The sequence below is a fragment of the Mesorhizobium sp. B3-1-8 genome, assembly GCF_006439495.1.
Classification (GTDB): Bacteria; Pseudomonadota; Alphaproteobacteria; order Rhizobiales; family Rhizobiaceae; genus Mesorhizobium.
The window spans coordinates 56138-158344 of sequence record NZ_VFTK01000016.1; the positions used below are offsets into that span (position 1 = coordinate 56138).

Sequence of the window (102207 nt, forward strand, 5' to 3'; positions counted from 1 at the left end):
GTCGGTTACCGCGTCAGGCTTCCCGCGGGGGCATCAAATCCGACCGGCGAGATTGCTTCGCCGCTGCAGACCACCAATTCTCGGGAGAAGGCATGAGCATCCTGTTCGGCAAGACGATCCTCATCACCGGAGTCGCCTCGGGTATCGGCGCCCGCACCGCGGAGCTGGCGGGCCAGCTCGGCGCCGAAGTGATCGGCGTCGATTTGCGCGAGCCGGCCGGCCACCAGGGCGTCTTCGTCCAGGCCGACATCTCGTCCAAGGCCGGCGTCGACGATCTCGCCGCGCGGCTGCCGCAACGCCTCGACGCGCTCTGCAACGTCGCCGGCCTCTCCGGCAACACCGGTGCCGCGCCGACGCTCGCCGTCAACTTCTACGGCCTTCGCGCGCTTTCCGAGGCGCTGGCGCCAAGGCTTCGCGAAGGCGGCGCCATCGTCAACGTCGCCTCCATCGCCGGCTATGCCTGGCGCGCCAATCTGAACCGCGCCGCCTCGATGGTCAGCATCGAAGGCTTTCCCGATGTCGCCAAGGTGATCGCCGACCATGCGGTGAAGAACGAGGAAGGCTATCCTGTCTCGAAGGAGCTTTTGCTCCTGTGGACCTTCCGCGCCGCGCATCAGGAACTGTTCAAGAGCCGTGGCATCCGCGTCAACGCGGTCAGTCCCGGCCCAGTGGAGACGCCGATCCTCAAGCAATTCCGCAGCGTGCTTGGCGATGCCCGCGTCGACAGCGATATCGCGCGGGTCGGCCGCGCCGGCACATCGGGCGACATCGCGCCTGTGGTGCTGTTCCTGTGCTCGGATGGAGCACGCTGGATCAACGGCGCCAATGTGCCGGTCGACGGCGGCCTCGAAGCATCAATAAACGCCGAAGTGCTCGGCTTCTGAGACAATCTGCAACGCCCGATCGCGAGCGAGGAGAAACCCATGGACATCGGACTTCTGATTGACGGCGGCGACCGGCAAAGCCTCCTATGAGCGCCTGGACCCATTCACCGGCAAGCTCGCGACGCGCGCCGCTGCCGCAAGCGTCGCCGACGCCAACGCGGCCGCCGATGCCGCGGCCGCTGCCTTCGATGCCTGGTCGAAGACCGGGCCTGGCGAACGCCGGGCGCTGCTTTCCAAGGCAGCCGACGTCATGGCTGCCAAGGTCGGCGAGTTCACGAAACTGATGATGGAAGAGACTGGCGCCACTGGCCCCTGGGCCGGCTTCAACGTCATGCTGGCGTCGAACATGCTGCGCGAAGCGGCGGCGATGACCACGCAGATCTCCGGCGAGGTTATTCCGTCCGACAAGCCCGGCACGCTTGCCATGGCGATCCGCCAGCCGGCGGGCGTGTGCCTCGGCATCGCGCCATGGAACGCGCCTGTCATCCTCGGCACGCGCGCGCTCGCCATGCCGCTCGCCTGCGGCAACACGGTCGTGCTGAAGGCCTCCGAAATGTGCCCAGGCACGCACCGCCTGATTGGCCAGGTGCTGGTCGAGGCTGGCCTGCCCAAGGGCGTGGTCAATGTCCTCACCAACGACCCGAAGGACGCGGCGGCAATCGTCGAGACGCTGATCGCACACCCGGCGGTGAAGCGTGTCAACTTCACCGGCTCGACCAAGGTCGGCCGCATCATCGCCGAGCTCTCCGGGCGGCATCTTAAGCCGGCCCTGCTCGAGCTCGGCGGCAAGGCGCCCCTGGTCGTGCTGGACGACGCCGACATCGACGCGGCGGTCAATGCCGCAACCTTCGGCGCCTTCATGCATCAGGGCCAAATCTGCATGTCGACCGAACGGCTGATCGTCGATGAGAAGATCGCAGACGAATTCGTCTCCAAGCTCGCCGCCCGCGCTTCGCAATTGGCGGCCGGCGACCCGCGCGGCCATGTCGTGCTCGGCTCGCTGATCAGCAGCCAAGCGGCGGACAAGATGGAAGAACTGATCGCCGACGCGACCGCGAAGGGAGCCACGCTCGCGGCCGGCGGCAAGCGCACCGGCACGGTCGTGGAAGCCACACTTCTCGATCACGTGACGCCCGCCATGCGCGTCTATGCGGAAGAATCCTTCGGTCCGGTGAAGCCGGTCATTCGCGTGAAAGGCGAGGACGAGGCGGTGCGCGTCGCCAACGACACCGAATACGGCCTGTCGTCGGCCGTCTTCAGCCGCGACATCCGCCGCGCGCTCGCCGTCGCGGCGCTCATCCAGGCCGGCATCTGCCACATCAACGGCCCGACCGTCGGCGACGAGGCGCAGATGCCGTTCGGCGGCGTCAAGGGCTCGGGTTACGGCCGCTTCGGCGGCAAGGCCTCGATCGCCGAATTCACCGACCTGCGCTGGGTGACGATCGAGGATCCCGGACAGCACTATCCGTTCTGAGAGGCGCCTGCTTTTTCCCTTCTCCCCTTGTGTGGGGGAAGGAAGATATGAGCTCACCCCAGCGTCAGCCCCGCCTTCTTCGCCTCCTCGCGCAGGAACGGCAGGCCAACCTCGATGACGTCGCGCGGATCTTCCGCCACCGGCCGCCACACCGCGAGCCCGCCGGCGATGTCGACATCGACATGGTTCATGCTTTCGAGCGTGATCGCGCCCTGATAGCCGATGTCGGCGATTGCCTTCATGCAGGCCGCCCAGTTGAGCATGCCGCGACCCGGCACGCCGCGATTTGCCTCCGACACATGCACATAGCCGAGATAAGGCGCCGCCGCCTCGAAACCGGAAGCGAAGCTCTCCTCCTCGATATGCATGTGGTAGGTGTCGAGATGGATGAAGATGTTGTCGGCGCCGACGCGCTCGATGATGCGCGCCGCGTCGACGCCGCGGTTGATCAGATGCGTCTCGTAGCGGTTGCAGGGCTCGATGCCGAGCTTCAAGCCGCGCGACTTCGCCGCCTTCGCCGCGCGTTCGAGGAAACGGCACATGCCGTCGATCTCGCGCTGCGTCGGGGCGCGGCCGGTGGTCTTGCCGATCGTGCCGTAGGTGACCCCGCCGAGCGCCTCGGCGCCGACCTCGTTGCAGACCCGGAAAGCCGGCTCGAGGAAATCCAGCGCCTCGGCCGGCCGTTCGACCACATCGAGCGCGCGCGGCAGGCCGAGCGAGGGGACCAGTTCAACACCGTAGTGATTGGCAAAGCTACGCGTCCGCTTGGTGTCGATCTCCTCAGGCCGAAGCAAAGGGATCTCCATCAGGCCGATGCCGTATTCCTTGAGCCGGTCCATCTGCGGCTCGATGCGGGCGAGGTCCCAGACCGGCGCGATGGCGAAAGTGTGCAGTCCGAAGGTGTTCATGTCAGCCTCGTTGCTCATGCGCCGCCGCTGCGGCCGTATCGCCGCCGCCGACGATGCGGCTAACGACTTCGTTCATGTTGGTGTTGGCGGTGACGAGATCGGCATCCGCCCTGCCGTGGCGCAGCACAACGATGCGATCGGTGACCGACAGCACGTCGTTCAGCCGGTGTGAGATCAGGATGACGGCGATCCCTTCCGACTTCAGCCGCCGGATGAGATCGAGCACGCTCTGCACCTCGCGCACGGCAAGCGCCGCAGTCGGTTCGTCCATGATGACGAGCTTCGGATTGAAGGTGAGCGCCCGCGCGATCGCCACCGTCTGCTGTTGGCCGCCGGAGAACGAACCGACCGACCGGTTTATCGACGGCAGATGCGCACCCAGCCGCTCGATCATTTTCGACGCTTGGCGATCCATCTCGCTTTTGTCGACGAAGCCGGGGAACAGGCCGAACAGCCTTTTCGTCGGTTCGCGACCGAGGAAGATGTTCGACGCCACGTCCTGTTGCTTGGCCAAAGAAAGATCCTGGTAGATCATTTCGATGCCGAGGCGCCGCCGCTGACCGGGGTCCAGCGCCAGGATATCCTTGCCGTCGAACTCGATCGAGCCGGTGTCGGCACGGTAGATGCCGGTGATGGTCTTCATCAGCGTCGACTTGCCGGCGCCATTGTCGCCGACCAACCCGACCACCTCGCCGGCTGCGACCGAAAGGTCGACGCCATGCAGCACGTCGACCGCGCCAAAACTCTTGCGGATGTTGTGGAGCGAGAGCAGGGTCATACGCGCGACTCCTTCCGCACCTGGTATTGGTCGATGAAGACCGCGAGGATCAGCACCGCGCCGATCGCCATCTGCTGGTAGTAGGATTGCACGGCAAGCAGCGTCAGCCCGTTCTGCAGCACGCCCATGATCAGCGCGCCGATCATCGTGCCGAGGATCGAGGCGCGGCCGCCGAACAGATTGGTGCCGCCGATGATCGCCGCCGTGATCGCGGTAAGCTCGTAGTTGATACCGGCGGTCGGGTCGCCGGCATTGACGCGGGCGGTGAACAGCAAGCCGGCAAGCCCGGCCAGCGCGCCGGACAGCGTATAGATGATGCGGCGGTGGTGCTCGACGCGTATGCCTGCGGCGCGCGCCGCGCCCTCGCTGTCGCCCAGCGCCAGTGTGTGGCGGCCGAAGCGGGTATAGGCAAGCACCGCATGCGCGACGATCGCCGTCAGCACCAGTATGATCACCGGCATGGGAATGCCAAACGGCCTGCCCTGTCCGATATAGACGATCTCCGGCGGCAAGCCGTAGATCGCCCTGCCCTGAGAGATCACCAGCGCCAGGCCGCGCGCAAGGCCAAGCATCCCAAGCGTGACGATGAACGCCGGCACGAAGGCGCGGGTCACCAATTGCCCGTTGATATAGCCGGCAATGCCGCCTGCGAGGATACAGGCCAGCACCGCCAGCACCGACGGCCAGCCGAGATTGACGGCGACGAAGGCGCCGGCCACGCCCGCAAGACCCATCACCGAGCCGAGCGACAGATCGAGCCCGCCCGAGCCGATGACGAAAGTGGCGGCGATCGCCAGCACGCCGATCGTCGAGGTCGCGAGCAGGATGTTGAGGAAATTGCTGAGCGACAGGAAATAGGGCGACAGCAGCGCCATCGCCGTGCTCAGCGCCAAAAGCACCACCAGCGACTCAAGTCTGATGTGGAGCCTTTCGACGGATGCGCGCTGCACCCGAGCCCAGAAGCCGGGCTGTTCAGAAGCCATGTCTTTGCACCTTGAGAGAGGGCAGTAAGGCAGTAGGCAGTAGGGCTTAGGCAGTAGGGAAAATAGGAGAGCGATCCGAGCGGCACGAACCGCTTACTTGCCTACTGCCTACTGCCTATTTCCTACTCACTTCACATATTGCAGCATCGGCTCCTTGCCGGCGTCGATCACGCCCTTGGTCAGCACCAGCGTGGGCACGGCGATGCTGTCCTCGACCTTCTCGCCGGCCAGCGCCTTCTTGACGTTCTCGACCGCCTGCTTGCCGACCAGATAGGGAAGCTGCGCAACCGAGGCGTTGAGGCGGCCTTCCTTGATCGACTTCACCGCGTCCGAATTGCCGTCGACGCCGATGATCGTCACCTGCGGACCCTTGCCGGCGGCGTAGACGGATTCCACGGCGCCCAGCGCCATACCGTCATTGGCGCAGAAGATGGCGACGAGATCCGGATGCGCCGTCAGCGTGTCGGTGGCGATCGAGGCGGCCTTGCCGCGATCCCAGTCGCCCGGCAGCGAGGCGACGATTTCGAGCCCTGGCGCCAGTTCCTCCAGCTTGTCGGCAAAGCCCTTGGCGCGTTTTTCGCCGGTGATGTTGCCGGAAAGGCCTTCGATCACCAGCACCGGACCTTTGGCATCCTTGCCGAGCTTGTTGGCGAGGTATTCGGCGCCCTGCGCGCCGGCGGCGATGTTGTCGGAGCCGATATGGAAGGTCACCTTGACGCCTTCCTTGTCCAGCACCGCCTGGTCGAGATTGTTGTCGAGGTCGACGATCTTGATGCCGGCGTCCTGCGCCGACTTCAGGCAAGGCAGAAGGTTGGTCGAGTTGATCGCGGCGGTGATCATCGCCACCGGCTTGCGCTCGAGCATCGTGTTGCAAAGGTTGAGCTGCGGCTCGGCCGCCTGGTCGCTCTCGGCCGCCTGCTGGAAGTATTTCACGCCGGCTTCCTTGGCGCCGTCCGCGACGCCCTGCGCCATCGCGCCCCAGAACGGGTTGGCCAGCGTCTTCATCAGCACGCCATATTCGCCGTCCTCGGCCTTGGCGGTACCGACGGCGCAAAACGCAAGCGCGACACCCATGGCAAGGGTTAATCGATTTATCTTCAAGAAATACGATGTCATTCGATCCTCCGTTGATCCTTGGCGCCGGATGCCTCGGCCAGGGCCGGCGCTAGCTTCCGTTCACGACAATGGGGGCTGTTGTCGGTCTCCTCCCCCGGAATGCGGACCGCTGCCTGGCGAGCCAACGGATTCCCGCATCAACACCTGGCAGGGCTCGAGCCGCGCCGTGGGTGGTCCCACGGCGCCCTCGACCCTGCGAAACAAAAGGTTCATCGCCTCGCTGGCGATCTGGCGCACCGGCTGCACCACTGCGGCGATCGCCGGCCATGTCACCTGCATCCATTCCGCATCGTCGAAGCCGACCAGCGAGATGTCGTTCGGGCAATGCCAGTCACGCCGGCGGAACTCGGACAGCGCGACGAGCGTGCCCTTCAAGAGCAGCGAATAGACGGCGGTCGGCCGCTCGCCCCTGGCAAAGTAATCGCGAAGCGAAGCCCTCAACGGCTCGACGCTGACTTCCGAGGTGATGACGTCGATGCGCACCGATGGGTTGAGCGCCAGCGCTTGCGCGCGAAAACCCTCGAGGCGGGCGCGCACGGTCGCCGCCTGCTCGGCAAGGCCGATGACCAGGATATGGCTGTGGCCCTTACCGACCAGCATCCGCGCCACCTCGGCGCTGGCGGAGGCGCTGTCGGCCGATACAGTGTCGAAGGCGTCGTCGGATAAGACGCGGTCGATCAGCACGCCGGTCATGCCGTGGGCTTTCATGAAGGCGGCCGCCGGACCATGCTCGTTGCGCACCGGCGCCAGCACGACGCCGGCAACACGCCAGTCATGCATGCGGGCAAGGATTTCCTTCTCGCGCGCCTCGGATTCACGGCTCGATGCGGCGACCAAAGTGTAGCCGCGCTGTTCGGCAAGGCCTTCGAGCTCGGTGACCATCTGGCCGAAGAACTCGCTCTCGAACTCGGGCATTATGGCGCCGATGATGCGGCGCTTGGCGCGACGCATGTCGGAGGCTAGTGGATCGACGCGGTAACCCAGACGCTCGACGGCGTCAAACACACGCTGCGCGTTTTCCGGCTTGACCGTGGTGACGCCGGCCAGCACCTTGGAGACAGTGGCCGCGGACACGCCGGCATGACTTGCCACGTCGTGGATCGACGGACGCCGCTGCCGGATTTGGTGTTGTGCCATTGACCTCCTCCCGAGGGCAGGCAGCCGATTTTCTGCCTCGCTACTGTAATCGATAAATCGATTTTTCGTTCTTGTAAATCGTTTCATCGGGAGTAAGACTTGAATGCGTGATTGACGCGATCCAATCGCGCCCGGAGGAAAAACATGCCCGACAAAGCCTTGCCGCTGGTCATCAGCGCGCCCGAACCGCGCACATTGGAGCTCATCTTCACGCCGCCACAGCTGGCGCGCCTGCGCAAACACTATCGCATTGTCGAGACCACCCCGGAAGGCGTTGCCGCCTTGCCCGCCGATACTCTGGCCGAGGCGCGTTTTATCATCGGCCAGCCGCCGATTTCAGCCGAGACGCTGGAGAAGCTGAAGACGCTGCGCTGCATCTTCAATGTCGAGACGAACCTGCTCAACAACATGCCCTATGAGACGCTGTTTGCGCGCGGCATCCATGTCGTCACCACGGGCCTGGTCTTTGCCGAGCCGGTCGCGGAGCTCGGCATTGCCATGGCGCTGAATCTCGCCAGAAACATCGTCGACGCCGATCTCGCCTTCCGGCAAGGCAAGGAGCTCTGGGGCGGCGACGGCAACCAGACCGCGCGGCTTCTCTCCGGCGCCAATGTCGGCATCATCGGCTTCGGCGATCTTGGCCGCGCGCTCAACCGGTTGCTGACCGGCTTCCGCACCCGCACCAAGGTCTACGATCCGTGGCTGCCGCCGTCGATCCTGATCGACAATGGCGTCGAGCCGGCCTCGCTGGGTGAGGTGTTGTCGCAAAGCGATTTCGTCTTCGTCGTCGCTTCGGTCACCAGCGAGAACCAGGGTTTCCTCGGCGCGGACGCATTTGCCAAAATGCGCAAGGGCGCGGCCTTCATCCTGCTCAGCCGCGCCGGCGTCGTCGATTTCGCGGCACTCATGGCGGCGGTGAAGAGCGGCCATATCATCGCCGCAAGCGACGTCTTCCCAGAGGAGCCGCTGGCGCAGGACCATCCTGTCCGCGCCCTCGCCGGCTTCCTGCGCTCGGCGCACCGCGCCGGGGCGCTCGACATCGCCTTCAAGCGGATGGGCGACATGGTGCTTGAGGACATGGACCTCATCGACCGCGGCTTGCCGCCACTGCGCTCCAAGCGCGCCGAGCGCGAGACGGTTTCGCGCATGCGCTCCAAGCCCGTCGACCGGAATTGAGCTGAAACAAGCCGCCTAAAGCGTGCCCAACCGACGCGCGTCGCGGGCGATTTGCCAAGCCGTCTCCACATGCCGCCGGGCCGCGGCCTCCGCCGCTTCCGGCTTGCGTAAGCGGATCGCATCTATGATCGCGTGCATTTCGGCGAACGCCGCTCGCGGCGGTTTGCATCGTCTCGTCGCCCGGTGTTTTTCGATACGGGTGCAGCTTTCCTGTTTCCCGCTTGAGCAGTTGATTGTCGCTTCGGATCGAGCCCCGGCTATGAACAAAATTTGATTTTGCCGCGATGGTCCGGTCAAGGCGGCCTCACGCATCGTTGAATGCCGCAGCGCAACATGACCGATCTGTAAGCTGACAGCGCAGCGTCGACAGGACTACTGTCCCGCCGATCGACGAGGTCGATCCCAACCTCCAACCATCCTGAAAAGGCTAGGTATTCTGGCCCGCAGGTGGACGGCATCATGAGCATTTCATCAACGCAGCAAGCCAGTCGCAAACGGCAGCATCGCTCTCGGAGCATCGTGCTTTTGGCCGTACTCATTCTGCTTGGCGGCGGCTATGGCCTATGGCGCAACCACGCCCAGGCAAAGGCTGCCGCGAGCGCGGCGTCGGCGCAGCCCGCGCCCAAGGTTCCGGTCACTGTCGCCACGGTGCGGAAGGCCGATTTCCCACTTTATCTATACGGGCTCGGCACGGTGACGCCGCTGAACAGCGTCAGCATCTCGAGCCGTGTCGCCGGTGTCGTCGACCAGGTCCCGGTCGAGCAGGGGCAGATGGTCAAGCAAGGCGACTTGCTTGCCGAGATCGACCCTCGCCCCTATCAGGCCGCACTCGACCAGGCAAAGGCCAAGGAGGCGGAGGACGAAGCGACGCTCAAGAATGCGCAAGTGGTCCTCAAACGCCTCTCCACGCTCCTGCAAAAGACCTTCGAAACCCAGCAGGATGTCGACAACCAGCAGGCGGTGGTCACGACCACCGCCGCCACGATCGAGGGCGACAAGGCGGCCATCGAGGCGGCGCAGCTCAACCTCGACTTCACCAGGATCACGGCGCCGCTGTCCGGTAAGACGAGCTTCCGCACCATCGATCCGGGCAACATCGTGCAGGCCGGCCAGAGTCCCGGGCTTTTCACTCTCGTGCAGCTTCAGCCCATCTACGTGTCGTTCACGCAGCCGCAGGACGAGGTCGCGACCATCAACAAGGTTTTCACGGCCGGCCCCATGCCGATCGACACGCTTGGCGCGGATATGAAGACGGTGCTGGCCAGCGGTAAGCTGGAAGCGGTCCAGAACCAGGTCGACCAGGCCTCCGGCACGATTTCGCTCAAGGCGACATTCGCCAACCAGGACAATGCTTTGTGGCCGGGTCTTTCGGTCAACACGCGCATGCGCATCGGCACGATGTCAGGCGCGATCGTGGTGCCGGACGAAGCCGTCCAGCATGGCCCTGACGGGCTCTTCGCCTATGTCGTCGGCGACGACGGCAAGGTCCATCGGCAGACGGTCAAGACAGGTCCTTCGGATGGCGGCGAGACGGTCGTGACCGATGGTCTGAGCCAAGGGCAGCGTGTCGTGATCGCCGGCCAATACCGCGTGGTTGACGGCGCAAGTGTCGACGCCGCGCCCCCACCCGGTGCCGGCCAGACGCAGGCTGGCACCGCGCAGCCCGGAGGTGCAAGCTGATGGCTGCGATCGGTGTTTCCACGCCTTTCATCCGCTACCCGGTCGCTACCTCGCTCCTGATGATCGGCGTGCTGTTCGTCGGCGTCGTCGCCTATCTCAACCTGCCGGTCGCGCCGATGCCCAACGTCGACTTCCCGACGATCCAGGTGTCAACCAGCCTGCCGGGCGCCGACCCGATCACCATGGCGTCGTCGGTGACCCAGCCGCTCGAGACGCAGTTCGCGCAGATCCCCGGCATTGCCGAAATGACGTCGAGCAGCCTGTCAGGCTCCAGCCAGGTCACGCTGCAATTCGCTCTCAACGTCGACATCGCATCGGCCGCCGGGCTGGTGCAGTCGGCCATCAACGCCGCCGGCGGACAATTGCCGAAGAACCTCCCCAATCCGCCCACCTATAGGGAGGTCAATCCAACCGACTCGCCGATCATGCTGATCGGGGCGAGCTCGACGGACTTGCCGCTGACGACGTTGAGCGACGACGTCTACACCAAGCTTGCGCAGGTGATCAGCCATGTCGACGGCGTCGGCCAGGTGCTGGTCGGCGGCCAGCAGACGCCGTCGATCCGGGTCCAGCTCGATCCGGCCAAGCTGGCGGCAAGGGGCCTGTCGCTCGAAGCGGTGCGCACCCCGCTCTCGATCGGCACCGTGGACCTGCCCAAAGGCAACATCCAGGGCGAGGTGCGCTCCTTCACCATCTTCTCCAACGATCAGATGACCGCGGCCGACGATTGGAACAACGCCATCATCGCCTATCGCGACGGCGCGCCGGTGCGGGTCAAGGATGTCGGCCGGGCGGTGCTCGACGCGCAGGACTACACCCAGGCCGGCTGGGCCGACACGACGCGCGGCGTCGTCCTCGTCATCTTCAAGGAGCCAGGCGCCAACATCATCGACACGGTCGACAAGATCAAGGCGGAGCTGCCGATGCTGACCGCCTCGATGCCGGCCTCGCTCAAATTGCAGGTGCTTTCGGATCGCACCCAGACCATCCGCGCTTCGGTAGCGGACGTGCAGTTCACGCTGATGCTCACCATCGGGCTGGTCGTGATGGTGATCTTCCTGTTCCTGCGCAATGTCTGGGCGACGGCCATCCCAGCCTTCACCGTCCCGCTGGCGCTGCTCGGCGCCTGCGGCCTGATGTGGTCCGCCGGCTATTCGATCGACAATCTGTCGCTGATGGCCTTGACCATCTCCATAGGCTTCGTCGTCGATGACGCCATCGTCATGCTGGAGAACATCGTCCGCTACATCGAGCATGGCGAGAAGCCGATGCAGGCAGCGATCCGCGGCGCCAGCGAGATTGGCTTCACCATTATGTCGATCTCGATCTCGCTGGTGGCGGTGCTGATCCCATTGCTCCTGATGAGCGGCATCATCGGCCGCCTGTTCAAGGAGTTCGCGGTGACGCTGGCCATGACCATTCTGGTTTCGGCCTGCGTTTCGCTGACGCTTACCCCGATGCTCGCCTCACGCTTCATCAAGCCGGCGGCCGAGGAACACCACGGCAAGCTCTACCGCTGGAGCGAAAGCGTCTTCGACGGCATGCTGCGCGCCTATGAGCGCGGCCTCGACCGGGCGCTTGCGCATCGTTTCATCACCCTTCTGGTGTTCCTGGGCTGCGTGGCGCTGACCGGCTATTTCTTCACCCTTGTCCCGAGCGGTTTCTTTCCGCAGCAGGATACCGGCCTGATTTTCGGCCAGGTGATCGCCGGCCAGGATGTCTCCGCCGGCCAGATGCAGTCCTATATGGCGCAATTTGCCGGGATCGTCTCCAAGGATCCGGCGGTGGCGCATTTCGCGGCATCGACGGGCGGCAGCGGCAACACGCAGAACACCGGCCGCATGTTCATCCAGTTGAAGCCGCGCGACGAGCGCGACGCTTCGGCCGACCAGATCATCCGCCGGTTGCAGCCGAAGCTCGCGGCCGTTCAGGGCGCGCGCCTGTTCATGCAGGCCTCGCAGGACGTGCGTGTCGGCGGCAAGCTGTCCGCGTCGCAATACCAGTATGTGCTGGAAAGCAGCGATCTCGACACGCTGGACAGCTGGGCGCCCAAGCTGTTGACGGCCTTGCAGCGCTTGCCCGAATTGCGGGACGTCTCGACCGACCAGATGAGTTCCGGCACCACGCTCACGCTGCAGGTCGATCGCGACCAGGCTGCTCGCTACGGCCTGACGGCCAACGACGTCGACAACACGCTCAACGACGCTTTCGGCCAGCGCCAGATCGCCCAATATTTCACCCAGCTTTCAACCTATGACGTGATCATGGAGGTGCTGCCGTCGCTGCGCGGCAACCTCAAGGCGCTCGACCAGATCTATCTGACGACATCGAGCGGGTCGCAGGTGCCGCTCTCGGCCATCGCCAAGTGGACGACGAAGCCGGTGCAGCCGCTGGTCATCAACCATGAAGGCCAGTTCCCGTCGGTAACGATCAGCTTCAACCTGGCGCCCAATGTAGCGCTGGGACAAGCCACCGCCGCGATCGACAGGACCGCCGCCGAGATGCGGCTGCCCGCCACCATCCAGACCAGCTACACGGGCACGGCCCAAGCCTTCCAGCAGTCGCTGTCATCCGTGCCGGTGCTCATCCTCGGCGCATTGGTCGTGGTCTATTTGATCCTCGGCATCCTCTACGAAAGCTACATCCACCCGCTGACCATTCTGTCCACCCTGCCCTCGGCCGGGCTTGGCGCGCTGGGAACGCTGCTCGTCTTCCACATGGAGTTCAACCTGATCGGCCTGATCGGCGTCATCCTGCTCATCGGCATCGTGAAGAAGAATGGCATCATGATGGTCGACTTTGCCATCGCGGCGGAACGGGACCAGCATCTCAGTTCGCTGGAGTCGATCCGCCAGGCCTGCCTGCTCAGGTTCCGCCCCATCATGATGACCACCATGGTCTCGATGCTCGGCGCACTGCCGCTGATGCTGGGGAACGGCACCGGGGCGGAGATCCGCCAGCCCCTCGGCTACACGATGTTCGGCGGACTGCTCGTCAGTCAGGCGCTGACGCTCTTCACCACACCGGTGATCTATCTCTACCTCGACGATCTTTCGCATTGGCTGAGCTCGTTCCGCGGTCACGAAGAAAGCCATGACGAGCCGGAACTCCCGTTGGACGAGATCAGCCTTGCCCGACGCAAGCTGGCGGCCGAGTAGCGGCAGGCATCCCCAGAAGCCAGCAACGTTCTTTCGTAAGCCATTGATCGCGACAGCGGTTGTCCGGCTGAATTGTCGGCGGAGCTCCGTCAGCATCCACCGTTCTCGGGCGACGCAACAAGGTCGTTGACAAGCAAATGCTTGATTAATAAGTTCGGTGACAGAACGAATTAATCCGAGGCCCGCCGTGAGCGATCTGCCGCGTATTTCCCGCCAGTTCTCGCAACGCTCCGTCATGGAGGCGATCGTCCAAGGCGGGCCGATATCGCGGGCCTCGATTTCCAAGCTCACCGGCCTTTCGAAGCAGACGATCTCGGAAATCGTACGTGGCCTCGAGCAGGAAGGCTGGGTACAGGAGACCGGACGCACCAGCGGCCATGTCGGGCGCTCCGCCGTCACCTATGAGCTCGTCCACGACGCCGCCTACATCATCGCTGTCGACCTGGGCGGCACCAAAGTGCGCGTGGCGCTGACCGACCTCGCCTGCCAGATCTTCGCCGAAGCGGCGACGCCGACCGATCCGCGCGGCGGCCAGTTCATCATCGACCAGATCGCGGCGCTCGCCTTCCAGGCCGCGGCCAGGGAGCGGATTCCCCGCAAGAAAATCCGCCTTGCCGTCATCGGCGCGCCGGGCGCGCCGGACCCCGCGACCGGCCGCATCCTGCTCGCGCCGAACATCGCCGGCTTCGACGCCATGAATGTGCTTGACGCTTTTGAGAAGGCGCTCGGCGTCGCGGTGATGATCGAGAACGACGTCAATCTCGCCGTGCTTGGCGAGAATTGGCTGGGCCAGGGCCAGGGTATCGACAATCTCGCCTATATCGCGCTTGGCACCGGCGTCGGCAGCGGCCTGATGCTGGGCGGCCATCTGGTGCGCGGCGCCACCCATGCGGCGGGCGAAATCGGTTTCATGCCGATCGGCGCCGATCCGTTCGTCGCGGAATCGCTGCGCACCGGCGCTTTCGAGCGGGCGGTGGCGACGCACGCAATGACCGAGCGCTACCGATCCCTGACCGGCACCCAGGTCACGGTCCCCGCGATCTTCGAGAATGCCGCAACAGGCGACAAGGCAGCGCTCACAGTGCTCGACGAGACGGCGCGCTATCTGGCGCAAGGCATCGCCGCGATCGCCGCCGTCGCCAATCCGGAAAAGGTAATACTGGGCGGCTCGATCGGCCTCAGGCCGGAAATCCTCTCACGCGTCAAAGCCTTGATACCGCTCTGCTTCCCCTACCCTGTCATCGTCGAGGCGGGCGAGCTGGGCGCGCGGGCGGCGCTGATCGGCGCCGCCGCGATCGGCCTTGGCCAGCTGCACAACACGCTCTTCGGCGTCGACGCGCCGGACGGCCGGATTTCACTTCCCACCGCCCAGGCGGCTGCCCTGAAGGAGGTCGTGCTGTGACCAGCGACATCACAACCCGGCTGCGCGCCGCTCTCGATTCCGACCAGGCGCTGGCGCTGTTCAGGGGCGCGATCGGCCGCGACAGCATCACCGGCAATGAAGCGAGTTTCGTCGACTTCCTCGAAGCGAAAATGCGCGAACTGGGACTGAGCGGCTTGAGCCGCGCGGATTTCCTGCCCGGCAGGCCGAACATCTGGGGCGAGCGCAAGGGAACTGGCCAGGGCAAGCGCCTGCTGTTCATCGGCCATACCGACACCGTCCATGTCGACGGCTGGCGCGAGCATTGGGCCGGCACCGAGCGCGAGGACCCATTCGGCGCGCCCATCGTCGACAACGCGGTCTGGGGCCGCGGCTCGGGCGATCTCAAGGCCGGCATCACCGCCTCGCTGGCGGCGCTCACGCTGCTCGACAAGGCCGGCATCTGCCTCAAGGGCGATGTCGCCTTCGCCTTCGTCGGCGATGAGGAAAGCGGCCAGCCCGGCACCGGCGTCTCCGCCGGCATCAAGCATTTCGTCGAGCGCATCGAGGCCGGCGAGGTCGCGGCGCCCGACTTCACCGTCTATGTCGAGCCGACGCGGCTTGCCGTCTACGCCGCGCAGATCGGCTTCTTCATCACCGATATCACGATCACCGGCAAGTCGGCCTATTTCGGCGTGCCGGAGCTCGGCAAGGATGCGCTGCGCGCCGCGCATGCCGCAATGACGGCGCTCTGGAAGCATTCGGACGCGGTGGCAGCCCGCGCCGAGCACAAGCTCACCGGGCGCGGCTTCCTGCTGATCACCGGCCTCACCGGCGGCGGCTATATCGCCGTGCCCGAGCGATGCACGCTGTCGCTGATCCGCAAGCTCCTGCCGGGCGAGGACCTCGACACGGCCGCCGCCGAGATAGAGGCCGCGGTGCGCGGCGCGATCACCGATCCGGAGATCACCGTGGAGTTCGCCTATCCGGCCGGTCGCGACCACAGGCTGGGCGGCACCGCCGCCGAGATCGACGAGACGCGCGCCGAAGTCGCCCTGCTTTCGGACTCGATGGCAGGCGCCCTGGGCGGACGCGGCATGATCGAGGGCGCGCCCTTCTGGTCGGAATCCTCGTTCTTCGTCAATCGGCTGGGCATTCCCGCCGTCTATTGCGCGCCGGGCGACATCCGCAACTGCCACACTTTCGAGGAGCACGTCGATGTCGAGGAATACCTCGCCGGTATCGTCGGCTTCGCAGCCTTCATGACCCGCTATTGTGGCGTGGCCGACTGAACGACCAACGAAGCAGAAAATGGGAGACTGAAACATGCTGATGAAGAAATGGATTGCCGCCGCCCTGGCCGGCGGATTGATGCTCGCCGCCGGCGCGGCTCACGCGCAGACGGTCGGACCGCAGGGCGAGACCGCCACCCCGAGTTCCAGCCTGACGCTGAGCGATGCCGACATCGCGGCGCTGAAGGACAAGGGCTACAAGGCAGCCCTTCTGTGGCACACCTCTTCCGACTTCACCAACGCGGTGACCGCGGGCGCCACGGACGAGTTCGCCCGGGCCGGCATCTCGATCGCGGTCAAGACCGACGCGCAGTTCGACGCCGCCCGCCAGCGCAGCGACATCGAGACCGCGCTCGCCGCCAAGCCGAACGTCATCCTGGCGTTGCCTCTAGACCCTGTCACTTCCGCCGAAGCCTTCCGCCAGGCGGTCAAGGATGGCGTCAAGCTGGTGTTCCTGTCCAACCTGCCCAAGGATTACAAGCAAGGCACCGACTACGCCTCGATCGTCACCGACGATCTCTACCAGATGGGCAAGCAGGCGGCCGATGCCATGGCCAAGGCCATCGGCGGCAAGGGCAAGGTCGGCTATATCTTCCACGATGCCAATTATTACGTCACCAACCAGCGCGACCAGTCCTTCAAGAAGACCATCGAGAAGGATTATCCCGACATCAAGATCGTCGCCGAACAGGGCATTTCCGACCCGGCCCGTGCCGAGGAACTGGCCAATGCAATGCTGCTGCAGCATCCCGAACTCGACGGCATCTATGTAACCTGGGCCGAGCCCGCCGACGGCGTGCTTTCGGCGCTGCGCGGCGCCGGCAACACGCACACCAAGATCGTCACGCTCGATCTTGCCGAGCCGGTCGCCCTCGACATGGTCAAGGGCGGCAATGTCGCGGCACTTGTCGCCGATAAGGCCTATGAACTCGGCCGCGCCATGGCCGCCTCCGGCATGAAGTCCCTGCTCGGCCAGCAGACGCCCGCCTTCGTCGTGGCGCCGGCGCTGACCGTAACCAAGGAAAATGTCTCCCAGGGCTGGAAGGATTCGCTGAACCGGGATGCACCGCAGTCGGTGCTCGACGCGGCCAAGTGAAGCCCATGCTCCGGCTCGGCTTACCGGGCCGGAGCTCTCTTCCTGAACAAAAAGGGGAACCGATATGCGCAAAGTATTGAGTATCATGACTGTATTGGCGAGCCTGTTCGCCGCTCACGCCTTCGCCGCCGAAGGCGTCACCACCGGCCCGAACGGCGAGAAGCCGGTTCCGGCGGCCTCGCTGACGCTGACAGAGGCGCAGGAGCAGCAGATCAAGGACGGCAAGTTCACCGCGGCTCTCGTCTGGCACGAGATGAGCGAGTACACCAACGCCGTCAACGCCGGCGCGCGCGACGAGTTCAAGCGTCTCGGCGTCGAAGTGGTGGCGCAGACCGACGCCGGCTTCGACGCCGCGCGCCAGAAAGCCGATGTCGAGACGGTGATGGCCAAGAAACCGTCGATCATCCTGTCGCTGCCGGTCGATCCGGCGACCGCCGCCTCGGTCTACGACCCGGCCCGACAGGCCGGCGTCAAGCTCGGCTTCGTCGACAATTGCCCGGCCGGCTACAAGCAGGGCACGGATTATGTCGCCATCGTTTCGGACGACCTCTTCCAGATGGGCAACAAGGCTGGCATCGCCATGGCCGAGGCGCTCGGCAAGAAGGGCAAGGTTGGCTACATCTTCCATGACGCCGACTTCTACGTCACCAACCAGCGCGACGGCGCCTTCAAGAAGACGATCGAACAGGATTATCCCGACATGAAGATCGCCGCCGAGGCCGGGATGGCCGACCCGGCGCGCAGCGAGGACATCGCGCAGGCGATGATCACCCAGCATCCGGACCTCGACGGCATCTATGTCACCTGGGCCGAGCCGGCTCTCAGCGTGCTCTCCGCATTGCGCGCCGCCGGCAACAAGCACACCAAGATCGTCACGCTCGACCTCAACGAACCGGCCGCGCTCGATATGGTCAAGGGCGGCAACATCGCGGCCCTTGTCGCCGACGAGGCCTACTCGATCGGCGTGACGCTGGCGCGTGCCTCGGCTGGTTCCCTGGTCGGCCTGAAGGCCGAGCCTTTCTATGCCGTCGATTCCATTGCCGTCACCAAGGAGACGGTGAAGGAAGGCTGGAAGAAGTCGCTCAACAAGGATGTGCCCGCGACCATCGCGGACGCCATGAAGTAAACGCGGTGGCAGGCTGCGAAGCACACATCATCGGAGATCGAACATGTCCAGTGCCAACACCAGTACCGAGGTGGGCAGCCTCGCTAGCCGCTTCAATCTGCAGCAATATGTCGTCTATCTCGGCTTCCTGGCGATCTTCCTGTTCTTCGCTATCATGCTGCGGGACAGCGGCTTCCTCACCGTCCGCAACCTCTCCAACATCGTGCTGCAGACAGCGCCGGTGACGATCATGGCAATAGGCCTCGTCTTCGTCATGTCGGCCGGCGAGATCGACCTTTCGATCGGCTCGATCGTCGCGGTGGCGGCGCTCGCCGCCGCCGTCACCATCGCCTCCTATGGGATGGCGGCGGGCATCGTCGCCGGCCTGGGTGCCGGAATCCTTATCGGCCTCATCAACGGCGCGCTGGTCGCCTATGTAAGGCTGCCGTCCTTCCTGGTGACGCTCGCGACGATGGGCCTGTTCGCCGGTGTCTCGCGCTCGATGACCGATCTGCGTTCGATCTCGGTCACCAACGAGACCTTCACCGGTTTCTTCGGCTCGGGGTCGCTGCTCGGCGTGCCGTCGCTGATCTGGTGGACGGTCATTGCCATCGCCATCGGCCACCTCGTCTACCGTGAGACGCGTTTCGGCGCGCATGTGCTGGCGACCGGCGACAACGCCCGCGCGGCGAGCGTCTCAGGCATCAGCGTGCCCAAGATCAGGCTCGCCGTACTCACCATCAGCGGCGGGCTCGCAGGTCTTGCCGGACTGCTCTACGCCGGGCGCCTGCAAGCGGCGAAATACACGCTCGGCGAGACCGATCTGATGACGGTGATCGCTGCCGTCATCGTCGGCGGCACGCTGCTCAACGGCGGCAAGGGCTCGATCGTCGGCGCTCTCGTCGGCTCGCTGATGATGGGCATGCTGAACAACGGGCTGATCCTGATGGGCCTTTCGGTCTCCGACCAGATGATCGTGCGCGGCCTGATCATCCTCACCGCCGTCGCCGTGTCGCTGCGCGACAAATCCCGCTGAAGGAACCTTTTCCATGTTTCTCGACGTTCTGCGCCGCCGCAATCCCGCTTTGATCGAGGCGGCGATCGGCCTTCATCAGCAAGGCAAGCTGCCGGCCAACGCCTATGTGCTCGATCTCGACACGGTCGAGCACAATGCGGCGGTCCTCAAGCAGGAAGCCGACCGGCTCGGCCTGAAGATTTTCGCCATGACCAAGCAGGTCGGGCGCTCGAGCTCATTTTGCAAGGCGGTGATGCGCGGCGGCATCGAACGCGCCGTGGCGGTCGACATGGCCTGCGCGCGCGCCACGCACAAGGCCGGGATGAAACTCGGCCATCTCGGCCATTTGCAGCAGATCGCGAAATTCGAAGCGGAGGCGGCGGCGAGCACCTTCCAGCCGGATTACTGGACCGTCTTCAACGACACCAAGGCCGAGGAAGCAGGCAGGGGCGCCAAGGCCGCCGGCCATGTCCAGGACCTGCTCGCCCGCATCGCGGCCGAAGGCGACATTTTCTACCGCGGCCATGAAGGCGGCTTCGACGCCGGCGAGGTCGTCGGCGTCGCCGACCGGCTCGATGCCGTTCCGGGCGGCCGCTTTGCCGGTATCACCACCTTCCCTGCCCTGCTCTTCGATCATGCCGCGCGAAAAGTGTTGCCGACGCCCAATCTTGCAACGCTGAGCAAGGCCGCCGAGGCGCTCGCCAAGGCGGGGCGCAAGGAGATCGAAATCAATGCGCCTGGCACGACGTCGAGCGTCGTGCTGGCCGCGCTGGCCGAAGCCGGCGCCACGCAGTGCGAGCCCGGCAACGGCCTGCACGGCACCACGGCGCTGCATGTCATGGAAGACCTGCCGGAATTGCCTGCCGTGCTCTACCTCACCGAGGTCTCGCATCTGTCGGGCGGCAAGGCCTACTGCTTCGGCGGCGGCTTCTATATCGACCCGATCTTCCCGGACTATGACGTCAAGGCGATCGTCTCGGCCGAGCCAACCACCACAGCCTCGGCGCTCAAAAGCGTCGAGGTGCCGCCGCCCTCGGCGATCGACTACTACGCCATGATCGACGCCTCCGGCGCGAACGCCCCCAAACCCGGCGACAGCGCCATCTTCGGTTTCCGCGGCCAGGCCTTCGTCACCCGCGCCTATGTCGTCGGCGTCTCAGGTATCTCGAAGGGCGCTCCGAAGGTCGAAACCATCGAGAACGGCTTTGGCGAACCCTATGCCTGGCCTGTCTAGGAGACGACAATGAACGCGCCCATTCTGCAGCTTCAGGATATCCGCAAGAATTTCGGCGGCATCACCGCGATCGAGAGCTTCTCGCTCGAAGTCTTTCCGGGCGAGATCGTGGCGCTTGTCGGCGATAACGGAGCCGGCAAGTCGACGCTGGTCAAGATCGTCTCGGGCGTGCATCCGCCTTCCTCCGGCACGATAGCCATCGAGGGCAAGCCGGTGACGATGTCGAACGCCACCATGGGGCGCGCGCACGGCATCGAGGTGGTCTATCAGGATCTCGCTTTAGCCGACCAGCAGACCGTCTACATGAACATGTTCCTCGGCCGCGAGCCGCTGAACCGCTTCGGCCTGCTCGACCGCCGCCGCATGATCGCCGAGACGGAAAAGCTGGTGAAGGAGCTCGACGTACGCATCCCTTCCGCGCATGCCACCATCCGCGACCTCTCCGGCGGCCAGCGCCAGGGCGTCGCGATCGCCAGGGCGACGCACTGGGCGAGCAAGCTGATCCTGCTCGACGAGCCGACGGCCGCCCTTGGCGTCGCTGAGACCGCCAAGGTGGAAGAAATCGTTCTGTCGCTGAAGCAGCGCAATGTCGGCATCCTGATCATCAGCCACAGCCTCGACCAGGTGTTCAAGCTGTCGGACCGCATCTGCGTCTTGAGGCGCGGCAAGCAGATCGGCGTGCGCGAGACGAAGAAGACCGACAAGAACGAGATCATCGCCATGATCACCGGCCTGCAGCAGCAATAGCGGCGTAGCGCTTGGCCGGCTTAGGCGACGAGATTGCGGCTGGCCGCTGGCGTGGCCGGCTTCCCGAAATTGGCTTCGAGCCAGGCAATGGCGCTCGCGACATCTTCGATGGCGAAGCGCGCCGCGGTCTCGCCTTGCGGCTTGACGCGGATCGAGATCCCACCCGCGGCGTTGACCGTGTCGAAGCCGTTCTCGTCGGACGTATCGTCGCCGAGGAACACCGGGCGCCTGCTGGTGAACGGATCGAGCTGCATGAAGCGCCGGATCGCGGCGCCCTTGGCCGCTTCCAGCGGCATCAGCTCGACGCCGGCATTGCCGGCGATCACGCGGTAGCCTTGCGGCAAGCGCGCAAGTGCTGCCTCGACCAATTCCGTCGCCCGCGCCAGAAGCTGCGGGGCGGTTCTCGTGTGGATGGCGAGCACCGGCCCCTTGCGCTCGACATAGACGGCCTTGCTTGCCAGCTCGAGTTCGATCTCGTCGGCGAGCGCCGCCATATCCGCCGGCTCGTCGGCGGCTTCGATCTTTCCGTCCGGCGCGAGCCTGTGTTCCAGCCCGTAGAGGCCGGCGATTCGCAGTTTCAACGGGTCGAACAGATGGTCGACGGCTGCTATCGAGCGCCCTGTGATGAAGGCGAGCGCACCGTCGAGCCGCCGCTCGATCATCTCCAGGAGAATGCGCAACTCCTCGCTGACCGAGACGGCGTCGGGATGCGCCGCATGCTCCAGCAAGGTGCCGTCGATATCGAGGAAAAGCGCCCACCGGCCTTCGGGCAGCGGCGGGGTAAGGTCTGCTTGAATGGTCATCGGAATCCGACTGCCTGTTTGCGTTCGAACATGGAGACGACATTGTCCCCGGTGGGGCCGGTCGGCCGGTCGTATAAGGCGGTGACCCGGTCGAGGTCGCCACGCTTTCTCAGCCGCGCCGCGTCGAGCAGCATGCTGCCGGCCCAGCGGTAGACATTGTTGTCGCGCACGATGTCGCGCATGCGCCGCATGCGCTCGTGCTGCTCGTCCGTTCCCATGGTCAGCGCCTGCAGCATCGTCTCGCTCATCATCGCCGCGTCGTAAGGATTGACGATCAGCGCCTCCAGCAATTCGCGCGAGGCGCCGGCGAAGGTGCTGAGCAGCAGCACGCCCTGCTCGTCGTCGCGCGACGCCACGAACTCCTTGGCGACGAGATTCATGCCGTCATGCAGACTGGTGACGAGGCAGATGTCGGCGGCGCGATAAAGCTCATAGACCGAGGCTTGCGCATGGTGCTCGGCCACCATGACGACCGGCTGATAGGATTTGCTGCCGTAGCGCTGGTTGAGCTCGTCGGCATAGCGCAGGCATTCGTCGTGAAGCTGCTTGTAGGCAGGCAGCGTGCCCCGGCTTGGTGCAGCGATCTGCAGGAATACCACGTTGCCGACCGTTTCTGGATGACGGATGAACAGTTCCTCAAGCGCATGGAAGCGATCGAGGATGCCTTTGGTGTAATCGAGACGCTCGACGCCGACGCAGAGCTTGGCGCCCGCTGGAATTCTGAACCGCTTGCGCACGCGCGCCCTGCACTCCTCGACGGTCGGAAGAGTTTTCAGCAGCTCGACCGGCCACTCGATCGAGATCGGATAGGAATGCACCAGCGTCACCTGGCCGCCATAGGAAATGGCAGCGTCGGCTCGCTCGATCCGGCTTTCCATGAAACGGTCGACGCTTTCGGTGAAGTTGTTGGCGTGGAACTGGGTGTGGAAGCCCACGATCGAGCTGCCGAGCAGGCCGTCGAGGATGCGCTCGCGCCACGGGCAGATGCTGAACACTTCCGAGTTCGGCCACGGTATGTGCCAGAAGGTGATGACGATCGCCTCCGGCAGGCGCTCGCGGATCATGCGCGGCAGAAGCGCGAAGTGATAGTCCTGGACCAGCACGATCGGCCGCTCGTTGCGCGCCTCGGCAACCACCGTCTCGGCGAATTTGCGGTTGACGGCCTCATAGGCCTCCCAGTCCGATTCGCGGAAGATCGGACGCGTGAACGCGATGTGGCAGAGCGGCCACAGCCCCTCATTGGCGAAGCCAAGATAATAGCCTTGATATTCGTCGTCGCTCAGCCAGACGCGGCGCAGCGTGTAGGAAGGATTGCCGGGCGGCACTTGCATACGGTCGTTCCTGTCCACCACCGTCCGGTCCGCGCTGCCGCCGCCATAGGCGATCCAGGTGCCGGCGCAAGCGCGCGTGATCGGTTCCAGCGCCGAGACCAGCCCGCTCGCCGGCACGACAAGCTCGACGTCGCCGTCCCTGGTTTCGTTGTGGATATAAGGCTCGCGATTGGAGACGATGATGACCTGCGCATCCGGCAACTCGTCCGCGAGGATCTTGCGCAACGTCTCCGGCGACCATGTGACCAGCGCCGCGTCGACCGACTGCCCGTTCTTCTCGAACTCACGCAGCACCTTGCGCGCGGCCTCGGTGGCAAAGTCGTCGCCGGAAGCTGGCGAAGCCGCGGCCCTTGGGTGATTGCGGCGGTATCGGGATATCGAAATGAAAATCGCGAATGCGGAAAGTCCAAGGCTTGCCAGAATGAGGACCAGTAACAGAACGCTATATTGTGTCATTGAAATGCCAGGCTGCCTCCGGCTGTCCGCTCTTTTGTTTTTCGTTCTTGCCGGCTGCGGACGGCAGACCGGTCCAGCTGTGCAACGCACGAACCGGCCAGGGGTTCCGACATTTTTCGATTGTTGAACGCGGGCTTGCGACGCCTTCTTCTAAGTCCGCACGATAAGCGGCACCTGGCCTTCATGACGATCGGAAAGGAAGGCGGCGACACGGTCGCCTACCCGCTGGAAGGTCAAGTCGACGACCTTGTCCCCGACGCTCAGATGCCGGAGCATGAGGGTGTCGATACCGATCGGCAGCCTTGGGCGCGTGACATGCAATTCGCCTTCCCAGCCATCGATTTCCAGGCCCAGACAGGCCTGCATCAGCATGAAGGTGGAGCCCGCCGACCAGGCTTGCGGCAGGCAGGCTACCGGATAGGCGATTGGCGCTTCGCCCGGCGCCCGGGCGAAGCCGCAGAACAGTTCTGGCAGCCGCATATTGAAATGCACGGCCGATTCGAATGTGCCGCTCATCAGCCGCACCACGCTGTCGCGTTCGCCGTAGCGCGCCAGGCCCACGCCGCAAAGCGCGGTATCGTGCGGCCAGATCGAGCCGTTGTGGTAGGACATCGGGTTGAAGAACACCGCATCGTCGGCGAGCGTCCGCAGTCCCCAGCCGGAATGGAAGGCGGCCGACAGCAATTGGTCGGCGACCAGCCTGGCGCGCTCGGGCTGCGGCAGCCCGACGAAAAGCAGGTGCCCGGCATTTGTCGTTCGAACCTTGCAGGGCTGGCCTTCGCCATCGATGGCCAAGGCGTAGAAATTCAGGTCGTCCAGCCAAAAATCGCGTTCCACGGCGACCCGCATTTCCTCGGCGCGGTTTTCCCAGTGCTCGGCATCCGCGAATTCGCCGCGGCGGCGCGCGAGCGCCGCCAGGCCACGGAAGGCGGCAAAGACATAGCCTTGCACCTCGACCAGTGCGATCGGCCCCTTGGGGATGCGGCCGTCGGCGTGGAAGACCGAATCGAAGCTGTCCTTCCACCCCTGGTTGGCGAGGCCGGACTCGGCGGCGCGCTGGTAGGTGACGAAGCCGGTGGCGCGGCTCGCCTCCTCCGTCCATTCGGCGGCAGCCTTCAGCGAGGGCCAAAGCTTGTCGATGAAGGCCATGTCGCCGGTGCGGTCGGCATAGGCGGAAGCCAGATGGATATAGAGCGGCGTGGTGTCGACACCGCCGTAATAGCGGCCGAAGGGAAGCTCGCGCAGCGCCGCCATCTCGCCCTTGCGTGTCTCATGCATGATCTTGCCGGGCTGGGAATCGCTGAACGGCGAAGTCTCCGTCGCCTGATGCTCGGCCAGAAAAGCCAGCACGCCGCGCGCCAGTCCGGGATTGAGCCAAAGCATCTGCAGGCTCGAGATCACGCCGTCGCGGCCGAACGCGGTCGAAAACCACGGGATGCCGGCATAGGGATAAGGCCCGGTCGAAAGCTCGGTGGTGAGCAGCGCCACATCGGCGCGGGCGCGCTCGACCCAATCGTTGAACACGCGCCCCGAGCTGTGCACCGTGGCACCGTGCCTGCGCTTGGCGCGCATGCCGAACCGCGCGCGCGCCGCCGCGGCGCGGAAGCGGTCGCGATCGGGCGCGTCGGCGACCGCGGGGCCGACCTCGACGTAAAGCACCTTTTGACTGCGCTTGGTCACGGCGATGAGGAAATCGGCGCGATTGTCGCTCAACTGGTCTGGCGCCTGCGAAAAGGAGATTGCCGAAAGTCGCGGCAAACCGTCCAGACCATCATAGCCGAGCAGGACCGAGGTCTTGTCCGTCTTGGCGATATGCGTGGTGCCCCGCTTCACCCGGGTTGAGCCGCGCACCTCGAACATGTCGCGAAAGTCGGCGGCGAAATGCAGCGAGGCGGTGATGGTGGAATGCTCACGGCTGTAGTTGGAAAGCGTGATGCGCTCGAACAGCCTGTCCTGCCAGATCAGCCTGACGCGCTCGATATGGATCGCGCCCTGCGGCATATCGCGGCCGGCAGCGCTTTGAATAGGCAGGTTGGTCAGGTTGGACGTGAACAGCACATTGTCCTGGCTGAGCGATGCGCCGAGCAGCGACATCGGCCTGCCGCCGATGGTCAGCCGGAATTCGGACAGCACGCGCGTGTCATCGCGGAAGAAGCCGTCGCCGGCGCCCCTGATGTCGCCATAGGCGTCGGCGACGGCGAAGCAGTCGCCCTGCTTGAGAGCAAAAAGCCGGTGCGGTTCTCGCGGCGCCGTCTCGTCGAGCGAGGAAAGGGCCACGGCAGGATCGAGCTTGCGCTCGTCGAGCTCCGTCATTCGTCACCTCTTTCGGTTGCCCCACCCTAGAGCATGATGCCGAAAAGTGTGAAGCGGTTTTCGGACGACATCATGCTCTATCTCTTTGATTTAGAGCCGGATTCAGACTTCAGGTCGAACAGGCCTGAAATCATCCAAGGTCAGGAGGCCTTGGCCTCCGGCATGCCGGTCAGACGCATATAGGCAGAAAGGTAGTCGCGCGCCATTCTTGTCGCCGAGAACCTTTTCTCGAAGACTGCCCTCACCTGCCGCCGGTCGAGTTCGAGAAGCGCGGGCATCGATGCGACCGCATCCTCGACATTGGCCACGACGAAGCCGGTGACGCCATTATCGACGATCTCCGGCAGGGCGCCGTTGTTCCAGGCGATCACCGGTGTGCCGCAGGCCATGGCCTCGATCGCGACGAGGCCGAACGGTTCCGGCCAGTCGATTGGGAACAGCAGGCCTGCCGCGTTGCCCAGGAATTCGGCCTTCTCGTCTTCCGTGATCTCACCGACATAGTCGATGCGGTCGCCATCGATGAGCGCCTCGATGTTGTCACGGAAATAAGCGCGGTCGTCGTCGCCGATCTTGGCTGCCAGCTTCAACTTCAACCCGGACCGCCGCGCAATCTCGATGGCGCGGTCCGGCCGCTTGTCGCGGGACAGGCGTCCGAGGAAGGCCAGATACGGCTCTTCCGCTTGCGGCTGATAAGTCGGCTGATAGGCGTCGAGCGGCAATCCGTGATGGATCGTGGCGAGCCAATTTGCGTCGGGCAAACCGCGCTTCTGGCTCTGCGAAATCGAGATCATCGGGAAAGGCGGGAAACGTTGGTACGCCGGCGCCAGGTCGACATAGTCGAGCCGGCCATGCGGCGTTGTCACCGTGCGACCCGCGATCTCCTCGAAAAACGGAAAATGCAGGAAGTGGCTGAGATGGAAATGGATGACGTCGAATTCGCCGGCGCGTTCGCGCACATCGGCGAGCATCGCCAGATGCGCGGCGATTTCCGATTTCTTCGGCCGCGGGTCGAGGCGGATCGCCTGGTCGCGACCTGGCATCAGTCGGGCCGATGTCTCGCTGTCGCCGCTCGCGAACAGCGTGACGTCATGCCCGAGCTCGACGAGTGCTTCGGTGATGTAGAAGACGATCCGCTCGGTGCCGCCATAAAGTTTCGGCGGCACGGATTCGTAGAGCGGCGCGACATGGGCTATGCGCATCGGGTCCCTCGACTGCTGACGCGAAGCAAAATGCGTCAGCCGCGAGATCGTTCCTGCCCAATTGGTCGCGGGTCAAAGCAATTCCGGGAAAAGTGCGAAGCGGTTTTCCGGAATTGCGTAAAACAATCTAGGCTCAGGACTTACGACCACGCCGCGCCAGCATGTTCACCACCACCAAATTCCGATATTTCGGCTGCGAGCCCGCGGGCTAGCCCAGGCTTTTGACCAGCTACTGGTTGTCGATATAATTAAATCAACTTGATTTTCTAAAGTAGCAATCTACAGTTTCCATGACTGGTAACGACCGCATGACCCTCAAAAAAGCCATCTCCGGCACAAATCTCGAGCAGGCGAAATCGCACAATCGGCGCGTTGTGATCGAAGCGATCCGCGTCAACGGCGCGCTGTCGCGAGCCGCGATCGCGAGGCTGACGGCGCTGTCGTCGCAGACCATTTCCAACATCGTCGAGGAATTGGAAGCGGCCGGGCTGCTGCGTCCTGAAGCAACGCTGAAAGGCGCGCGCGGCCAGCCTGCCGTTCCCTACTCCATCAACCCGGATGGCGGTTATTCGATCGGCCTGCAGCTCGACCACCAGCTAGCCGTTGGCGTCATCACAGATCTTTCCGGCGCCGTGCGCGCGCGCATCGAGAGACATGTCGACCGGCCGACTCCCACTGAGGCCATGCCCCTGCTTGCCACGATCTCAAGCGACCTGATCGCAACCTGCCGACTGGACCGGACAAGACTGCTTGGCGCCGGCATGGCGATGCCCGGGCCGTTCGGCGTCGAAGGCATGACTTCGGTCGGACCGACGGCCCTTCCCGGCTGGCACGACTTTCCGGTCGCCGACGAACTGGAACGGCTCACAGGCATCACCGTCACCGTCGAGAACGACGCCACGGCGGCGGCCATCGGCGAGCGGCTTTATGGCGTTGCACGCAAGCTCGGCAGCTTCGTCTATCTCTTCATCGGCACGGGCCTCGGCGCCGGCCTTTTCCTCGACGGCCATCTCTACAAGGGCTCTCGCCACAATGCCGGCGAGATCGGCCACATCATCGTCAAGCCAGGCGGCCTGCCCTGCGATTGCGGCAAGCGCGGCTGCCTCGAGCGCTACGTCTCGCTGCGCGCTGCCTATGACAAGCTCGACCTGCCGGATCCCGACCATGCCTCTCCCGACCTGCTGGAAGAGCTCTTGGCAAAGGGCGACAGCCGGTTCGAAGCCTGGCTCGCCGAGGCGGTCGATCCGCTCCGGCAGGCGATCGATATCCTGGAAATGGCGCTCGATCCCGAGACCATCGTGCTCGGCGGCTTCATGCCGCTGCCTGTGATCGAGGCGCTGGCCGGCCGGCTCGAACCGCTCCATCTCTCGGTGAGCTCGACCAGGGCCCGCGTCGCGCCACGCGTCGTGGTGGGCGCCGCGGGAAAGGACACCTCCGTCCTCGGCGCCGCGGCCTTGCCGATCTTTTCGGAAACCAATCCGCAGTTCGACGTGCTGCAGAAGCCGGTGGGCTAAAAGCAATTCCGGGAAAAGTGTGACGCGGTCAGGCTCGGCGGCTTCGCCGTAGCCTTCCGTCCGGAATTGCGTCGAAACAAAACGCTATCGCGTCTGGCGTCCGGTCAGCCGCTCGAGGCCGAGCAGCAGCAACAGCGTCACGGCGACGAGCACCATGGTCAGCGCCGCGCCCGCGAAGACATCGCCGCGATCGGTCAGGCTGAAGATCGAGACCGGCAGCGTCACCCAGCCCGGCGGATAGACCATGACGGTGGCGCCGAGCTCGCCCATCGACAGCGCGAAGCTCAGGCCGAAGGCGGCAACCAGATAGGGCGCCAGCAAGGGCAGCGTCACATGCCAAAGCCGGTAGGCCGGACGGGCGCCGAGGCTCGACGCCACCTGTTCGAAATCGGGCGAGAGCCGCGCCAGCCCGGCCGAGACATTGCCGAAGGTGAAGGCCGAGATAAGCACGAAATGTGCGACCATGACGATGGCGATCGTGCCGTTGAGGAGCAGCGGCGGGTGGCTGAAGGCCACCAGCAGGCCGAGGCCTACGGACACCGAAGGCACGGCGCTGGGGATGAAGAAGAGCACGCCGAGCACCTTGGCCAGAGTGGCGTCCTGGATACGCAGCGCAAGCGCTGCCCAGGTGCCGCTGACCAGCGCCAGTGCGCTGGCCAGGAAGCCGGCGACGAAGCTCGTCTTCACCGCCTTCCACGCGGCGCCTTGCGCCACGTCGGTATAGTGCTCCACCGTGAATCCGTTCGGCAGCACGCCGTTCCACTGGTCGGCCAGGCTGGAGAGCAGGATCACCGCCAGTGGCGCCAGAAACAGCACGCCGAACAGCAGCGTGAAGACTGACCAGATCAGCATGCGACCGGGGCGCGACCAGACCAGCATCTTTATGCTCCCAGCCGGCCGGCGGCGAACCGGTAGAGGCCGAACAGCCCCAGCGACAGCGCGATGTTGATGACGGCGATGATGCAGGCGACCTGATAGGCCGATTCCTGGATGGCCTTGCTGTAGATGAGCAGCGGCAAAGTGATGACGCCCTTGGCGCCGATGAACAGAACGATGCCGAATTCGTTGACCGTCAACAAAAGGCAGAGGCTGCCGCCGGCAATCAGCGCCGGCACGGCCGCCGGCAGAATGACCTGGCGAACGATGCGGAACGGCCGCGCGCCAAGCACGCTCGCAGCTTCGATCTGCCCGCGATCGACCAGCGAAAACGCGGCGAGCAGCGGACGCAGCACGAAGGGCGAGTAGACGGTGACCTCGGCCAGGACCACGCCCCAGGTCGAGTAGAGGAAGTTGACGGGCGGCGCCTGCAGCGAGAACACTTCCGTCAGCCCGGCGTTGAGCATGCCGGCCGAGCCATAGAGGAAGGTGAAGGCAAGCGTCACCAGGAAGGTCGGCAAGGCGATGAACGTGTCGATCAGCCGGGCGATCACTCCGCTGCCGGGAAACGGCACGAAGGCGAGGATCAGTCCCAACACCAGCCCGACGATAAGGCATCCGGCGGTCGCGGCGACCGAAATGGTGATGGTGTTGATGAGAGCGTTGAGGAAGAAGCGCGCATGCAGCACACGCACGAATTCGGCGACATTGGCCATGCCGCTGTCGTCGGTAAAAGCCTGCTGGACGATCAGCATCAGCGGATAGAAGAACAGCAGCGCCAGCAGCGCCGCCGGCGGCACGATCCAGAGCCGGCCGGGCACCTTTCTGGTTATCTGCGCGGGAAGGACGGCCGCGTCAGCCACGGACGTCTTCCGGAACGAGCGAGGTGTCGCCGGGCGTGAAGAACAGCGGCATCGCCGAGCCGCGCTCCGGCAGGCTCACCGGCAGCCTGGTCGCCGAGACGCGCACCGGCGTGCCGTCGACATCGAGCACCAGATGGGTGAGTTCGCCCTGCCAGTGCACTTCCTTCAGCGTGCCGACGATCCGGTTGGTGTGTTCCTCATCGCCGGTGAGGCTCAGATGCTGCGGCCTGATGCAGAGCAAGGTCTTGTCGCCGGGCTTTTCGCCGCGCGCGGCGCCCGCAAGCAAGACATCGCCGAGCTTCGCCTTGGCCAGTCCCTTCGGCCCGGCGCCTTCCGCGACCGTCACCGGCAAAAGATTCGCGCGGCCGAGGAACTCGGCCGTGAAGCGGTTCGGCGGTCGGCGGTAAAGCTCCCCCGTCGGCCCGTGCGAGGACACCCTTCCGTCGCGCATGATGGCGATCTTGTCGGCAAGCGTCAGCGCTTCGGTCTGGTCGTGTGTGACATAGAGGATCGTCAGTCCAGGCAGGTCGCGATGCAGCTTGGCGATCTCCTCGACCATGTTGCGCCTGATCTGCGCGTCGAGCGCCGAAAGCGGCTCGTCGAGCAGGAGCACGCGCGGCCTGACCGCAAGCGCCCGCGCGATGGCGACACGCTGCTGCTGGCCGCCGGAAAGCTCGCGCGGATAGCGCTTGGCAAAGCCTGACATGCCGACGGTCGCAAGCGAGTCCTTGACGCGCTCGGCAACCAGCGCCTTGTCGGCGCCTTGGGCGCTCAGACCAAAGGCGACGTTGTCTTCGACCCGCATATGCGGAAACAACGCGTAGTTCTGCACCACCATGCCGAGCCCGCGCTCATAGGGCGGAAGATCGGTCACGTCGGTGGCGCCGATGCGGATGCGGCCGCTGGCCGGCCGGACGAAGCCGGCGACGGCCCGGAGCGCCGTCGTCTTGCCGGAGCCGGACGGCCCGATCATCGCCAGGATCTCGCCAGGCGCGATGTCGAGCGTCAGCGGATGCAGCACGACATGCCCGCCATAGGCGACACTGACCTTGTCGAAGTGGACATTGGAGCCGGCGCCGCGAATTTTCGCGGCGTCGACGTCCATGACATTGCTTCCCGTGAAAGCGGGCACCGACATGGCTGCTCCTCCGGATTTGCCCACCAGGAGATCAACTTCCCGTCGCTTCGTTCCACTTCTTGACATAGTCGGGCAGCTTGGTAAGCGCATCGTCCCAGTTCGGCGCCCAGATGGTCACGCCCTTCATCGCCTCCTGCGCCTTGGCGAAATTGGTGTCGTCCGGCTTCACGTCCTTGCGGGCCGGCATGCCGAGCGCGACCGAGCTTACCGTCGACTGCGCTTCCTTGGACAGCAGGAACTCGATCAGCTTCTTGCCGTTGTCGCTGTTGGGCGCGCCGGTGACCAGGCCGATTTCATAGGGCAGCGCGAAGGTGGAGCGGGTGCCGTCCGGACCCGCGGGCCAGAACACCTTGATGTTCGGATTGTCGGCCATCTGCGACATGTTCATCTGCAGGTCGCCATTGGCCACATGCAGTTCGCCCTTGTTGACCAACGCAGTCAGCTTGCCGGTCGAGGCAGACGGGCCGACATTGTTGTCCTGCAGCTTCTTCATGAATTCGAAGCCGGCGTCCTCGCCGCCGAAGGCATGGATGATCTCAAGCATGACAGCGGTGCCGTCGCCGGCCTGGCCGGGCGTCGAATACTGGATCTTGCCCTTGAATTTCGGATCGAGCAGGTCGTTGTAGCTCTTCGGCGCTTCCGGCAGCACGGCGCTGTTGTAGATGAAGTTCATGTAGTTGTTGACCAGCGGCCGGTACTTGTCGGTGCCGCCATCGATCTGGTCGGAGCCTTCGGGCTTGAAATCCTGCAGCAAGCCGTCGGCTGCGGCACGCTGGATGAAGGGCGGCAGCGTGACGAGAACGTCGGCCTGCGGGTTCGACTTCTCCTTGGCCACGCGTTCGACGACGACGCCCGAACCGCCCTCGATATACTGCACGGTGATGCCGGTGGCCTTGGTGAAGGCGGCGAATTCGGTCTCGTACCAGCTGCCATTGCCGTCATGCAGGCCATCGGCCGAGTAGATGGTGACGACGCCGTCGGCGAAGGCCGGCGCGATGAGCGCCGACGAGCCCAACAGTGCCGCGGTAAAGGCCAGAGCTACGGTGAGATTTCGCGATTTCATGGTCAGTTCCCCTTTGATTGAAAGGCACAATCTGCGACGCACTCGTGATGGCGTTGGTCGGCCCGCCAAGGGCTCAGTAGCGCTGGTGCATGTCGTCGTTGTGTCAACTTTGAGGGTCGCTGATCGATAAGTAAAATCTATTTATTTTATGACAGGCAAGTCTCTGCTGATATTTGTCACGGAACTGTCGCATGGCCGTTGCAGGCGTGTTCTCCTGCACTCCTAGTTGCGATACCTCACGGAAATGACGGATTCTTCAGCGAAATTCGACGCCCGTCGTTTGCGCGCGCAAGCGCGGGTCGCGCGAGCGGATCGTTACCGGCCGGCCTTCGAGCAGCTCGAAACAGCGGGCCAAAGTGTCATCCTCAAGCCGGCGCATCGCCTCATGCGTGAAGAAGGTGAGGTGCGGAAACAGGATCACATTGTCGCGATCGAAAAGCGCGCTCATCGGATGACCGGACCTGGCCAGCGGCTCCAGCGAGTAGACGTCGAGCCCGGTTCCGGCGATGCGTCCGGCAACGATCGCTTCGACAAGCGCTGCCTCGTCGATCAGCGCCCCGCGCGATACGTTGATGAGAATGGCCGAAGGCTTCATACAGGCGAGTTCTCGGCCGCCGATCAGGCCGCGTGTCTGCTCGTTCAGGACGCAGTGGATCGACACGAAATCGCAGGCGCCGAGCATGGCATGCAAATCGTCGATCTTCTCGATCCCTGCATCTTGCATCGTCGCAGCGTCGATGCCCGGATCGAAGCCGAGCACCCGCGCCCGAAACCCCTGCCCCGCCATGCGGGCCATGCTGCGGCCGATCTTGCCGCAGCCGACCAGCCCGAGCGTCGAGCCGGCAATGTCGCGGCCGAGCCAGAGCTGCTCTGGCCAGATCCAGCCCTCGCGAGAGACAGCGGCCGTAATCGCCGGCAGCCGTTTCGCCAACGCGATCATCAACGCGAAAGCGCCCTCGGCCACCGTCTCCTCGGCATATTCGGGAACATTGACGACCGGAATGCCGCGCCGCGTCGCCGCCTGGATATCGATGGCGTCGATGCCGACGCCGTATTTGACGATGCCCTTGAGTCTGGGCGCCGCCTCGATGACGCGCGCGGTGACCGGCGTGTAGCACATCAGGATGAGATCGGCGTCGGCGACCGCCGCTATCAGCTCGGCTTCCGGAATTCCGTCCGGCAACGTCACCAGCTCGACGCCGCGTGCCTTCAGGCCCGCGTCGATCCCCGGACATTCGAGTTCCCTGTCGGTGCGGACAGCCTTCATCGGGCTCACGCCGCCAGCACGGCGGCCTCGACGATGTCGAGCGCCTGGTCGAGATCGGCGCGCGCAATCACCAGCGGCGGCGACAGCGTCAGCACATTGCCCTGGCTGATCTTGAAGCTCAGCCCCTGGTCGAGGCAGCGATAATAGATCCGCTCGGCAAGAGCCCGCGCCGGGGCACGGCTTGCCTTGTCCTCGACCATCTCGACGCCGAACATCAGCCCCCTGCCCCTGGCGTCGCCGACGAATGGCGAGCGCCGCATGAGGTCGTTCATACGCGCCAGCGCATGGGCGCCAAGTTCGGCCGAGCGCTCGACCAGGCCTTCCTCGCGGACAATGGCGATGGTGGTCAGCGCGGCGCGCGCCGTCACCGGGTTCTTCTCATGCGTGTAGTGGCCGATCGCATAGTCGCCGGCGACGTCGAGATCGCGCCGCGCGATCACCGAGGCGATCGGCAGGATGCCGCCGCCGAGCGACTTGCCGAGCACGATGATGTCGGGCGTCACGCCGTCATGCTCGGAGGCGAAGAATTTTCCGGTCTTGCCGAGGCCGGTCGGGATTTCGTCGAAGATCAACAGCGTGCCGTGTCGGTTGCAGGCCTCGCGCACTGCCTTCCAGAAGCCAGGCGCCGGCACCAGCGGCGTCGCGCGCATCGGCTCGGCGATGAAGGCGGCGAAATCGCCCTCGCGCCCCAGCACGTAAGCGATCATGCTGGCGCACGCGCGCGCCGAATCCTCCAGCGAATTGGTGCCGTACGGGCAATTATTGGGCGCCCAGGGCGCAACATGCTCGGCGCCGGGCAAAAGCGGCCCGGCGATGCCGGAGCGGAAGGTCGCCTCGCCGCCGACGCTGGAAGCGCCGAAACCGGCGCCATGAAACGCGTCCCAGAACGACAGCGTCTTGAACCGGCCGGTGGCGGCGCGCGCCAGCTTCAGCGAGACCTCGATCGCGTCGGAGCCGCCCGTCGTGAACAGCACCTTGCCGAGGTCCCCCGGCGCCAGCTTGCCGAGCGTCTCGGCAAGCTCGACCGCCGGCTCGCAAGTGAAGCGGCGCGGCGAGAACGGCAAATCATCCATCTGCTTGGCGATCGCTTCCTTGAGTCGCGGATGGCCGTAGCCGATATGGTGGACGCTGTTGCCGTGGAAATCCATGTAACGGCGTCCGGCCGTGTCCTCGATCCAGATGCCTTCCGCCTTGGCGATGGCCGAGACGCAGGGGCTGGAAAGACTCTGGTGCAGGAAGGCGTCGGCGTCGCGACGCAAAAGCTCCTGCGAAGGCGCGTGGCTCTGCCTCGCGCTCCATTCCTGTCGGGCGGCGGCCTTGTTGGATTCGCCTTCGGTATGGATGAGCGTCATTGGCCGAACAACTCCGTTATGGTCTCCTCGCCAAGCCCGAAGCCGGTGCTGGCGCCGGTGCCGCTAGTGACGATCACCAGCCGCACGTCTTCATGCGGGGTGTCGCGCAGCATGGCATTCTTCGCTGAAGCGTAATATCCCGTCCAGCGCGCAAGCACGTTCGGCACCGTGCCGAACAATGTCTTGAATTCATCGAGGATCAATTGGTCGACGGCTTCCGATCCGAACGGATCGAGCGTGAGCCCGTAATGATGGGAGTCGCCGACGACCAGCGAACCGTCCGCGCTCTGCACGACGATCAGGTGAACGCCGTTGGCCAGCGCGGCTCCGCGCTGCTCGCCCAGCTTGCTTCGCAACACGGAGGCCTCAGGAAGGCCGGCGAAACCGCCATAGCGCAACAGGCTGAGATCGGACATCAGCGCCGACTGGAGCCGGAAACCGGGGGCGGCCAGCCGCAGCATCTGGAGCTTGCAGCGCTGCACGCCGTGCTTGCCGATCAGTTCCGGATAAAGCGAGCTGAAATCGTCGCCGGGACAGACGACGACCTTTTGCGCATGGACACGTCCCGCGCTGGTTTCGACGAAGGGCGGCGCGATCTCGGTCACTGACACGCCGGTGCGGAACACGACGCGGAACTTCTCAGCCAGGAACGACGCCAGCCGCGGCAGCACCTCGCGGGACTCCACGCGCAACTCGAACGGGCTGTAGAGCCCGCCGATGATTGCTTTCTCGTCAAGGCCGGCCTGCTGCGCGACCACTTGTCGAGCGGTCAGAAGCCCGCACGCGCTGCCATGCTCGCCGGACTTGAACGTCTCCAGCAGGGCCAGTGCTTCCGGCCGCTGCGCCACGATCAGCTTGCCGCGGTGCAGGATCTCAATGCCCGCCTCATTCGACAGCTCGAGCCAGATCTCGCGGCTGCGTTCCGCCAGCCGGCGCGACGGGCCCGACTCCTGTCCCGTGACGACGACGAGGCCGAAATTGCGGATTGAGGCGCCACTCGCTTTCTGGTCGCGATCGATGACGATGACGCGCAAGCCGCGGCGCGCCGCCGCAAGAGCATGAGCCAGCCCAAGAATGCCGGAGCCGACCACGGCAAGGTCGAAACTGTCCTTCACGACGCTTACCAAGGCAAGGAGAAGGTCTTGACGTTGGTGTAGCTCTTCATCGCCTCGATGACACCTTCCTTGTAGCCGTTGCCCGAATCCTTGATGCCGCCGAACGGGCTCATCTCGATGCGGTATCCCGGCACTTCCCAGATGTTGACGGTGCCGACCTTGAGGCCGGTTATGTATTTCTGCATGCGGCGGAAGTCGTTGGTGCAGACGCCCGACGACAGGCCGAAGGCCGTGGAGTTCGACAACGCGATCAGCGCCTCGTCATCGTCCGGCGCGCGCACGATCGGCACGATCGGCCCAAAAGTTTCCTCCATCACCAGCTCGGACTGGTGCGGCACGCGGTCGACGACGATCGGCGGCAGCAACGCGCCCTTGCGGCCGGGATTGTAAAGCACCTCGGCGCCTTGCTCGGCCGCCATGTGGACACGGCTTTCGAACAGCGCCGCAGCCTTCTCGTGCACCACCGTGCCGAGCTGCGTTGCCGGGTCGCGCGGATCGCCGAAGCGGATCGCCTTGGCACGCTCCAGCACCATCGGCACGAAACGATCGGCAACCTTTTCCTGCACCAGGATGCGCTTCACTGCCGTGCAGCGCTGGCCGGAATTCTTGGTGGCGCCCGCGACAGCCAGATCGGCGGCCTTCGCCAGATCCTCGTCCGAAAGATCGTTGAGGATGATCAGCGGATCGTTGCCGCCGAGCTCCAGCACCTGGCGCTTGTAGCCGGCCTTCGACGCGATCATCTTGCCGACCGGCACGCCGCCGGTGAAGGTGATGAGGTCGATGTTGGGGTTGGCGATCATCTCGTCGCCGATATCGGCGGGCCAGCCCGTGACGACCGAAAGCATTTCGGGCGGCAGCCCGGCCTCGTAGAGGATGTCGGCCAGCATCAGCGCGGTGATCGGCGTCAGCTCGGTCGGCTTGACCACCACGCAATTGTTGGTGGCGATCGCCGGCGCCACCTTGTGCGACACCATGTTGAGCGGATGGTTGAACGGGGTGATCGCCGAGATCGCGTTGAGCGGCTCGCGGATGGTGAAGATCTTGCGCTGCTTGCCATGCGGGGTGAGATCGCAGGAAAATATCTGCCCGTCGTCCTGGATGGCCAACTGACCGCTGAGGGTAAAAACGTCGAACGCGCGACCGACCTCGTAGAGCGAATCCTGCTTGGAGATGCCGAGCTCCAGCGTGATGAGGTCCGACAGCTCGTCCTTGCGGGCATTGAGCAGCTCGGCGGTCCTGAGCAGGATCTTCTGCCGCTCGTAGCGCGTCAGCTTCGGCTGGTAGGCAGCCGCGATCTCGAAGGCGCGCCTGGCATGCTCCGCCCCGCCCGCGGGCACCGTGCCGATGACGGTATCGTTCCAGGGGAAGCGCACTTCCAGCCTCTGCTCGGCGTCGACCTTCTCGCCGGCGATGCGCATCGGTTCGTGGCGGACTTTGATGGCGGGATCGAGTTGGGTCATGGGTTGGTTCCAGTCTTGGATACGTCGCGGGGTCGACCCCCCACTCCGGCCTTTCGGGCCACCTCTCCCCCGATCGACGGGGGAGAGGAAATTAGTCGGCGTCGGCGCTTGATCCTTGGCAGTCCAAACCCTCCAGCCCAAAGCGCCGCCTAATCGACTGGGCGCCTTTCCTCTCCCCCGTCGATCGGGGGAGAGGTGCCGAGCGAAGCTCGGCGGAGTGGGGGTCGACCGCCACGCCCAACTCAACCCAGCGCGGCCGCCATCGTCGCGTAGTAGAAGGCGTCGAAGTTGCGCAGAACCGGCTCGTTCGGCAGGTCCGGCAGCACGCGGTTGACGATGAAGGGCACCTCCTGCTCGGTCAGCCCGCCATGCGAGCGCAATGGCTCGTCGAGCGCGGCCAGATTGTGCCGGTGTTCGGACGTGCCGATCGTCTTGTTCTCGCCCGAGATCAGGATGATGTCGCCCATGCGGTCCTCGGGCAGTTCGAAGCGGGCGCAGCCTTCCTCGCGGCCGAGCACCAGGATGATGTCCTCGACCTTACGCAGCTTTTTCATCACCGCCTCGCGGTCCGCGCCTTTGGGAAGGTAGGCGGTGGCGAAGGAGCCCAGCGCCCCATGATGCACGACATAGGGGTCGGTGATCGGCAGGATGACACGGGCGGCGTCCTTGCCCAGCCATTCGTCGAGAAGGTCTTGCACATAGACCACGTTGGGCGAGCCGTCGGCATGGTGCTTCGGCTTCATGCCGTGGTCGGCCGTGACGACGATCGCCGCGCCCAGCGCATCCAGCTGCGCCAGGTATTTGTCGAACATCTCGTAGAAGGCGTTGGCCTGGGGCACGCCCGGCGCGTATTTGTGCTGCACGTAGTCGGTGGTGGTAAGATACATCACGTCCGGCCGGAACTCCTTCAGGAGTTGCACGCCGGCGGCGAAGACGAATTCCGAAAGCTCCGCGGAATAGACCTCGGGTACTGGCAGGCCGAAATGCTTCGACGCGTTGTCGATGCCGTGCTCGGCTTTCGTCGTGGTGTCGGACCTCTCGGCCGAGAAGCACATCGCCCGGCCGTCGTCGAACTTCAGTCCCTTGCCGAGCAGCGCCCTGAGCTTGTCCTTGGCCGTCACCACCGCCACCTTGGCGCCTGCATCGTAGAAGGTCTGGAACACCGTCGGCGCGCGCAGGAACTTCGGGTCGTTCATCATCACCTCCTCGCCCGTCTCCGGGTTGTAGAGGTAGTTGCCGCAGATGCCGTGCACAGCTGGCGGCCGGCCGGTGGCGATCGACAGATTGTTGGGGTTGGTGAAGCTCGGGATCACCGAATGGGCGAAGCGCACCGTGCCCTTCTTCTTGATCTTTTCGAGCGCTGGCATCAGTCCGGCATGAATAGCCTCGTCGAGATAGGCCGGCTCGCAGCCGTCGAGGCAGATGGCGATGGCCGGCACGCGCGGCCAGGCATAGGAACGGCCGTTGGCCGTGACGTTGACGGGAGACATCTGGTTCATCGGAAATCCTCAAAAGACCTTCAGGCGGCGAGCTTGGCGCGCTCGGCGATAGCGGCGGGGGACGGGGCGGCGGTGTCGACGCCCATTTCGTTCAGCGACTGGGAGGCTGCTTCGACCACACGGCGCATGACATGCTCGTCCATCTGGCCGATGCAGCCGATGCGGAAGGAGTCCACGACCGTGAGCTTGCCCGGATAGATGATGAAGCCCTTGTCCTTCATCAGTTCGTAGAACCTGTCGAAGGCGAAGTTCGGATGCGCAGGGTTGAAGAAGGTGACGATGATCGGCGACAGCCAGCGATCCTTGAGCAACGTCTCGAAGCCGAGCGCGCGCATGCCGGCCACCATGACGTCGCGGTTCAGCGTATAGCGCGCGCCGCGGCCGGCGACGCCGCCTTCCGCCTCGTGCAGGCGCAGCGCCTCGAGGAAGGCCGCGACGACATGCGTCGGCGGCGTGTAGCGCCACTGCCCGGTCTTGTTCATGTTCGCCCATTGCGCATGGACGTCGAGCGACAGCGAATGGCTGCGTCCCTTCGCGGCCTCCAGCTCGCCCTTGCGGGCGATGACGAAGCCGAAACCCGGCACGCCCTCGATGCATTTGTTGGCCGACGACACCATCGCCTCGTATCGGATCTCGTTGACGTCGAGCGGGATGGCGCCGAACGCGCTCATGGAATCGACCAGCAGCTTGCGGCCGTTGGCATAGACAGCCTCCGATATCTCGGCGACCGGGTTGAGGATGCCGGAACTGGTTTCGCAATGGATGGCGATGACATGGGTGATGGCGGGGTCGGCCTCGAGAGCCGCCGCGACCTCTTCGCTGCGCGGCGGCAGATAGTCGCCCTTGTCGATCAACGTGTAGGCGCGGCCGATATACTGCATGGTTTGCGCCGCGCGCAGACCGTAGGCGCCGTTGGCTAAAACCAGGACCTTGCCATCCCTGGGAACGAATGAACCGAGCATGGCTTCGACGCAGAACGATCCGCTGCCCTGCATCGGCACACAGTCGAACTCGTCACGGCTGTCGCCGGTGAGCGCCAGCAGGCGGCGGCGAAGCTCGGCGGTCATGGCGCGGAAATCACCGTCCCAGGAGCCCCAGTCGCGCAGCATCGCCTGCTTGACCGCGTAGGCCGTGGTGAGCGGGCCGGGCGTCAGCAGATAAGGTTCGCCGAGTGCCGGCCCATCCAGCGGCTTGGCCGCCGCAAGTTTCATCTCAGCGAGCATGCTGCCCTCCCACTTCGATCCTGTCATCGGAATATGACAGTCATTCTCGGCCGGTAGGACATATTTGTAAAATCGTTATTTTGTATTGATGTATCGATCTGATTGATGATAACAGCCTGACGCTCAGGCGCCAATACGGGAACCACGCGAATGCGTTATGTCCAACTCAGAGCATTTCATCAGGTGGCCATTTCCGGCGGCTTCTCGCGTGCGGCGGAGGCGCTTTTCCTGACCCAGCCGGCGATTTCGGACCAGGTGCGCAAACTGGAGGAAGAATATGACGTGCTCCTGTTCAACCGGAACAAGAAGCAGGTCACGCTGACCACTCAGGGCCAGAGGCTGCTCGAGATCACCCACCGCATGTTCGAGACCGAGCAGCAGGCGCTCGAACTTTTGACCGAATCGCGCGCGTTGCGCTCCGGCACGTTGCGCATCGTTGCCGACGCGGCGCACCATCTGCTGCATATCCTTGGCGCCTTTCGCGCCCGCTACCCCGGCGTCCAGGTGTCCGTGCGCTCCGGTAACACGGAAACCGTGATCAGCAGCCTTTACAGCTATGAAGCCGATATAGGCGTTCTCGGCGAAATGCCGGCGGGACGCGATTTCGAGATGCTCAAACTCAACTCGACGCCGATCACCGCCTTCGTCTCCGCCGAACACCCGTTGTCGGACAGGAAATCGCTGACACTCGGACAGCTCGCGCAGGAACCGCTCGTGATGCGCGAGCGCGGTTCGAAAACGCGCAAGAAGCTGGAAGACCTTGCCGCGGCTTCGAATGTCGAGCTGAAGCCCGCCATCGAAGCGGAAGGCCGTGAGGCCGTGCGCGAGATCGTCGCCTCCGGAGCCGGCGTCGGTTTCGTCTCGGCGGCCGAGTTCGGCCACGACTCGCGGCTGGTGCCGATCACAATCGACGCGCCGGAGACGCTGATGGACGAAGCGCTGATCTGCCTGCGCGAGCGCAGCGGCGGCAAGCTCGTGCGGGCCTTCCTCGACATGGCCCGCTCGATGTCCGGGGATTGAGCCAGGTTCCTACGTGGAGCCGGGTGCCGCGGCGGTGACCCGCCACACCGTGTTGCCGACATCGTCGGCAATCAGCAGGGCGCCCGATTTATCGACGGCAACGCCGACCGGGCGGCCCCTCGCCTCGCCCTTGTCGTTGAGGAAGCCGGTGACGACGTCCTGCGCCATGCCGTTAGGATGCCCGCCGCTGAACGGCACGAAGACCACCTTGTAGCCGTTGAAGCGGGAGCGGTCCCAACTGCCATGCTCGCCGACAAAGGCGCCGCCGCGATAGGATTGCGGCAGGTTGCTTGCGGTGTAGAAGGCAAGCCCGAGCGGCGCGACATGCGAGCTCAGCGCGTAGTCCGGCGGGATGGCCTTCGCCACAATGTCCGGCCGCTGCGGCATCACGCGCGGATCGACATGCTGGCCGTAGTAGCTGTAGGGCCAGCCATAGAAAGCGCCGTCCTTAACCGAGGTCATGTAGTCCGGCACGAGATTGGGCCCGAGTTCGTCGCGCTCGTTGACCACCGTCCAGAGCGCCTTGCTTTCAGGTTCGAACGACAGGCCGTTGGGGTTGCGCAACCCGCTGGCGAAAATGCGCCAGCGGCCGGTGGCGCGGTCGACCTCCCAGATCGCGGCGCGGTCCTTCTCGGCCTGGATGCCGTTCTCGGTAATGTTGGAGTTCGAGCCGACGCCGACATAGAGCAGCGCACCGTCGGGACTCGCCACCAGGCTCTTCGTCCAGTGATGATCGATCGGCCCGCCCGGCAGTTGCGTCAGCACCTTGCCCGGCGCCGTGATCTTGGTGTCGCCCGGCTGATAGGGATAGCGCACGATCGCGTCCGTATTGGCGACATAAAAGTCGTTGCCGACCAGCGCCACGCCGAAGGGCGAGTTGAGATGGTCGAGGAACACGCCCTGGTAGTCCGGCTTGCCGTCGCCATTGGTGTCGCGCAACAGGGTGATGCGGTTGCTCGGCCCGGTGTCGCCGCCGGAAGTGACCCAGTTCTCGACCCAGCCCATGACGATGTCCTTGGGCCGCTTGACGGATGCTTCGGTCGGCGCCGTCGATTCCACCACCAATATGTCGCCATTGGGCAGCACGTAAAGCGAGCGCGGATGCTGAAGCCCCTTAGCCATCGCCTCGATCTGCAGGCCCTGCGCGACGGTCGGCTTTTCGTCGTTTTTCCACCCGACCACCGAGGCCAGATGCATCGGCGGGAACAGGTACTGGTTTATCTCCGGCAGTTTCGGATTCGGGCCGATCTGCGTGTTCGGGTCGGTGTTGTCGTCGCTGCAGCCGGCAACGCCCACGGCCATTGCGCAGCAAAGCGCCGCGGTCGTCCATTTGATCGCGCTGTCAGACCGTCTCATCGGCCACTCCTACATGATGGCGATAGACCAGCCCCCAGCCGAGCCAGCCGGTGAAGATCAGGATGATCACCACCAGCGCCGACAGGATCAGCCCGGTTGGCACGACGGACGTCCAGGCATCGCGGGTGTGGATGAGCATGTTGAAGAAGGACAAAACAAGCGCGACGAGATTGCCGGCCATATGCAGCCATGCCGTCGGCTGAGCGCGTATCTTGCGGTCGCCAAGAAAGTCGGTAAGCCCCGCGATGGCGGCCAGAATACCGACGATGACACCGACGGTTACAAGCCAGGCCGAAAAATTGGCCCAGGTCATTTCGGCTGTCTGCCAATAGACGATATCGGTGAGCAAGGTCCCGACGAAACAGGCGATCGGGATGGTGACGAGCATCGGATGGATGGGATGGCCAGCTATGCTTGCCGTGGATTGCGGATTTTCCATCAGGAAGCTCCTTTCCGCGCTGCTGCCAGGATGTAACAGCGCGAAAAGACGAATGTTCCGCCGGAAATTCTCGCGCTCACCAGAAGGTGAATGCCCGATGGTCAGCCATGGCTGACGCGGAATAGACCATTCCAGCGCGGCCGGGCGCGCATTTTACGGAAGATAATCAAGCCAGCCGCGCGGCATGCCACTTCAGGTGATCGTCCATGAAAGTCGAGATGAAATTGTAGGAATGGTCGTAGCCGTCCTGCATGCGCAGGGTGAGGTCGATGCCCGCCTTCTTGCAGGCCTCTTCGAGCAGCCATGGCCGAAGGCCGTCCTGCAGGAAGCCGTCGGCCGTGCCCTGGTCGACGAGGAATTCCGGAAAACGCTTGCCGTCCTCGATCAGCAGCGTGGCATCATAGGCCCGCCAGCTCTTCTCGCCCGGCCCGAGATATTTTTCGAAGGCCGGCCGCGACCAGCCGGCCGTCGACGGTTGCACGATCGGCGCGAAAGCCGAGCAGCTCCGGTAGCGTTGCGGATTCTTGAGCGCGATCGTCAGCGCGCCATGTCCGCCCATCGAATGGCCGAAGATGGCCTGGCGTGCCATGTCGACCGGGAAGTTGGCGGCAATCAGCGCCGGCAGTTCCTCGGTGATGTAGGAATACATGCGATAGTTTTTCGCATAGGGCTCCTGCGTTGCATCGAGGTAGAAACCGGCGCCGCAGCCGAACTGCCAATTGTCCTTCTCGTCGGGAACGTCAGGTCCACGCGGGCTGGTATCCGGACACACGATGACGAGCCCAAGCTCGGATGCCAGCCGCCGGTACTCGCCCTTGTCCATGACGTTGGCATGCGTGCAGGTGAGGCCCGACAGGTACCACAGGACCGGGAGCGGCCCGTCCTTGGCCTGGGGCGGCGCGAAGACGGCGAAGGTCATGTCGCAGGCGCAGACCTCGGAAGCGTGGGAATAGACACCCTGGATACCGCCATGCGATTTGGAGGTGGAAACGACCTTCATCGGTTCTGCCTTTCGTCTGGAAATATCGACCGGCATAACCGCCGGCCGGGCCTGGCGCAACCTTGCACCTTGCAAAACTGTCGGGCGATGGAAGAGGCCGCCGCCGGTTAGCCTGCCGGACCGACACAGGCCTGTGCCACCGGCAGCCGCCCAATACCGACTGGGACCAGATCGGGCTTCGCTGCAAAGCTCTCCATTGTCGATGCATTGCCGACGGAGAAGACGCGCGTTGTCCGATTATCTGAACGCCCTTTTAGCTTTCCTTGTTTGAGGTCGCCGGCAGCCGGAGTAATAGTCGCGTCGGAATTCGTGAGGAGGAGACGATGACCCTGAACTTCGACCCGAGGGCGAAGGCCACCACGCTCTACCATGGCGAATTCCGGCCGATGTTCGTTGGCGGCAAGTGGATCGCGGCGCAATCCGGTGAGGAGATGCAGGCGCTGAACCCGGCGACGGGCGAAGTGCTGGCAACCGTGCCGCGCGGGTCGGCCGCCGACATCGACGCGGCGGTGGCCGCGGCGCGCGCGGCCTTCGAAGGCCCCTGGTCAAAATTCTCGCCTTACGAGCGGCAATGCGTGCTTTTGCGGATCGCCGACCTGTTCGAGAAACATTGGGAAGAGCTCAGCGTCTCCGACACGCTCGACATGGGGTTGCCAATCACCCGCACGCTGGCCAACCGGCGCCGGGTCATCGGCATGCTGCGCTTCTATGGCGGCATGGCGACCGCGCTGCATGGCGAAGCGATCGACAATTCGATCCCCGGCGAGATCGTCACCTTCACCCGGCGCGAGCCGGTCGGCGTCGTCGGCGCGATCATCCCCTGGAATGCCCCGACCGCCGCCTCGATCTGGAAGATCGCGCCGGCCCTGGCGACCGGCTGCACCATCGTGCTGAAGCCGTCGGAGGATGCATCGCTGACGCCGCTCCTGATCGCACGGTTGATGCAGGAAGCCGGCGTGCCCGACGGTGTCGTCAACATCGTCACCGGAACCGGCGCCGAGGCCGGCGCGCGGCTTGCCGAGCATCCCGACGTCAACAAGATCGTCTTCACCGGCTCGACGCTGACCGGCCAGGCCATCGCCCGCGCCGGCGTCGCCAACCTCAAGCGCGTCTCGCTGGAGCTTGGCGGCAAGTCGCCGATCATCGTCTGCCGCGACGCCGATATCGACAAGGCCGTGCCGGTCGCGGCGATGGCGGTGTTCGTGCATTCCGGCCAGATCTGCATTGCCGGCTCACGCCTGTTCGTGGCGCGCGAGATCCATGACGAATTCGTGCGCCGGGTCGCCGAGTTCGCCGGCAAGCTGCGCATCGGCCACGGCATCGAGGCGGAAACCGAGATCGGGCCGCTGATCAATGCGAGGCAGGCCGGCAAGGTGGAAGGCTACATCAAGGCCGGCAACGACGAAGGCGCCAGGCTGGTCGCCGGCGGCTCAAGGCTGACGGGCGAGCTCTATGACGGCGGCAACTTCATCGCGCCGACCGTCTTCGGCGCGGTGTCGGACAAGATGACCATCGCGCGGGAAGAGATCTTCGGGCCGGTCATCTCGGCGATGCCCTTCGACACGCTGGATGAGGTCGTCGCACGCGCCAACGCGACGCCTTACGGACTCGCGGCCGGCATATTCACCACCAATCTCGGCACCGCGCACAAGCTCGCCCGCCGCGTCAAGGCCGGCTCGGTCTGGGTCAACATGTATCACGCCATCGACCCGGCCGTGCCGTTCGGCGGCATGAAGATGTCAGGCTACGGGCGCGAGGGCGGCGTCGAGCATCTGCACGAGTATCTGGAGACCAAGGCGGTCTGGATCCAGACCGACTAAAGAAGACGCTCCGTAGACCTGCTCGCCAGCTCGCGCAGATCAGATTCATCGGTTGCTCCGAGATGGAGTGCTGCACATAGCCCGCGCGGTAACGATGCGCTGGCAGGACCGAAAGTCCAATATGGACCATTTACCCCCGACCCCCGGCGAACTTGTCGTTTAAGCCTTTTGGCACCGCTCGGAGGCGCGGTGTTGGGAGGTTTCACGAGCTATGCAAGCCGTTCTCACGGTCACGAACTTGCGCAAGTCGTTCGGCGGGGTCCATGCGCTGAAAGGCATCGACTTCGATCTTCACGCCGGCGAGATCCATGCTCTTTGCGGCGAGAACGGCGCCGGCAAGAGCACGTTGGTGCGTATGATTGCCGGCCTCATGCCGCCTGACGAGGGCGAGATCCGCGTCGGCGGGCATTTGCTGCGGCCCGGCGAGCTTACCAACCCGAAGCTCGTTTCCGTCGTCTATCAGGAGCTGTCGATCATTCCGCATCTGTCCGTGCTGGACAATGTGCTTCTCGGCGATCCCGATATCTCCCAGCTCTACATCCGCGCCCGCTACAGGGCGCGTGCACGCGAGACGCTGGATCAGCTCGGGCTGTCCGATATTCCGCTCAACCTCGAGGCCGGAATCCTGTCGATCGCCGAGCAGCAGCTCCTCGAAATCTGCCGCGCCGTGATGCGCGGAGCGCGCGTGCTCATCCTCGACGAACCGACCGCGAGCCTTTCCGACGCCGAGATCCAGCGGGTCTTCGCGACGGTGCGCTGGCTGCGCGCCAAGGGAACGGCCGTCGTCTATATCAGCCATCGCCTGCCGGAGATCTTCGCCCTCACCGATCGCACGACCGTGTTCCGGAACGGACAGCGCATCCTGACGAAACCGACCGCGCAATGGACCAATGACGAGCTCGTCACCGAGATGATCGGTCGCGAGGTAACCTCGGCGCATGCAACGCGCGACCGGGCCGGGCCCAAGGCGGCGACGGTGATCGAGCTTGCGGGACTTGGCGTCGCGGGAAAATACCGCCCCGTCGATCTTGCCTTCCGCGCCGGCGAGATCGTCGGCGTCATCGGTCAGTTGGGCTCCGGCGCCAATGCGCTGGTCGAAACGCTGGCAGGCCTGGAGCGGCGTTATGCCGGCACGATCAGGGTCGACGGCTCTTCGGTCGAGGTCACTTCGATTGCGGCGGCGAGCCGTGCCGGTATCGCCTATGTCTCGGAGGACCGCGCCGGCAAGAGCCTCTTCCTCGGAGCCCCCATCGAGGTCAACCTCACAGCGGCGATCCTTGACCGCCTCAACCGCTTCGGCGTGCTGACGCTTGCCGATGCGCGCAGGCAGGCGGGCGAGCTTGCCCGCCGGTTCCAGATCGACGTCCGCCGGCTGCCGGCTGCGGCGTCGACGCTTTCGGGCGGCAACCAGCAGAAAGTGGCTATCGCCAAGTCGGTCGCGCTCTCGCCCAGGATCCTGGTGCTCAACGAGCCGACACGCGGTGTCGATGTCGGCGCCCGCACCGAAATCTACCGCGAAATCCAGGCGCTCGCCCGCGAGGGGTTGGTCGTCCTGTTCTTTTCGACGGACCTGGAAGAGATCCGGGAGCTGTCGCAGCGCGTGATCACAGTCTTCCGCGGCGAGATCGTTCGCGACCTGCCGGTCGAGGAGACGACCATGGATTCCATCCTGGGCGACGTCGTCCGCGGTCCGGACATCGGGAGGGCGGCATGAGCATCAACGGCAATATAAGGAGCGGAGGCAGGGCCTTGGTCGGATTCGACGCGGCGGCGCTCGGCGCCAGCCTGATGCGGCCGGAGCGCATCCAGTCCACCGCGGTGTGGGCAGCCACGGTGCTGTTCGCCTTGTGGGCAACATTCACCATTCCCGGCTTTTCCTCCGGCGCCAATGTGTCGGCGATCATGTACTCCACGTCCGCGGTCGGCATCGCCGCGGTCGGCATGGCGCTGATCACGCTTTCCGGCAATCTATTCATGCTGTCGATGGGCGCGACGGCCGCCGTCTCCACCATTCTCTTTGCATCCTTCCTGCATTTCGGCCTGTTCGCGAGTGTGATCCTGGTGGTCCTGATCGGCGGGCTGTTCGGATTGGCCCAGGGTATCGCTGTCGGCCTGTTCCGCACCAATCCGATCATCACCACGATAGCGATGGCTTCGATCATCACCGGCGCCGGCTCGTTCTATTCCGGCGGCCTGACGGTCGTGGGCCAGGGAGACGCGAGCTGGCTCGGGGTCGGACGGACCCTCGGCCTGCCCAATCAGATCCTGCTCTTCCTGTTGGCGGCGATCGTGCTGAGCTTCATCGTCGAGCGGACCCGCTTCGGCCGGGAGCTTCGCCTGATCGGGCTGAACCCGAAGGCCGCCAGCTTCACCGGCCTGCGCGTCGGGCGTACTTTGGTGCTCGCCTACATGTTTGCAGCCATGGCTGCGGCCTTTGCCGGCGCGCTCTATGGCTCGCAGGCGGCGCAGGGCAACCTCAAGCTCGGCGCGGGGCTGGATTTCGACGCGATCGCCGCCGTGCTCGTCGGTGGCGTGGCGATCAAGGGCGGCCAGGGCCGGATACTCGACGCGGCGATCGGCGCCGTGTTCCTGGCGATGATCTCCAACATCCTTTTGCTCAAGGGCCTGTCGCTGGAGATCCAGCTCATCGTCAAGGGCCTGGTGGTGATCGGCTCGGTGATCCTCGGCGCGCTGGCGCTCGGCTTCAGGAGGTAAGACCATGGCCGCGATCCGCAAGTCGAAGATGATCTCCGGCGCGACGCTGCTGCGCCTTGTCCTTCTCGCCGCTCTCGTCGCCGCCTTCGCGATCTGGAATCCGGCTTTTATCAGCGGCCGCAATCTCTATGCCCTCATGCAGTCCTTCGCGCTGCTTGGCATGGTCGCGCTCGGCCTGTCGTTGACGATGATTGCCGGCGAGTTCGATCTGAGCGTCGGCTCCATGGTCGCCGTGGGCGGCCTGATCACGCTCGTCATCGGCGCCGGCAATCTCGTCCATGGCATGGTCGCCGCGCTGGCGTTCGCCGTGCTTGTCGGCTTGGTCAATGCCTTCGTGATCAGCCGCTTCAAGGTGTCGTCGCTCGTTGTCTCCGTCGGCTCGATGATGGCGCTCTCCGGCTTCGCCTTCTGGCTCGCCGGCGGCAAGGTCATCAGCACCGACAATTTCGACCTCGGCATGGCCCTGGACGATCCGCTGCTGACCGTCCTTTCCTGGCGCAGCGTCGTGACGCTTGCCGCTTTCCTGCTCGTCGGCCTGTTCATGCACTACACGCTGATGGGACGCGACATCCGCGTCGTCGGCAGCAAGCCCCAGGTCGCGGCGGCGAGCGGCGCCAGGGTCGGCCGCTCGCTGGTGATCGTCTTCGTGCTTTCCGCCGCCACGGCCGCGCTCGCGGGAAGCCTGCTGTCGATGAGCCTCGCCAGCGCCGCGGCGACCACCGGCAGCACGCTGATGCTGCAGGCCGTCTCGGCCGCGATCGTCGGCGGCGTCGCCCTCAGCGGCGGCTCCGGCACACCCGCGCATGTCCTGCTCGGATCGCTGATCCTGACGGTGATGAACAATGGACTGAGTCTGATCGGCATGGGGGCGACGGGGATACTCTTCGCCAACGGCCTCGTGCTGATGGGGATCGTGCTGCTCGACGGTCAGTTGGGCGCATGGATGAGCGAACGGCTCGCAATGTCGCGGGCTGTGCATTCCGCCTAGCGGAAACACCGACGGATCCTTGCAACGCCGCCGAGCCGATCGGCGGTGCGGGGGAACGTGCAACCTTGAAACGGGAGGAGTAACCAAAATGAACTTCGCAAAACTCACCAAACTTTTGCTGGCGACCACGGTCGTCGGAGGACTGATGGCGCCGGGAATGGCCTTCGCCGCGGCCAAGGGCGCGAAGGTGATCCTGCTGACGGTCACGGAAGAATGCGAATATTGCGCGCTCCACCAGCGCGCCTTCAAGGAGGTCGCGGCCGCCGCGGGCATCGATCTCGAGGTCAAGATCAACAACTACGACGCCGCCGAGCAGGCCTCGCAGGTCGACCAGGCGATCGCCCAGAAGCCGGACGCGATAGTGCTCTGGCCCGCGGATGCGAGCGCCATCGTGCCGTCGCTGCGCAAGATCAAGCAGGCCGGCATCCCGCTGGTGATCACCAACTCGCGGCCGGACGAGAAATATTCGCAATTCTGGGACGTCTTCACCGGCCCGTCGGACATCGGCAACGGCGAGTCCGCCGGCGAAGCCATGATCAAGGGTTTCGCCGACAAGAAGCTCGGCAGCGACGGCAAGGTCTTCATCGTCGAGGGCGTTCCCGGAACACCGCCTCAGATCCAGCGCTCGCAGGGCTTCGAGGATGTCCTGGGCAAGAAGGCGAGCGGCATTCAGGTGGCCGGCAAGCAGAACGGCAACTGGGACCAGACCAAGGCGACGGATGCCGCCGCCGCCCTCTTTACCCAGCTCGGCTCAAGCGTGAAGGGCGTCTATGCGCAGGCCGACAACATGATGTCAGGCGTGATCGTCGCCGCCAAGCGCGCCGGCATCGATCCGGCAAGCCTGGTCCTGGTCGGCTCCAACTGCTCGATCGAGGGCGTCAACCAGATCAAGGACGGCACGCAATACGCCACCGTCCTGCAGTCGCCGATCGACGACGGCAAATATGCCGCGCAGGCTGTCGCCGATCTCCTCGACGGCAAGAAGGTGGAGAAGCAGATCTTCCTGCCGCACGAGATCATCACCAAGGCCAACGTCGCCGACTGCAACGCCGCGCTCGGCCGCTGATTATCCGCATCCGAGGCACGGCGGCCCGCCGCCGTGCCTCACCCTTCCCGACGTCAGAAAAGAGGAATACCCCATGGCCACGGAGCCAGTCTTTAGCAACGCCTTGCCGGACCTTGTCGTGGTCTCCGGAACGGCTTCTGGTCTTGGTACTAACATTGCCCGGCTGCTGACCGACAGCGGCGTGCGCACGATCGGCGTCGATCTCGCGCCGGCGCCCGAGAGCCTTGCAAGCGAACGCTATTCGCATGTCCGGGGCGACGTTACCGACGAGACGACCTGGGCCGGCATCACGGACATGATCACCAGGGAAAATCCTGGAACGCTTGGCCTCGTGACGTCGGCGGCCATGCTGAATGTCGGCACCATCCTCGAATTCGACAAAGCGGCGATGGAAAGGACCATGTCGGTCAATTTCATCGGCACGGCGCTCGCCTTTCGCGCCATGCTGCCGTTGATGACCGCGCGCGGCGGCGGCCCGATCGTGGCGGTCGCCAGCATCGACGCGACCTTCGCCGAGCAGCAGCTTGCCGTCTACGCCGCCTCGAAGGGCGCGGTCCGCCAGCTTACCCGCACAGTTGCGATGGACCATGCGCGCCAGGGCATACGCGCGAACGTGCTGAGCCCCGGGCCGATGCTCGCCGGCCTCTTCGAGCGGCACATGAAATCCGCCAACGATCCGGACCGCTTCCTCGCCGCGCGCGCCAACCGCCAGCCGGCCGGCCGCATCCTTGATCCGGCCGAGGTCGCCCGCGCCGGCCTCTTCCTGCTTTCTGACGCCTCCACTGCGCTCAATGGCGCCGAGATCATCGCCGACGGCGGCCTGACGACCAGCTTCGATTTCCGCACCGGATCGGAAGGCGCCTCGGTCTGAGGAGAACATGATGAGCAAACCCATTGAACTCGTTGCCGCCTACTGGACCATCTCCGGCGACGTCTATCCGTTCGCGCCGAACGAGATCAGCCCCTTTCCGTTCGCCCGGCGTGTCGAGGCGGCGGCCAGGGCCGGATACAAGGGCGTCGGCCTGATCCATGCCGATCTGCAGGCGACGCGCGAGAAGATCGGCCTGAAGGAGATGCGCCGCATCCTCGACGCCAATGGCATGCCGCATGTCGAGCTGGAGTTCATCACCCACTGGTTCGCGTCCGGCGCCCTGCGCGCCGCATCGGACAAGGTTCGGCGCGAGCTCTTCGAGGCGGCGGAGACGCTCGGCGCCCGCGACGTCAAGATCGCGCCGGAATTCGATGCCGACACGATCGACCTTGGGCAGGTCACGGACAGCTTCGCCGCGATCTGCGACGACGCCGCCCGTTACGGGACCAGGATAGCGCTGGAGGTGATGCCGTTCTCCAACGTGCGCACCCTGGAAACCGCGCGCGCCATCGTCGAAGGCGCGGCGAAGGCCAATGGCGGCCTGCTGCTCGACATCTGGCATGTCGGCCGCGGCGGCATCCCCTACGAAGCCGTGGCCGCCGTGCCGAAGCAATATGTCGTCTCGGTCGAGCTCGACGACGCGGATGAGAAGGTCGTCGGCACGCTTTGGGAAGACACGATCTACGAACGCCGGCTCTGTGGCGAGGGCGTGCTCAATCCACCCGCCTTCATCGACGCGATCCGCAAGACCGGCTTCGATGGCTTCTACTCGGTCGAAGTGATCTCAAAGAGGCATCGCGTGCTGCCGCTCGAAGAGGCGGCGCGACGCTCGTTCGAAACCACCATGGCGCAATTCGCCGCAAGATAGGGAGGATCAAAATGGAAACCAATCTCAAGGGCAAGGTGGTGCTGATCACCGGGGCGGCGAAGGGCATCGGCCGCGAAACGGCGATCGCGTTCGGCCGCGAGGCAAGCCGCGTGGCGCTTTTCGACATCGACGAAGCGGCCCTCGCCGAGACGTCGGCCGCGGTCACGGCTGCCGGCGGCACGGCCGCGACGTTCAAGGCCGACCTTTCCTCGGCAGATGATATCGAGAAAAAGGTGACGGCCGCCATCGCCCATTTCGGCGGCACTGTCGACGTCCTCGTCAACAATGTCGGCGCCGGCGCGGTGCGGACCTTCGACCAACTGACCGACGCCGAGTGGGACAAGACCTTCTCGCTCAACTTCATGAGCTATGTCCGCACGACGCGCGTCGTCCTGCCGGTCATGCGCAAGCAGGGACACGGCGCGATCGTCAACAACGGCTCGGACCTTGCGCGCCAACCGGAAGGCGTTCCGATCGACTACTCGGCGTCCAAGGCGGCGGTGCTCGCCCTGACCAAGGGTCTGGCGCGCACCGAAGGCGCCAACAACATCCGCATCAACGCCGTGGCTCCCGGCCCGATCTGGACGCCGTTCTGGACCCAGCCCGGCGGCTTTGCCGAAACCATGGGCAAGTTTCACAATATGGAGCCGCAGAAGGCCGTCGAGCACGAGATGTCGCTGCGCCAGCTGCCGCTCGGTCGCCTCGGCAAGCCGGAGGAAGTGGCCAACGTCATCGTCTTCCTGGCCTCCGATCTCGCCTCCTTTGTCACCTCCTCCGTCTGGGGCGTGGATGGCGGCTCGATACGGGCGATCGCCTAAAGCAATTCCCGGAAAAGTGTGAGCGGTTTTCCGTCCGGAATTGCGTCAAAACAAAGAGATTTCAGGAGAACCGCACTGCGGTTCTCCTTTGGAATTGCGCAAAAACAAGGAGTTGCAGCAGGCGATTCCATCAAACGCTGAACTGCTTCAAGGCGCGTCGCAAGAAAACGGATTCAGCCGACGCGGTCGACGATCCGCTCGATGCGGTCCTGGGCGTCTTTCAGGGCCACTCGGTCGGATTTGCGGCCGGAAAGCGCGTCGTGAACCTCCTCGCCGATGATGCGCTCCATGCCGGTGTAGAACGGCACCGGCGGGCGCTGCCAGTTGCGCAGCAGATTGCGGTTGGCGAGGCTGCCCACGAAGCGCACGAGCTGCGAGCTGCCGATCGCCTCCGGATCCGCGCTGACCGAGAAACGCGGCGCGACGGGAAAGCCGTTCTTCACATGCTCCTTCATGGCCTCGCGCGATGCCATCCAGGCAAGCGCTTCGGCCGCGAGCGGCAGACGCTTCGGGTCGATGTTGGAAGGAATGCACAACAGGAACCCGCCGATCGGCGAGGTGTTGGTGCCGCCCGGTCCTGAAGGCTGCGGAACGTAGGCGACGCGGCGTTTGACGGCGGAGCGGACTTCGGCCTCGAACTGGGCGGCGCGCATCGTCCAGACATAGCCCATCGCGCTCTGGCCGCGCAGGAAGACCGCGCAGGAATCGTCCCAATGCGCCTCGAGCGCGCCGGGCTGGGCGATCTCCAGCATGCGATGCATGTAGTCGAGCGCCAGAAGGCCGGCTTCGCTGTCGATCTGCGGCCGCATATGCTGCGCATCGAGATTTTCGGTGGAATAGCCCGTCGGCGTGCGGCGGATCGACAGCACGGTCTGGCCGCAGCAGCCGAGGAAGAACATGAAGCTCGATGCCAGCGGCCGGTGCGCCGCGTTCCAGGCGATGCCGTAGCGTTCCGCGGCCGGATTGTGGAATGCGCGCCCGGCGCTGATGACGTCGTCGAAGGTGCGCGGCAGCGACAGCCCCTCGCTTTCGAAGAGATCCGACCGGCAGGCCAGCACCTCTATCGTGCAATAGATCGGCACACCGTATTCGACGCGCTGCCAGGTCGTCGTCGACCAGATCGACGGATGGAAATCCATCGGGTTGATGCCGGATTCGCGGATCGTCTCGCCGATCGGCAGGACAAGTCCCTTGCTCGCGAATTCTCCGAGCCAAGGCATGTCGATCGCGATCATGTCGTAGGCCGAGATGGTGCGCGCGCCGTTCGCCAGGCCCTCCCGGTAAAGATCGTTCTGATGCACCAGCTTGAAGCTCTTGGCACTCGCCAGATTGTTGCGGAAGTCCGACCACGTGTTGCGCATGGCGGCGAAGTAATTGTCGTCGTTCAGCAGGAACTGCAGCTCGACGCCTTTCGTGACCCTGTTGGTCAAAAGGTTGATCGGTGGAATGATCGGACTGCCGCGCTGCGGCGCGCCGAAATAATAGTCGGCCTCATGCTCCTCATTGTTGCGGCCGCCGACGATCTCGGCGATCAGGGCTTTTGTCTCCGCCGCATAATTGACGGCGAGGTTCGAGAGGCGTGCCGTCGGGTGAAGCGTGAAGCGCTTGGCCGTTTCGGAAGCCGCCCGCCTTTCGATCAATCCGCCGTCGATCATGCCCTGGATGCGCCGGATCGCGGTGCCGTGAGGGAGATTGGAGACCAGCGCGAGCTTGCTGATCGTCACCGGATAGCCCTCGAGCTCCGAGCGCATGAGGTAGTGGATGATGCGCCAGGCGGCCTCGTCCTCGACATCGGTGACGCCGAGGAAAGGTCTGCGCAGGCGATCCACGAAATCATAGACGCGCAGGAACTCGTGATCGTTCATCCGAACATTCTCCTTCCAGCGCGGAAGGATACGCCGATCAGGCGGCTCGACGCCAGCTTTTGTCCAATTTGGACGAAACTGCCCAGCTTCAAGTTCCGGCGGTCTTGGGAGCCAGGACGAAATCCCACTCGACGGACCAGAACGGAGCGTCGAAACCGAGCTCGTGAGCTTTTTTCGGGTTGGTGACTTTGGTGAAATCGGCGATCAGCGAATCCTTCACGCCGAAGACCGCGTCCTCGGCGAGGTAGCGGCAATCGGGCGCGAAGATGTGGGTGATGACGGGATCGTAACCCGGCGCGCTGACGATGTAGTGCACATGCGCCGCGCGGTTCGGATGACGCCCGAGCGCGGCGAGCATCTTTCCGACCGGTCCGTCGTCGGGGATCGGATAGTAGCGCGGCTTGACCGAACGATACCAGTACTCGCCCTTGTCGTTGGCGGTGAAGACCCCGCGCAGGTTCCAGTCGGGCTGAACGTCCTTCTGCTGGACGTCGTAGAAGCCGTCGTCATTGGTCTGCCAGACGTCGATCAGCGCGCCGGCGATCGGCTTGCCTTGCGTGTCGAGCACGCGACCGCGCACCACCATCGGCTCGCCTTTGCCGTCGAGGCAGATGTTAGCGCCGTGCTCGTAGCGCGGGGCCTCCGGCACATAGAACGGTCCGAGGATGGTGTTTTCCGTGGCGCCGTTCGGACGCCGGTGATTGATCGCGTCGACAAGCATCGAAACGCCGAGCGTATCGGAAAGAAGGATGAATTCCTGCCGCCAGTCGGAGCACATCTTGCCGACATCGGTGAGGAACTTGATGCCTTGCAGCCACTCCTCATGCGTCGGCTCGATCTCCTTGATGGCGGCGTGCAGGTGCTTCACCAGCACGCCCATCACCTGCCGCAGGCGCGGGTCGACATCCGGCCCCATGCGCGCGTTGACCACGTCGACCGAGGTCTCTTCCTCGAAATAGGGATATTTCGGTCGAGCGGCGTCTGCGGTGCCTGTCATGGCGATAACTCCTCGAGGGACGTTCGGGTTCTCAGGCCTGCGGCGGCTCGCCGGCATAGGCGCGCGCAATAAGAGCCCGGATCGGTTCCCGCTCCAGCGCCCGCGGGTTCCAGTAGGGATTGGCCAGCGCGCGGTCCGTCGCGGTGTCGATCCCGTCGGACGGCATGCCTATCTCAGACAGGGCGCGCTTTGCGCCGATCCTGCCCGCAAGATCGTAGAGAGCCGTCGCCGGGTCGTTCGTCTTCAGCACGGCCCGCAGGGTTTCCATGACCGCCGGAATGGCGGGGGCGTTATAGGCCAGCGCATGCGGCAGCACGATCGTATGGGTCTCCGCATGCGGCAGATCGAAACTGCCGCCCAGCGTGTGGCAAAGTTTGTGGTGCAGCGCCATGCCGACCGAGCCGAGGCAGATGCCGCAGAGCCAGGCGCCGTAAAGCGCCTTGGAGCGTGCATCGCGGTCATGCGGCTTCTCGGCGATGACCGGCAAGGCGCTCGCCAATGCGCCGATGGCCTCGGCGGCCATCAGGTTTATAACCGGGTTGCTTTCCCTCGCGTAGAGCGCCTCGACCGCATGGGCGATGGCGTTCATGCCGCTTGTCCCCGACAACGCGGCGGGAAGCGTCATCGTCAGGTCGACGTCGTAGATGACCACTTCCGGCAGCACGCGCGGGCTCGATTGGGTGACCTTCACGCCATCCTTCGTCTCGCCGAGGATGGGTGTCATTTCCGAGCCGGCATAGGTCGTCGGCATTACGATCTGCGGCAGGTCGGTGCGCAGCGCGATCGCCTTGGCGAGGCCCGTCGTGGAGCCGCCGCCGACCGCGACCAGCCCGTCGGCCTCGAGTTCCGCCACGACCCGCAGCGCGTCCTCGGTCACGGACACGGGCGTATGCATCGTCGCCCCGGCATAGACCCCGGCCGCGGTGCCGCCAAGCGATCCGGCCAGACGCCGCGCGTCCGCCTCCTGCGGCGGCGTTGCCAACACGAGCACACGCTTCAGCCCCAGACGGTCGATCTCCTCCGGCAGCCTTGCAATGGTGCCAGATCCGAAGACGACGCGCGCCGGCTGGCCATTATAGACGAAGCTTTTCATCGAGCCTCTCCCCGTCAGCCGCGATTGTCGACACGCAGCAGGAAGGGATTGATGCTGACGCTTTGCCAGACATTGGCGGCATTGAACGGGTCGGCGGCGTTGAACGCCTTCACATCTTCGATGCTGTCCGCGGAAAACACGAAGAGCGAGCCGATCATGGTCGCACCGTCCGCAGCGACCAGCGGCCCGGAGATTACGGTCGCGACCGATCCGGCGGCAAGATAGGCCTTGTGGGCATCGTAATTGGCAAGCCGGCGCGCAAGCGCATCGGCATGGTCGAGACAGTGGACGGCAAAGAGCAAGATAGTCCTCCCGGGGGGCGCGACGCTTCATCGATCGTCGCTAAGTTCTACTCCTCCCTGCCGGAACTTAAATCGACTCCTGTCGAACGGACCAATGAATTTGTCCAAACTGGACAGATATGGGTCCATGCGGTCGTGATTGTTCGCCGCCGGAAACGGATATCGGCCGATTGCATCGTGCCGTCGGGGGCTAGTGCAGCCGTGAGGTCGCCGTGGTCTCAGGCGATCCTCTGCTCGAATTGCGCGATGTCGGCGCTCTTGCGCAGTCCGGTCGCGACGACGGACACGCGGAACTTTCCCGCCAATGCCTGGTCGAAGATGGCGCCGACGATGATGTCGGCATCGGCGTCGACCTCTTCGCGTATCCGCGTCGCGGCTTCGTCGACCTCGAACAGCGTCATGTCCATGCCGCCGCAGATCGACACGAGCAGCCCCCTGGCGCCGGACATGGAAGCTTCATCGAGGAGCGGATTGGCGATCGCCGCCTCGGCCGCGATCTTGGCGCGCCCCTCTCCGGAGGCCTCGCCGGTTCCCATCATCGCCCGGCCCATGTCCCGCATCACCGACTTCACGTCGGCGAAATCGAGATTGATCAGGCCTTCCTTGACGATGAGATCGGTGATGCAGCCGACACCCGCGTAGAGAACGCGGTCCGCCATGGCGAAGGCGTCGGCGAACGTGGTCCTGGCGTCGGCGACCCTGAAGAGGTTCTGGTTCGGGATGACGATCACGGTGTCGGCGCTCTCGCGAAGGCGTTCGATGCCTTCCTCGGCCGCCTGCGTCCTGCGCTTGCCTTCGAACACGAAAGGCTTGGTGACGACGGCCACCGTCAGGATGCCGGCATCGCGCGCGGCACGCGCGATCACGGGCGCCGCGCCCGTCCCCGTGCCGCCGCCCATGCCGGCGGTGATGAAGCACATATGCGTTCCCGCAAGGTGATCCATGATCTCGTCGATGGATTCTTCCGCGGCAGCGCTCCCGACCTGGGGCAAGGACCCGGCGCCCAGGCCCTCGGTCACATGCGCACCCAGTTGGATCAGCCGCGACGACTTCGACATGGTGAGCGCCTGGGCATCGGTGTTGGCGACGACGAACTCGACGCCCTGCAGCCCTTCGGCGATCATGTTGTTGACGGCGTTGCCGCCGGCGCCCCCGACCCCGACAACGGTGATCTTGGGCCTCATCTCCAGGATTTCCGGCTTGGCGGTCATTTCCTCATCTTTCTACCGAAGGCACCTGCGGCTCCGCCGCACGATCATGCGGAACCGAAGCAAGCACGCGAATCAGGCGACCCCCACCAACCGCAGGGAATCAGAGCAGGCGCCTCCCTGCAAGGTCCGCTGACATTCTGCAAGCGCAAACGCACCGGCCAAAAGCTGGAAGCGTCTGGGCGCTCGAGTGATCCGAGCCGGCGCACTGCAGGAAATTCTATTGCGTCACCGAAGTCGAGGTGCCCCAGGTATCCGACAGCACATAGCCTTGCGGATAGGGATCCGTCGGATCGAGATAGTAGTTGTGCTCTCCTGTGATCCAGGCTCTGCCGGTTATCTGCGGCACGATCGCCTTGCGCCCTCCGACTTCGGTGAGTTCGAGGATCTTGCCGGTGAAGCGCGAGCCGATGATCGATTCATGGATCAGCACCTCGCCGGCCTTCATCTGGCCTCGCGCCTGCAGCACGGCCATGCGGGCCGAGGTGCCGGTTCCTGTCGGGCTGCGGTCTGAGCGTCCTGGCGAGACGATGCAGGTGTTGCGCGTGACGTTGCCCGGCCCCTGGAACGGCATGGCGAACTGCACGATCGACACACCGCGCACATTGTCGAACTGCGGATGCACGACATCGAGCTGCTCGCGCGCCGCGCGGCGGACCTTCTCGCCGGCCACGGCCAATTCGCGGGCCTCGTCGGGGGTGACCGAGAAGCCGAGCGCGGGCGCATCGACAATCGCGTAGAACATGCCGCCATAGGCAATATCGACCTTGATCGTGCCGAGCCCTTCCACCTCGATATTGGCATCGAGGCGCTCGGCGAAGGCGGGGGCATTGCGCAGCGTGATCGACAGGCATTTGCCGTCGCTGCATTCGGCGCACACCTCGATGACGCCGCCGGGCATATCCAGCTTGAAGCGCGTCTCGGGCTCCTGCATCGGCACCATGCCGGTCTCGAGCAACACCGTGGCGACGCAGATCGTGTTGGAGCCGGACATCGGCGGATATTCGGTCGGCTCCATGATGATGGCGCCCGCGGCGCAATCCTCGCGCGTCGAGGGCACCAGGAGATTGACATGTCGGGCAACGCTGCCGCGCGGCTCGCAGATCAGCATGCGCCTGATATGGTCGTGATCGCGTTCCATCGTGATCATCTTCTCCATCATCGTGCGGCCGGCAGGCGGCAGCACGCCGCCCACGATGACATCGCCGATCTCGCCCTCGGCGTGGCAGCCGACGACGCGGATGCTGGTTTTGGTGCGCATTGCTGTTCTCTCCCTGTCCGCCGCGACTATCCGCCTGGCAAGTGGTCCTGCTTGGGGACAAACTGATCAATCCGCACGCCAGCCTCAAGGAGATTCCGCGAATGACCGCCAACGTTTTTCCAGCTGCACGCCGAAATTGCGGAAAATTCCTCTGGTGGCTGGCACGCACCCCGCGCTGTGAATGCCAACCCGCCTATGGCGACGGGACGATCTCGGCGCGCAAGGTCGAGGCGCCGCCCGCGATGTCGCGCCTTGATTGCCGGCGCTATCCCTTGAATGCCGGCAGCGTCAGACCCTTGACGCCGACATCGAGCGCAAACAGGCCGCCCGGATGCTTCTGGCCGACGAAGTGGCTGGCAGGACGCTTGAGCACGGCAGAGGTGACATAGAGGATATCGAGGTCCTTGCCGCCGAACTCGCAGCAGGTCGGCAGGTCGGTCGGCAAGAGCACCGTCTGCATCAGTTTGCCGGTCGGATCGTAGCGGCAGACCTTGCTGGTCACCGGGATGGTCACCCAGTAGCAGCCTTCGGCATCGACCGTGGCTCCGTCGGCGACGCCGCCGGTGACCGTCATGTCGACGAAGGTACGGCGGTTCTCGATGTCGCCGGTGGCGGGATCGAAATCATAGGCCCACACCGCGCCGGCATGGCTGTCGGAGAAATACATGGTCTTCGAATCCGGGCTCCAGGCGAGCCCATTGGAGCAGCCGATGCAGTCGATGATCTTGTGCACCGAAAGATCGGGATCGAGCCGATATAGCGCGCCGATGAATTCGATCGGCTTGCCGGGCACCTCGAACATCGAGCCTGACCAGAACCGTCCCTGCCGGTCCGGCTTGCCGTCGTTGAAGCGGGTCTTCGGCATATGCGCTTCCGGGTCGACGATCGCTTCGAACACACCCGTCGCAGGGTCGAAGAAATGAAAACCGTCGGTCATGGTCAGCACCAGGCCGCCTTTTTCGCGCAGACCGAGGCAACCGAGATATTCCGGCGTCTCGAACACCTCGTCCTTGCCGGTCGACGGGTCGTAGCGGTGGATCAGTTTCTTCCAGATGTCGATCCACCAGAGCACGCCGGCCTTAGGGTCCCAGAGCGTGCCCTCGCCCAGCTCTGCTCCGGCATCGACGACGCAAGTGATTTCGACCATGCTCAAGCCCTTCTGCCGCGAATTCTGCCGCCGAGCCCGGCGAAGGTCTCGCTGCCGATCGACACGGTGATCAGGATCACCGCGCCGTAGACGACGAGCAGCGCGCCGCTCGACAGGTTGAGCGCCGGTAGGAGCCCGGTGAGGATGGTCAGCACCATGGCGCCAGCGACGGTGCCGAGATAATGCCCGCTGCCGCCGAGGATCGAAGCGCCACCGATGGCGACCGCCGCGATCGAGGTGAACAGATAGGCATCGCCCATGCCGAGATAGGCCTGGCCGGAATAGCCGGTCAAAAGCATGCCGGCGAAAGCGGCGGTGAGGCCCGAGACGACGTAGGTCAGGATGGTGGTGCGCGCGGTCGGCACGCCGGAGAATTCGGCGACGGTCGCGCTGGTTCCCAGCGCATAGAGATGACGCCCGAACGCGGCCTTGGAGAGCAGCAGCGTGGCGACCAGCGTCAGCGCGAGCCAGATCAGCGCTATCACCGGAAAGCCGCCGATGCGCCCGACCGACAGGAACTGGATCAGCGCCGGCGCGGACGGCGTCGGCGAACCGCCGGTCAGCACCAGGATCAGGCCCTGCAGGATGACATTGGTGGCCAAGGTCATGATAATCGGCGGCACACCGAACTGGGCGACGCCGACGCCGTTGATGAGCCCGATGAAGGCGCCGCCGGCAAGCAGCAGCGGCATGACCCAGATAAGCGGCAGATCCTGCCCGCCGCAGAGCAGCGCCATCACGATCGCCGCGGAATTCAGCACCCAGGGCACCGACAGGTCGATGCCGCCGCCGATGATGACGAAGGTCTGGCCGAGCGCGACGATGCCGACGAAAGCCGCCAGCACCACCGTCGAGCGCATGTTGGAGACCGAGAGGAAGCCAGGCGAGAAAATCGCCGTGACCAGGAGCAGCACGACCATGCCGGCATAGGCAAGCACGATGAGGCGGTTGCGGGCGAGGAAAGCGCTCATTGGACGCGGTTCCTCGCGGCCTTTTCGGCGATCGAGCTTGCGAGCACCGAGAGCAGCAGGATGATGCCGGACGCGACCGGCTGCCAATAGCTCGACACGTGCAGGACGAAGACCAGATTGCCGATGAGGGTAAGCACGAAAGCGCCGATCAGCGTGCCGGCGAGATGGCCGCGACCGCCGAACAGGCTGACGCCGCCGATGACCGCGGCCGCCACGGAAGGCAGTATGTAGTCCTTGCCGATGGTCGGCGAACCGGCGCCGGTCTGTGTTATCAGAAACAGCGCCGCGCCCGCGGCGAACAGACCTGACAGGCCGTAGGTGACGATGTTGACGCGGGTGATGGAAACCCCCGACAGAAACGCCGATTTCTCGTTGGAGCCGGAGGCCTGGATGGTGATGCCGACGCGCGTCGCACGGAACCACCACCAGAACACGAGCAGCGCCAGCAACATCCAGACCGGGCTGGTCAGGCCGAGGAGTTGCACCGAGGCGAAACCAACCCACCAACCGGGAACGCTGCCGCCATCGGTCGGCAGGATGATCATGGCGACGCCATTGAGGATCGACCAGGTGGCGAGCGTCACCAGGAAAGGCTGCAGCTTGAGCAGCGAGATCAGCAGGCCGTTGAGCGCGCCGATGAGGAAACCGAGCGCCAGTATGGCCAGCGCCCAGAACGCCGTGGTAGAAGGATCGTCGGTGAAACGCGTCGCCGCGATCACCGTGCCGAGGCTGATCATGCCGCCGATCGACAGATCGATGCCGCCGCGCACCAGAACGATGGTCTGGCCGGTTGCCGCCAGCATCAGCGTCATCGCCGCCGCCGTATCGAGATTGAGTTCGTCCAGGCTGAAGACGCCGGACTGCAGGCTGCCATAGATGGCGACGATCAAGGCCAGCATCAGGCAGGCGACGAGGAACGGCGCGCGGTCGAGCGCGCGGCCGCGCCAATCCATGCCTGGCCTGCTGTCCTTGGTTCGCGCCGGCATTCGCGCCCTTTCCACAGTTTGCTCCGCGGACATCACCATGCCTCAGGCCGCCCTGGTTTCAAGCATGGCGGCGCGCAGGATTTCCTCCTCCGAAATATGCTCGCCCTCCAGCGTCGCGGCGATACGGCCGTTGCGCATGACCAGCACGCGGTCGGCGACATGGACGAGCTCTGGCATGTCGCTCGAATGGAACAGGATCGCGTAGCCCTTGGCGGCGAGATCGCGCATCAGCTGGAAGATCTCGCCCTTGGTGCCGACATCGACGCCGCGTGTAGGATCGTAGAGCAGGAGCACGCGCGCCTGCGTCAGAAGCATCTTGCCGAAGATCACCTTCTGCTGGTTGCCGCCGGACAGCGTTCCGGCAAGCTGCTCCGGCGTGCCCGCCTTGATGCGCAGGAAATCGACCATCTCCTTGACCAGGGCTGCTTCCTTCTGCCGGCTGAGCAGGCCATTTTCGGTGAAGCGCTTGATGACCGACAGCGTCAGGTTCTCGCGTACGCTCTTGGTCAAGAGCAGGCCCTGGCCGCGCCGGTCTTCCGGCACCAGCGCGATCCCGTCCTTGCCGGTCAAGGCCTGGCGCGGATTGCCGATCGCCGCGGGCTTGCCCCAGAGCTCGATCGTGCCGCTCGCCTTTGTGGCGCCGAACAGCGCCTGGAACAATTCGCGCTGGCCGTGGCCCTGCAAGCCGCCGACGCCGAGCACCTCGCCCTCGCGAAGCGAAAAGTCGACCCCTGAGAGACGGCTGCCGCTGGCGAGGTTTGCGACCTTGAGCGCGACGCGATCGGTCATCGTCGGCACGCGCTCGGGATAGAGCCGGTCGAGATGGCGGCCGATCATCTGGGTGACGATCTCGTCGTCGGAAACGGCAGCGGCTTCATGCGCGGCGACAGTGCTGCCATTGCGGAAGATCGTCAGCCGGTCGGCGATGGCGCGCACCTCAGCCATGCGATGCGAGATGAAGATGACCAGCCTGCCTTCGGCGGCCAGTTGCCGGGTGAGCTTCAACAGCCATTCCGCCTCCCGCGCCGGCAGCGCCGAAGTCGCCTCGTCGAGGATGAGGATGCGCGGGTCCTTGGCCAGGCCCTTGGCGATCTCGACGATCTGCCGTTCGGCCAGCGTCAGCCGCCGCAATTCCTGTTCGGGACGCAGCGCCGGGAAATCGTATTTCTCCAAGAGCGCCAGCGTCCCGCGGCGCATTTCCGCGCGGTTGACGGTACCAAGCCATGTCCTTGGCTCGTGCCGGAACCAGATGTTTTGCTCGACGCTGAGATCGGGGATGAGCGACAGTTCCTGGAAGACGGCGGCAATGCCGCACGCCTGCGCGGCATCCGGGTTCGCGGGCTGATAGTCCTGGCCATCGACGAGGATGGAGCCGCCGTCATGCTGCACCGCTCCCGACAGGATCTGGATGAAGGTGCTTTTGCCCGCTCCGTTCTCCCCGAGCAGCGCGTGCACCTCGCCGGCGCGGGCGCTGAATGCGGCTTCGCTCAGCGCGACGATGCCGCCATAGCGTTTTGACAGACCGTTGACGGTGACGAGATCCATGGGCCGCTTTCCAGAGCGTTTCACCGTTTCAAGGAAACGGCGAACCGCTCTATCTCTTTGTTTTTACGCAATTCCGGACGGAAAACCGCTCGCACTTTTCCTGGAATTGCTCGAAAAGGTCTCCCGGCATCGCTCGATGCCGGGAGACAGGATCGCGGAAGTGGAACCGGATGTTACTTGCTGCCGGCGGCTTCCGCGGCGGTGATCTCGACCCAATCGGGCGTGATCGGCAGCGTCAGGCCGGGCGCCTGGTCGGGGAAGGCATTTTCGCCGACCGCGATCTTGATCATCTTGGTGCCCGGATAAAGCTTCGACTCGAAAGGATCGGTCGTCACGAAATCACCCTTGACCGACACCGAGCGTTCGGCCGGCTTCTTGCCGGTGTCCAGCATATCGACCGCCAGCTTGATCGCTTCGGAGGAAAGATAGGCCGGATTCGAGCCGAGGATGCATTTGGCGCCTTGCGTCTGCGCGCAGGTGACGGCGGCGACATTGTAGGAGAAGCCGACGACCGGGACGATCGGCCGGCCGGCGTCCTTCAGCGCCTGGATGGCGCCCGAACCGTAGCCTTGCGTCATGATGCCGTCGATCTTCGGATTGGCGGCAAGCAGTGCGGCCACGCCGGACTGTTCCGGACCGAGCGCGTAATTGCCGTTGTAATAGCCGACAACCTTGATGTCGGGATATTTGGCCAGCACCTTTTCGTACCCACCCTGCAATTGCGCCGAGATCGGTGCGCCGGCGAGGCCGCGGTCGAGGATGATGTTGCCCTTGCCGCCAAGCTGGGTGGCCATCCACTCGGCCATGACGGCGGGAATGCGGTCCCAATCGGAAGCGACGGCATAGGCGCAAGGCTCGGTCACCACCTGATCGAAGCTGATGACGACGATGCCCGCGTCGCAGGCCTTCTTGATGGTGGGGTTGAGCGCCGAATCCGAACCGGCATCGACCAGGATCGCGTCCGGCTTCTGGCGGATGATGTTGTTCAGCGAGTTGATCTGCGCCTGTACAGTGTTCTCGACATTCTCGATCTTGAGGTCGACGCGGCCTTTCAGCGGCCCCTTGTTGACCGACACGGTGGCGACGCGCTCCATCTGCTGGCGCCAGTCATTGCCGACGAAATTGTTGGAGAGATAGATGGTGTAGGGTTTCTTGTCTTCGGCATGGCCGGCCTGCATGCCAACCGCCATCATGATGGCTGCAAGCGCTGCAAGGCCGGTGTAACGGCTCAATAATTTCATGATTTTCTCCTCCCGTTTTTCGTTTCGAAATCGTGGCGCCGCGATGCGGTGCCCCTGCCCTCATCAAATCAGCTTCCCGAGGCCTCCTTGGGCGTGATCTCCACCCAGCTTGGCGATACCGGCAGCGAAAGGCCCGGCGCCAGATCGGGGAACACGGTCTTGCCGAGTTCGATCTTCACGGCCGAGGAATTCGGCGCGTATTTGGCATCGACCATATCCGTGGTCAGGCCGGGCGAATTGAACAGCACGGTCGTGTCGGCCGGCTTCTTGCCGGTATCGAGAATGTCGACGGCGAGCTTGATCGCTTCGGCGGACAGGGACGGCGGATTGGCGCCGAGCCAGCATTTCGCTCCCTTGGTCTCGGCGCAGCTGACGCCGGTGCCGTTGAAGGCGGCGGCGACGACCGGCACCATCGGCCGGTCGGCATTCTGCAGCGCCTTGATGGCGCCGGTGCCGTAGCCTTGCGAGAAGATGCCGTCGACCTCCGGGTGCGCGGCGAGCAGGCTCGCCACGCCCTCCTGTTCGGGCCCTGCGGCGTAGTTGCCGTTGAAATAGCCGACGATCTCGATGCCGGGATATTTCTTGAGCACGGCGCCGAAATTCTTTTCGAACTGCTCGGATATCGGCGCGCCTGCGAGGCCACGATCCATGAAGACCTTGCCCTTGCCGCCGAGCATGGAGGCCATCCATTCGGCCTGGTTGTTGGCCATGATGTCGAAGTCGGAATGCAGCTTGTAGGCGCATTCGGCCGACACGGTCTGGTCGAAGCTGACGACGATTATGCCGGCGTCGCAGGCTTTCTTGATCGTTGGATTGAGAGCCTCGGCCGACGACGCGTCGATCAGGATCGCGTCGGGCTTCTGGCGGATGATGTTGTTCAGGGAATTGATCTGCGCCTGTACAGTGTTTTCGGCATTTTCGATCTTGAGGTCGACGCGGCCTTTCAGCGGCCCCTTGTTGACCACGACATTGGCGACGCGCTCCATTTGCTGGCGCCAGTCATTGCCGACGAAATTGTTGGAAAGGTAGATGGCGTAGGTCTTCTTGGCTTCGGCATGGCCGGATGTCGCTCCAGCGCAGGCTGCGAATCCGACAAGCGCGACCAAGCCGGCGCACAGGCTCCTCGACTGCATTATCTCCTCCCTATGTTCCTCCCGGCTGGCGATGGACTGCGCCATCTTGATCAGATACCGGGCCTCTCGACAGCTACGGTCGCGGGCGGAATTCGCGCACTATCTCGCCTACCCGCCGGCACCTCAGCTTAGCTATCATGCTATTATAATTTTATAGGCCTGTCCATGCATCCGACGGCAGAAATCGCACTTTCGAGGGGTCTCAGGAGAGGTCGTTCGGCGCGTCGTAGGTGATGCTGAAAATATCGGCGGGATGGCGGGCGACGGAGAACTCGATGCTGCGTTGGTCGGCCGACTGATAGAGCATCTCCACCGTCAGCACCGCGCTGCCCAGTGCGATGCCGAGATCGGCGGCAACCGCCTCGTCGGCGATTTCGGCGCGCACGGTGACATGCGCCACGTCGAGGCGCAGCCCGAGATGCTTCTGCACCGAGCGGAAGATCAGCACGTCGGAGAAATCTTCGCGCTTCAGCCTGGCGCCGATGTCGGGAGGGAAATAGGTGGTGATCTGCGCCTTCCTCTGTTCGCCGATCGACAGCACGCTGCGCAGGCAATAGCCCGCCTCCTCCTTGCCCATGCCGAAATGGCGCTGGAGCACGGGTGAGACCTCCTTGCGATAGGATTTCACCGTAAGCTGCGCGTCCTTGGTGAAGGCCGCCATGTCGGCGAAGTTCTTGAACTTCCAGCTCAGATTGACCGACGGGCTGCGCGCCGCGACCACCGCCGGTTTCGCCGAGCGCTTCTTGATCAGTCCGTCGGCTTCGAGATCGCGCAGCGCCTGGCGCACGGTGATCAGACTGACCCCGAAATGCTCGGCGATCGCTGCTTCCTTCGGCAATTCCCCGCCGACGGGAAAGGTGCCGTCACCGATCGGCACCCGCAAGATGTCGGCGAGTTGGCGATAGAGCGGCCCGTTGGAACGTCCAAGCGAGCGCCTGGGAAGACTGTCGATGGTGGGAACGGTGTTGTCCATGGGCCTCGTCGCGTCTGTGTCGAAGCTTTTATAATAGCTTCCGCCGCCCGAGGCTATCGCATGACGCGCAAAACTGCGGTCTTGCGGCAATGCTTAGACAAAGAGCCGAAGCGGATGTTCGACCGCCGATTTCAGCGCGGCCAGCCAGACCGTCGAGGTTGCCTCGTCGACACGCGCGGCGTCCACCGTCAGCAGGCATTCGGCGTTGTCACCGGCGGAGCCGACCGAGACTGTCAGGCGCATGGCCCGGCCCGGCAACAGCGGCATCGTCACCGGCCGGATATCGCTCGGCGGCAGCAGCCGCACCGACAGGACGGCCGGTTTTTCCGCATCGTCGCGTTTGCCCGCTTGCGCCGCAAGCCGCGCCCCGCGCAGCGCCGTCAGCGGCATTCCCGATGTGGTCGCAAACGCGACTTGCCTGTTGCCGAGTTCGAGCGCCACGGGCGCTTCCTTGACCTTGGCTACTTCTGAAATCTCGCCGAACGCGCAACCAGTGGCACGCAACACGATGTCGTCGATGTCGAACACCTTCCCCGAGCTCTCCAGCACGCTCAGCAACTCGTGCCACGCGTCCAGCGCGATCGATGTCGCGAAGGCGGCGATGCGGGACGCGACAGGCGAAGACGCCGGGGCCGCGGTCAGAAGCTCTGCCGGCGCATCGACCGGGGTAAAGTCAAGCACGTCGGCGGCCAGGATGCGGCCGCCCGGACCGCTGCCGTGGAGCGCTTCGAGCGGGAAACCACGCTCGCGGGCAAGCCGGCGCGCATAGGGCGAAACAGCCAGCCGCGATGCCACCGCCATGTTCATTTCAGATACTCGGCGTTGACGCAGTTGGTCAGCCGGCCCTCGGCGAGATAGGCATGCACGACTTCGATCGATTTCAGCCTGAGGTCGCGCATCGCCGCCGGGCTGTAGAAAGCCGCGTGCGGCGTCACGATCAGCCGGTTGGCGATCCACGGCTCGCGGCGCCGCCACGCCGCCAGAAGCGAATGCTCGAGATCGCCGGGCTCGTTCGGCAGGACGTCCAGCCCAGCGCCGGCGACGACGCCATTGCGCAGCGCTGCTTCCAGCGCGTCGAGATCGACGATCGGACCCCGAGCCGTGTTGACAAGGACAAGGCCAGGCTTGGCGGCCGCGAAGGCATCCGCGCCGATGAGCTTGCGCGTTTGCTCGCTCAACGGCGTATGCACGCTCACCACATCGGCCCGCCTCATAAGCTCGGCCAGCGAATGCACCCTCTCATAGCCGGTCGACAGGTCGACGCCGGACAGAAGATGCGGATCATAAAACACCACCTTCATGTCGAAGGCGGCGGCGCGGCGGGCCGCCGCAAGTCCGATGCGGCCCAGCCCGACGACGCTGAAGGTCGCCCCCTTGTGACGGCGCACCAGCGGCGCCTTGGAGAAATGCCAACCCTCGGCGCCATTGGCCGAAAGCTCGGCACCATAGGTGGACGTGCCGCGCGTCAGCGCCAGCATCAGGCCGATGGCGTGATCGGCGACTTCGGTGGTGCCATAGTCGGGCACGTTGCAGGCGGGAATCTTGCGCGCGCCCCAGCCGGACGTATCGATGTTGTCGAAGCCGACGCCGGAGCGCACCGCGATCCTGGCTTTGGGAAAGGCGGCTGGCGCGGCGGCGACATTATGGGTCGGCGAATAGTTGATGACCGCGTCGACCGCCTGGCAAACCGCCGGATCGAGCGCGGCGGCTTTGTCATTTGTCGAGCGGGCCAGGATGAACTCGATGTCGGGATAGTGCTCGCGTTCGAGCTCGGCCTCGTCGGCGGCTTGCCAATTGGCGCACAGGATCTTCATGCTTGCCCTTCGGATATGGATGATTATCTCTTGATGCCGCCGATGCGCCCGCCCATCGGCACCACGGCGCCGACCGGCTGATCGATAGCGTTGAGCGTTCCGCTGACCGGCGCCTCGATCTCGACCACGGCCTTGTCGGTCTCGATCTCGGCGATCAGCTCGCCTTCTTTCACCGCTTCGCCCACCGCCCTCAGCCATTTGACGACCGTGCCTTCGCTGACGGTGAGATCGCCGAAAGGCATCGTGATCGGCTCGTCGTCGCCGGCGGTGGCGATGGAAGCGGCTGGTGCCGTGGGCTGTGGCTTGGCTGAAACAGGTGCTGGCTTTGCCGGCGCGGCGCTTATCAGGCCGACGGTGTACCAGTGATCCGGCACCGGCGGCTTGCCGGCGACGACGTCGCGAATGCCTTGGGCAATGCGTGCCGTGTCGACCAGCATGGCTCGCTCCAGCACCGGCGCGAAGGGATGCGAGGTCGGTGCTGTATGCAGCCTTCCGGGCGGGGCATCGAGCTCGTCGAAGGCGAGCTCGTTGATCGCCTGGGCGATCTCGCCGCCAAGGCCGCACATTGCCCACGCCTCGTCGACGACGAGCAGGCGATGCGTCTTCCTGACGCTGGCCACGATCGTGTCGATGTCGAGCGGCATGATGGTGCGCGGGTCGATCACTTCGGCCTCGATGCCATCGGCGGCCAATGCCTCCGCGGCTTCCAACGCGCGCTGCACCATCTGCCCGGCCGCGACGATGGTGATGTCGCGGCCCACCCTCGCGATCCGCGCGACGCCGAACGGCACATAATGCTCGCCGACCGGCACCTCACCCTTGGAGGCGAACAGCGCCTTGGGTTCGAGCATGATGACCGGATCGCCGGCCCGGAGCGCGGTCTTCATCAGACCCTTGGCGTCCGCCGGGTTCGACGGCACGCAGACGATCAAGCCCGGCATATGGGCGAAGACCGGGTGGTAGATGCCGCTGTGATGCGGGCCGGAACTGCGCAGCGCGCCGGCGCCGACGCGCACCACCATCGGCGTGCTCATGACGCCGCTGGTCATGTAACGCAGCTTCGCCGCCTGCAGAAAAATCTGCCCTGCGGTTTCAAAGGCGAAGTCGGCGAACATCAGGTCGGAAACGGTGCGCGCGCCGGTAGCCGAAGCACCGACGGCGGCTGCGGTAAAACCCTGCTCCGAAATCGGCGTGTCGACCATCCGCTCGGCACCGAACTCCTGCCACAGGTTCCTCGTGTGGGCAAAGCTGCCGCCGCGCTCGCCGGTGCCCTCGCCGAAGTAAAGGATCGCTGGATTGGCGCGCATCTCTTCGGCAATGCCGTCGCGCACCGCCTCGAGCCAGCCTTGCGTTCGCGTCTCGCCGACGGCGCGCGGCTGCAGGGCAGCCGGCGGATTGATCGGATCGGCAAAGACGTGCAGGCGCACCGTTGCTGGATCTGGCTCGGGCGAATTGCGGGCGAAGGCGAGCGCCTCCTCGACCACCTTCTCGATCCGCGCCTCTATTGCCGCGAGCGCCTCGGCATCGGCGACGCCGTACTCTTCGATCAGCCGCTTGCGGAACATGTCGATCGGGTCGCGCTTGATCCAGGCGTCGAGCTCTTCCTGCGTCCTATAGGTGCCGATGACCGGGTCGCCCTCATGGTGGCCGACGGTGCGATAGGTCTTGGCTTCGATCAGCGTCGGGCCCTTGCCGGCGCGGGCACGTTCGGTCGCTTCCTTCATGGCCAGCCAGACGGCGAAGACGTCGTTGCCGTCGACGGCGACGCCGGGCATGCCGTAGGACGCGGCCTTGGTGGCGATCTCGGGATTGAGCGTGATCGATTTGAGCGGCGTGGCGGTGGCGTAGAGATTGTTCTCGCAGATGAAGACCGCAGGCGCCCGCTGCACCGCCGCGAAATTGAGCGCCTCGTGGAAGCTGCCATGGTTGGCGGCGCCGTCGCCGAAGAAAGCGACACCGATGTCGTCGCGGCCCTGCTGGCGGGCGCTCATGCCGATGCCGACGGCATGGCCGATCCCGGCGGCGACGATGCCGTTGGTGCCGAACAAGCCGACCGAGCGGTCATAGAGATGCATGGTGCCGCCGCGGCCGCCGCAAATGCCGTCGGCCTTGCCGAACAGCTCGGCCATCACGCGCCCAGGGTTCGCGCCCTTGGCCAGGGCATGGCCGTGGCCGCGATGGGTCGACGTGACCCAGTCGGTCGGCCGCAAATGCGCACAGACCCCGACGCCGGTCGCTTCCTCGCCGATATAGAGATGCAGGAAGCCGGGCGTCTCACCCTTGCGGCAAGCGATCTGGGCAATGCTTTCGAAGCGGCGCAGCAACACCATGCGCTCGAACAGGTCGAGCAGGATTTTTCGGTCGGGCAGATTTGGCGCACCGTTGAAATCCTCGCGTGCGCGCGCCGCAGAAATTGCCACCAAAACCTCCCGTGAATCCGTCTGGCGCCGGACAGAAACGCGCCGGCGGCGAGCTTGTGGCTGCTCGCTTCGGGTTCATCATAGATTATAATAGCATAATGTCTACAGGCTCTGAGCAGAGCCTGCGAGGCGCAAGCGCGTTCACCGTTTCACCGAGCCGGCGAAACGCTCCATCACTTTGTTTTGACAAAGGTCCTGGCGAAAAAACCGTGCGCTAGATCCTGGTCATGCGCACCGTGGCATCGGGCCGCTGGAACAGCTCCGGCCGAAGGCTGAGACCGAGCCCCGGCCCCTCGAGCGGCGCGACACGGCCGTCACTCACCGGCGGAATGTCGGCGACGATCTCGGTGTACCATCCAGTGAAATAGGCGCGCACGGCCTCCTGGTAATTGACGTTCGGCAAGGTGGCCGACAGCGCGCAACTGGCTGCATAGACGATCGGCCCCGTGCAGTCGTGCAGCGTCACCGGCAATTCGCTGGCCTCGGCCATGTTGGCGATCTTGCGCGCTTCGGAAAGGCCGCCACACCAGGCGAGGTCGATCATGATCACGCTAGCGGCGCGCTTGTCGATAAGCTGCTTGAACATCTGCCGCGTGGCCAGCCGCTCGCTGGCGGCGATCGGGATCGATGTGTGGCGCGCCAACTCGGCCATGGCGTCGAGTTCGTTGTAGCGGATCGGCTCCTCCAGCCAGGCGACGTCATAGGCTTTCAGCGCTTCGGCGATGCGCAGCGCCGGCGGCAGGCTCCAGAGGCCATGCAATTCGACCATGATCTCCATGTCGCGGCCGACGGCGTCGCGGATCTTCTGGAACGGCTCCAGCGCCTTGTCGAGGTCGGCAAGCGAAATGAGGGCGCCGTTCGATGCCTCGGCCGCGATATCGAACGGCCATATCTTCATGGCGCCGATGCCTTCGGATTTCAGGCTTCTGGCGAGGTCGCCGGCGTTGTAGCGCCACGCGAGCAGATCCTCATACGGGCCTTCGTTGGAATCGCCCGATTTGAGCGACCAGTCCTCGCCGCGCTCGAACAGCGCGTTCTTCTTGCTGGCGCGCACATGCTTGTAGCCGGCGCAGGTGTTGTAGATCGGCACGTTTCTGTGCGTGCGGCCGCCCAGCAGCCGCCAGACCGGCTCGCCAAGCGCCTGGCCGTAAATATCCCACAACGCGATGTTGACCGCGGAATTGCCGCGCACCTCGGCGCCGGAATCGCGCGCGCCGACATAGACGCTGCCCAGCGTGCGGTCGTGCAGCTCGATATCGCGGGGATCCTTGCCGATGAGGTAGGGCGCGACATTGTCGTGGATGTAGGAGGCGACAGGCCCCGGCGCCCAGAAGGTTTCGCCGGTGCCGATGAGGCCGGCATCGGTGTGGACGCGAAGCCAGAACAGGAACGGGAACTCCGCCAGCTGCAGCGTTTCAAGCGCGACGATCTTCAATTTTTCCTCCCGGCTCCAACGGCCCGCGAACAGTAGCACAAGCCCGTTGACAGCCATCTATGGATACCGGTATCCATCGCGTCAAGATGACCTTGAGAGGAGGTTTGGCTTGCCTGCTGAAATTCCAGACACGATGACGCGACGGGCGCTTGTCACCGGCGCCGCCGGGGGGCTTGGCCGCGAGGTGGCGCTGCAATTGGCCAGGCGCGGCTGTGCCGTCGCCGTTACCGACATCAATGGCGAAGGCCTGACAGAGACGGCCCGGCAGATCGGCCAGACCGGGGCGGAAGCCGAGATCATCATCGGCGACTTCACGCTCGAAGGCGCTCCGGAAACGGCGGTCGAAAAAGTGGTCGCGCGCTGGCGCGGCATCGACATCCTCGTCAACAATGCCGGCTATGGCGTGATCGAGCCCTTCCTCGACGCCACCTTCAAGGCCTGGACACGCACGCTGGCGCTCAACGTCACTGCGCTTGCCATGGCCTGCAAGGCGGCCGGCCGGGTGATGCGCGAGCAGCGCTCGGGGCGCATCGTCAACATCACCTCGCCCGGCTCGCGCATGGCGCTGCCCGACTACACCGCCTATACGGCGAGCAAGGCTGGCGTCGATTCCATCACCCGCGCCGCGGCGGTCGCGCTTGCGCCCTATGGCGTGCTGGTCAACAGCCTGGCGCCGGGCATGATGGACACCGAGATGCAGCGCTCGACCGAACTCGATCTTGCCCGCGCCAATGGCCGCAACGATCTGCAGGCCTTCCTCAACGAGCGCACGCGCCGCATCCCGCTCGGCCGCCGCGCCGAGATTTCCGAGGTGGCCGAAGCCGTCGTCTGGCTCTGCCTCGATGCGCCCAAATACATGACCGCCGAGCGGCTCAACATGTCGGGCGGGCTGGACAAGGACTAGGCATCCAATGCTGCGAAACTCTCCTCCCGGCAGCGCCGATGTCGCGGCGCTTCAACGCAAGGCGACGCTGCTGCGTCGCCACATGCTGACCATGGCGCGCGGCCAGGGCCAGGGCTATATCGGCCAGGGCCTCGGCATCGCCGACGTTCTGGCGGCGCTGTATTTCCACGAACTGCGCTACGACCCGCACAATCTGGCATGGCCGGACCGCGACCGTTTCCTGCTGTCGACCGGGCATTACTCGATCGCGCTTTGGGCGGCCCTGGCCGAGGCCGGCATCATCCCTGTCGAGGAACTTGTCACCTATGGCGCCGACGACAGCCGGCTCGAGATGTCGACGCTCGACACCACGCCCGGCGTCGAGGTTATCGGCGGCTCGCTCGGCCACGGCCTCGGCCAAGGTGTCGGCCAGGCGCTCGGACTGCGCCTCGATCGCTCGGACGCGCGCGTCTTCGTCGAGCTCTCCGACGGCGAGATGCAGGAAGGCTCGACCTGGGAAGCGGCGATGTCGGCCAGCCATTTCGAGCTGGACGGGCTGGTGGCGCTGATCGACTGCAACGGCATCCAGGCCGATGGGCCCGTGGTGCTGGACATGGAGCCGGTGGCCGACAAATGGCGCGCCTTCGGCTGGGAGACGGCGGAGATCGACGGCAACGACATGAAGGCCCTCGTCGACGCGCTGGCCGGCGCGCGCCAGCGCAACCGCAAGCCGAAGGCGATCGTGCTGCGCACCCTGCCCGGCAAGGGCGTGCCGCGCATCGAGACCAGCGAGAAATCGCATTTCTTCCGCATCGACGTGGCGCAATGGGACGGCATCATCGCCGAGTTCGACAAAAGCGTGGGACCGGAGCAATGAGCGGCAGCGGCATGAAGGCCGGACGGACGCTGGCCATGGGCCAGGACGAGGCTGTCGGCGGCGGCCGGCAAAGTGTCGAAGCGCCGTTCGGCCAGGCCCTGGTCAGGCTTGGGCAGAGCCGCAACGACGTCGTCGGGCTGACCGCCGACCTTGGCAAATACACCGACATCCTGCCGTTCCGCGATGCTTTTCCCGAGCGCTTCTTCAATGTCGGCATGGCCGAGCAGAATCTGGTTGCCGTCGCCGCCGGGCTGGCCCGCACCGGCAAGGTGCCGTTCGCCACCACCTATGGGGTGTTCGCGACACGACGCGCCTATGATTTCGTCGCCATCGCGCTTGCCCACTCCAACCTCAATGTGAAGATCATCGCCGGCCTGCCGGGACTGACGACCGGTTATGGCGGCACGCATCAGGCGATCGAGGATCTGGCGCTGATGCGCATGATCCCCGGCCTGACCGTCATCGACCCCTGCGATGCGACCGAGATCGAAGCGGCGACGATCACGATCGCCGAACATCAAGGTCCTGTCTACATGCGCCTGCTGCGCGGCAGCGTTCCCGTCGTGTTCGAGCCTGGCTACAAATTCGAGATCGGCAAGGCGCGGCGGCTTCGCGAAGGCTCCGATGTCGGCATCATCTCGACCGGCTTCATGACCGAGCAGGCGCTGGATGCGGCGGAGATCCTGCAGAAACAGGGCATTTCGACTGGCGTCCTGCACGTGCCGACGATCAAGCCGTTCGACGCCGGCGCGGTGGCTGAGTTCGCTTCGGGCGTCGAGCGGATCGTCACGGCGGAAAACCATGTCGCCACCGGCGGCCTTGCGAGCCTTGTCGTCGAGAGCCTGTTCGAGGCCGGCATCGCGAAGAAAGTGACGCGCATCGGCCTGCCCGACCGCTATATCGAATGCGGCGCGGTGCCGACCTTGCAGGCAAAATACGGCCTGACGACCGAGGCCGTCGTCGCGACGATCACTGGTTTGGGTTAGATTCCGCATGAAGATCACCGACATCGAGACCTTTGCCGTCGGCGCCGGCTGGAAAAACTGGCTGTTCGTCAAGGTCCATACCGACAAGGGCATTCACGGCGTCGGCGAAGGCACGCTGAACGGCTTCATCAAGACCACCGAAGCCGGCGTGCATGAGCTCAAGCATCTCGCCATCGGCCAGGATCCGCGCCGCATCAACGCTTTGGCCAAGCGCATGCTGGACAGTGTTTCGCTCGACGGCGGCCACATCCACCGCACGGTGATCGCGGCGATCGAGGTCGCCTGCTGGGACATTCTGGGCAAGGGCCTGGGCGTGCCGATCCACCAGCTTCTCGGCGGGCAGGTGCGTGACAGCGTGCTTGGCTATGCCAATGGCTGGTATCGCACCGAGCGCACGCCGGAGGCCTTTCTCGAAGCCGCGAGGGCCGTTCTGGCGAAAGGCTTCAAGGCGTTCAAGCTAGACCCGTTCGGTACCGCGCAAGGTTTCATTTCGCGCGAGGAGCTGGATCTTTCCTACGCGATCTGCCGCAAACTGCGCGACGAGCTGCCGCGCGATACGCTGATCCTGATCGACGTACACGCGCGCTTCACCGAGATCGCAGCACTTCAGGCGGCACAGAAATTCGCCGACCTCGACATCTACTGGTGGGAGGAGCCGACCTCGCGCGACCGTCAGGAGACTGTGCATGAGGTGGCGCACCGCTCGCCCATTCCCGTGGCGACCGGCGAGATGTACGACACGGTCGGCCAGTTCTACACGCTGGCGGCCGGCGGCGGGGTCAACATCTTCCAGCCCGAGCCGATGTCGCTTGGCGGCATCGCGCCCTCGATCCAGGTCGCCAATCTGGCTTTAGCCCATGGCAGCCATATCGCGCCACATCAGAGCGGCGGACCGGTGGCGACGACGGTATGCCTGCAGCTGGCGGCGGCGGTGCCGAATTTCCTGATCCAGGAGCATTTCGACGCCTTCAACGATCCGTGGACCCGCGAGCTGGTGACCTGGCATCCGACCGTCAACCCGGACAATGGTCACCTGTCGCTGCCGCAAGCGCCGGGGCTCGGCATCGATCTCAACCTCGATGCGATCAAGGACCACCCTTACGACCCCAACGCCTATCTCAACGTCCATGCCGAAGGCTGGGAGAAGCGCCTGGGGCGACGGGAAGGAGCGGGGAAACCTGGCCTCTAAACTGGCAGGCCTCGGTGAGCGACGCCGCTTCGCGGCTGCTCCGCCGGTGGATGACGAAAAACTAGGCGCTTTCACGGTCGATGATCTCGAAGCCTAGGCTGGTGACGGCCGGCACCTCGCCGTCGCCGCCCAGTCTCGCCAGCAATTGCCGCACGGCGCGACGGCCCATGTCGTAGCGATTGACCTTCACCGTGGTCAGCCGCGGATAGAGCTGCGCGGCGAGGTCCATGTCGCCATAACCGGCGATGGCGATCCTACCGGGCACCGCCCAACCCCGCCGATGGCATTCCTGCACGGCGCCGACGGCCAGCGTGTCGCTGGAAAAGAAGATGGCATCGATGTCCTTGTGCCGTGACGTGAGCGTGATCAGCGCCTCGGCGCCGCCCTGCGCGGTGATCGGCACCTCGACCTCCATACTGTCATGGTTCTTGATACCGAGCTCGGTCAGCGCCGCGTGATAACCGGTGCGGCGCTGTTGCAGCCGATCATTGCCGTGGATTGGCGTCGAGACGAAGCCGATCCGCCTGTAGCCCTTGGCGGCCAGATGCATGGTCATGGCGTAGGCGGTTTCGAAATTGGAGACGCCGACCACCATGTCGATCGGATCGCGGCCCTTGACCTCGGAGATCTCGACCACCGGCGCGCCGCTGCCCTTCAGCAAGGCGCGCGCCGTTTCGCTTTGCACGAAGCTCTGAAGGATCATGCCGACCGGGCGCCAGCCGAGCAGCGTGCGGATCGCTTTCTCCTCGGCTTCCCGCGTGAATTCGCCCTGCACCAGGAGCATCGAATAGCCGCCCTCATGGCATTCGTCGGACATGCCTTGCACCTGCTCTGCGATGCCCGAATTGATCAGCGGCGGCACAACCGTCCCGATCATGCGGCCGTTGCCGCGCATGCTGGAAGCAAGCTGGTTGGGCACGAAGCCGATCTGCTCTATGGCTTCCAGAACTTTGGCACGCGTCTCCGCTGAGACCCTGCCGGGGTTGGACAGGGAGCGCGACACGGTTATGGGCGCGACGCCGATGCGTCTCGCGATCTCGCGAACCCCGAGGCGCTGCGACGGTGTGTTTCCGCCAGGGTCGTCCCGTGACCCATCGGTCATCGCCAAGCTCCAACAAAGCACGACGCGCGAAGGGAAAATCCTGCTCCGGATCGCACGGCCACCGCCATTCATAGCGGCTGCGGCATGTGCTTTCCAGCGATGTGCCAGTCGTCTTCCGACTTCTGAAATTTCGTCGTTGACAAGTTATAATATTATAATCTTAATGACGTAGAGGAGCGCGCCGGGATCGGCGTGGGCGCGACGGTGCCGGTTGCGGGCCGGTGGCGTGCGCCGCCAGGGAGGTCAGGATGGAAAGCGCGGCTGACGTGAGATCGCCGCCCCGGGATGGGCAATCGTTCCGGCGGCGGCTGATCGGCTTCATTGCCATCGGCGAAGTGGGCGTGCTGGCGGCGATGGCTCTGCTGATCGTCTTCTTCTGGCTGCTCGAACCGGCTTTCCTGTCGGAGCGCAACATCCGCGCCATTCTCAACGTCGTGTCGTTTGTCGGCATCATTGCCATCGGCCAGACCATCCTTCTGGTCGCCGGCGAGTTCGACCTGTCCGTCGGCTCGGTGGCCGGGCTGTCCGCGGTCGTCGCCGCCAAGCTGATGACGGCGGCCGCGCTGCCGGTGACCGTCGCCATTCTAGGCGGTGTGGGCGTCGGTGCGCTGATCGGCCTGGTCAACGGCCTGATCGTCGTCAGACTCGGCATCCCAGCCTTCATCCAGACGCTCGGCATGCTGTTCATCGGCCAGGGCCTGATCCAGGTGGTGACGGGCGGCTACCCCGTCTATCCGCTGCCGGAGGCGATCAGTGCGATCGGCGGCGCCGACCTCGCCTTCGGCCTCGGCTGGAGCTTTGCCTTCTTCATCGTCGCGGCGATCGCCGCCGATTTCGTCCTGCGGCGCACCGTGCTCGGGCGCAACATCTATGCCACCGGCGGCAACCAGGAAGTGGCGCGCCTCGTCGGCATCGACACCAGCGCCTACAAGATCGGCGCCTTCATCGTCGTCGGCGCGCTGGCGGCGATTGCCGGCATGTTCGTCATGGCCGATCTCGGCAGCGGTGGCACCTCGATCGGCAGCGGCTGGGAACTGACGGTCATCGCCGGAGTCGTGGTCGGCGGCGTCAGCCTGTTCGGCGGCGCCGGCACGGTCGCCGGCGGCGTTGTCGGCATCCTGATGCTGAAGGTGGTGCAGAGCGGCCTCGTCGTCATCGGCGTCAACTCCAACTGGCAGCAGATCGCGGTGGGCGTGATCATGGTCATGGCCGTTGGGCTCGACATTGTGCGCCGCCGCTACTTCATCGCCGGCGCATAGCCGGCCACGAGGAGCAACGAACTCACGCACGGACCATTTCCAAACGCCGGAAGATGACGCGAACAGCAGATCTTACGCCGGCAAGAACGCCGGTGAAGCAAGGGAGGTAGGACATGAAAATCGATTTGAGAAAAGGACTGATCCGCACTGCTTTCGCGGCCGTGGCGGCTGCCACGTCGCTGGGTTCGGCGAGCCTCGCCCAGGCGGCCGACATCCACCTGCTCTGGGTGCAGGCGATGAAGGATCACCCTGTGCACCGGCTGATGCAGGCGGGTTTCCTCAACAAATGCAAGGAGCTTGGCTACACCTGCGAAGTCGTCGGCGACCCGAGCGCGACGAATTGGGACATTCCAGCTACGCTGCCGCTGGCCGAAGCCGCCCTGGCCCGCACCAAATACGACGCGATCGGCGTCTATGGCCCCGATCCGGCGATCTACTCCTACATTTCCAAGCTGGCCAAGGAGGGATTCCCGATCGTGACCTGGCATGTGCTGCCGCCGGAAGGCACGGTCCAGGGGCTGAAGGCAGCGACAGGCGAGGATATTGCCGGCGCCGGCCAGAACGCCGCCGTCGCAATCGGCGAAAAGCTCGGCGGCAAGGGCACCGTGGCGCTCACCCAAGGCGCGTCCAACGATACCGAGAACGCCATGTCGGCCGCTTTCCGCAAGACCATCGCCGAGAAGTACCCCAACATCAAGGTGCTCGACACCCAGATGGAAGGCTTCGAACCATCGGCGGCCGAGGCCAAGGCGGTGGCGATCCTGCAAGGCAATCCGGACGTGACCGCGGCCTTCGGCACCACCGGCAACAGCATCCAGACCTGGTCGGGCGCGGCTCGCAAGGCTGGACGCGACGTCGTCATCATCGGCATGGACTATATCAGGCAGAATCTCGACCTGGTGAAATCGGGCGCCGCCTACGGCATCGTCGCGCAGCCGCTCTATGAAGAGAGCGCCAAGGTTGCCGAACTGCTCGGCGATCTCGCCCAGGACAAGGCCGTCCCCTACAACAACCCGCTGCCGGCCAAGGTGATCACCGCCGCCGACCTCGAGCCCTATTACAAGATGCTGGACAACGCCGGCCAGTAACGCCCATCGCGGGGTCCGCGGCTTGCCCGGACCCGGCTTCCGCCGAGAGGATCGCCTTGCCCAACGCCGTCCAAGAACCGCTATTGTCGGCCATCGCAATCGCCAAGAGCTTCGGCGGCGTGCAGGCGCTGCGCGGCGTCGATTTCGACGTGATTCCGGGCGAGATTCACGCTCTGCTTGGCCAGAACGGCGCCGGCAAGTCGACGCTCGTCAAGATACTCAACGGTGTGCATCCGGCCGGCTCTTATGTTGGCACCATCACGCTCGACGGCAGGCCCGTCAGCTTCGCTTCGCCCGCCGACGCGCGGTCGAACGGTGTCGGCTATGTGCCGCAGGAGATCGAAGTGCTCGAGCAGCTCTCGGTCGCCGAGAATGTCTTTGCCGGCCGCACGGGGCTGGGCGACGGCCTCATGGTCCACCAGCGGAAACTGGAACAGAAGGCGGGCGAGATTTTTGCCGAACTTGGCATCGGCATCGATCCCAGGGCCTATGTCGCATCGCTGACTTCGGCGCAGCGACATCTGGTGATGATTGCCCGCGCCATCGTCATGAAGCCGCGCGTGCTCATGCTGGACGAGCCGACCGCCTCGCTTTCCGGCACCGAGGTCAATGCGCTCTTCAGCGTGCTGCGACGCCTCAAGGCGCAAGGTGTGGCGATGATCTACATCACCCATCGGCTGCCGGAAGTGCTGGCCATCTGTGACCGCGCCACGGTGCTGCGCGACGGACAGGTGGCGGTGCGCATCGCGAGGGAGGATTTCGACGCCGAGACCTTCATCTTCTCGATGTCGGGACAACGATTGCAGCGGCTGTTTCCCGAGCATGCGGCCCCTGTCGGAGCCCCAACCGCGCTGGAGGTTCGCGATCTGACCGTCGCCGGCCATAGCGGCGCCGTCCACGGCGCCAAGGACATCAATCTGTCGGTGGCCGCTGGCGAGATCGTCGGGCTTGCAGGCCTGCTTGGCTCCGGCCGCAGCGAGATACTGCACGGCATCTACGGCCGCGTCCCGGCCACGGGCGAAATCCGCGTCGCCGGCGAGTCCCTGCCGATCAGATCGCCAGGCGACGCACGTGCCGCCGGCATCGCGCTTCTGACCGAGGACCGCAAGCGCGACGGCCTGCTGTTCAATCTGCCGGTCGGCGCCAACATCACCATCGGCAATCTCGCCCCCTTGTCGCGGCGCGGCGTCGTGCGCGGCGGGCTTGAACGCAGCTCCATCCTGGCCGCCATGCGCGCGCTCAACGTCAAGGCATCGTCGCCGCAGGCTTCGGTCAGCCATCTTTCGGGCGGCAACCAGCAAAAACTTCTGTTCGCCCGCGTGCTGATGCGCGCGCCGAAAGTGCTGCTGCTCGACGAGCCGACCAAGGGCGTCGACGCGGCAACCCGGCACGAAATCTACCGGCTCGTGGTCGACCTTGCCGAAAAGGGCGTGGGCCTGCTGATCGTGGCCTCCGAGCTCGAGGAGCTGATTGGTCTTTGCGACCGTTGCCTCGTCGTTGCCGATGGCCGCATCGTCGACGAATTCAGACGCGGCGAAGGCGGCGAGGATCGCGTGCTGCGTTCGGTGACCACGGCGCAAGCAGAACGCCACGCTTCGCAGGTGCAGGTATTGCCATGATGTTCGCCGGCAAACGCGTTCTGATTACCGGCGCGGCCACCGGCATCGGCCGGGCGACGGCCGAACATCTCGTCGCTCAGGGCGCGGCCGTGTTCGGCGTCGGGCTGGATGCCGAGGAGGGCAAGGCGCTTGCCGGCCGTTACGCTGGCGACAAATTGATCTTTCGCGAGACTGATGCCACCCGCGAAATCGAGGTGCGAGCGGCCGTGGCGGAGGCGACGGAGCGGTTTGGCGGGCTTGACGCCGTCGTCAACTGCGCCGGCATCTATCCGACCGGCAAGCGGCTCGAGGAGCTTTCCGACGAAGATTGGAACAGGACCATTGCCGTCAACCTGACCGCCATCTTCCGTGTCTGCCGCGCGACCTTGCCGCTGCTGCGCGCGGCTGGCGGCGGCTCGATCGTCAACATCGCCTCGGTGCACGCCGATGCCACGGTTCCCGGCGTGCCAGCCTATGCGGCGACAAAGGCGGCGGTCGTTGGATTGTCGCGACAGATGGCGCTCGACTATGCCGTCGACCGCATCCGCGTCAACGCCGTGCTTGTCGGCTCGGTCGCCACCCGAATGACACTGGACGGGCTGGAGGCGGCCGGCGGCGCGGAAGCGCTGGGCCTCTCTTTCGAACCCAACAGGATCGCGCGCATCGCCAACCCCTCCGAGATCGCCAGCGCCATCGGCTTCCTGATCTCGGACGCCTCGTCCTTCGTCACCGGCAGCGCCATGCAGGTGGATGGCGGTCTCCTGGCCCGGCTGCTCTAAGCTGCCCGGGTGTAAGCGCGAACGGCATGAACGAGACGGCGCCCGCCGCGCTTTCGCCGCGCGCGAGCACGATCACGCCTTCATCCGGATCGCTCCATCGGCCACGGCCGAAAGCGCCCGAGGCATTCGTCTGCGGTTCCAGGCAGAAATAGGGCTTGGTCGGGTCGGCATAGAGCATCAGATGCTTGAAGACGGGATCGGCGGCGATCCGCAATCCGGCGCCGCGCGACGGAAAGCGGATGATCGCTTCGCCGGTCCAGCCGCCGTAGTCATTGTTGCGCCAACCGTCGGGCAGCGGCCCGCCCTTCGCGAAATCCAGTTCGGGCGGCAGCGTGATCGGATCGCCCGAAACGCCTTCGGGCTCTTCGAGATGGAAGCGCCGGGCGCTGAATTGCAGCGTCACGCCGCGATCTCGATCGAACCACGGATGCAGGCCAAATCCGAACGGCATGGGAACCGGCCCGGTGTTGGTCAGCGTCATCGTGACGCCGAGACCCTCCTCCGAGACGACAAAGGCCTGCTCGGCGCGATAGGAATAGGGTTCCGCGCCGGCGGCGACCTCAAGCACCAGCGTGGCCGCAGCGGCACCGCTTCCGGTGACGGTCCACGGCTGTTTCCAGCCGCTGCCATGCACGTTGAATATCTCAGGCGGATTGTTGGGCAGAACCCGCCAGCGCCTTGCCCCGAAGTCGAATTCGTTCCCGGCGATGCGGTTGGCGTAGGGCACCATCGGGAACATGGCGACGCCCAGCACGTTGTCCGCATCGCGATCGTCATCCGAAAGCCGGCGCATGAGATCAACGCCGCGCCAGCGCATCGCGCTGACGCTGCCGCCGATTGCCGGTGCCAGTTCGACGTCCAGCGCCCCTGCCCTCAGTGTCGGCGCCTCAGAAGTTGCGCCCATAGCCCGCCGCCCAGCCGCCGTCGACGCCCAGCATCTGCCCGGTGGTGTAGCTGTTCAACGGATCGCAGAAGAACAGCACCGCGGCGATCGCTTCCTCGATGCTGCCGGCGCGGCCGACCGGGGTGTGGCTGAGCATCGCCTTGTCGCCTGTAACGATGGCGTCGTCCTCGACCGCGCCGAAGCCAACCGCATTGACCAGGATTTTCGGCCCGAATTCCATGGCCAGGGCACGCATCCCGGCAAGGATCGACGCGTTCTCCATGGAAAAGCGCGGATGGCGACGCATCGGCATGCCGGCGACCGCCGAGATCAGGAAGACGATGCGGCCGCCGCGCTCGGTCATCGTCATGGCGGCCTTGCGCGCATCGGCATACAGGGAGCGCGGATCTTCGGCTTTCGTTCCCGGGCGTAGCGGACACGAGATCAGCAGGATATCGGCGGCGGCGCGCGTGGGGGCGCCCTCGACGATATGACCGCCATTGGCGCGCAATGCGGCGAGCACCGCGTCGACGATCGCATTGGTTTCGCCGTCCAGCGCGATCGTGGCGCCGGCAAGATCGATTTCCATGGCGGCGCTCACATCATGTATCCCGCGGTCCAGCCGCCATCGACGGCCAGCACCTGGCCGTTGATGTAGCTGGCGGCCGGAGAAGCCAGGAACAGCACGGCCTCGGCGATCTCCTCCGGCTGGGCCGGCCGGCCGAGCGGCACATGGGCGAGGAATTCCTGGGTGCGCCCGGCGAACTTGCCATCGTCGCCGTAGAACAGCTTGGCGGTCAGCGCAGTCATCACCGAGCCGGGCGCGACCGCATTGGTAAGGATCCCCTTGGCGCCCAGTTCGATCGCCATCGACCGCGTCAGATGCACGATGGCGGCCTTGGCGGCGACGAACGGGCTTTGCAGGCGCATCGCGGCAAGGCCGACGACCGAAGCGATGTTGACGATACGTCCACCCCTCCCGGCCGCAAGCATCGGCGCCAATGCGGCGCGGCTCATGATGTAGAGGCCGTCGAGGTCGATGCCGGTGATGCGATCCCACTCCTCGGCAGGAAATTCGTCTATGGTGACGCGGTGCGCCAAGGTATTGACGCCGGCATTGTTGACCAGGATATCGAGCCGTCCGTACTGTTCGCAAACCCTGGCGATCGCGGCATCGACCGATTGGCCGTCGCGAATATCGATCGCGCAGGCCCTCGCATTGCACAGTCCGGCCGCGACGCGCTCGGCGCCTGCCATGTCGATGTCCGCGACGACAACCGCGGCCCCGTTATCCGAAAGCCGTTTGGCGATGGCACTTCCGATTGCGCCCGCCGCCCCGGTAACCAAGGCGACCCGATCCGATAAGTTACACCGCATTGCACGCCGTCATCATCATCCTTCGATATGAAGCTATTATAATAATATCAAAGGTCAAGGAAGTCCCAAAACGGAGCCGATGATATCGGATTTCCTTGGTAATTTCAGCTGCCGGCGACGGAAGCCGCGCGGATCTGGCAAAGCGCTGCCGCGCCAATTGAGCGGCGCTACCGGTCCGCCAGCGCCGTCACCTCACGCCGGAAAGGCAGCGCGTCACCGATATCGGCTTCGTCCAGCTCGCGGGCGAAGCGATGGCCGGCATAGGTAGCCCAGGCTATCGGCCCCGGCGCTTCCGCATCGCCGATGACCTTGACGGAACGGATGCCATTGTTGGCCCACTCGTTTTCCCGGGCTTTCAGCGCGTGCCAGACGGCGTCGTCCTGATTGCGCGACGTCACCAGGACGACGGCATCGGCGGCCATGTCCACTTTCGCGCCGGTATAGACGCAGGCCGTCGCGAGGCCGCCCGAAACGATGCTCGTGACGGTCCTGTTAAGGACGATATCGACCCCCAACTCCGCCAGGCGGCGGTGGATGGCCCCCTGCTCCAGCGTGTTGCGGGTCCAGTCCGAGACATAGGCCGAAGGGGTCACCAGGGTCACTTTCGCGCCCTGGCGCGCCGTCAGCTCGGCCAGCACGCCGCCCATGTAATAGTGGTCGTCGTCGAACAGCACGACGTTGCCGGAGGGCACCTTGCCGCCCATCAGATCGTCGGGCGTGTAGATCGGCATGGCGGCGTCGATCGGCATCGGTACGACATGGGCGCGTGCCACGCCGTCGCGCCGCCAGGTCGATCCGGTGGCGATGGCGACGTTCTGGAAGCCGAAGGACAGGATGTCGTCCGCCGACAGCCGGCTCTCGAAATAGATATCGACATTCGGCATCTGGCTGAGCTGGTACTGCCGGTAGTCGCGCACCCGGCCCCAGGCCGACAGGCCCGGCAGCAGGCACTCGCGCGCCACGCGGCCGCCAAGCTCGGTGCCGGCTTCCGCAATGGCCACCTGGTAGCCGCGCAGGCCGAGCGCGCGAGCGGCCTCCAACCCGGCGGGCCCGGCGCCGACGATCAGCACGCTGTCGCTGTCGCCCTTTGCCTGCATGCGCTCCGGATGCCAGCCCTTGCGCCATTCCTCCATGAAGGTCGGGTTCTGCGTGCAGCGCGAGATCGACATCGTCATGTCGCCGGTGATGCAGATGTTGCAGCCGATGCATTCGCGGATATCCTCGATGCGGCCCTCCTCGACCTTCCTCGGCAGGAAGGGATCGGCGATCGACGGGCGGGCGCAGCCGATGAAGTCGAGCGTGCCCGACTTGATCATCCTGACCATGACATCCGGCGAGGTGAAGCGGCCGACGCCGACGACCGGCCTGGAGGTCAGCTTCTTGATGCCGGAGACGAGGCTTTCCTGCGCCGCCTCTTCCTTGAAGCGCGACGGCCCCGAGCAGTCCTCCCAGGCGCCATGGGCGAGATCCCAGAGATCAGGCAGCTCGGCATGCATCTCGATCATGTCGCGGACTTCCGAATTGGCGAAGCCAAGGTCACCGATCATCTCGTCGAGCGATAGCCTGAGCGTCAGGCCGCACGTGTCGCCGATCGCGTCGCGCCCTTCCTCGATCAGCTCGCGCATCAGCCGCGAGCGGTTTTCCAGCGAGCCGCCATATTCGTCGCTGCGCTGGTTGGTGGCAGTGGACAGGAAGTGCTGGACGATGCCGAAGCCGTGCGCGCCGTAGAGGCAGACCAAATCGAAGCCCGCCTGCTTGGCGCGTTTGAAGGCGTTGCGGTGCCAGCGGCGCAGGTCGCGAATATCCTCTCTGTCCATCGCGCGCGCCTGCACCGGATCGTTGGTGAAGGTGCGGATCGGCAAGGCCGACGGCCCGCGCGGGACCTCCTTGGTGTAGAGATTGGGGCCGTTGATGCCGGAATAGGCGAGTTGGACACCGGCCAGCGCGCCATATTCGTGCATCGCCTCGGCCATCTTGGCCAAGGCCGGAATATCGGCGTCGTCCCACAGCCTGAGCTCGATGAAGGGCGTGATCTCGGAGGTGTGGTGCATCTCCGTCTGTTCGGTGAAAATGACGCCCCAGCCACCTTCGGATTTGATCCGGCGCATCTCGGCAGCGGCCGAAGGATCGCGATAGCCGCCGCCATTGCAATGGGGAACCTGGTAGAAACGGTTCTTGGCCGTCACCGGACCGATCTTCATCGGCTCGAACAGAATGTCGTAGCGTGGGTCGCGCATGGTGCTTCCTTCCTGTCGGCTTGGCGCTGCCGCAGTTGCCGAGACTACTCATAAGTTGGCGCCGGCGCGGGAAAACTATGGATTTCTTCTGTGCGGATTAGGACGCGCCTAATCGCCCTTGCATGGATTAGCCTGCGATGAATCGGGGCTGAGCCAAATGCGACTTCAGGACCGCTACGGCGCGATGTAAACAAGCCGGCTGCGGCAACGGAACAAGAGATATGGACAGCACCAGGATCCTCGAAAAGTTGATCGCCTTCCCGACAGTGAGCCGCGACTCGAACCTCGACCTCATCGGCTATGCGGCGGAGCTGCTCGGAGAGAGCGGCATCGCCAGCCAGATCATCCACAGCGCGGACGACCACAAGGCCAATCTCTTTGCCACCATCGGACCGGCCGACAAGCCCGGCATCATGCTGTCCGGCCATACCGACGTCGTTCCGGTCGACGGCCAGAACTGGACCCTGCCGCCATTCGCGATGACCGAGCGCGACGGCAAGCTTTTCGGGCGCGGCGCGGCGGACATGAAGGGTTTCGTGGCCTCAGCTCTCGCGGCCTGTCTCAAGGCCCGGAAGATGGCGCTGCGCACGCCCTTGCATCTGGCGCTCTCCTACGACGAGGAAGTCGGATGTCTCGGCGTGCGCGACCTGATCGAAATGCTGAGTGCAGCGCCCCAACGGCCGCTGCTGTGCATCGTCGGCGAGCCGACCAACATGCAGGTGGCGACCGGGCACAAGGGCAAGCTTGCGGCGCGCGCTCTCTGCAAGGGACGCGAAGGCCATTCGGCGCTCGCCCCGCTGGCGCTCAACGCCATCCATCTCGGTTGTGATTTCGTGCGGGCCTTGCGCGACGAACAGGATCGGCTGGCCCGCGACGGCGCTCGCGACGGCGACTACGACATTCCCTACACGACCGTGCATGTCGGCAAGATCAATGCCGGCGTGGCGCTCAACATCGTGCCCAACCTTTGCCAGGTCGATTTCGAGATCCGCAACGTCGCCGCCGACGATGCCGCCGGCATTCTCGATAGGCTGCGCAGTGCTGCGGCGCGCATTGCCGCCGGCGCCGCTTCTATCGCGCCCGAAGCGGCGATCGACATCGAGATCACCAACACCTATCCGGGTCTCGACACGCCGGCCGCTTCGGAAGCCGTCGCCTTCGTCAAATCGCTGACCGGCGCCAACAGCACCATGAAGGTCGCTTTCGGCACGGAAGGCGGATTGTTCAGCCGCGATCTCGGCACGCCCGCCGTCGTCTGCGGACCGGGCTCGATGGCGCAGGGGCACAAGCCGGACGAATATATCAGCGTCGAACAGCTGCGGCGTTGCGACGAGATGCTGGAGAGGCTGCTGTCGCGCCTCGCCGACGGCTGGCCGTGATGTCGCTCACTTGACGATGCGTTCGGTGCCGAACACGCCCTGCTCGACCACGAAGCGGCGGCAGTGGTCGATGAAGGCCTGCACCGTCAGCGTGCGGTGCTCGGCGTTCGGCAGCGCGATTCCCATGGTCAGCGGCCGCAGGTCGCCCAGCAAGGGCACGAAGACCAGCAGCTTGCCGTCCGGCGACATGGTGTTGAGCGGCCGCATATTGGCGATGCCGTAGCCGAAGCCATTGGCCACCATCGAACGCATCACGGCGATATCGCCAGTGCGCTCGACGATCCTGGGCCGCAGGCCCTGGAACGCCGAAAGGAAGTATTCGCGGCTATAGGGCAGATCGAGCAGCACCATCGGCTCGTCGACCAGTTCCTCGGGCGTGATGCCCGCCCTCGCGGCCAGGCGATGCGCGGCCGGCAGCATGACATAGGCCGGCAGCTGCATCAGCGGCTCGAACGTCATGTCCTGCGACAATTCGAGATCGTAAGTCAGTGCTGCGTCTATTTCGCCACGCTGCAGCATCTCGAACAACTGCCCCTGGTTGCGCTCGAACTGCCTGACGCGCACATCCGGATAGGCGTCCTCGAATTTCCGGCGCAGCGCCGGCAGCACGATCTGCGCAAAGGTCAGCAGGCAGCCGATCGCCAGCGGGCCGCGCACCTTTTCCGCGATATCGCCGGCAATGTCGTGCAGCGCATCCGCGTCGTTGAGCAGCCGCGCGGCTTCCTTGAGGAACAGGCGCCCGCCTGCCGTCAGCGCCAGCGCGTGCGAGTGCTTGCGCACGAAGAGCTGCACGCCGAACTCCGCTTCGAGCTGGGCGATCGAGGCCGAGATCGAGGGCGGCGAGACATTGACCTGCTCGGCCGCCTTGGCAATCGAACCAGCCTCGCCGACGGCGACGAAGTATTCGAGTTGTCTGAGTGTGAAGCGGAGCGGCATGGTCCTATGTTGCCGGTTTGCACCCGGTGATCAAGGTCACGGTCCTCAGTACTTGATCCAGGTGGTCTTCAACGCGGTGTATTTGTCGAGCGCATGCAGCGACAGGTCGCGCCCGAAGCCGGACTGCTTGAAGCCGCCGAAGGGCGTCATCGGGCTCAGCGCGTCGACGGTGTTCACGGAGACCGTGCCCACGCGCAGTTTTTCCGCGATGCGGTGTGCCCGCGACAGGCTGTCGGTCCAAAGCGATGCCGCCAGCCCGTAGACGCTGTCGTTGGCAATCCGGAGCGCCTCGTCTTCGGTGTCGAAAGCGATGACAGACAGCACCGGACCGAATATCTCGTCGCGGGCAAGCGGATCCTCGGGCGCAACATTGTCGAAGATGGTGGGTTGCACGAAGCTGCCGCGCCCGTCGACCGAGATCCGACCGCCGCCCGTAACCAACCGGGCCGACTTCCTGCCGCCATCGATGAAGCGCATGACTGTCGCGGCGTGCCGCGCGTCGACCATCGCCCCCATCCTGGATGCCGGATCGAGCGGGTCGCCGGGCTGGGTCGCCGCCGCACGCTCGGCCAGCTTCTCGACCAGCGCATCCTTGATGCCGCGCTCCACCAGAAGCCGGGAATTGGCCGAGCACACCTGGCCCTGGTTGAAGAAGATGCCGAAGGCGGCCATGTCGGCCGCCGCGTCGAGGTCCGCGCAATCGGCGAACACCAGATTGGGGCTCTTGCCGCCGGTCTCCAGCCAGACCTGCTTCATGTTCGACTGGCCGGAATATTGCAGGAACAGCTTGCCCACGGCGGTCGACCCGGTGAAGGCGAGGCAATCGACGTCCATATGGCGGCCAAGCGCCTGGCCGGCGGTCTCGCCGAGGCCGGGCACCACATTGAGCACACCGGCGGGCAAGCCCGCCTGCATGGCGAGCTCCGCCAGCCTGAGCGCCGAGAAAGGCGATTGCTCGGCCGGTTTCAGCACCACCGAATTGCCGGCCGCCAGCGCCGGCGCGCATTTCCAGGTCGCCATGTCGAGGGGGAAATTCCACGGCACCACGGCACCCACGACGCCAAGCGGCTCGCGTCGCACTAGTGCCAAGTCGCCATGGCCGGTCGGCGCCACCTCGTCATAGACCTTGTCGATCGCTTCGGCATACCACTGGAAGATCGCCGCCGAGCCCGGCACGTCGATGGTGGCCGCGTCCTTGACCAGCTTGCCCATATCCAGCGATTCCAGCAGCGCCAGCTCCGGCAGGTTCTCGCGCAGCAGCTCCGCCAGCCTGAGCAGCACCTGCTTGCGATGCGCGGGGCCCGTTCGCGACCACACACCGGCCTCGAAGCTGCGCCGGGCCGCGGCGACGGCCAGATCGATGTCTTCTTCTCCGCAGGAAGCGACCTCGGCGAGCGTCGCTCCCGTAGCCGGATTGATGCTGGCAAAGGTTCGGCCGGAGCGGGCCGGCACGGCCTTGCCGTCGATGAAGGCTTTGTCGCGAAAACGGATCGCCGACGCCTTGCCGATCCATTCCTTATGGCTGAGTTCGCTCATGCTGGCTCCAGAAGACTGGTCGGGCTATTCGTCACCGGGAACGCCATAGCTCGGCGCGCCGGACGGGTTGAGGGCGCGGGTCACGTAGGCATCGAGCTGGGGCTTGTAGATGTCCCACAGCCCCGCCAGCTGCTCGATCGGGCAGTCCTCGGTCCAGTCACAACGCAGGTCGGCGACGGGCCAGGAAACATCGCGCACCAGCTTCATGCCGGCGGAGCGGACAGGCCCCGCTTCGCCGCCTGCTTTGAGCGCGGCGCGCATCGTGGCGATCAGCCGATCGCCGAGATCGCCTTCGGAGGCAAGGAAGGCGTCGACCATGGCGCGCGGGATGCCGTCGTTTGCAAGCAGGTTGCCGCCGCAGGCCACGTCTTCGCCGCGCGCCTCGGCCCAGATGCCGAGCGCTTTCGGCCCGGAGTGGATCGCGCTGACCCCCGCGGCGTCGACAGCCAGTATCTGCCGGTATTCGATAAAAGCGTCCGTGCGCTTCAGGATGGCGACGGCCTCCGTGGCCGAGGCGCCGCGCGCCATCAACTCAAGCGCCCGTGGCCCGAGAGTCGGGTCGGTGACGTTCTGGCTGGCGACCGCGCCGACGCCGGCCTGCGCGTAGGCGCAACGCGCCGCGACCGCGGGAGACGACGATGACACCGCGACGCCGAACATGCCTGTACGCCTGCAACGCGCGACGATGGAGAAGGTCATGGCGTTCAGTCCGGGATGACGGCGGTGCCGTCGATCTCGACCAGCCATTCCGGCCGCGCCAGGGCCGACACGACCAGCCCGGTGGAAACCGGATGGACGCCCTTGATGTACTCGCCCATCGTCCGGTAGACGGCTTCGCGATGGCGGACGTCGGTGATGTAGATAACCACCTTCACCAGATGCTCCATCGTGCCGCCGCATTCCTCGATGAGCTGCCTGATGTTCTGCATGACCTTGTGGGTCTGTTCGACCGGATCGTGGCTGTCGATGTTCTTCGCCGTATCGAGGTCCTGCGGGCACTGCCCACGCAGATAGACGGTCCGGCCGCCACGCGTGACGACCGCCTGGCAGAGATCATTGTCGAGCTTCTGCTCGGGATAGGTGTCCTTGGTATTGAATTTGCGAATTCGCGTATGCGCCATCTCGGTCTCCATAAGGGTCGGGCTCGCAGCTTTGGTCAGGCGTCCACGGGCTCGCGGGTCGCGGCGGCGTGATAGGCCAGATATTTGCGCTGCGTCGAAATACGGTCGGCCACATGCTTGGCATCGTGCCAGACGCCCCATATGAAGCTCGACCCTCTTCGCGACTGCCAGGGCAGTCCCAGGAAGTAGATCCCGGGCTCGACCGAGACGCCTCGCTGATGCCTTGGCCGGCCCTTCTCGTCGAAAGCGTCGACCTTCAGCCAGCTGTAATCGACGGCAAAGCCCGTTGCCCAGATGATCGTCGCGACCCCGGCCTCGGCCAGGTCGAGTTCGCGGATCGGATTGGTCACGCAGTCCGGATCGGGGTCGATCTTGCGCAGAGCGGGTTCTTCCGGAAGGTCGAGACCGTTGCGGGCAACATAGGCATCGGCTTCGTCCAGCAGCGACATCAGATTGGCGTCGCCGCGGGCAATGTTCTTTGCAAGGTCCGGCGCGAAAGTCATCACGCCGTCCTGGTATGTCTTTGTCATGCCGACAAGCGTAAGCCCCTGCGCGGCCAGGCGGCGGAAATCAATCGTCTCGCCGCCGCGAGCGCCGCTGACCGCGATCGTGACATGTTCCGTGCCGGGTCCCGGGGTCTCCAGGTCCCATTTGCCGAGAACGCCCAGCCACCAGCAGAAGTCGCGGCCGCGATAGGCGCGCGGCGGGCGATCGTGCGGACCGACCGAGAGATAGACGCGCCTGCCTGAGCGCTGCAGCTCGTCGGCAATCTGCACGCCTGAGGATCCCGCGCCGACCACCAGCACCGCACCCTTTGGCAGCTGCGCCGGGTTGCGGTAGGCGCTGGAGTGGATTTGCAGGATGCCGGCATCCGCAGGAACGACGGGCGGGATGACGGGGACCTGGAAAGGTCCGGTCGCGGCAACAATGCTGTTGGCTTCGATCACGCCATCCGACGTCTCGACGCGAAATCCCGGACGGCCGACATTTCTCTGCACGAGCTTGACCTCCACGCCACAGCGAATCGGCGCGTTGATCTGCTTTGCATAGGCGACGAAATAGTCGGCGACCTCCTCCTTGGAAGGAAAGCCATCGGGGCCAGTCACGGGAAACTCCATGCCCGGAAACCGGTCATGCCAGGCCGGACCGTTGGCGACCAGGGAGTCCCACCGCTGCGAGCGCCAGCGTTCGGCGATCCGGCCGCGTTCGAGGACAAGATGAGGCACCCCGCATTTGCTCAGGTGCTCGCTCATCGCCACCCCGGCCTGGCCGCCACCGACGACGAGCGTGTCTACCTTCTCAACCGACATATCCACGTCTCTTTCGATAGGGCTTTCGCCGCTGCGATGGAGGTCCGGTTTGCTTTTAGTGACGGGCTGGCGGAGCGAAAATTATGATTTCATGTGTCAGTGCTTAGCTTATCCCTAAACGCTGGAAGGGGATCACCGAGGGGCATCCAATTCCCGGCTCCGGACATCGGGAAAAGCTTAGGCGGACCCTAAGCAAGGGTGCTGGAAAAAATAATTCTTGCGCCTTGGATTTGGTGGTTCCCTGCGTCACCCGCATCAGAGCGACGACCGCTGAGAGTGAAATGGCGCGAGAGACCCTTTATACAAACGGCGCGCTATACACGGTCGATGCGGCGAATCCCACCGCTGAGGCGATGCTGGTTCGCGGCGACCGCATCGTTGCCGTCGGCTCTTTGTCCTCCGTCAGGGCGCAGGCCTCCGCGAATGCCGAAATCGTCGATCTCCAGGGTCGGTTCGCAATGCCGGCCTTCATCGACTCCCATGTCCATTTTGCCTGGGGGAGCAAATATCTCGATGAAGTACGGTTGCGCGAGGCAAACACCTTTGGCGACGTCCTCGCCCGGTTGAAGGCCTATTCGCAAACCCATCCCGACCGCGCATGGATCGTGGGCAGCGAATTCAGTTACGGCTACCCCGATCTCCCCGAAGGCGGCTTCCACAAATCGCTTCTCGATCAGGTTGTTGCCGATCGCCCGGTTTTCTTCCGCTCAGGCATGGCGCACGCGGCCTGGGTGAACAGCAAGGCGCTGGAACTTGCCGGCATCACACGGGACACGCCCGACCCGGAAGGTGGCGAGATCGTGAGAGACGCGAGCGGCGAGCCGACCGGGTGGTTGAAGGAGAAAGCGTGGTCCCAGTTTGAAACCCTGGTTCCCCAATCTTCGAAATCCGATATGCGAGCGGCGCTGCTCTCCGCCATCAAAGAAGCAAGCCGTTTGGGACTGTCGCGGGTTCAAAGCGCCGGGATGGACGACGAAGCGGTCCCCTTGCTGGCTGAAATATTCGCGAATGGCGAGCTAAGCCTGCGGTTCACGCTTTCGAGCATTGCAAACCCGGAGTCGAACCTCGACGAGGTGATTGCGCGCGTGTCCGGATGGAGGGGTGAACTCGACCCTGACTTTCTCGATGGGCGTGTCATCAAATTCTTCCTGGACGGCGTGCTGGAATCCCACACCGGCTTCATGCCCCAGGGCTATGCCGACAAACCGGGCGAAACCGGAACATGCCTTTGGAAGGTATCGGCCTACAACGCGGCCGTCAGCCATGCGCAGCGGGAAGGATTTCAGGTCTGGACACACGCGATTGGGGCGGGCGCCATCGAAATGGCCCTCGACGCCTATGCCGCGGACGGGGAACGCTCGCGGCAGCTCCGGCCGCGGGTAGAGCATTGCGAAATACCCACCGCGCGCGACATCGAGCGTTTTGGCGAGATAGGAGCGATAGCCAGCTTCCAGCCCGCCATGATCTATCCACGAGACCAATGGCTCGGGATGGAAGGGCTCTGGGAAATGCGTGTCGGCTCCGGATCTCTTCCGCGGGCCTTTCCTGTTCGCTCCATCATCGAGGCCGCGGGCGCCGTCGCGTTCGGAACTGACTGGCCCATCGTCGACCTCAATCCACTCATCGGCATTCGCAATGCGGTGTTGCGCCAGAGCCGGGACCACCAGCCGGAAGGCGGTTGGGTCCCTGAGCAGAGGATCAGCGTCGCGCAGGCGGTTCATGCCTATACGCTGGGGGCGGCCTTTGCCTGCCACCGGGAAAACGACGAGGGCAGTTTGGCGGCGGGAAAGCTCGCCGACTTCATCGTCCTTTCCGATGATCCGCTGCAGGTCGAGCCGGACAGAATCGCGGACATCAAGGTGCTGAAAACGATCGTCGGCGGCAGATCGGTCTGGGACGAACCCGCGGCTTGAGGCCGCGTCTTGGGAGTTGGATGGAAGCGGCTGAATTTGACTACATCGTCGTCGGCGCGGGTTCGGCCGGTTGCGTGGTCGCCAATCGGCTGAGCGCCGATCCGTCGGTCAAAGTGTGTCTGATCGAGGCCGGCGGCAGCGACAACAGCCTGCGGGTCAAGGTGCCGGCGGGCATCCTCTCGCTCTACGGCAACCCGGCCTACGACTATTGTTTCGTCGGGGTGCCGCAGCCTGAGCTCAACAACCGCCGCATTCCGGTCAATCGCGGCAAGGCGCTGGGCGGATCGAGCTCGATCAACTCGATGGTTTATATTCGCGGCGCCGCCGAGGACTATGACGAGTGGGCCGCGCTCGGCTGCGCCGGCTGGGCTTATCGCGACGTGCTGCCCGCGTTCAGGAAACTGGAGCGCAACCTGCTCGGCCAGGACCCGCGCTATCATGGCGACGACGGCGAATTGCTGGTCGACAATCCGCGTGATCCGAACGTGCTTTCCAGCATGTTCGTCAAGGCCGGCAGGGACGCCGGCCTGCCCGCCAACGCGGACTTCAATGCCGAAAGCCAGTTCGGCCTCGGCATCTACAACGTCACGCAGGACCGCGGACAGCGCTTCAGCAGCTTCAGCGCCTTCATGCGTCCGGTGCGCGACCGCAAGAATCTGACGCTGCTCAGCCAATGCGAGGTGATCGACCTCGTCATTGCCGAAGGCCGCGCCACGGCAATGCGCGTGCGGCACGAGGGCCAGCAGAAGACGCTCTCCGCAAACCGCGAGATCGTGCTCTCGGCCGGCGCCATCAATTCGCCCAAGATCCTGATGGCGTCCGGCATCGGCCCCGCAGCCGAGCTCCGGCAGATCGGCATCACGCCGGTTCTTGATCTGCCGGGTGTCGGCAAGAACCTGCAGGACCATGTCGACGGCATGATCACGGTGCGCTCCAGGAGCACCAGGACGCTCGGCTTGTCGATCGCCAACCTGCCGCGTATCGCGGCGGCACCCTTCCAGTATTTCGCGCGCCGCAAGGGCATGCTCACCACCAACTATGTCGAAGCCGGCGGCTTCGCGAAGACCAGGCTCGCGAACGGCCTTCCCGACATCCAGTTCCACTTCGTGCCCGGCTATCGCAGCCATCGCGGCAGGCTGATCGAATACGGCCACGGCTACGCCATTCACACCTGCGTGCTCCGGCCGAAAAGCGTGGGCGAGATCAAATTGTCGCGCGACAGTTCCCGCCGGGACGTGCTGATCGACCATCGCTTCTTCACGCATGAAGACGACGCCATGGTGCTGGTCGAAGGCATCAAGATCGCGCGCCAGATTTTTGCCTCGTCCGAGTTCGACGCGGTGCGCGGCAAGGAGATGCTGCCGGGCAAGGACGTCCGCAGAGACGACGAGATCCTCGCCTATCTGCGCGCCGAGGCGCTGACGGTTTATCACCCCGTCGGAACCTGCAAGATGGGAACCGACGATATGGCTGTCGTCGATCCGGCGACGCTCAAGGTGCGCGGCGTGGACGGGCTGCGGATCGCCGATGCCTCGGTCATGCCGAAGCTGATCGGCGGCAACACCAACGCGCCAAGCATGATGATCGGGCAGAAGGCTTCGGAGATGATCCTCGGCAAATAGGTCGCCGCTGTTTCGGTGAACCATCGCAAACGTCTGGAATTGGCTTGTCCCCCAAACAGCGTCATTCTAGGGCGGAGCAAGGAGCGGAGCGACGCGCGCAGACCCTAGAATCTATTCCGTGACGCCGAGGCGCCGCCGCGGTGAAGAATTCTGCTCCGCTGCGCCTCGGCCAAGGTTACGGAATGGATCCTCGGGTCTCCGCGTCCGCTCCGCCCGTGGATGACGAAGCTGAGAGGCTTTGGTCAATCCCCAGCGGCTGCGCTGATTTCACGGAAATGAACGGTGAAATCCTGCCGCGACGAGATTGGTTTAGTGATCCTCGTCGATCTCGTCGTGCAGGAGGCCGAGGATGCGGCGCTTGAGCGCGATGAAGTCGGGTTCGAGGATCACGTCCATCGAGCGCGGCCGCGGGATGTCGACCTTGATCTCGGCCTTGATCTTGCCGGGCCTGGCCGTCATCACCAGAACGCGATCGCCAAGCACCAGCGCCTCATCGATGTCGTGGGTGACGAACAGCACCGTTTTCTGCTGCCGCTCCCAGACGCGCAAAAGCAGCTTCTGCATGGTGCCGCGCGTCTGGCTGTCGAGCGCGCCGAACGGCTCGTCCATCAAGAGGACGGCCGGATCATTGGCGAGCGCGCGGGCGATCGCCACGCGCTGCTTCATGCCGCCGGACAGCTGCGCGGGATAGTGGTCGGCAAAGGGCGCGAGGCCGACCTCGTTGAGATACTGGTCGACGATCTGCTTGCGCTGCTCCGCCGGCAGGCCCTTGCGCTTGGGTCCATATTCGATGTTGGCGCGCACCGTGAGCCAGGGAAACAGGGTGTAGCTCTGGAACACCATCCCTCTGTCGGGGCCGGGTTCGATCACTTCCCTGCCGTCCACCTTGATGGTGCCCGAGGTCGCGTCATTGAGGCCGGCGGCGAGATAAAGCAGGCTGGATTTGCCACACCCCGAAGGACCGACGATGACGCAGAATTCGTTCTTCGCCACCTTCAGCGACACATCGTCCAGCGCCAGCACGCCATTGGCGTCGCCATAGCGCAGCGTCACGTCCTCGATGGCCATCGTGGTGCCGGTCGAATGCGGATCGCCGGCCGCATGGGCCGTGCCGGCCGGAATGTTCGCCTTGACGATTTCGGTCATCACTACCCTTGATCCGGCTGCGGTTTGCGAGGATGCGTTCATTATCAAGGCGCCCATGGCGCGACCCTTGCCCGGAGAATGCGGAATGCGGTGTCGGTGATCAGGCCGAGAAGCCCGATCGCGGCGATCGCCATGAAGATCACATCGACCTGGAAGCCGCGCATCGCCTTGAGGCTGATATAGCCGAGGCCGCTCGACGCCGCGACGAGCTCCGCCACGACGAGATATGTCCAGGCCCAGCCCATGGTGACGCGAAGCGTGTCGAGTATCGAGGGAAGCGCGGCAGGGAAAATGACGTGCCACACCGCCTCCGAGCGCTTGGTGCCCAGAGTGTAGGAGGCGTTGACCAGATCCCTGGACACGCCGCGCGCGCAGTCGGAGATCATCACGAGCTGCTGGAAGAAGGTGCCGAAGAAGATGACCGCGATGCGCTGCTCGATGCCGATGCCGATCCAAAGGATGAACAGCGGCACGAAGGAGGTCACCGGCAGGTAGCGGATGAAATTGACCAGCGGCTCCAGCGGTGCCTGCACCGCCCGGTAGGTCCCCATCCACAGTCCCAGCGGCACCGCGATCACCGAGGACACGATGAAGCCCAGGATGACCACCTTGGCGCTGGTGAGCGTGTGGTAGAAAAGGCTGCCGTCCAGCGACATGCGATAGGTCGTCTGCAGTACGGTTCCAGGCGTCGGCAGGAACATGTTCGGCACGACGCGGCCATAGGACAGCAACGCCCAGCCGCCGATCACGACCACCCACATCGCTAGCGCGAGTGTCGTTGCCGTGCTGGCGGGGATGTTGGCGAATGGGGTCGTCAGGCGTGTCCACGCCGTCCGCCTTTGTGCCATAAGATGGCCTCCGTTGATTTTAGAGCAATTCCAGGAAAAGTGAGGGCGGTTTTCCGTTCGGAATTGCGTCAAAACAAGAGATAGAAAGGTTCGCCGTTTCGGTGAAACGGTGAACCGACCCAGGCGCGAAGCTCAGGCGTTCGAGAAACCGGGATCGGCCCGGGCGGGCCGATCCCGGCTATCCCGAAGGCTCACTGTTCCTTGATGAAATCGGTGTCGAGGATGGTCTTCGAGTCGATCGTCATCTTGAGCTTGCCGGCCTTGCCCCAGATGTCCTGCGCGAAGTTCACCAGGTCGGACGCTTCGCTCTTCTGCGGCGTGCCGAAGAATTCCAGGTTGCGGGCGCGGTCATAGTAGCGCACGCCCTGGGCGCCGGCCGCGAAATCCTCGGGCTTCTCAAGATAGCCGCCAATGCCCTTGGCCATGATCTCATAGGCCTTTTCCGGGTTGGTCTTGATGTAGTCGACCGCCTTGTAATAGCCCTTGATGAGGGCCTTCACATCCTCGGGGTGCTTCTCGATCAGGTCGCATTTGAGCGCGATCACATCGACGATCAGGCCAGGCGTGGTCGTGGAATCGATCAGCACCTTGCCCTTTCCGCCCTTGCGGACTTCGGTGAGATGCGGCTCCCAGGTCACGGCGGCGGGAACCTGGCCGGCGATGAAGGCGGTCGCCGCATCGTCGGCGGTCATGTTGGTGACACTGACATCGTCCTCGGTCATGCCTTCCTTTTTCAGGAGCACGTTGAACCAGAATTCGGAAACAGAGCCCTCGTTCAAGGCGACGGGCTGGCCTTTCAAATCCTTGAGCGATTTGACGTCGGCCTGCGTGACGACGCCGTCACCGCCATGGCTGTCGTCAAGCGCCACCACGTATTTGAAGCAGAGTTCGTCAGAGCGGTACTTCATCAGCTCGTCGACGGTGGAGGCGGCGCCGTCGAGATCGCCGCCAGCCACCGCCGCCATGTAAAGCGCTGATTCTTCGATGACTTTCAGGTCGACATCGACGCCGGCTTCCTTGAAGTAGCCAAGGTCGCGGGCAAGGAACAGCGGCCCGTAGCCCACCCAGGTGGTCATGCCGAGGCGAATGGCGCCGGCGTTGGCGGGAGCGGCAAGCCCCAGGCCCAGCAGGCCCGCGCTGACCGCGGTCATCAGGCAATTTCGAAATGTCTTCATTGTCGTGGTTCCCCTATGGCTGTTACCGGCATCGACCTCGTTCGAGTGGCGTATGCCAGGCTGTCGTTTCGGCAGCCGCTCTCTTGTTATGCGTCGCCCTCCCAGGCGGGCCTTGTTCTAGGTCCCGCAAGAGAGCATCCGGGCCGGATCGCAAAAAGAAGTCTTTTTCTGTCCTTTGCTTCGCCGAAACCGAAGCAGCGGACCCTGCATGGTTGACGCGCTTGAATTGACGGCGCCAGGCGACCGCGGTTCCGATGGCGCCGGCAGATGCGCCAATGACCGTGGACGGCTTGCTGACAAAGAGATTGTAGCGGTAGGGACGCTCGCCCGATCGAAGGCGCTCTCGACCATCGGGAAATCGACGGCGGCGCCAGGATGAGTGGCAAATTCAGGCGCTTTGGGGCACTGTCGAGGGATGCGGCCTCGTCGGCCGCAACCCGGAGATTTTCGGCGCGATCGCCACGCCCCCCGACGTGGCAATGCGGACTATGCCGCCAAGGCGCCCGACTTCTTGGCGGTCCAGATGGCGATATAGTCCATCAGGCCGGGGCTGAGGCAGTCATAGGGCTCGAGCCCGATCGACTTCAGCTGGGCGCGGATGCCGTCCATGCGGCTCGGATCGACACCGGATTCGATGATCGAGGAGACGAAGGCGGTGAAGCCCGGCGGCGACCAGCCGTCCTCCTCGAAGCGTTCGGGATGGATGAAGGACAGCCCCTTGAAGGGATGGTCGCGCTCGACCGGGCCGTACATGTGGACGCCGCAGCTTGTGCAGGCATGGCGCTGGATGAGGGCCGAGGGATCGACCACCTTGAGCTTGTCGCCGTTCTCGGTGACGGTGACGTCGCCGCTGCCGGCAACGGCCACGACCGAGAAGATGGCGCCGTCCGGCTTCCAGCACTTGGTGCAGCCGCAGGCATGGTTGTGGGCGATCTGGCCCTTGACCTTCACCTTCACCGGATTGCTGGTGCACAGGCAGACCAGCGTGCCGCCGGC

The 102207-nt window shown here is 64.7% G+C and carries 87 protein-coding genes and 2 pseudogenes (1 of these 89 running past the window's edge); 34 read left to right on the forward strand and 55 right to left on the reverse strand.

Annotated elements, in window-relative coordinates; all coding sequences use genetic code 11:
• From FJ424_RS16485 to FJ424_RS16495, 3 genes and pseudogenes are all read left to right on the forward strand, one after another.
• Positions 1 to 96, forward strand: partial view of a branched-chain amino acid ABC transporter permease gene (locus FJ424_RS16485; RefSeq protein WP_140656676.1) — the 3' portion only. Its footprint begins 966 nt before the window's first position; 96 of the gene's 1062 nt are visible here — the last part of the coding sequence; its start codon lies off the left edge, out of view; it ends in the stop codon at positions 94 to 96.
• 2 nt (positions 97 to 98) lie between these two features.
• Positions 99 to 884 carry a coniferyl-alcohol dehydrogenase gene (locus tag FJ424_RS16490; RefSeq protein ID WP_140656864.1) on the forward strand — a complete coding sequence of 262 codons (786 nt, stop codon included), beginning with the start codon at positions 99 to 101 and terminating at the stop codon, positions 882 to 884.
• 39 nt (positions 885 to 923) lie between these two features.
• Positions 924 to 2358: pseudogene (locus FJ424_RS16495) on the forward strand (aldehyde dehydrogenase).
• Between the two features lie 53 nt (positions 2359 to 2411).
• Here FJ424_RS16495 and FJ424_RS16500 read toward each other — a convergent pair.
• The 5 genes from FJ424_RS16500 to FJ424_RS16520 all read right to left on the reverse strand — a co-directional run bounded on the left by FJ424_RS16500 (position 2412) and on the right by FJ424_RS16520 (position 7280).
• Positions 2412 to 3284 carry a sugar phosphate isomerase/epimerase family protein gene (locus FJ424_RS16500; RefSeq protein WP_246677266.1) on the reverse strand — a complete coding sequence of 291 codons (873 nt, stop codon included), beginning with the start codon at positions 3282 to 3284 and terminating at the stop codon, positions 2412 to 2414.
• Entirely contained in the window at positions 3268 to 4044 is a 777-nt protein-coding gene (locus FJ424_RS16505; protein ID WP_140656656.1) for an ATP-binding cassette domain-containing protein, read from the reverse strand. The genes FJ424_RS16500 and FJ424_RS16505 overlap by 17 nt, the downstream gene beginning before the upstream one ends.
• Positions 4041 to 5027, reverse strand: a complete 987-nt coding sequence (locus FJ424_RS16510) for an ABC transporter permease (RefSeq protein WP_140656649.1) — start codon at positions 5025 to 5027, stop codon at positions 4041 to 4043. The genes FJ424_RS16505 and FJ424_RS16510 overlap by 4 nt, the downstream gene beginning before the upstream one ends.
• A gap of 126 nt (positions 5028 to 5153) precedes the next feature.
• A complete protein-coding gene (locus FJ424_RS16515; protein WP_140656644.1) occupies positions 5154 to 6143 on the reverse strand; it encodes a substrate-binding domain-containing protein in 990 nt (329 codons plus the stop codon).
• A 60-nt stretch (positions 6144 to 6203) separates the two neighbouring features.
• The gene (locus FJ424_RS16520; RefSeq protein ID WP_140656637.1) at positions 6204 to 7280 is read right to left on the reverse strand and encodes a LacI family DNA-binding transcriptional regulator; all 1077 of its coding nucleotides are present in this window, start codon (positions 7278 to 7280) and stop codon (positions 6204 to 6206) included.
• A gap of 144 nt (positions 7281 to 7424) precedes the next feature.
• Here FJ424_RS16520 and FJ424_RS16525 point away from each other — a divergent pair, with 144 nt between their 5' ends.
• Positions 7425 to 8456 (forward strand): hydroxyacid dehydrogenase, encoded by a 1032-nt coding sequence (locus FJ424_RS16525; RefSeq protein WP_140656631.1) that lies wholly within the window; start codon positions 7425 to 7427, stop codon positions 8454 to 8456.
• A 15-nt stretch (positions 8457 to 8471) separates the two neighbouring features.
• Here FJ424_RS16525 and FJ424_RS34450 read toward each other — a convergent pair whose 3' ends face one another.
• Entirely contained in the window at positions 8472 to 8768 is a 297-nt protein-coding gene (locus FJ424_RS34450; protein ID WP_348639929.1) for an FCD domain-containing protein, read from the reverse strand.
• Between the two features lie 207 nt (positions 8769 to 8975).
• On the opposite strand from FJ424_RS34450, the gene FJ424_RS16535 reads away from it, so the two are divergent.
• From FJ424_RS16535 to FJ424_RS16575, 9 genes are all read left to right on the forward strand, one after another.
• Entirely contained in the window at positions 8976 to 10136 is a 1161-nt protein-coding gene (locus tag FJ424_RS16535) for an efflux RND transporter periplasmic adaptor subunit (protein WP_246677267.1), read from the forward strand.
• Positions 10136 to 13294 (forward strand): efflux RND transporter permease subunit, encoded by a 3159-nt coding sequence (locus FJ424_RS16540; RefSeq protein WP_140656617.1) that lies wholly within the window; start codon positions 10136 to 10138, stop codon positions 13292 to 13294. The genes FJ424_RS16535 and FJ424_RS16540 overlap by 1 nt, the downstream gene beginning before the upstream one ends.
• 187 nt (positions 13295 to 13481) lie before the next feature.
• Positions 13482 to 14696 (forward strand): ROK family transcriptional regulator, encoded by a 1215-nt coding sequence (locus tag FJ424_RS16545; protein ID WP_140656610.1) that lies wholly within the window; start codon positions 13482 to 13484, stop codon positions 14694 to 14696.
• Positions 14693 to 15946 (forward strand): M20/M25/M40 family metallo-hydrolase, encoded by a 1254-nt coding sequence (locus FJ424_RS16550; RefSeq protein WP_140656602.1) that lies wholly within the window; start codon positions 14693 to 14695, stop codon positions 15944 to 15946. The genes FJ424_RS16545 and FJ424_RS16550 overlap by 4 nt, the downstream gene beginning before the upstream one ends.
• 34 nt (positions 15947 to 15980) lie before the next feature.
• The gene (locus FJ424_RS16555; RefSeq protein ID WP_140656593.1) at positions 15981 to 17042 is read left to right on the forward strand and encodes a substrate-binding domain-containing protein; all 1062 of its coding nucleotides are present in this window, start codon (positions 15981 to 15983) and stop codon (positions 17040 to 17042) included.
• A 64-nt stretch (positions 17043 to 17106) separates the two neighbouring features.
• On the forward strand, positions 17107 to 18168 hold the full coding sequence (locus FJ424_RS16560; RefSeq protein WP_140656582.1) for a substrate-binding domain-containing protein: 1062 nt from the start codon (positions 17107 to 17109) through the stop codon (positions 18166 to 18168).
• A gap of 43 nt (positions 18169 to 18211) precedes the next feature.
• A complete protein-coding gene (locus FJ424_RS16565) occupies positions 18212 to 19183 on the forward strand; it encodes an ABC transporter permease (protein WP_140656577.1) in 972 nt (323 codons plus the stop codon).
• Between the two features lie 13 nt (positions 19184 to 19196).
• Positions 19197 to 20396, forward strand: a complete 1200-nt coding sequence (locus FJ424_RS16570; protein ID WP_140656574.1) for an alanine racemase — start codon at positions 19197 to 19199, stop codon at positions 20394 to 20396.
• 9 nt (positions 20397 to 20405) lie between these two features.
• On the forward strand, positions 20406 to 21143 hold the full coding sequence (locus FJ424_RS16575; protein ID WP_140656571.1) for an ATP-binding cassette domain-containing protein: 738 nt from the start codon (positions 20406 to 20408) through the stop codon (positions 21141 to 21143).
• A gap of 20 nt (positions 21144 to 21163) precedes the next feature.
• Here FJ424_RS16575 and otsB read toward each other — a convergent pair whose 3' ends face one another.
• The 4 genes from otsB to FJ424_RS16595 all read right to left on the reverse strand — a co-directional run bounded on the left by otsB (position 21164) and on the right by FJ424_RS16595 (position 27245).
• Positions 21164 to 21946 (reverse strand): trehalose-phosphatase, encoded by a 783-nt coding sequence (otsB, locus tag FJ424_RS16580; RefSeq protein WP_140656568.1) that lies wholly within the window; start codon positions 21944 to 21946, stop codon positions 21164 to 21166.
• Complete coding sequence (locus FJ424_RS16585) at positions 21943 to 23733, reverse strand: trehalose-6-phosphate synthase (RefSeq protein WP_140656565.1); 1791 nt, start codon at positions 23731 to 23733, stop codon at positions 21943 to 21945. The genes otsB and FJ424_RS16585 overlap by 4 nt, the downstream gene beginning before the upstream one ends.
• Before the next feature lie 150 nt (positions 23734 to 23883).
• A complete protein-coding gene (locus FJ424_RS16590) occupies positions 23884 to 26046 on the reverse strand; it encodes an amylo-alpha-1,6-glucosidase (protein ID WP_140640140.1) in 2163 nt (720 codons plus the stop codon).
• A gap of 140 nt (positions 26047 to 26186) precedes the next feature.
• Positions 26187 to 27245, reverse strand: a complete 1059-nt coding sequence (locus tag FJ424_RS16595; RefSeq protein WP_140656562.1) for a glycosyltransferase family 4 protein — start codon at positions 27243 to 27245, stop codon at positions 26187 to 26189.
• 308 nt (positions 27246 to 27553) lie between these two features.
• Between FJ424_RS16595 and FJ424_RS16600 the strand changes: the two genes are divergently transcribed.
• Positions 27554 to 28759 (forward strand): ROK family transcriptional regulator, encoded by a 1206-nt coding sequence (locus FJ424_RS16600; RefSeq protein ID WP_140656559.1) that lies wholly within the window; start codon positions 27554 to 27556, stop codon positions 28757 to 28759.
• Between the two features lie 84 nt (positions 28760 to 28843).
• On the opposite strand, the gene FJ424_RS16605 is transcribed toward FJ424_RS16600, so the two are convergent.
• From FJ424_RS16605 to FJ424_RS16650, 10 genes are all read right to left on the reverse strand, one after another.
• On the reverse strand, positions 28844 to 29638 hold the full coding sequence (locus FJ424_RS16605) for an ABC transporter permease subunit (protein WP_140656555.1): 795 nt from the start codon (positions 29636 to 29638) through the stop codon (positions 28844 to 28846).
• Between the two features lie 2 nt (positions 29639 to 29640).
• Positions 29641 to 30498 carry a 2-aminoethylphosphonate ABC transporter permease subunit gene (locus FJ424_RS16610; RefSeq protein ID WP_140656552.1) on the reverse strand — a complete coding sequence of 286 codons (858 nt, stop codon included), beginning with the start codon at positions 30496 to 30498 and terminating at the stop codon, positions 29641 to 29643.
• The gene (locus FJ424_RS16615) at positions 30491 to 31636 is read right to left on the reverse strand and encodes an ATP-binding cassette domain-containing protein (RefSeq protein WP_140656549.1); all 1146 of its coding nucleotides are present in this window, start codon (positions 31634 to 31636) and stop codon (positions 30491 to 30493) included. The genes FJ424_RS16610 and FJ424_RS16615 overlap by 8 nt, the downstream gene beginning before the upstream one ends.
• 31 nt (positions 31637 to 31667) lie before the next feature.
• A complete protein-coding gene (locus FJ424_RS16620) occupies positions 31668 to 32699 on the reverse strand; it encodes a 2-aminoethylphosphonate ABC transporter substrate-binding protein (RefSeq protein ID WP_140656546.1) in 1032 nt (343 codons plus the stop codon).
• A 256-nt stretch (positions 32700 to 32955) separates the two neighbouring features.
• Positions 32956 to 33966 carry an NAD(P)-dependent oxidoreductase gene (locus FJ424_RS16625; protein WP_140656544.1) on the reverse strand — a complete coding sequence of 337 codons (1011 nt, stop codon included), beginning with the start codon at positions 33964 to 33966 and terminating at the stop codon, positions 32956 to 32958.
• A gap of 5 nt (positions 33967 to 33971) precedes the next feature.
• Entirely contained in the window at positions 33972 to 35318 is a 1347-nt protein-coding gene (locus FJ424_RS16630; protein WP_140656541.1) for an aspartate aminotransferase family protein, read from the reverse strand.
• Positions 35315 to 36433 (reverse strand): TIGR03364 family FAD-dependent oxidoreductase, encoded by a 1119-nt coding sequence (locus FJ424_RS16635; protein WP_140656538.1) that lies wholly within the window; start codon positions 36431 to 36433, stop codon positions 35315 to 35317. The genes FJ424_RS16630 and FJ424_RS16635 overlap by 4 nt, the downstream gene beginning before the upstream one ends.
• A gap of 5 nt (positions 36434 to 36438) precedes the next feature.
• Complete coding sequence (gene phnY, locus FJ424_RS16640) at positions 36439 to 37893, reverse strand: phosphonoacetaldehyde dehydrogenase (RefSeq protein ID WP_140656535.1); 1455 nt, start codon at positions 37891 to 37893, stop codon at positions 36439 to 36441.
• 242 nt (positions 37894 to 38135) lie between these two features.
• Entirely contained in the window at positions 38136 to 39392 is a 1257-nt protein-coding gene (gene phnA / locus FJ424_RS16645; protein WP_140651276.1) for a phosphonoacetate hydrolase, read from the reverse strand.
• Positions 39393 to 39412: 20 nt separating this feature from the next.
• Positions 39413 to 40615 (reverse strand): 2-aminoethylphosphonate--pyruvate transaminase, encoded by a 1203-nt coding sequence (locus FJ424_RS16650; protein WP_140651274.1) that lies wholly within the window; start codon positions 40613 to 40615, stop codon positions 39413 to 39415.
• Between the two features lie 150 nt (positions 40616 to 40765).
• On the opposite strand from FJ424_RS16650, the gene FJ424_RS16655 reads away from it, so the two are divergent.
• Positions 40766 to 41635: a LysR substrate-binding domain-containing protein gene (locus FJ424_RS16655; protein WP_140651273.1), complete on the forward strand. Its 870-nt coding sequence runs from the start codon at positions 40766 to 40768 to the stop codon at positions 41633 to 41635.
• Positions 41636 to 41644: 9 nt separating this feature from the next.
• On the opposite strand, the gene FJ424_RS16660 is transcribed toward FJ424_RS16655, so the two are convergent.
• The 3 genes from FJ424_RS16660 to fghA all read right to left on the reverse strand — a co-directional run bounded on the left by FJ424_RS16660 (position 41645) and on the right by fghA (position 44430).
• Complete coding sequence (locus tag FJ424_RS16660; protein WP_246677272.1) at positions 41645 to 42937, reverse strand: sorbosone dehydrogenase family protein; 1293 nt, start codon at positions 42935 to 42937, stop codon at positions 41645 to 41647.
• 40 nt (positions 42938 to 42977) lie between these two features.
• A complete protein-coding gene (locus tag FJ424_RS16665) occupies positions 42978 to 43430 on the reverse strand; it encodes a DUF2231 domain-containing protein (RefSeq protein ID WP_140651269.1) in 453 nt (150 codons plus the stop codon).
• 166 nt (positions 43431 to 43596) lie between these two features.
• On the reverse strand, positions 43597 to 44430 hold the full coding sequence (gene fghA, locus FJ424_RS16670) for an S-formylglutathione hydrolase (RefSeq protein ID WP_140651267.1): 834 nt from the start codon (positions 44428 to 44430) through the stop codon (positions 43597 to 43599).
• A 323-nt stretch (positions 44431 to 44753) separates the two neighbouring features.
• Between fghA and FJ424_RS16675 the strand changes: the two genes are divergently transcribed.
• The 8 genes from FJ424_RS16675 to FJ424_RS16710 all read left to right on the forward strand — a co-directional run bounded on the left by FJ424_RS16675 (position 44754) and on the right by FJ424_RS16710 (position 53576).
• Positions 44754 to 46250, forward strand: coding sequence for an aldehyde dehydrogenase family protein (locus tag FJ424_RS16675; RefSeq protein WP_140651266.1), 1497 nt, complete (start codon positions 44754 to 44756; stop codon positions 46248 to 46250).
• 211 nt (positions 46251 to 46461) lie between these two features.
• Positions 46462 to 47964: a sugar ABC transporter ATP-binding protein gene (locus FJ424_RS16680; RefSeq protein ID WP_140651264.1), complete on the forward strand. Its 1503-nt coding sequence runs from the start codon at positions 46462 to 46464 to the stop codon at positions 47962 to 47964.
• A gap of 35 nt (positions 47965 to 47999) precedes the next feature.
• On the forward strand, positions 48000 to 48965 hold the full coding sequence (locus FJ424_RS16685) for an ABC transporter permease (RefSeq protein WP_226892199.1): 966 nt from the start codon (positions 48000 to 48002) through the stop codon (positions 48963 to 48965).
• 4 nt (positions 48966 to 48969) lie between these two features.
• Positions 48970 to 49953 (forward strand): ABC transporter permease, encoded by a 984-nt coding sequence (locus FJ424_RS16690; RefSeq protein WP_140651263.1) that lies wholly within the window; start codon positions 48970 to 48972, stop codon positions 49951 to 49953.
• A gap of 88 nt (positions 49954 to 50041) precedes the next feature.
• Positions 50042 to 51019: a sugar ABC transporter substrate-binding protein gene (locus tag FJ424_RS16695; RefSeq protein WP_140651261.1), complete on the forward strand. Its 978-nt coding sequence runs from the start codon at positions 50042 to 50044 to the stop codon at positions 51017 to 51019.
• A gap of 73 nt (positions 51020 to 51092) precedes the next feature.
• Positions 51093 to 51890, forward strand: coding sequence for an SDR family oxidoreductase (locus FJ424_RS16700; protein WP_181181962.1), 798 nt, complete (start codon positions 51093 to 51095; stop codon positions 51888 to 51890).
• Positions 51891 to 51900: 10 nt separating this feature from the next.
• Positions 51901 to 52758 (forward strand): sugar phosphate isomerase/epimerase family protein, encoded by an 858-nt coding sequence (locus FJ424_RS16705; RefSeq protein ID WP_210239422.1) that lies wholly within the window; start codon positions 51901 to 51903, stop codon positions 52756 to 52758.
• An 11-nt stretch (positions 52759 to 52769) separates the two neighbouring features.
• Positions 52770 to 53576 (forward strand): SDR family oxidoreductase, encoded by an 807-nt coding sequence (locus tag FJ424_RS16710; protein WP_140651256.1) that lies wholly within the window; start codon positions 52770 to 52772, stop codon positions 53574 to 53576.
• Positions 53577 to 53749: 173 nt separating this feature from the next.
• Here FJ424_RS16710 and FJ424_RS16715 read toward each other — a convergent pair whose 3' ends face one another.
• The 17 genes from FJ424_RS16715 to FJ424_RS16795 form a co-directional block, all read right to left on the reverse strand.
• Positions 53750 to 55441, reverse strand: coding sequence for an extracellular solute-binding protein (locus FJ424_RS16715; protein WP_140651254.1), 1692 nt, complete (start codon positions 55439 to 55441; stop codon positions 53750 to 53752).
• A gap of 88 nt (positions 55442 to 55529) precedes the next feature.
• Positions 55530 to 56438, reverse strand: a complete 909-nt coding sequence (locus FJ424_RS16720) for an intradiol ring-cleavage dioxygenase (protein WP_140651253.1) — start codon at positions 56436 to 56438, stop codon at positions 55530 to 55532.
• A 31-nt stretch (positions 56439 to 56469) separates the two neighbouring features.
• The gene (locus FJ424_RS16725) at positions 56470 to 57531 is read right to left on the reverse strand and encodes a maleylacetate reductase (protein ID WP_140651251.1); all 1062 of its coding nucleotides are present in this window, start codon (positions 57529 to 57531) and stop codon (positions 56470 to 56472) included.
• A 14-nt stretch (positions 57532 to 57545) separates the two neighbouring features.
• Positions 57546 to 57833, reverse strand: a complete 288-nt coding sequence (locus FJ424_RS16730) for a YciI family protein (protein ID WP_140651249.1) — start codon at positions 57831 to 57833, stop codon at positions 57546 to 57548.
• Positions 57834 to 58051: 218 nt separating this feature from the next.
• Positions 58052 to 59044 (reverse strand): cell division protein FtsZ, encoded by a 993-nt coding sequence (ftsZ, locus tag FJ424_RS16735; RefSeq protein WP_040996104.1) that lies wholly within the window; start codon positions 59042 to 59044, stop codon positions 58052 to 58054.
• Between the two features lie 217 nt (positions 59045 to 59261).
• Entirely contained in the window at positions 59262 to 60302 is a 1041-nt protein-coding gene (locus FJ424_RS16740) for a proline racemase family protein (protein WP_140651248.1), read from the reverse strand.
• Positions 60303 to 60567: 265 nt separating this feature from the next.
• Entirely contained in the window at positions 60568 to 61449 is an 882-nt protein-coding gene (locus tag FJ424_RS16745) for an SMP-30/gluconolactonase/LRE family protein (protein ID WP_140651246.1), read from the reverse strand.
• Positions 61450 to 61451: 2 nt separating this feature from the next.
• On the reverse strand, positions 61452 to 62420 hold the full coding sequence (locus FJ424_RS16750) for an ABC transporter permease (RefSeq protein ID WP_140651245.1): 969 nt from the start codon (positions 62418 to 62420) through the stop codon (positions 61452 to 61454).
• On the reverse strand, positions 62417 to 63406 hold the full coding sequence (locus tag FJ424_RS16755) for an ABC transporter permease (RefSeq protein ID WP_246672256.1): 990 nt from the start codon (positions 63404 to 63406) through the stop codon (positions 62417 to 62419). Before FJ424_RS16755 ends, FJ424_RS16750 begins: the two co-directional genes overlap by 4 nt.
• A 42-nt stretch (positions 63407 to 63448) precedes the next feature.
• Positions 63449 to 64951, reverse strand: a complete 1503-nt coding sequence (locus FJ424_RS16760) for a sugar ABC transporter ATP-binding protein (RefSeq protein WP_140651243.1) — start codon at positions 64949 to 64951, stop codon at positions 63449 to 63451.
• Between the two features lie 173 nt (positions 64952 to 65124).
• On the reverse strand, positions 65125 to 66192 hold the full coding sequence (locus FJ424_RS16765) for a substrate-binding domain-containing protein (RefSeq protein WP_140651241.1): 1068 nt from the start codon (positions 66190 to 66192) through the stop codon (positions 65125 to 65127).
• 68 nt (positions 66193 to 66260) lie between these two features.
• Positions 66261 to 67325 carry a substrate-binding domain-containing protein gene (locus tag FJ424_RS16770; RefSeq protein WP_246677268.1) on the reverse strand — a complete coding sequence of 355 codons (1065 nt, stop codon included), beginning with the start codon at positions 67323 to 67325 and terminating at the stop codon, positions 66261 to 66263.
• A gap of 202 nt (positions 67326 to 67527) precedes the next feature.
• Positions 67528 to 68298 (reverse strand): GntR family transcriptional regulator, encoded by a 771-nt coding sequence (locus tag FJ424_RS16775; protein WP_140640235.1) that lies wholly within the window; start codon positions 68296 to 68298, stop codon positions 67528 to 67530.
• Between the two features lie 93 nt (positions 68299 to 68391).
• Positions 68392 to 69105, reverse strand: a complete 714-nt coding sequence (locus FJ424_RS16780) for an E3 binding domain-containing protein (protein WP_140651239.1) — start codon at positions 69103 to 69105, stop codon at positions 68392 to 68394.
• On the reverse strand, positions 69102 to 70112 hold the full coding sequence (locus FJ424_RS16785; RefSeq protein ID WP_140651238.1) for an NAD(P)-dependent oxidoreductase: 1011 nt from the start codon (positions 70110 to 70112) through the stop codon (positions 69102 to 69104). The genes FJ424_RS16780 and FJ424_RS16785 overlap by 4 nt, the downstream gene beginning before the upstream one ends.
• Before the next feature lie 23 nt (positions 70113 to 70135).
• Positions 70136 to 72532, reverse strand: a complete 2397-nt coding sequence (locus FJ424_RS16790; protein WP_140651236.1) for a thiamine pyrophosphate-dependent enzyme — start codon at positions 72530 to 72532, stop codon at positions 70136 to 70138.
• 214 nt (positions 72533 to 72746) lie between these two features.
• Entirely contained in the window at positions 72747 to 73967 is a 1221-nt protein-coding gene (locus FJ424_RS16795; protein ID WP_140651234.1) for a mandelate racemase/muconate lactonizing enzyme family protein, read from the reverse strand.
• 109 nt (positions 73968 to 74076) lie between these two features.
• Here FJ424_RS16795 and FJ424_RS16800 point away from each other — a divergent pair, with 109 nt between their 5' ends.
• The 4 genes from FJ424_RS16800 to FJ424_RS16815 are packed head-to-tail and all read left to right on the forward strand — an operon-like array spanning position 74077 to position 77902.
• A complete protein-coding gene (locus tag FJ424_RS16800; RefSeq protein WP_140651233.1) occupies positions 74077 to 74871 on the forward strand; it encodes an SDR family oxidoreductase in 795 nt (264 codons plus the stop codon).
• A 7-nt stretch (positions 74872 to 74878) separates the two neighbouring features.
• On the forward strand, positions 74879 to 75727 hold the full coding sequence (locus FJ424_RS16805) for a transketolase (protein ID WP_140651231.1): 849 nt from the start codon (positions 74879 to 74881) through the stop codon (positions 75725 to 75727).
• A complete protein-coding gene (locus FJ424_RS16810) occupies positions 75724 to 76713 on the forward strand; it encodes a transketolase C-terminal domain-containing protein (protein WP_140651229.1) in 990 nt (329 codons plus the stop codon). Before FJ424_RS16805 ends, FJ424_RS16810 begins: the two co-directional genes overlap by 4 nt.
• Positions 76714 to 76720: 7 nt before the next feature.
• Positions 76721 to 77902, forward strand: a complete 1182-nt coding sequence (locus FJ424_RS16815; protein WP_140651227.1) for a mandelate racemase/muconate lactonizing enzyme family protein — start codon at positions 76721 to 76723, stop codon at positions 77900 to 77902.
• A gap of 61 nt (positions 77903 to 77963) precedes the next feature.
• Here FJ424_RS16815 and FJ424_RS16820 read toward each other — a convergent pair whose 3' ends face one another.
• Complete coding sequence (locus tag FJ424_RS16820) at positions 77964 to 79004, reverse strand: LacI family DNA-binding transcriptional regulator (protein WP_140651226.1); 1041 nt, start codon at positions 79002 to 79004, stop codon at positions 77964 to 77966.
• A 248-nt stretch (positions 79005 to 79252) separates the two neighbouring features.
• On the opposite strand from FJ424_RS16820, the gene FJ424_RS16825 reads away from it, so the two are divergent.
• From FJ424_RS16825 to FJ424_RS16840, 4 genes are all read left to right on the forward strand, one after another.
• A complete protein-coding gene (locus tag FJ424_RS16825; protein WP_140651224.1) occupies positions 79253 to 80263 on the forward strand; it encodes an ABC transporter permease in 1011 nt (336 codons plus the stop codon).
• A 113-nt stretch (positions 80264 to 80376) separates the two neighbouring features.
• Positions 80377 to 81351 (forward strand): substrate-binding domain-containing protein, encoded by a 975-nt coding sequence (locus FJ424_RS16830; RefSeq protein ID WP_140651222.1) that lies wholly within the window; start codon positions 80377 to 80379, stop codon positions 81349 to 81351.
• 83 nt (positions 81352 to 81434) lie between these two features.
• Positions 81435 to 82970 (forward strand): sugar ABC transporter ATP-binding protein, encoded by a 1536-nt coding sequence (locus tag FJ424_RS16835; RefSeq protein WP_246677269.1) that lies wholly within the window; start codon positions 81435 to 81437, stop codon positions 82968 to 82970.
• Positions 82967 to 83728, forward strand: coding sequence for an SDR family NAD(P)-dependent oxidoreductase (locus tag FJ424_RS16840; RefSeq protein ID WP_140651219.1), 762 nt, complete (start codon positions 82967 to 82969; stop codon positions 83726 to 83728). Before FJ424_RS16835 ends, FJ424_RS16840 begins: the two co-directional genes overlap by 4 nt.
• On the opposite strand, the gene FJ424_RS16845 is transcribed toward FJ424_RS16840, so the two are convergent.
• The 4 genes from FJ424_RS16845 to FJ424_RS16860 form a co-directional block, all read right to left on the reverse strand.
• Positions 83676 to 84632 carry an aldose 1-epimerase gene (locus FJ424_RS16845; RefSeq protein ID WP_140651217.1) on the reverse strand — a complete coding sequence of 319 codons (957 nt, stop codon included), beginning with the start codon at positions 84630 to 84632 and terminating at the stop codon, positions 83676 to 83678. The genes FJ424_RS16840 and FJ424_RS16845 overlap by 53 nt on opposite strands.
• A complete protein-coding gene (locus tag FJ424_RS16850; RefSeq protein WP_246677270.1) occupies positions 84616 to 85212 on the reverse strand; it encodes an SDR family oxidoreductase in 597 nt (198 codons plus the stop codon). The genes FJ424_RS16845 and FJ424_RS16850 overlap by 17 nt, the downstream gene beginning before the upstream one ends.
• Complete coding sequence (locus tag FJ424_RS16855; protein ID WP_140651216.1) at positions 85209 to 85988, reverse strand: SDR family NAD(P)-dependent oxidoreductase; 780 nt, start codon at positions 85986 to 85988, stop codon at positions 85209 to 85211. Before FJ424_RS16855 ends, FJ424_RS16850 begins: the two co-directional genes overlap by 4 nt.
• Before the next feature lie 167 nt (positions 85989 to 86155).
• Positions 86156 to 88225 (reverse strand): NAD(P)-binding protein, encoded by a 2070-nt coding sequence (locus tag FJ424_RS16860; protein WP_140651214.1) that lies wholly within the window; start codon positions 88223 to 88225, stop codon positions 86156 to 86158.
• A gap of 221 nt (positions 88226 to 88446) precedes the next feature.
• On the opposite strand from FJ424_RS16860, the gene argE reads away from it, so the two are divergent.
• The gene (argE, locus tag FJ424_RS16865; RefSeq protein WP_140651212.1) at positions 88447 to 89604 is read left to right on the forward strand and encodes an acetylornithine deacetylase; all 1158 of its coding nucleotides are present in this window, start codon (positions 88447 to 88449) and stop codon (positions 89602 to 89604) included.
• Positions 89605 to 89610: 6 nt separating this feature from the next.
• Here argE and FJ424_RS16870 read toward each other — a convergent pair whose 3' ends face one another.
• Genes FJ424_RS16870 through FJ424_RS16890 form a run of 5 tightly spaced genes read right to left on the reverse strand, consistent with a single transcriptional unit; the run spans position 89611 to position 94507 of the window.
• Positions 89611 to 90540, reverse strand: coding sequence for a LysR family transcriptional regulator (locus FJ424_RS16870; RefSeq protein ID WP_140651210.1), 930 nt, complete (start codon positions 90538 to 90540; stop codon positions 89611 to 89613).
• A gap of 45 nt (positions 90541 to 90585) precedes the next feature.
• Positions 90586 to 92076: an aldehyde dehydrogenase gene (locus tag FJ424_RS16875; protein WP_140651208.1), complete on the reverse strand. Its 1491-nt coding sequence runs from the start codon at positions 92074 to 92076 to the stop codon at positions 90586 to 90588.
• A gap of 24 nt (positions 92077 to 92100) precedes the next feature.
• Complete coding sequence (locus tag FJ424_RS16880; RefSeq protein WP_140651206.1) at positions 92101 to 92775, reverse strand: DUF1028 domain-containing protein; 675 nt, start codon at positions 92773 to 92775, stop codon at positions 92101 to 92103.
• A gap of 5 nt (positions 92776 to 92780) precedes the next feature.
• Complete coding sequence (locus tag FJ424_RS16885) at positions 92781 to 93197, reverse strand: RidA family protein (protein WP_140640275.1); 417 nt, start codon at positions 93195 to 93197, stop codon at positions 92781 to 92783.
• A gap of 35 nt (positions 93198 to 93232) precedes the next feature.
• Positions 93233 to 94507, reverse strand: coding sequence for an NAD(P)/FAD-dependent oxidoreductase (locus FJ424_RS16890; RefSeq protein ID WP_140651205.1), 1275 nt, complete (start codon positions 94505 to 94507; stop codon positions 93233 to 93235).
• A 281-nt stretch (positions 94508 to 94788) separates the two neighbouring features.
• Between FJ424_RS16890 and FJ424_RS16895 the strand changes: the two genes are divergently transcribed.
• Both FJ424_RS16895 and FJ424_RS16900 read left to right on the forward strand, forming a co-directional pair.
• Entirely contained in the window at positions 94789 to 96420 is a 1632-nt protein-coding gene (locus FJ424_RS16895) for an amidohydrolase (RefSeq protein WP_140651203.1), read from the forward strand.
• 20 nt (positions 96421 to 96440) lie between these two features.
• Complete coding sequence (locus tag FJ424_RS16900) at positions 96441 to 98042, forward strand: GMC family oxidoreductase N-terminal domain-containing protein (RefSeq protein ID WP_140651201.1); 1602 nt, start codon at positions 96441 to 96443, stop codon at positions 98040 to 98042.
• A 309-nt stretch (positions 98043 to 98351) separates the two neighbouring features.
• Here FJ424_RS16900 and FJ424_RS16905 read toward each other — a convergent pair whose 3' ends face one another.
• The 5 genes and pseudogenes from FJ424_RS16905 to gfa all read right to left on the reverse strand — a co-directional run.
• Positions 98352 to 99110 (reverse strand): ABC transporter ATP-binding protein, encoded by a 759-nt coding sequence (locus FJ424_RS16905; RefSeq protein WP_210239423.1) that lies wholly within the window; start codon positions 99108 to 99110, stop codon positions 98352 to 98354.
• A gap of 122 nt (positions 99111 to 99232) precedes the next feature.
• Positions 99233 to 100036 carry an ABC transporter permease gene (locus tag FJ424_RS16910; protein WP_140651198.1) on the reverse strand — a complete coding sequence of 268 codons (804 nt, stop codon included), beginning with the start codon at positions 100034 to 100036 and terminating at the stop codon, positions 99233 to 99235.
• 191 nt (positions 100037 to 100227) lie between these two features.
• A complete protein-coding gene (locus tag FJ424_RS16915) occupies positions 100228 to 101187 on the reverse strand; it encodes an ABC transporter substrate-binding protein (protein WP_246677271.1) in 960 nt (319 codons plus the stop codon).
• A gap of 262 nt (positions 101188 to 101449) precedes the next feature.
• A pseudogene (locus FJ424_RS34055) lies at positions 101450 to 101533 on the reverse strand (ACP phosphodiesterase); the annotation flags it as partial.
• A 164-nt stretch (positions 101534 to 101697) separates the two neighbouring features.
• Positions 101698 to 102207 (reverse strand): S-(hydroxymethyl)glutathione synthase (gene gfa / locus FJ424_RS16925; protein WP_140786365.1); only part of this gene is annotated, 510 nt, incomplete at its 5' end.

What these genes read in the sequence shown, in the direction of transcription:
- FJ424_RS16500 (WP_246677266.1), bottom strand. Translation starts at nt 3,284, where the DNA reads ATGAGCAACGAGGCTGACATGAACACCTTCGGACTGCACACTTTCGCC.
- FJ424_RS16505 (WP_140656656.1), bottom strand. Translation starts at nt 4,044, where the DNA reads ATGACCCTGCTCTCGCTCCACAACATCCGCAAGAGTTTTGGCGCGGTC.
- FJ424_RS16510 (WP_140656649.1), bottom strand. Translation starts at nt 5,027, where the DNA reads ATGGCTTCTGAACAGCCCGGCTTCTGGGCTCGGGTGCAGCGCGCATCC.
- FJ424_RS16515 (WP_140656644.1), bottom strand. Translation starts at nt 6,143, where the DNA reads ATGACATCGTATTTCTTGAAGATAAATCGATTAACCCTTGCCATGGGT.
- FJ424_RS16520 (WP_140656637.1), bottom strand. Translation starts at nt 7,280, where the DNA reads ATGGCACAACACCAAATCCGGCAGCGGCGTCCGTCGATCCACGACGTG.
- FJ424_RS16525 (WP_140656631.1), top strand. Translation starts at nt 7,425, where the DNA reads ATGCCCGACAAAGCCTTGCCGCTGGTCATCAGCGCGCCCGAACCGCGC.
- FJ424_RS34450 (WP_348639929.1), bottom strand. Translation starts at nt 8,768, where the DNA reads ATGCGTGAGGCCGCCTTGACCGGACCATCGCGGCAAAATCAAATTTTG.
- FJ424_RS16540 (WP_140656617.1), top strand. Translation starts at nt 10,136, where the DNA reads ATGGCTGCGATCGGTGTTTCCACGCCTTTCATCCGCTACCCGGTCGCT.
- FJ424_RS16555 (WP_140656593.1), top strand. Translation starts at nt 15,981, where the DNA reads ATGCTGATGAAGAAATGGATTGCCGCCGCCCTGGCCGGCGGATTGATG.
- FJ424_RS16560 (WP_140656582.1), top strand. Translation starts at nt 17,107, where the DNA reads ATGCGCAAAGTATTGAGTATCATGACTGTATTGGCGAGCCTGTTCGCC.
- FJ424_RS16565 (WP_140656577.1), top strand. Translation starts at nt 18,212, where the DNA reads ATGTCCAGTGCCAACACCAGTACCGAGGTGGGCAGCCTCGCTAGCCGC.
- FJ424_RS16570 (WP_140656574.1), top strand. Translation starts at nt 19,197, where the DNA reads ATGTTTCTCGACGTTCTGCGCCGCCGCAATCCCGCTTTGATCGAGGCG.
- FJ424_RS16575 (WP_140656571.1), top strand. Translation starts at nt 20,406, where the DNA reads ATGAACGCGCCCATTCTGCAGCTTCAGGATATCCGCAAGAATTTCGGC.
- otsB (WP_140656568.1), bottom strand. Translation starts at nt 21,946, where the DNA reads ATGACCATTCAAGCAGACCTTACCCCGCCGCTGCCCGAAGGCCGGTGG.
- FJ424_RS16585 (WP_140656565.1), bottom strand. Translation starts at nt 23,733, where the DNA reads ATGACACAATATAGCGTTCTGTTACTGGTCCTCATTCTGGCAAGCCTT.
- FJ424_RS16590 (WP_140640140.1), bottom strand. Translation starts at nt 26,046, where the DNA reads ATGACGGAGCTCGACGAGCGCAAGCTCGATCCTGCCGTGGCCCTTTCC.
- FJ424_RS16595 (WP_140656562.1), bottom strand. Translation starts at nt 27,245, where the DNA reads ATGCGCATAGCCCATGTCGCGCCGCTCTACGAATCCGTGCCGCCGAAA.
- FJ424_RS16600 (WP_140656559.1), top strand. Translation starts at nt 27,554, where the DNA reads ATGACCCTCAAAAAAGCCATCTCCGGCACAAATCTCGAGCAGGCGAAA.
- FJ424_RS16605 (WP_140656555.1), bottom strand. Translation starts at nt 29,638, where the DNA reads ATGCTGGTCTGGTCGCGCCCCGGTCGCATGCTGATCTGGTCAGTCTTC.
- FJ424_RS16615 (WP_140656549.1), bottom strand. Translation starts at nt 31,636, where the DNA reads ATGTCGGTGCCCGCTTTCACGGGAAGCAATGTCATGGACGTCGACGCC.
- FJ424_RS16620 (WP_140656546.1), bottom strand. Translation starts at nt 32,699, where the DNA reads ATGAAATCGCGAAATCTCACCGTAGCTCTGGCCTTTACCGCGGCACTG.
- FJ424_RS16625 (WP_140656544.1), bottom strand. Translation starts at nt 33,966, where the DNA reads ATGAAGGCTGTCCGCACCGACAGGGAACTCGAATGTCCGGGGATCGAC.
- FJ424_RS16630 (WP_140656541.1), bottom strand. Translation starts at nt 35,318, where the DNA reads ATGACGCTCATCCATACCGAAGGCGAATCCAACAAGGCCGCCGCCCGA.
- phnY (WP_140656535.1), bottom strand. Translation starts at nt 37,893, where the DNA reads ATGACCCAACTCGATCCCGCCATCAAAGTCCGCCACGAACCGATGCGC.
- phnA (WP_140651276.1), bottom strand. Translation starts at nt 39,392, where the DNA reads ATGAACCAGATGTCTCCCGTCAACGTCACGGCCAACGGCCGTTCCTAT.
- FJ424_RS16650 (WP_140651274.1), bottom strand. Translation starts at nt 40,615, where the DNA reads ATGCTCGCTGAGATGAAACTTGCGGCGGCCAAGCCGCTGGATGGGCCG.
- FJ424_RS16655 (WP_140651273.1), top strand. Translation starts at nt 40,766, where the DNA reads ATGCGTTATGTCCAACTCAGAGCATTTCATCAGGTGGCCATTTCCGGC.
- FJ424_RS16660 (WP_246677272.1), bottom strand. Translation starts at nt 42,937, where the DNA reads ATGGCCGTGGGCGTTGCCGGCTGCAGCGACGACAACACCGACCCGAAC.
- FJ424_RS16665 (WP_140651269.1), bottom strand. Translation starts at nt 43,430, where the DNA reads ATGGAAAATCCGCAATCCACGGCAAGCATAGCTGGCCATCCCATCCAT.
- fghA (WP_140651267.1), bottom strand. Translation starts at nt 44,430, where the DNA reads ATGAAGGTCGTTTCCACCTCCAAATCGCATGGCGGTATCCAGGGTGTC.
- FJ424_RS16675 (WP_140651266.1), top strand. Translation starts at nt 44,754, where the DNA reads ATGACCCTGAACTTCGACCCGAGGGCGAAGGCCACCACGCTCTACCAT.
- FJ424_RS16680 (WP_140651264.1), top strand. Translation starts at nt 46,462, where the DNA reads ATGCAAGCCGTTCTCACGGTCACGAACTTGCGCAAGTCGTTCGGCGGG.
- FJ424_RS16690 (WP_140651263.1), top strand. Translation starts at nt 48,970, where the DNA reads ATGGCCGCGATCCGCAAGTCGAAGATGATCTCCGGCGCGACGCTGCTG.
- FJ424_RS16695 (WP_140651261.1), top strand. Translation starts at nt 50,042, where the DNA reads ATGAACTTCGCAAAACTCACCAAACTTTTGCTGGCGACCACGGTCGTC.
- FJ424_RS16700 (WP_181181962.1), top strand. Translation starts at nt 51,093, where the DNA reads ATGGCCACGGAGCCAGTCTTTAGCAACGCCTTGCCGGACCTTGTCGTG.
- FJ424_RS16705 (WP_210239422.1), top strand. Translation starts at nt 51,901, where the DNA reads ATGAGCAAACCCATTGAACTCGTTGCCGCCTACTGGACCATCTCCGGC.
- FJ424_RS16710 (WP_140651256.1), top strand. Translation starts at nt 52,770, where the DNA reads ATGGAAACCAATCTCAAGGGCAAGGTGGTGCTGATCACCGGGGCGGCG.
- FJ424_RS16715 (WP_140651254.1), bottom strand. Translation starts at nt 55,441, where the DNA reads ATGAACGATCACGAGTTCCTGCGCGTCTATGATTTCGTGGATCGCCTG.
- FJ424_RS16720 (WP_140651253.1), bottom strand. Translation starts at nt 56,438, where the DNA reads ATGACAGGCACCGCAGACGCCGCTCGACCGAAATATCCCTATTTCGAG.
- FJ424_RS16725 (WP_140651251.1), bottom strand. Translation starts at nt 57,531, where the DNA reads ATGAAAAGCTTCGTCTATAATGGCCAGCCGGCGCGCGTCGTCTTCGGA.
- ftsZ (WP_040996104.1), bottom strand. Translation starts at nt 59,044, where the DNA reads ATGACCGCCAAGCCGGAAATCCTGGAGATGAGGCCCAAGATCACCGTT.
- FJ424_RS16740 (WP_140651248.1), bottom strand. Translation starts at nt 60,302, where the DNA reads ATGCGCACCAAAACCAGCATCCGCGTCGTCGGCTGCCACGCCGAGGGC.
- FJ424_RS16745 (WP_140651246.1), bottom strand. Translation starts at nt 61,449, where the DNA reads ATGGTCGAAATCACTTGCGTCGTCGATGCCGGAGCAGAGCTGGGCGAG.
- FJ424_RS16750 (WP_140651245.1), bottom strand. Translation starts at nt 62,420, where the DNA reads ATGAGCGCTTTCCTCGCCCGCAACCGCCTCATCGTGCTTGCCTATGCC.
- FJ424_RS16755 (WP_246672256.1), bottom strand. Translation starts at nt 63,406, where the DNA reads ATGCCGGCGCGAACCAAGGACAGCAGGCCAGGCATGGATTGGCGCGGC.
- FJ424_RS16760 (WP_140651243.1), bottom strand. Translation starts at nt 64,951, where the DNA reads ATGGATCTCGTCACCGTCAACGGTCTGTCAAAACGCTATGGCGGCATC.
- FJ424_RS16765 (WP_140651241.1), bottom strand. Translation starts at nt 66,192, where the DNA reads ATGAAATTATTGAGCCGTTACACCGGCCTTGCAGCGCTTGCAGCCATC.
- FJ424_RS16770 (WP_246677268.1), bottom strand. Translation starts at nt 67,325, where the DNA reads ATGCAGTCGAGGAGCCTGTGCGCCGGCTTGGTCGCGCTTGTCGGATTC.
- FJ424_RS16775 (WP_140640235.1), bottom strand. Translation starts at nt 68,298, where the DNA reads ATGGACAACACCGTTCCCACCATCGACAGTCTTCCCAGGCGCTCGCTT.
- FJ424_RS16780 (WP_140651239.1), bottom strand. Translation starts at nt 69,105, where the DNA reads ATGAACATGGCGGTGGCATCGCGGCTGGCTGTTTCGCCCTATGCGCGC.
- FJ424_RS16785 (WP_140651238.1), bottom strand. Translation starts at nt 70,112, where the DNA reads ATGAAGATCCTGTGCGCCAATTGGCAAGCCGCCGACGAGGCCGAGCTC.
- FJ424_RS16805 (WP_140651231.1), top strand. Translation starts at nt 74,879, where the DNA reads ATGCTGCGAAACTCTCCTCCCGGCAGCGCCGATGTCGCGGCGCTTCAA.
- FJ424_RS16810 (WP_140651229.1), top strand. Translation starts at nt 75,724, where the DNA reads ATGAGCGGCAGCGGCATGAAGGCCGGACGGACGCTGGCCATGGGCCAG.
- FJ424_RS16815 (WP_140651227.1), top strand. Translation starts at nt 76,721, where the DNA reads ATGAAGATCACCGACATCGAGACCTTTGCCGTCGGCGCCGGCTGGAAA.
- FJ424_RS16820 (WP_140651226.1), bottom strand. Translation starts at nt 79,004, where the DNA reads ATGACCGATGGGTCACGGGACGACCCTGGCGGAAACACACCGTCGCAG.
- FJ424_RS16825 (WP_140651224.1), top strand. Translation starts at nt 79,253, where the DNA reads ATGGAAAGCGCGGCTGACGTGAGATCGCCGCCCCGGGATGGGCAATCG.
- FJ424_RS16830 (WP_140651222.1), top strand. Translation starts at nt 80,377, where the DNA reads ATGAAAATCGATTTGAGAAAAGGACTGATCCGCACTGCTTTCGCGGCC.
- FJ424_RS16840 (WP_140651219.1), top strand. Translation starts at nt 82,967, where the DNA reads ATGATGTTCGCCGGCAAACGCGTTCTGATTACCGGCGCGGCCACCGGC.
- FJ424_RS16845 (WP_140651217.1), bottom strand. Translation starts at nt 84,632, where the DNA reads ATGGGCGCAACTTCTGAGGCGCCGACACTGAGGGCAGGGGCGCTGGAC.
- FJ424_RS16855 (WP_140651216.1), bottom strand. Translation starts at nt 85,988, where the DNA reads ATGCGGTGTAACTTATCGGATCGGGTCGCCTTGGTTACCGGGGCGGCG.
- FJ424_RS16860 (WP_140651214.1), bottom strand. Translation starts at nt 88,225, where the DNA reads ATGCGCGACCCACGCTACGACATTCTGTTCGAGCCGATGAAGATCGGT.
- argE (WP_140651212.1), top strand. Translation starts at nt 88,447, where the DNA reads ATGGACAGCACCAGGATCCTCGAAAAGTTGATCGCCTTCCCGACAGTG.
- FJ424_RS16870 (WP_140651210.1), bottom strand. Translation starts at nt 90,540, where the DNA reads ATGCCGCTCCGCTTCACACTCAGACAACTCGAATACTTCGTCGCCGTC.
- FJ424_RS16875 (WP_140651208.1), bottom strand. Translation starts at nt 92,076, where the DNA reads ATGAGCGAACTCAGCCATAAGGAATGGATCGGCAAGGCGTCGGCGATC.
- FJ424_RS16880 (WP_140651206.1), bottom strand. Translation starts at nt 92,775, where the DNA reads ATGACCTTCTCCATCGTCGCGCGTTGCAGGCGTACAGGCATGTTCGGC.
- FJ424_RS16885 (WP_140640275.1), bottom strand. Translation starts at nt 93,197, where the DNA reads ATGGCGCATACGCGAATTCGCAAATTCAATACCAAGGACACCTATCCC.
- FJ424_RS16890 (WP_140651205.1), bottom strand. Translation starts at nt 94,507, where the DNA reads ATGTCGGTTGAGAAGGTAGACACGCTCGTCGTCGGTGGCGGCCAGGCC.
- FJ424_RS16895 (WP_140651203.1), top strand. Translation starts at nt 94,789, where the DNA reads ATGGCGCGAGAGACCCTTTATACAAACGGCGCGCTATACACGGTCGAT.
- FJ424_RS16900 (WP_140651201.1), top strand. Translation starts at nt 96,441, where the DNA reads ATGGAAGCGGCTGAATTTGACTACATCGTCGTCGGCGCGGGTTCGGCC.
- FJ424_RS16905 (WP_210239423.1), bottom strand. Translation starts at nt 99,110, where the DNA reads ATGGCCATCGAGGACGTGACGCTGCGCTATGGCGACGCCAATGGCGTG.
- FJ424_RS16910 (WP_140651198.1), bottom strand. Translation starts at nt 100,036, where the DNA reads ATGGCACAAAGGCGGACGGCGTGGACACGCCTGACGACCCCATTCGCC.
- FJ424_RS16915 (WP_246677271.1), bottom strand. Translation starts at nt 101,187, where the DNA reads ATGACCGCGGTCAGCGCGGGCCTGCTGGGCCTGGGGCTTGCCGCTCCC.